The 113,946-nt window shown below is 66.7% G+C and carries 108 protein-coding genes, 1 tRNA gene and 1 pseudogene (1 of these 110 cut by a window edge); 43 read left to right on the top strand and 67 right to left on the bottom strand.

Features of this window, described 5'->3' with window-relative positions; genetic code table 11:
* Nucleotides 1-37: 37 nt before the first annotated feature.
* Complete coding sequence (locus G6N43_RS08350; protein WP_083148966.1) at nucleotides 38-1,201, bottom strand: Rv3169 family protein; 1,164 nt, start codon at nucleotides 1,199-1,201, stop codon at nucleotides 38-40.
* Between the two features lie 5 nt (nucleotides 1,202-1,206).
* On the bottom strand, nucleotides 1,207-2,145 hold the full coding sequence (locus G6N43_RS08345) for a metal-dependent hydrolase (RefSeq protein WP_083148967.1): 939 nt from the start codon (nucleotides 2,143-2,145) through the stop codon (nucleotides 1,207-1,209).
* A 123-nt stretch (nucleotides 2,146-2,268) separates the two neighbouring features.
* On the opposite strand from G6N43_RS08345, the gene G6N43_RS08340 reads away from it, so the two are divergent.
* Nucleotides 2,269-2,835: a TetR/AcrR family transcriptional regulator gene (locus tag G6N43_RS08340; RefSeq protein WP_083148968.1), complete on the top strand. Its 567-nt coding sequence runs from the start codon at nucleotides 2,269-2,271 to the stop codon at nucleotides 2,833-2,835.
* A 118-nt stretch (nucleotides 2,836-2,953) separates the two neighbouring features.
* On the opposite strand, the gene G6N43_RS08335 is transcribed toward G6N43_RS08340, so the two are convergent.
* The gene (locus G6N43_RS08335; protein WP_083148969.1) at nucleotides 2,954-3,142 is read right to left on the bottom strand and encodes a hypothetical protein; all 189 of its coding nucleotides are present in this window, start codon (nucleotides 3,140-3,142) and stop codon (nucleotides 2,954-2,956) included.
* Between the two features lie 83 nt (nucleotides 3,143-3,225).
* Between G6N43_RS08335 and G6N43_RS08330 the strand changes: the two genes are divergently transcribed.
* Nucleotides 3,226-4,275, top strand: a complete 1,050-nt coding sequence (locus G6N43_RS08330; protein WP_083148970.1) for a phosphotransferase family protein — start codon at nucleotides 3,226-3,228, stop codon at nucleotides 4,273-4,275.
* Nucleotides 4,276-4,360: 85 nt separating this feature from the next.
* Here the strand turns inward: G6N43_RS08330 and G6N43_RS08325 are convergent, their stop codons facing one another.
* On the bottom strand, nucleotides 4,361-5,995 hold the full coding sequence (locus G6N43_RS08325; RefSeq protein WP_083149199.1) for a fatty acyl-AMP ligase: 1,635 nt from the start codon (nucleotides 5,993-5,995) through the stop codon (nucleotides 4,361-4,363).
* A gap of 276 nt (nucleotides 5,996-6,271) precedes the next feature.
* Nucleotides 6,272-7,234: a 4-(cytidine 5'-diphospho)-2-C-methyl-D-erythritol kinase gene (locus G6N43_RS08320; protein WP_083148971.1), complete on the bottom strand. Its 963-nt coding sequence runs from the start codon at nucleotides 7,232-7,234 to the stop codon at nucleotides 6,272-6,274.
* 83 nt (nucleotides 7,235-7,317) lie between these two features.
* Here G6N43_RS08320 and G6N43_RS08315 point away from each other — a divergent pair, with 83 nt between their 5' ends.
* On the top strand, nucleotides 7,318-8,103 hold the full coding sequence (locus G6N43_RS08315; RefSeq protein ID WP_083148972.1) for a serine/threonine-protein kinase: 786 nt from the start codon (nucleotides 7,318-7,320) through the stop codon (nucleotides 8,101-8,103).
* 15 nt (nucleotides 8,104-8,118) lie between these two features.
* On the opposite strand, the gene rsmA is transcribed toward G6N43_RS08315, so the two are convergent.
* The 3 genes from rsmA to G6N43_RS08300 all read right to left on the bottom strand — a co-directional run bounded on the left by rsmA (nucleotide 8,119) and on the right by G6N43_RS08300 (nucleotide 11,104).
* Nucleotides 8,119-9,045: a 16S rRNA (adenine(1518)-N(6)/adenine(1519)-N(6))-dimethyltransferase RsmA gene (gene rsmA / locus G6N43_RS08310; protein ID WP_083149200.1), complete on the bottom strand. Its 927-nt coding sequence runs from the start codon at nucleotides 9,043-9,045 to the stop codon at nucleotides 8,119-8,121.
* Entirely contained in the window at nucleotides 9,042-10,169 is a 1,128-nt protein-coding gene (locus tag G6N43_RS08305) for a resuscitation-promoting factor (protein ID WP_083148973.1), read from the bottom strand. Before G6N43_RS08305 ends, rsmA begins: the two co-directional genes overlap by 4 nt.
* An 80-nt stretch (nucleotides 10,170-10,249) precedes the next feature.
* Nucleotides 10,250-11,104: a TatD family hydrolase gene (locus G6N43_RS08300; protein WP_083149201.1), complete on the bottom strand. Its 855-nt coding sequence runs from the start codon at nucleotides 11,102-11,104 to the stop codon at nucleotides 10,250-10,252.
* A 25-nt stretch (nucleotides 11,105-11,129) separates the two neighbouring features.
* On the opposite strand from G6N43_RS08300, the gene metG reads away from it, so the two are divergent.
* The 6 genes from metG to G6N43_RS08270 all read left to right on the top strand — a co-directional run bounded on the left by metG (nucleotide 11,130) and on the right by G6N43_RS08270 (nucleotide 18,349).
* Complete coding sequence (gene metG, locus G6N43_RS08295; RefSeq protein WP_083148974.1) at nucleotides 11,130-12,695, top strand: methionine--tRNA ligase; 1,566 nt, start codon at nucleotides 11,130-11,132, stop codon at nucleotides 12,693-12,695.
* Nucleotides 12,696-12,829: 134 nt separating this feature from the next.
* The gene (locus G6N43_RS08290; protein WP_083148975.1) at nucleotides 12,830-14,014 is read left to right on the top strand and encodes an NAD(P)/FAD-dependent oxidoreductase; all 1,185 of its coding nucleotides are present in this window, start codon (nucleotides 12,830-12,832) and stop codon (nucleotides 14,012-14,014) included.
* Nucleotides 14,011-14,910 carry an RNA polymerase sigma factor SigJ gene (sigJ, locus tag G6N43_RS08285; RefSeq protein ID WP_083148976.1) on the top strand — a complete coding sequence of 300 codons (900 nt, stop codon included), beginning with the start codon at nucleotides 14,011-14,013 and terminating at the stop codon, nucleotides 14,908-14,910. The genes G6N43_RS08290 and sigJ overlap by 4 nt, the downstream gene beginning before the upstream one ends.
* A gap of 105 nt (nucleotides 14,911-15,015) precedes the next feature.
* Nucleotides 15,016-16,197, top strand: coding sequence for an NAD(P)/FAD-dependent oxidoreductase (locus G6N43_RS08280; protein ID WP_083148977.1), 1,182 nt, complete (start codon nucleotides 15,016-15,018; stop codon nucleotides 16,195-16,197).
* Nucleotides 16,194-17,081, top strand: a complete 888-nt coding sequence (locus G6N43_RS08275; protein WP_083148978.1) for an RNA polymerase sigma-70 factor — start codon at nucleotides 16,194-16,196, stop codon at nucleotides 17,079-17,081. Before G6N43_RS08280 ends, G6N43_RS08275 begins: the two co-directional genes overlap by 4 nt.
* Nucleotides 17,082-17,101: 20 nt before the next feature.
* On the top strand, nucleotides 17,102-18,349 hold the full coding sequence (locus G6N43_RS08270; RefSeq protein WP_083148979.1) for an aminodeoxychorismate synthase component I: 1,248 nt from the start codon (nucleotides 17,102-17,104) through the stop codon (nucleotides 18,347-18,349).
* Here G6N43_RS08270 and G6N43_RS08265 read toward each other — a convergent pair.
* Together G6N43_RS08265 and rsmI are read right to left on the bottom strand one after the other, a co-directional pair.
* Nucleotides 18,308-19,291 (bottom strand): amidohydrolase family protein, encoded by a 984-nt coding sequence (locus G6N43_RS08265; RefSeq protein ID WP_234809972.1) that lies wholly within the window; start codon nucleotides 19,289-19,291, stop codon nucleotides 18,308-18,310. The two genes, G6N43_RS08270 and G6N43_RS08265, sit on opposite strands and share 42 nt — an antisense overlap.
* Before the next feature lie 98 nt (nucleotides 19,292-19,389).
* Nucleotides 19,390-20,226 carry a 16S rRNA (cytidine(1402)-2'-O)-methyltransferase gene (rsmI, locus tag G6N43_RS08260; protein ID WP_083148981.1) on the bottom strand — a complete coding sequence of 279 codons (837 nt, stop codon included), beginning with the start codon at nucleotides 20,224-20,226 and terminating at the stop codon, nucleotides 19,390-19,392.
* Between the two features lie 24 nt (nucleotides 20,227-20,250).
* Here rsmI and G6N43_RS08255 point away from each other — a divergent pair, with 24 nt between their 5' ends.
* Nucleotides 20,251-21,792, top strand: a complete 1,542-nt coding sequence (locus G6N43_RS08255; protein WP_083148982.1) for a dolichyl-phosphate-mannose--protein mannosyltransferase — start codon at nucleotides 20,251-20,253, stop codon at nucleotides 21,790-21,792.
* A gap of 119 nt (nucleotides 21,793-21,911) precedes the next feature.
* Here G6N43_RS08255 and arcA read toward each other — a convergent pair whose 3' ends face one another.
* On the bottom strand, nucleotides 21,912-23,171 hold the full coding sequence (arcA, locus tag G6N43_RS08250) for an arginine deiminase (protein ID WP_083148983.1): 1,260 nt from the start codon (nucleotides 23,169-23,171) through the stop codon (nucleotides 21,912-21,914).
* Here arcA and soxR point away from each other — a divergent pair.
* The gene (gene soxR / locus G6N43_RS08245; RefSeq protein WP_083148984.1) at nucleotides 23,170-23,604 is read left to right on the top strand and encodes a redox-sensitive transcriptional activator SoxR; all 435 of its coding nucleotides are present in this window, start codon (nucleotides 23,170-23,172) and stop codon (nucleotides 23,602-23,604) included. The two genes, arcA and soxR, sit on opposite strands and share 2 nt — an antisense overlap.
* 33 nt (nucleotides 23,605-23,637) lie before the next feature.
* A complete protein-coding gene (locus G6N43_RS08240) occupies nucleotides 23,638-24,234 on the top strand; it encodes an alpha-ketoglutarate-dependent dioxygenase AlkB family protein (RefSeq protein WP_083148985.1) in 597 nt (198 codons plus the stop codon).
* Here the strand turns inward: G6N43_RS08240 and G6N43_RS08235 are convergent.
* A complete protein-coding gene (locus G6N43_RS08235) occupies nucleotides 24,231-24,902 on the bottom strand; it encodes a DUF5642 family protein (protein WP_083148986.1) in 672 nt (223 codons plus the stop codon). The two genes, G6N43_RS08240 and G6N43_RS08235, sit on opposite strands and share 4 nt — an antisense overlap.
* A gap of 40 nt (nucleotides 24,903-24,942) precedes the next feature.
* Nucleotides 24,943-25,590, bottom strand: coding sequence for a DUF5642 family protein (locus G6N43_RS08230; protein WP_234809973.1), 648 nt, complete (start codon nucleotides 25,588-25,590; stop codon nucleotides 24,943-24,945).
* A gap of 98 nt (nucleotides 25,591-25,688) precedes the next feature.
* Between G6N43_RS08230 and G6N43_RS08225 the strand changes: the two genes are divergently transcribed.
* Nucleotides 25,689-25,997 carry a hypothetical protein gene (locus tag G6N43_RS08225; RefSeq protein ID WP_083148988.1) on the top strand — a complete coding sequence of 103 codons (309 nt, stop codon included), beginning with the start codon at nucleotides 25,689-25,691 and terminating at the stop codon, nucleotides 25,995-25,997.
* A gap of 8 nt (nucleotides 25,998-26,005) precedes the next feature.
* Here the strand turns inward: G6N43_RS08225 and G6N43_RS08220 are convergent, their stop codons facing one another.
* Complete coding sequence (locus tag G6N43_RS08220; protein ID WP_244960515.1) at nucleotides 26,006-27,613, bottom strand: PE-PPE domain-containing protein; 1,608 nt, start codon at nucleotides 27,611-27,613, stop codon at nucleotides 26,006-26,008.
* 181 nt (nucleotides 27,614-27,794) lie between these two features.
* Here G6N43_RS08220 and G6N43_RS08215 point away from each other — a divergent pair, with 181 nt between their 5' ends.
* Complete coding sequence (locus G6N43_RS08215) at nucleotides 27,795-28,508, top strand: envelope biogenesis lipoprotein LpqN (RefSeq protein WP_083148990.1); 714 nt, start codon at nucleotides 27,795-27,797, stop codon at nucleotides 28,506-28,508.
* A 28-nt stretch (nucleotides 28,509-28,536) separates the two neighbouring features.
* On the opposite strand, the gene G6N43_RS08210 is transcribed toward G6N43_RS08215, so the two are convergent.
* Together G6N43_RS08210 and G6N43_RS08205 are read right to left on the bottom strand one after the other, a co-directional pair.
* Entirely contained in the window at nucleotides 28,537-29,355 is an 819-nt protein-coding gene (locus G6N43_RS08210) for a shikimate 5-dehydrogenase (protein ID WP_110810253.1), read from the bottom strand.
* The gene (locus G6N43_RS08205; RefSeq protein ID WP_083148992.1) at nucleotides 29,355-30,353 is read right to left on the bottom strand and encodes an acetyltransferase Pat; all 999 of its coding nucleotides are present in this window, start codon (nucleotides 30,351-30,353) and stop codon (nucleotides 29,355-29,357) included. Before G6N43_RS08205 ends, G6N43_RS08210 begins: the two co-directional genes overlap by 1 nt.
* Before the next feature lie 73 nt (nucleotides 30,354-30,426).
* On the opposite strand from G6N43_RS08205, the gene G6N43_RS08200 reads away from it, so the two are divergent.
* Nucleotides 30,427-31,224, top strand: a complete 798-nt coding sequence (locus G6N43_RS08200) for an SDR family oxidoreductase (protein ID WP_083148993.1) — start codon at nucleotides 30,427-30,429, stop codon at nucleotides 31,222-31,224.
* A gap of 2 nt (nucleotides 31,225-31,226) precedes the next feature.
* A complete protein-coding gene (locus G6N43_RS08195; protein ID WP_083148994.1) occupies nucleotides 31,227-32,180 on the top strand; it encodes a DNA polymerase domain-containing protein in 954 nt (317 codons plus the stop codon).
* Here the strand turns inward: G6N43_RS08195 and G6N43_RS08190 are convergent.
* Both G6N43_RS08190 and G6N43_RS08185 read right to left on the bottom strand, forming a co-directional pair.
* Nucleotides 32,177-32,980 carry a crotonase/enoyl-CoA hydratase family protein gene (locus tag G6N43_RS08190; RefSeq protein ID WP_083148995.1) on the bottom strand — a complete coding sequence of 268 codons (804 nt, stop codon included), beginning with the start codon at nucleotides 32,978-32,980 and terminating at the stop codon, nucleotides 32,177-32,179. The genes G6N43_RS08195 and G6N43_RS08190 overlap by 4 nt on opposite strands.
* A gap of 55 nt (nucleotides 32,981-33,035) precedes the next feature.
* Entirely contained in the window at nucleotides 33,036-34,271 is a 1,236-nt protein-coding gene (locus G6N43_RS08185) for an FAD-dependent oxidoreductase (RefSeq protein WP_083148996.1), read from the bottom strand.
* A 290-nt stretch (nucleotides 34,272-34,561) separates the two neighbouring features.
* Here G6N43_RS08185 and G6N43_RS08180 point away from each other — a divergent pair, with 290 nt between their 5' ends.
* Nucleotides 34,562-35,041, top strand: a complete 480-nt coding sequence (locus tag G6N43_RS08180) for an MPT63 family protein (RefSeq protein ID WP_083148997.1) — start codon at nucleotides 34,562-34,564, stop codon at nucleotides 35,039-35,041.
* Nucleotides 35,042-35,067: 26 nt separating this feature from the next.
* Here the strand turns inward: G6N43_RS08180 and G6N43_RS08175 are convergent.
* The 5 genes from G6N43_RS08175 to G6N43_RS30405 form a co-directional block, all read right to left on the bottom strand.
* A tRNA-Ala gene (locus tag G6N43_RS08175) sits at nucleotides 35,068-35,140 on the bottom strand.
* 53 nt (nucleotides 35,141-35,193) lie between these two features.
* Complete coding sequence (sepX, locus tag G6N43_RS08170; protein WP_083148998.1) at nucleotides 35,194-36,213, bottom strand: divisome protein SepX/GlpR; 1,020 nt, start codon at nucleotides 36,211-36,213, stop codon at nucleotides 35,194-35,196.
* A 215-nt stretch (nucleotides 36,214-36,428) separates the two neighbouring features.
* Nucleotides 36,429-37,082, bottom strand: a complete 654-nt coding sequence (locus G6N43_RS08165) for a GNAT family N-acetyltransferase (RefSeq protein ID WP_083148999.1) — start codon at nucleotides 37,080-37,082, stop codon at nucleotides 36,429-36,431.
* A 20-nt stretch (nucleotides 37,083-37,102) separates the two neighbouring features.
* Complete coding sequence (gene glp, locus G6N43_RS08160; protein WP_083149000.1) at nucleotides 37,103-38,368, bottom strand: molybdotransferase-like divisome protein Glp; 1,266 nt, start codon at nucleotides 38,366-38,368, stop codon at nucleotides 37,103-37,105.
* Nucleotides 38,369-38,405: 37 nt separating this feature from the next.
* Nucleotides 38,406-39,317, bottom strand: coding sequence for a UTP--glucose-1-phosphate uridylyltransferase (locus G6N43_RS30405; RefSeq protein WP_165761839.1), 912 nt, complete (start codon nucleotides 39,315-39,317; stop codon nucleotides 38,406-38,408).
* Nucleotides 39,318-39,383: 66 nt separating this feature from the next.
* Here G6N43_RS30405 and G6N43_RS30400 point away from each other — a divergent pair, with 66 nt between their 5' ends.
* Nucleotides 39,384-39,965 carry a 5-formyltetrahydrofolate cyclo-ligase gene (locus tag G6N43_RS30400; protein ID WP_165761840.1) on the top strand — a complete coding sequence of 194 codons (582 nt, stop codon included), beginning with the start codon at nucleotides 39,384-39,386 and terminating at the stop codon, nucleotides 39,963-39,965.
* Here the strand turns inward: G6N43_RS30400 and G6N43_RS08150 are convergent.
* On the bottom strand, nucleotides 39,962-40,909 hold the full coding sequence (locus tag G6N43_RS08150; protein ID WP_083149001.1) for an HTTM domain-containing protein: 948 nt from the start codon (nucleotides 40,907-40,909) through the stop codon (nucleotides 39,962-39,964). The genes G6N43_RS30400 and G6N43_RS08150 overlap by 4 nt on opposite strands.
* The gene (locus G6N43_RS08145) at nucleotides 40,906-41,481 is read right to left on the bottom strand and encodes a hypothetical protein (protein WP_133056521.1); all 576 of its coding nucleotides are present in this window, start codon (nucleotides 41,479-41,481) and stop codon (nucleotides 40,906-40,908) included. Before G6N43_RS08145 ends, G6N43_RS08150 begins: the two co-directional genes overlap by 4 nt.
* A gap of 191 nt (nucleotides 41,482-41,672) precedes the next feature.
* Here G6N43_RS08145 and G6N43_RS08140 point away from each other — a divergent pair, with 191 nt between their 5' ends.
* Nucleotides 41,673-42,020, top strand: coding sequence for an FmdB family zinc ribbon protein (locus G6N43_RS08140; RefSeq protein ID WP_083149003.1), 348 nt, complete (start codon nucleotides 41,673-41,675; stop codon nucleotides 42,018-42,020).
* 61 nt (nucleotides 42,021-42,081) lie between these two features.
* On the top strand, nucleotides 42,082-42,723 hold the full coding sequence (locus G6N43_RS08135) for an SAF domain-containing protein (RefSeq protein WP_083149004.1): 642 nt from the start codon (nucleotides 42,082-42,084) through the stop codon (nucleotides 42,721-42,723).
* 6 nt (nucleotides 42,724-42,729) lie between these two features.
* On the opposite strand, the gene G6N43_RS08130 is transcribed toward G6N43_RS08135, so the two are convergent.
* Nucleotides 42,730-42,933, bottom strand: a complete 204-nt coding sequence (locus G6N43_RS08130; protein WP_083149005.1) for a hypothetical protein — start codon at nucleotides 42,931-42,933, stop codon at nucleotides 42,730-42,732.
* A gap of 136 nt (nucleotides 42,934-43,069) precedes the next feature.
* Here G6N43_RS08130 and mscL point away from each other — a divergent pair, with 136 nt between their 5' ends.
* Nucleotides 43,070-43,492 carry a large-conductance mechanosensitive channel protein MscL gene (mscL, locus tag G6N43_RS08125; protein WP_083149006.1) on the top strand — a complete coding sequence of 141 codons (423 nt, stop codon included), beginning with the start codon at nucleotides 43,070-43,072 and terminating at the stop codon, nucleotides 43,490-43,492.
* A 62-nt stretch (nucleotides 43,493-43,554) separates the two neighbouring features.
* On the opposite strand, the gene G6N43_RS08120 is transcribed toward mscL, so the two are convergent.
* The 6 genes from G6N43_RS08120 to rpmF all read right to left on the bottom strand — a co-directional run bounded on the left by G6N43_RS08120 (nucleotide 43,555) and on the right by rpmF (nucleotide 49,325).
* On the bottom strand, nucleotides 43,555-44,232 hold the full coding sequence (locus tag G6N43_RS08120) for a porin MspA (RefSeq protein ID WP_083149007.1): 678 nt from the start codon (nucleotides 44,230-44,232) through the stop codon (nucleotides 43,555-43,557).
* Between the two features lie 597 nt (nucleotides 44,233-44,829).
* A complete protein-coding gene (locus tag G6N43_RS08115) occupies nucleotides 44,830-45,375 on the bottom strand; it encodes a MogA/MoaB family molybdenum cofactor biosynthesis protein (RefSeq protein WP_179968024.1) in 546 nt (181 codons plus the stop codon).
* A gap of 29 nt (nucleotides 45,376-45,404) precedes the next feature.
* Nucleotides 45,405-46,781, bottom strand: a complete 1,377-nt coding sequence (locus tag G6N43_RS08110) for a S1C family serine protease (protein WP_083149009.1) — start codon at nucleotides 46,779-46,781, stop codon at nucleotides 45,405-45,407.
* A gap of 139 nt (nucleotides 46,782-46,920) precedes the next feature.
* Complete coding sequence (locus tag G6N43_RS08105) at nucleotides 46,921-48,396, bottom strand: HAMP domain-containing sensor histidine kinase (RefSeq protein WP_083149010.1); 1,476 nt, start codon at nucleotides 48,394-48,396, stop codon at nucleotides 46,921-46,923.
* Entirely contained in the window at nucleotides 48,396-49,082 is a 687-nt protein-coding gene (locus G6N43_RS08100; protein WP_083149203.1) for a response regulator transcription factor, read from the bottom strand. Before G6N43_RS08100 ends, G6N43_RS08105 begins: the two co-directional genes overlap by 1 nt.
* Before the next feature lie 69 nt (nucleotides 49,083-49,151).
* A complete protein-coding gene (gene rpmF / locus G6N43_RS08095; protein ID WP_066978450.1) occupies nucleotides 49,152-49,325 on the bottom strand; it encodes a 50S ribosomal protein L32 in 174 nt (57 codons plus the stop codon).
* A 311-nt stretch (nucleotides 49,326-49,636) separates the two neighbouring features.
* Here rpmF and G6N43_RS08090 point away from each other — a divergent pair, with 311 nt between their 5' ends.
* From G6N43_RS08090 to G6N43_RS08055, 8 genes are all read left to right on the top strand, one after another.
* The gene (locus G6N43_RS08090; RefSeq protein ID WP_110810255.1) at nucleotides 49,637-51,334 is read left to right on the top strand and encodes an acyclic terpene utilization AtuA family protein; all 1,698 of its coding nucleotides are present in this window, start codon (nucleotides 49,637-49,639) and stop codon (nucleotides 51,332-51,334) included.
* Nucleotides 51,331-52,479, top strand: coding sequence for an acyl-CoA dehydrogenase family protein (locus G6N43_RS08085; RefSeq protein ID WP_083149012.1), 1,149 nt, complete (start codon nucleotides 51,331-51,333; stop codon nucleotides 52,477-52,479). Before G6N43_RS08090 ends, G6N43_RS08085 begins: the two co-directional genes overlap by 4 nt.
* Nucleotides 52,476-54,071 (top strand): acyl-CoA carboxylase subunit beta, encoded by a 1,596-nt coding sequence (locus G6N43_RS08080; protein ID WP_083149013.1) that lies wholly within the window; start codon nucleotides 52,476-52,478, stop codon nucleotides 54,069-54,071. Before G6N43_RS08085 ends, G6N43_RS08080 begins: the two co-directional genes overlap by 4 nt.
* Nucleotides 54,072-54,141: 70 nt before the next feature.
* Nucleotides 54,142-56,088, top strand: a complete 1,947-nt coding sequence (locus G6N43_RS08075; RefSeq protein ID WP_083149014.1) for an acetyl/propionyl/methylcrotonyl-CoA carboxylase subunit alpha — start codon at nucleotides 54,142-54,144, stop codon at nucleotides 56,086-56,088.
* Nucleotides 56,085-57,242 (top strand): acyl-CoA dehydrogenase family protein, encoded by a 1,158-nt coding sequence (locus G6N43_RS08070; RefSeq protein WP_083149015.1) that lies wholly within the window; start codon nucleotides 56,085-56,087, stop codon nucleotides 57,240-57,242. The genes G6N43_RS08075 and G6N43_RS08070 overlap by 4 nt, the downstream gene beginning before the upstream one ends.
* Nucleotides 57,242-58,018: an enoyl-CoA hydratase family protein gene (locus G6N43_RS08065; protein ID WP_083149016.1), complete on the top strand. Its 777-nt coding sequence runs from the start codon at nucleotides 57,242-57,244 to the stop codon at nucleotides 58,016-58,018. Before G6N43_RS08070 ends, G6N43_RS08065 begins: the two co-directional genes overlap by 1 nt.
* A 4-nt stretch (nucleotides 58,019-58,022) precedes the next feature.
* Entirely contained in the window at nucleotides 58,023-58,529 is a 507-nt protein-coding gene (locus G6N43_RS08060; protein ID WP_083149017.1) for an SDR family oxidoreductase, read from the top strand.
* Nucleotides 58,530-58,655: 126 nt separating this feature from the next.
* The gene (locus G6N43_RS08055) at nucleotides 58,656-59,240 is read left to right on the top strand and encodes a DUF1707 SHOCT-like domain-containing protein (RefSeq protein WP_083149018.1); all 585 of its coding nucleotides are present in this window, start codon (nucleotides 58,656-58,658) and stop codon (nucleotides 59,238-59,240) included.
* Between the two features lie 8 nt (nucleotides 59,241-59,248).
* Here the strand turns inward: G6N43_RS08055 and G6N43_RS08050 are convergent, their stop codons facing one another.
* The 3 genes from G6N43_RS08050 to G6N43_RS08040 all read right to left on the bottom strand — a co-directional run bounded on the left by G6N43_RS08050 (nucleotide 59,249) and on the right by G6N43_RS08040 (nucleotide 63,152).
* Nucleotides 59,249-59,734, bottom strand: coding sequence for a hypothetical protein (locus G6N43_RS08050; protein WP_083149019.1), 486 nt, complete (start codon nucleotides 59,732-59,734; stop codon nucleotides 59,249-59,251).
* A gap of 72 nt (nucleotides 59,735-59,806) precedes the next feature.
* Complete coding sequence (locus G6N43_RS08045; protein ID WP_083149020.1) at nucleotides 59,807-61,777, bottom strand: vWA domain-containing protein; 1,971 nt, start codon at nucleotides 61,775-61,777, stop codon at nucleotides 59,807-59,809.
* Nucleotides 61,770-63,152, bottom strand: coding sequence for a sigma 54-interacting transcriptional regulator (locus G6N43_RS08040; protein ID WP_083149204.1), 1,383 nt, complete (start codon nucleotides 63,150-63,152; stop codon nucleotides 61,770-61,772). The genes G6N43_RS08045 and G6N43_RS08040 overlap by 8 nt, the downstream gene beginning before the upstream one ends.
* A 139-nt stretch (nucleotides 63,153-63,291) precedes the next feature.
* Between G6N43_RS08040 and G6N43_RS08035 the strand changes: the two genes are divergently transcribed.
* Nucleotides 63,292-63,549: a DUF7218 family protein gene (locus G6N43_RS08035; RefSeq protein WP_083149021.1), complete on the top strand. Its 258-nt coding sequence runs from the start codon at nucleotides 63,292-63,294 to the stop codon at nucleotides 63,547-63,549.
* On the opposite strand, the gene purH is transcribed toward G6N43_RS08035, so the two are convergent.
* The 8 genes from purH to G6N43_RS07995 are packed head-to-tail and all read right to left on the bottom strand — an operon-like array spanning nucleotide 63,546 to nucleotide 74,722.
* Complete coding sequence (gene purH, locus G6N43_RS08030; protein ID WP_083149022.1) at nucleotides 63,546-65,114, bottom strand: bifunctional phosphoribosylaminoimidazolecarboxamide formyltransferase/IMP cyclohydrolase; 1,569 nt, start codon at nucleotides 65,112-65,114, stop codon at nucleotides 63,546-63,548. The genes G6N43_RS08035 and purH overlap by 4 nt on opposite strands.
* Complete coding sequence (gene purN, locus G6N43_RS08025; protein ID WP_083149023.1) at nucleotides 65,111-65,740, bottom strand: phosphoribosylglycinamide formyltransferase; 630 nt, start codon at nucleotides 65,738-65,740, stop codon at nucleotides 65,111-65,113. Before purN ends, purH begins: the two co-directional genes overlap by 4 nt.
* A gap of 10 nt (nucleotides 65,741-65,750) precedes the next feature.
* Nucleotides 65,751-67,193, bottom strand: coding sequence for a cell division protein PerM (locus tag G6N43_RS08020; protein ID WP_083149024.1), 1,443 nt, complete (start codon nucleotides 67,191-67,193; stop codon nucleotides 65,751-65,753).
* 57 nt (nucleotides 67,194-67,250) lie between these two features.
* Nucleotides 67,251-68,084 carry a DUF5336 domain-containing protein gene (locus tag G6N43_RS08015; RefSeq protein ID WP_083149025.1) on the bottom strand — a complete coding sequence of 278 codons (834 nt, stop codon included), beginning with the start codon at nucleotides 68,082-68,084 and terminating at the stop codon, nucleotides 67,251-67,253.
* A gap of 50 nt (nucleotides 68,085-68,134) precedes the next feature.
* Nucleotides 68,135-69,274 (bottom strand): dimethylsulfone monooxygenase SfnG, encoded by a 1,140-nt coding sequence (sfnG, locus tag G6N43_RS08010; RefSeq protein WP_083149205.1) that lies wholly within the window; start codon nucleotides 69,272-69,274, stop codon nucleotides 68,135-68,137.
* A gap of 38 nt (nucleotides 69,275-69,312) precedes the next feature.
* Nucleotides 69,313-70,482: a family 8 glycosyl hydrolase gene (locus tag G6N43_RS08005; protein WP_083149026.1), complete on the bottom strand. Its 1,170-nt coding sequence runs from the start codon at nucleotides 70,480-70,482 to the stop codon at nucleotides 69,313-69,315.
* A complete protein-coding gene (locus G6N43_RS08000) occupies nucleotides 70,476-73,148 on the bottom strand; it encodes an ArnT family glycosyltransferase (RefSeq protein WP_083149027.1) in 2,673 nt (890 codons plus the stop codon). The genes G6N43_RS08005 and G6N43_RS08000 overlap by 7 nt, the downstream gene beginning before the upstream one ends.
* Complete coding sequence (locus G6N43_RS07995) at nucleotides 73,145-74,722, bottom strand: glycosyltransferase (RefSeq protein WP_234809974.1); 1,578 nt, start codon at nucleotides 74,720-74,722, stop codon at nucleotides 73,145-73,147. The genes G6N43_RS08000 and G6N43_RS07995 overlap by 4 nt, the downstream gene beginning before the upstream one ends.
* Nucleotides 74,723-75,013: 291 nt before the next feature.
* Between G6N43_RS07995 and G6N43_RS07990 the strand changes: the two genes are divergently transcribed.
* On the top strand, nucleotides 75,014-75,862 hold the full coding sequence (locus G6N43_RS07990) for an LLM class F420-dependent oxidoreductase (protein ID WP_083149029.1): 849 nt from the start codon (nucleotides 75,014-75,016) through the stop codon (nucleotides 75,860-75,862).
* Here the strand turns inward: G6N43_RS07990 and G6N43_RS07985 are convergent.
* The 3 genes from G6N43_RS07985 to sucC form a co-directional block, all read right to left on the bottom strand.
* Nucleotides 75,859-77,394: an acetyl-CoA acetyltransferase gene (locus G6N43_RS07985; protein ID WP_083149030.1), complete on the bottom strand. Its 1,536-nt coding sequence runs from the start codon at nucleotides 77,392-77,394 to the stop codon at nucleotides 75,859-75,861. The two genes, G6N43_RS07990 and G6N43_RS07985, sit on opposite strands and share 4 nt — an antisense overlap.
* A 176-nt stretch (nucleotides 77,395-77,570) precedes the next feature.
* A complete protein-coding gene (gene sucD / locus G6N43_RS07980; protein WP_083149031.1) occupies nucleotides 77,571-78,473 on the bottom strand; it encodes a succinate--CoA ligase subunit alpha in 903 nt (300 codons plus the stop codon).
* A 22-nt stretch (nucleotides 78,474-78,495) separates the two neighbouring features.
* The gene (sucC, locus tag G6N43_RS07975) at nucleotides 78,496-79,659 is read right to left on the bottom strand and encodes an ADP-forming succinate--CoA ligase subunit beta (protein ID WP_083149032.1); all 1,164 of its coding nucleotides are present in this window, start codon (nucleotides 79,657-79,659) and stop codon (nucleotides 78,496-78,498) included.
* A gap of 261 nt (nucleotides 79,660-79,920) precedes the next feature.
* Here sucC and G6N43_RS07970 point away from each other — a divergent pair, with 261 nt between their 5' ends.
* Together G6N43_RS07970 and G6N43_RS07965 are read left to right on the top strand one after the other, a co-directional pair.
* A complete protein-coding gene (locus tag G6N43_RS07970) occupies nucleotides 79,921-80,985 on the top strand; it encodes a M23 family metallopeptidase (RefSeq protein ID WP_083149033.1) in 1,065 nt (354 codons plus the stop codon).
* Entirely contained in the window at nucleotides 80,986-81,567 is a 582-nt protein-coding gene (locus G6N43_RS07965) for a hypothetical protein (RefSeq protein ID WP_083149034.1), read from the top strand.
* A 67-nt stretch (nucleotides 81,568-81,634) separates the two neighbouring features.
* Here G6N43_RS07965 and pcrA read toward each other — a convergent pair whose 3' ends face one another.
* Entirely contained in the window at nucleotides 81,635-83,935 is a 2,301-nt protein-coding gene (gene pcrA, locus G6N43_RS07960) for a DNA helicase PcrA (protein WP_083149206.1), read from the bottom strand.
* A gap of 237 nt (nucleotides 83,936-84,172) precedes the next feature.
* Here pcrA and G6N43_RS07955 point away from each other — a divergent pair, with 237 nt between their 5' ends.
* Entirely contained in the window at nucleotides 84,173-84,436 is a 264-nt protein-coding gene (locus G6N43_RS07955; RefSeq protein ID WP_083149035.1) for a chorismate mutase, read from the top strand.
* A gap of 63 nt (nucleotides 84,437-84,499) precedes the next feature.
* Here G6N43_RS07955 and G6N43_RS07950 read toward each other — a convergent pair whose 3' ends face one another.
* Both G6N43_RS07950 and G6N43_RS07945 read right to left on the bottom strand, forming a co-directional pair.
* The gene (locus tag G6N43_RS07950) at nucleotides 84,500-86,428 is read right to left on the bottom strand and encodes an acyltransferase family protein (protein WP_083149036.1); all 1,929 of its coding nucleotides are present in this window, start codon (nucleotides 86,426-86,428) and stop codon (nucleotides 84,500-84,502) included.
* Nucleotides 86,429-86,516: 88 nt separating this feature from the next.
* Nucleotides 86,517-87,965: an NAD-dependent succinate-semialdehyde dehydrogenase gene (locus tag G6N43_RS07945; protein WP_083149037.1), complete on the bottom strand. Its 1,449-nt coding sequence runs from the start codon at nucleotides 87,963-87,965 to the stop codon at nucleotides 86,517-86,519.
* A gap of 49 nt (nucleotides 87,966-88,014) precedes the next feature.
* Here G6N43_RS07945 and pgi point away from each other — a divergent pair, with 49 nt between their 5' ends.
* On the top strand, nucleotides 88,015-89,682 hold the full coding sequence (gene pgi / locus G6N43_RS07940) for a glucose-6-phosphate isomerase (protein WP_083149038.1): 1,668 nt from the start codon (nucleotides 88,015-88,017) through the stop codon (nucleotides 89,680-89,682).
* Nucleotides 89,683-89,755: 73 nt separating this feature from the next.
* Here pgi and G6N43_RS07935 read toward each other — a convergent pair whose 3' ends face one another.
* Together G6N43_RS07935 and G6N43_RS07930 are read right to left on the bottom strand one after the other, a co-directional pair.
* Nucleotides 89,756-90,136 (bottom strand): hypothetical protein, encoded by a 381-nt coding sequence (locus tag G6N43_RS07935; protein WP_083149039.1) that lies wholly within the window; start codon nucleotides 90,134-90,136, stop codon nucleotides 89,756-89,758.
* 46 nt (nucleotides 90,137-90,182) lie between these two features.
* Nucleotides 90,183-90,932 (bottom strand): SDR family oxidoreductase, encoded by a 750-nt coding sequence (locus G6N43_RS07930; protein WP_083149040.1) that lies wholly within the window; start codon nucleotides 90,930-90,932, stop codon nucleotides 90,183-90,185.
* A gap of 11 nt (nucleotides 90,933-90,943) precedes the next feature.
* Between G6N43_RS07930 and G6N43_RS07925 the strand changes: the two genes are divergently transcribed.
* Nucleotides 90,944-91,531, top strand: a complete 588-nt coding sequence (locus G6N43_RS07925) for a chorismate mutase (RefSeq protein WP_083149041.1) — start codon at nucleotides 90,944-90,946, stop codon at nucleotides 91,529-91,531.
* Here G6N43_RS07925 and G6N43_RS07920 read toward each other — a convergent pair.
* Genes G6N43_RS07920 through cobF form a run of 3 tightly spaced genes read right to left on the bottom strand, consistent with a single transcriptional unit; the run spans nucleotide 91,524 to nucleotide 93,568 of the window.
* Nucleotides 91,524-92,387, bottom strand: a complete 864-nt coding sequence (locus G6N43_RS07920) for an Fpg/Nei family DNA glycosylase (protein WP_083149042.1) — start codon at nucleotides 92,385-92,387, stop codon at nucleotides 91,524-91,526. The two genes, G6N43_RS07925 and G6N43_RS07920, sit on opposite strands and share 8 nt — an antisense overlap.
* Before the next feature lie 16 nt (nucleotides 92,388-92,403).
* Nucleotides 92,404-92,808, bottom strand: coding sequence for a phage holin family protein (locus G6N43_RS07915; protein ID WP_083149043.1), 405 nt, complete (start codon nucleotides 92,806-92,808; stop codon nucleotides 92,404-92,406).
* 4 nt (nucleotides 92,809-92,812) lie between these two features.
* Complete coding sequence (gene cobF / locus G6N43_RS07910) at nucleotides 92,813-93,568, bottom strand: precorrin-6A synthase (deacetylating) (RefSeq protein ID WP_083149044.1); 756 nt, start codon at nucleotides 93,566-93,568, stop codon at nucleotides 92,813-92,815.
* Between the two features lie 115 nt (nucleotides 93,569-93,683).
* Here cobF and G6N43_RS07905 point away from each other — a divergent pair, with 115 nt between their 5' ends.
* Both G6N43_RS07905 and G6N43_RS30940 read left to right on the top strand, forming a co-directional pair.
* Nucleotides 93,684-94,574 (top strand): AurF N-oxygenase family protein, encoded by an 891-nt coding sequence (locus tag G6N43_RS07905; RefSeq protein WP_083149045.1) that lies wholly within the window; start codon nucleotides 93,684-93,686, stop codon nucleotides 94,572-94,574.
* 8 nt (nucleotides 94,575-94,582) lie between these two features.
* Nucleotides 94,583-94,858 (top strand): annotated as a pseudogene (locus tag G6N43_RS30940) (DUF4873 domain-containing protein); the annotation flags it as partial.
* Here G6N43_RS30940 and G6N43_RS07895 read toward each other — a convergent pair.
* A complete protein-coding gene (locus G6N43_RS07895; protein WP_083149046.1) occupies nucleotides 94,798-96,000 on the bottom strand; it encodes an MFS transporter in 1,203 nt (400 codons plus the stop codon). The pseudogene G6N43_RS30940 and the gene G6N43_RS07895 overlap by 61 nt on opposite strands.
* Before the next feature lie 22 nt (nucleotides 96,001-96,022).
* On the bottom strand, nucleotides 96,023-96,295 hold the full coding sequence (locus G6N43_RS07890; RefSeq protein WP_083149208.1) for a DUF4235 domain-containing protein: 273 nt from the start codon (nucleotides 96,293-96,295) through the stop codon (nucleotides 96,023-96,025).
* Between the two features lie 66 nt (nucleotides 96,296-96,361).
* On the opposite strand from G6N43_RS07890, the gene G6N43_RS07885 reads away from it, so the two are divergent.
* The gene (locus G6N43_RS07885) at nucleotides 96,362-97,237 is read left to right on the top strand and encodes a TIGR03619 family F420-dependent LLM class oxidoreductase (protein ID WP_083149047.1); all 876 of its coding nucleotides are present in this window, start codon (nucleotides 96,362-96,364) and stop codon (nucleotides 97,235-97,237) included.
* A 6-nt stretch (nucleotides 97,238-97,243) separates the two neighbouring features.
* On the opposite strand, the gene G6N43_RS07880 is transcribed toward G6N43_RS07885, so the two are convergent.
* Complete coding sequence (locus G6N43_RS07880; RefSeq protein ID WP_083149048.1) at nucleotides 97,244-98,209, bottom strand: bile salt hydrolase; 966 nt, start codon at nucleotides 98,207-98,209, stop codon at nucleotides 97,244-97,246.
* 160 nt (nucleotides 98,210-98,369) lie between these two features.
* On the opposite strand from G6N43_RS07880, the gene G6N43_RS07875 reads away from it, so the two are divergent.
* A complete protein-coding gene (locus G6N43_RS07875) occupies nucleotides 98,370-99,401 on the top strand; it encodes a hypothetical protein (RefSeq protein ID WP_110810267.1) in 1,032 nt (343 codons plus the stop codon).
* Between the two features lie 117 nt (nucleotides 99,402-99,518).
* On the top strand, nucleotides 99,519-100,130 hold the full coding sequence (locus tag G6N43_RS07870) for an FHA domain-containing protein (RefSeq protein ID WP_083149050.1): 612 nt from the start codon (nucleotides 99,519-99,521) through the stop codon (nucleotides 100,128-100,130).
* Here the strand turns inward: G6N43_RS07870 and G6N43_RS07865 are convergent.
* The 4 genes from G6N43_RS07865 to G6N43_RS07850 form a co-directional block, all read right to left on the bottom strand.
* The gene (locus G6N43_RS07865) at nucleotides 100,123-103,185 is read right to left on the bottom strand and encodes a serine/threonine-protein kinase (RefSeq protein WP_083149051.1); all 3,063 of its coding nucleotides are present in this window, start codon (nucleotides 103,183-103,185) and stop codon (nucleotides 100,123-100,125) included. The two genes, G6N43_RS07870 and G6N43_RS07865, sit on opposite strands and share 8 nt — an antisense overlap.
* A 243-nt stretch (nucleotides 103,186-103,428) precedes the next feature.
* Nucleotides 103,429-104,010: a TetR/AcrR family transcriptional regulator gene (locus tag G6N43_RS07860; RefSeq protein WP_083149052.1), complete on the bottom strand. Its 582-nt coding sequence runs from the start codon at nucleotides 104,008-104,010 to the stop codon at nucleotides 103,429-103,431.
* Nucleotides 104,007-104,495: a nuclear transport factor 2 family protein gene (locus G6N43_RS07855; protein WP_083149053.1), complete on the bottom strand. Its 489-nt coding sequence runs from the start codon at nucleotides 104,493-104,495 to the stop codon at nucleotides 104,007-104,009. The genes G6N43_RS07860 and G6N43_RS07855 overlap by 4 nt, the downstream gene beginning before the upstream one ends.
* Nucleotides 104,496-104,614: 119 nt before the next feature.
* Nucleotides 104,615-106,906: an ATP-dependent DNA ligase gene (locus tag G6N43_RS07850; RefSeq protein WP_083149054.1), complete on the bottom strand. Its 2,292-nt coding sequence runs from the start codon at nucleotides 106,904-106,906 to the stop codon at nucleotides 104,615-104,617.
* Nucleotides 106,907-106,937: 31 nt separating this feature from the next.
* Between G6N43_RS07850 and G6N43_RS07845 the strand changes: the two genes are divergently transcribed.
* Nucleotides 106,938-107,168 (top strand): hypothetical protein, encoded by a 231-nt coding sequence (locus tag G6N43_RS07845; protein ID WP_083149055.1) that lies wholly within the window; start codon nucleotides 106,938-106,940, stop codon nucleotides 107,166-107,168.
* Here the strand turns inward: G6N43_RS07845 and G6N43_RS07840 are convergent.
* Nucleotides 107,165-108,619: an amidase gene (locus tag G6N43_RS07840; protein ID WP_083149056.1), complete on the bottom strand. Its 1,455-nt coding sequence runs from the start codon at nucleotides 108,617-108,619 to the stop codon at nucleotides 107,165-107,167. The genes G6N43_RS07845 and G6N43_RS07840 overlap by 4 nt on opposite strands.
* An 88-nt stretch (nucleotides 108,620-108,707) precedes the next feature.
* On the opposite strand from G6N43_RS07840, the gene fabG reads away from it, so the two are divergent.
* Entirely contained in the window at nucleotides 108,708-109,484 is a 777-nt protein-coding gene (gene fabG / locus G6N43_RS07835; protein WP_083149057.1) for a 3-oxoacyl-ACP reductase FabG, read from the top strand.
* 13 nt (nucleotides 109,485-109,497) lie between these two features.
* Here fabG and G6N43_RS07830 read toward each other — a convergent pair whose 3' ends face one another.
* The 5 genes in view from G6N43_RS07830 to G6N43_RS07810 are tightly spaced (at most 9 nt apart) and all read right to left on the bottom strand, a layout consistent with a single transcriptional unit that may run on beyond the window.
* Nucleotides 109,498-110,763, bottom strand: coding sequence for a DUF4032 domain-containing protein (locus tag G6N43_RS07830; RefSeq protein WP_083149058.1), 1,266 nt, complete (start codon nucleotides 110,761-110,763; stop codon nucleotides 109,498-109,500).
* 2 nt (nucleotides 110,764-110,765) lie between these two features.
* On the bottom strand, nucleotides 110,766-111,845 hold the full coding sequence (locus G6N43_RS07825) for an ABC transporter ATP-binding protein (protein WP_083149059.1): 1,080 nt from the start codon (nucleotides 111,843-111,845) through the stop codon (nucleotides 110,766-110,768).
* Nucleotides 111,846-111,854: 9 nt separating this feature from the next.
* A complete protein-coding gene (locus G6N43_RS07820) occupies nucleotides 111,855-112,724 on the bottom strand; it encodes a carbohydrate ABC transporter permease (protein WP_083149060.1) in 870 nt (289 codons plus the stop codon).
* Nucleotides 112,724-113,701 carry a carbohydrate ABC transporter permease gene (locus tag G6N43_RS07815; protein ID WP_083149061.1) on the bottom strand — a complete coding sequence of 326 codons (978 nt, stop codon included), beginning with the start codon at nucleotides 113,699-113,701 and terminating at the stop codon, nucleotides 112,724-112,726. The genes G6N43_RS07820 and G6N43_RS07815 overlap by 1 nt, the downstream gene beginning before the upstream one ends.
* Nucleotides 113,701-113,946, bottom strand: partial view of an ABC transporter substrate-binding protein gene (locus G6N43_RS07810; protein WP_234809975.1) — the 3' portion only. It continues 1,128 nt past the right edge of the window; 246 of the gene's 1,374 nt are visible here — the last part of the coding sequence; the start codon falls outside the window, past its right edge; its stop codon occupies nucleotides 113,701-113,703. Before G6N43_RS07810 ends, G6N43_RS07815 begins: the two co-directional genes overlap by 1 nt.

Below are 113,946 nucleotides of genomic sequence, written 5' to 3'. Positions count from 1 at the left end.
GGCGCACGGCCGTCAAAGTTGACCGCGGCTAGGCCGCTCAGAGAAATGAGTTCTCGGCGGTGAGTCCCCGCTCGGGGAACGCGCCGAGCGCGAACGTCTCGGCGTTGCCCAACCCGACACCCCCCTCGACGGGATCCTCGACACGCACCAGCAGATCCCGGAGCTGATGCAGTTCGCGTGCCTTCTCGGGTCTGTGGCAGTCGACGACGTGGTTGCCCTCGACCCTGAGTTCGCCGACCCACTGGCCGTACACCCAGTCGTTCCAGCCGTAGTAGCCGGCGGTGCCGAGATGAAAGCCGCCGGGCCCCGCCGCCGTAATCTTGAGCGGACGTTTGGACCCGTCGGAATCGACGAGCGTCACGGTGCCGTGGGTGAATCGACGGTTGTCGTCCTGGAAATACAGGTCCTGTTCAACCGACGCGAAACGGTGCGAGCTGCCGTCGTAGTTCTGTTGCTCTGCCTGCGAACGGATCTCGAGGAACCCGTCGCCACGCTCCTCCTGGTACATGACGAACAGCGAGTACGTCGACCCGTCCTGACGCGTCATCATCATCGGCAGCCACGTCATGAACATCTGCTTGATCTTCCTGCCCCCTCGGGGCAGTCCCGGAATAGGCTTACCGACCCCCGGCCGCAGTCCCCACGAATGGTCCCGGATCGAAATCCATTCGTCGGCTTTGATTTCGGCGCGTGTGCCTTCGACCTCCACCCACCCAGAGGCCACCCCGATCTGGTGATACCGCAGCACGTTGTGCGTGACGCGGTAACCGTCGGGACTGCGGTCCGGCCACGGATCCTCCAGCGCCGCATCAAAACTCCCGCTCAGCTTGACGTCGAACGCGATGGGGGCGTGCTCCGTCGCATCCAGACTCACCCGGATGGTGCGCAACGGCTCCACCACGCGGTAGTGGATGGGGCCGACGTGAGTGCCGGACGGGTCTGACGACAACCGGCGCCCGGCCCTCACGGTCCACTGCTCGGTGCCGCGGCATACTCCTGCGGCGCCGTCGAACACGCCGCGGTTGGTGTACTTGCCGACGCCGAGAACCACTTGCAGCGAGTTGTCCCTCGCGTGGGCGATGGTCCAGATCTTCTCGGTCCATGAGGGGTCCGACTGGCTGACAGTGGCGAAGGTGTCGACGATCTGGTGGGTGAGGAGTTCGTCTTCCGGCACCAGCGCGCCGTAGTTCGTCGTCAGCAATGCGGCTACCTTTCTGCGGTTCCGGCGGAACCAGAGAATCCGAAGAACTTCGTCATATCGGTACCACGGTCGTATTCGCGCATCCAGGTATCGGCCCAATCCGGCAGCGGCTGATCGGCGGGGTCGTGGCGCGGGGTCTGCGACAGCGCCAGCCGCCACGCCATCGTCACCAACTGCATCGTCGGGACTGGCCCGAACAGCGAGGGCGGGCCGGTGCGCGGCCGCCGCTTGCGACCGGGGAGCCGGTTGCGGAACTCGCGGGTGAAAAATCCCTTGGACAGCAGCTCGACCGCCGAGAGACCGCGATCGTCGAAGGGAACGACGGCGTCGAACGTGGTCGCGATCTCCTCCATCACGGAGCCGACGTGGCTGAACGTGCCCTTGATGTGCTTGACCCGATACCAGGGGTCGGGATTGATGTGCCTGCACAGGATCAGACCGGAGCTGCGATGCTCGATCTCCTCGACGAAGTGCCACATCATCAGCGAGGCGACGCGCCAGTCTCCCCCGGTGAACAGCGAATCACGGTTGTCCAGAAGCACTTTGAACAGCGGCGTGAACGTCGCCTCGAGGTTGGCGATGTACGCGGCGTGGAACTCGACTGGCTGCTCGTCGAGGAGTCGGTCGTAGGCGGCGCAGGCGTCCTCGTAGCACCGTTCCAGTTCGGGGTAGCGCGCCACGAGGGCGAGCATGTGCTTGCGGTGCGCTGAGGCGTGCTGCGCTTCCTGCCGCAGAAACGCATCGGCTTCTGAAGCGACCGTGGGATCGTCGCTGAGCTTGCCCTCGGCTCTGCGGACGACGCTGACAATGTAGCGCTCGAACGGCACGGCGATGAACGTGAACGCATTGCAGAACAGGCCGAACGCTGGGTTCTGCGGCTGCCAGTTGAACGGCACCGACTCGTCGAACTCCCAGGCGATCTTGCGAACGACCAGGTCCGTCACCGGCCGCCACCTCCCCTGTGCGGGCTTAACATTGGCACCAACAGTGTCACTTGTCGCGTATCCGACACCGAGGCCCTGGATAGCGTTAGTGTGACATTTGGACCATTAGATGTAAAGGACGCGATGGTGGCTTCTCGCCCTTCCGCCGATGCGGACCTGCCGATGCGGCGACGGATTCTCGCCGCCACCTTCGTCGTGCTCGCCAGGGATGGCAGGCGCAAGTTGCAGCTCTCGGACGTGGCGGCGGAGGCCAAGGTGTCGCGTCCGACGCTGTATCGCTACTTCGGCTCCAAGGAGGGGCTGCTCGAGGCGTTCGCGCTCTACGAACAGGACAACTTCGACGCGGGCCTCGCCGCGGCGATCACCGGCCTCACCGGGAATGAACGTCTCGACGCCGCACTGCGGTTCATCGTCGAATTTCAGAGCACCTATTCGCTGGGCTCACTCGCCGATATCGAACCGGAGCACGTGCTGCAACAGATGCAGCGAGTGCTGCCGATCATCCACGAGCGCGTCGCCCGCATCATCCCCGGCGACGACAGCGACGTCGGGGCGGCGGCCGTCGTGCGAATCGCGGTGTGCCACTATCTGATCGGCAGCGGCACCCCCGAGCAGTTCCTCGCCGAACTACGGCACGCCGCGGGCCTGGGACCGTCGCGTCGCAGGCTGCCGCGGGTGGTCAACGGCTAGCGAGCGAGCCAGTCGGCGGTCTTCGCGGCGATGACCTCCGGCTGTTCGAGAGCAGGAATGCCCTACCCCGTCGACGATTTCGAAATTCGATCCCGCAGCGGGTAGATGGGTGGGCACGTCACTGAGCAGCTCGGCGCCGTGCAGGCACAGCGTCGGCACCGGCGGCGGCTGCATCGAGGCCACCGCGGTCGGCGAGATCGGGACCGAGGTGCCGCCAGGTGTGCGGGGTGTCGGGGAAGTCGTTGACGAGGATCGCGAGCGGGCGGCTCGTGTCGGCGATGTCTCCGAAAGTCAGCGACGGGGCCATCAACGAAGCGTATTACATTTGAGGCGCTCAACGTAAAGCTCAGATTCTTTACATCCAGCGGGCGCTGTGTAAATCTGTTCGGCATGGCTGGCATCACGCTCGTCCAACGCGACCTCGCCGCCACCCGGGCGCAGCTGCAGAAGTGGTTCAAGCATCGCTTCGCCGGCGAAGCCGTCGTCTCGGAACTGAGTACAGCTAATCGGGCGGCGGGATGGTCGAGCGAAAGCCTGGTGTTCTCCGCCGAGGTCGACGGCGCGACAAACGAGTACGTCATCCGGATCCCGCCGAGCGGCGGAGGAATCTTTCGCGAATACGATCTCGGCGCGCAGACTCTGACGCAGGAACTGCTCCACGAGTACGGCATCGCGACGCCGTCACCGATCCTGTACGAGCCCGACCGCGCCTGGATCGGCTCGAAATTCCTTGTGATGCCGCGCATCGTCGGGCACACACCGTCGGACACCTCGTACGCCACGCGGGGCTGGATGCACGACGCCGGCCCCGAGGTCCAGCGCCGGGCACACGACGGGTTCCTCGAAACACTCGTGCGGCTGCAGAGCGTTCCGGTCGACGAGGCGCCGTGGCTGGAGCGGCCAGCCGGGTTCGGCGTGTCGGCGGAACTCGCGTGGTGGCACGAGTACGCGCGGTGGGGATCCGACAACCAGGTGCCCGACGTGCTCACCGAGGCGTTCGAGTGGTTGCGCCGACGACAGCCCGACGAGACCGCACCACCGACGATCTGTTGGGGTGATGCCCGGATGTCCAACGCGATCTTCGACGACACCGGCCGGCTCGTCGGGGCGCTGGACTGGGAACAGGCGTGCGTGTGCCCCGCCGAGGCCGACTTCGCGTGGTGGTTGGCGACGCGTAAGCAGATGCTGGAGGTCAACGGCCTCGACCTCGACCCGGAGCTGCCCGGCTTCGACAGCCGCACCGCCGTGGCCCGCAGGTTCGAGGAGATGATCGGCCGCGAACTCGAAAACCTGGACTGGTACGAGATTTTCGCGATGGTGCGGATGGGCTGCTGCATCATGCGCACTCAGGTGCTGTTGCGCAACAACGGCCAGGGTGACCACTTTCTGACGAAGGCACCGATCCTGCCCGCCTGGACTATCGACGCGATCCGCGCCTAATCACGTCGCACGTTCGAAACGCGAGCAGACGCGAACGCCCCTAAATACGCGATATTTTGGGGGTGTTCGCGTCTGCTCGCGAGTACTAAGTGACCAGGGAGACCGAGGTGGAGCGGCGCAGCTTGCCCGACGGAGTCTTCGGGATGCTGCCCGGACCGAGCACGACGACGTTGCGCGGACGCACGTCGACCTCGGCGACGACCTCGTGGGCGACCTGCCGCTCGATGCGATGCACCTCGGCTGGGTCCTGCCAGGCGTTGGATTCGACGGCCACGGCGAAGGTTTCTCGCGAATGGCCCGCGTCCAGTCGCACGGCGACGGCACAGCCGGGGCGGACTCCCTCGACGCGGCACGCCGCACGCTCGATGTCGGTCGGGTAGATGTTGCGGCCGGCCATGATGATGACGTCCTTGACGCGGCCGCACACGATGATGTTGCCCTCCTCGGTGATGTAACCGAGGTCGCCGGTGTCGTACCAGCCGTGCTCGTCCTGGGTGGGGATGAAACCGCCCATGGTGATGTAGCCGGGCGTCAGGCACTCACCGCGCAGCTCGATGACACCGACGCCGCGGGGCGGCATCACGTTGCCCTGCTCGTCGATGACGCGCGCCTCGAGGTCCTTCAGCAGCGGGCCGAGCGAGGCCAGCCGCCGGGTGTTGCCCTTGGTGGCGGGCACGGCGCGACGCAGCGCGGCCAGCAGGTCGGCGTCGACCTCGTCGACCACCAGGCCCGCACCGCACGGCGAGAACGACACCGCCAGCGTCGTCTCGGCCATGCCGTAGGCCGGCAGGATCGCCTCGGGCCGCAGGCCGAACGGCTTGCCCGCGTCGAGCAGGTCCTCGACGTCGGCAGGCTCGACGGGCTCGGCGCCCGACAGCGCGAACCGCAGCGTCGACAGATCGAAGTCGCCGGGCTTGGCCTGGCGCCGCAGCCGCTTGGCGAACAGCGCGTACGCGAAGTTGGGCGCCGCGGTCATGGTGCCCTTGTACTTGTCGATGAGCTTGGCCCACAGCAGCGTGTCGCGCAGGAAGTCCATCGGCGTGACCTTGACCAGCTCCGCGCCGAAGTACATCGGGATGGTCAGGAAGCCGACCATGCCCATGTCGTGGAAGCAGGGCAGCCAGCTGACCATGACGTCCTTCTCGACGTCGTACTCGGCGCCGATGAACATCGCCTCCGCGTTGGAGTAGATGTTGCGGTGCGTGATCTGCACGGCCTTGGGGGATCCGGTGGATCCGGAGGTCAGCTGCATCAGCGCGAGGTCGTCCTCGCCGACGTCGATCGGGTCGATCGGCTCCGACGCCAACAGGTCGGCGACGGTCAGGACCTTGATGCCCTTCTCCTCCAGCACCGGGATGGCCACCAGGAACGGCTCGGAGACGATGACGGCCTTGGCCTCGATCATGCCGATGACGTTCATCGTGTCCTCGGCCCAGATCACGAGGTCGGTCCTCGGTGTGGGCTGGTGAAGCATCGTCAGGCAGGCGCCGCGCATCCACAGGGCCTGCGCGGTGGGCGCGATCTCCACGGGGAAGCCGGCGAGCACGCCAACCGAGTCCCCGAGGCCGATGCCCGCCTGCGCGAGGCCACCCGCGATGCAGCGGGCCCGCTCGTGGACCTCGCCCCAGGTGTGGCGGACGGGCTCATGCGGTTCACCGGTGACCATGCCCGTTTTGGCGGTTCGGGCGTTGCGGTACATCTTCTCGGTGAATCGGCTCACCACAACCTCCTCGGTCCCGGGACAGCAAATGCCCGATTGTCATACTCCGCCTGATCAGGGGCGCTTTCCAGGAGGCGCGCACACAATTGGGGAGCGGTTGAGTCTCGAATTGGTGATGCCTCGCGACGGGCCAGTACGAAACGACCACCGAGGCTGTCGGTGGCCGTAACTATCGCGTCCAATCCATGACCGCTAGTTTTCACCGTCGATCATCTTAAACAACTCTTAAGTAAGTGCCAAAATATCGCGATTATTGAGGTCTGTGTCACACGCGGATCAGACAGACGCCGACGGCGCCGGCACCACCCGAGCGCCCTGCACCGGCCCGCTGGCGACGCGCACCGTCCGGCACACCCCGGCCCCTGCCATCTCCGAGGCGACGTCGACCGCCGCGGCGGCCGACTCGCATAGGAACGCACACGTCGGCCCCGAACCCGACACGATGCCGGCGAGCGCGCCCGCCTCGGTACCCGCCCGCAGCGTCCGGCGCAGACCGGGGTCCAGCGACAGCGCCGCGGCCTGCAGGTCGTTGCCGAGCAACGGCGCCAACTCTGCCGGATCGCCCGAGGCCAGCGCCGCCAGTACCGGCTCAGGATCGTCGAGGCGCGGGGGCGCGTTGCGGTCCCCTGCCTCACGCAGCCGATCGAGTTCGGCGAAGACCGCCGGTGTCGACAGCCCGCGGTCGGCGAACGCCAGCACCCAATGAAACATGTTGCGTGCCAACACGGTTGCCAGCTCTTCGCCGCGGCCGGTCCCCAGTGCGGTTCCGCCGTGCAGCGCGAACGGCACGTCGCTCCCCAGCTGGGCGGCCAGCGCGTGCAGGTCGCGGCGCGGCACACCCAGCTCCCAGAGCGTGTTCATGGCGACGAGCACCCCGGCCGCGTCGGCGCTGCCGCCCGCCATCCCGCCTGCGACGGGAATCGACTTCTCGACGACGATCGCGACATCGGGCGCCCGACCGACGTGGTCGGCCAGCAACTCGGCGGCGCGCCACGCGAGGTTGCTCGAATCGGCAGGCAGCGTATCGGCGCCCTCCCCCGTGAGCTCCAGCGACAACACGTCCGCGTTGCGGACTGTGACCTCGTCGAGCAGCGAAACCGCATGAAACACGGTGGTCAGCTCGTGATATCCGTCGTCGCGGCTATCCCCCACCTCGAGGTACAGATTGACCTTGCCCGGCACGCGCACCGTGACCGATCCGGTCGGAACCCACTCGGAGGCGGTGCTGCCATTGGACACCAGACGACACTATCGGAGTCGGTCCCCCGCCAGCAGCCGTCTGAGCAGGTCAATGCCGCTGATGAAGCCCCTAGTCTGGGAACGTGCTCTCGCCGGGCGAGCGGTTCGAAGGTCACGTCGTCGATGAAGTGGTCGGCCGCGGCGGATACGCGACTGTCTATCGGGCGCACGACGCGACCGGCCGGGAAGTGGCACTGAAGGTGCTCGACGGTCATCTCAGCGATCTCGCGCACATCGCCCGACTGAAGCGCGAGTTCGAATTCGCCCAGCGCCTGCACCATCCCCATATCGTGACGGTGTTCGACCGCGGACCCGGATGGCTCTCGATGGAACTCGTCTGGGGCAGCGACGTCACCGAGGTGGATTCCGTGGCCGCACGGCTCACCGCGCTGGAGCAGATCGCCGACGCGCTGGACTATGCGCACAACCGCGCGATACTGCACTGCGACGTCAAGCCGCCGAATATCCTTGTTCGCCAGGATCTTTCGGACGCTGTCCTCATCGACTTCGGCGTCGCGCACACGATCGCCGACGATATCGGCTACCGGCCGACGCAGATCGAGGCGTCGTTGCCTTATGCCGCACCGGAACTGATCACCGGACACGCCCCGACCGAAGCCACCGACGAGTACGCGCTGGCCTGCACCGTCGTCGAACTGGTCACCGGGTCGCCGCCGTTCACGGCGCCGACCGCACTCGGCCTCATCGAAGCGCATCTGCACCTGACGCCGCCGCGTTGGTCACGCGAAAGTTCTTGGCTGCCACGCATTTTCGACTCGATCGCGGCCAAAGCACTGGCGAAAGCGCCGGACGACCGCTACGGATCGTGTCGTGAGTTCGTCGCACTGATAGCTCGGGCGCTGCGCTGAGCGGCCCCGCGCTGATCACACCCGGACAGTGCCCTCGCTTTGCCGCCGATGGAGCACGACGGGCTTGGGCTCATCCTCTTCGGCCTCCTGGGTCCGCTGCAGCAGCCTGACGAAATCGGCGACCGACAGGGTCTCCCCGCGCCGAGACGGGTCAATGCTCGCGGCGAGCAGCCGACTGGCCGACTCGTTGCCCGAACCCGCCCATTCGGCGAAGGCGTTGCGCGACGTCTTGCGGCGTTGCGCGAATGCGATGTCGATCAGGTTGAACACCTGCTCGCGGAATTCCGGGTCGGAGGGCCACGGCGGCGTCTCGTAGCGGTCGATCCGCACCAGACCCGAATACACCCGCGGGATGGGCCAGAAGACCGTCGGCGAGACCATGCCGTAGCGCCGGACATTGCCGAAGTAGCGAACCTTGACGCTGGGCACGCCGTAGTCCTTGCCACCCGGTTCGGCGGCCAGCCGCTCGGCGACCTCCGCCTGCACCATCACCATCACGGTGCGGATCGAGGGGAACTCGGCGAGCAGGTGCAGCAAAGCCGGCACCGCGACGTTGTAGGGCAGATTGGCGACCAGAGCCGTCGGCTCTTCGGGCAGCTCGGTACGACTCAGATGAAGAATGTCTCGATTGAGAATTGTCAGCCGGTTGATTTCGCTGTGAGAATGTTCAGCGACGGTGATGGGCAGCTGCCGCGCGAGAACAGGGTCGATCTCCACAGCCGTTACCCGTGCCCCCCGGTCGAGCAGGGCCAGTGTCAGCGAGCCCAATCCCGGCCCGACCTCCAGAACGTGGTCATGCCGGTTGACACTGGACGCCGAAACGATCCGACGAACTGTGTTGGCGTCGTGAACGAAGTTCTGGCCGAACGATTTACGAGGCCGGAAGTCGATCTCTCTCGCCAGGTGCCGTATCTCGGTCCGCCCGAGTAGTCGAATGGTCAGCGCGCCCCAATCCTCCCGCTGCATGTCGGCCATGCGCCCCACCCCTGGCGCGCCCGAGTGACCTCAGCAATCGCTATCTGTTCTTCTCTTGTTGCCAAATCGGCTCTGTCAGCATACCTCAGACCACCGTTGCGTTCCCAGGTGTTTTGGTCAAACTGGACACCGCCGTAATATCCGTTGCCGGTGTTGATGGCCCAATTACCTCCGGCTTCGCACCGAGCGAGTGCGTCCCAGACAACTCCGTTCGACACGGGGGGAACTTCGGTGCCGGGCTTGGCCCCAACGCGGAGCACGGCGTCGCGGGCCGGGACGACAACGACATTGGCTACTGGCATTCTCCCGGTTTCGACGCCGTTGATCTTTGCGATAGCAAACGTCACGTCCTGTGTTCCCGGGGTGCCGGGGTCCTCGACGACCTGGCGGCTCATGTTCATTGTCGGATCTTCGATGCGGTGATTGGCCGGCGGCAGCGGCACGCGTTCGGTGACCTTTTCGATGCGGATCCGCTTCACCTGAATCTGCATTCCGTCGACGATCGGCGAGGAGGCGGGCGGCACCACCTCGTCGCTTTGTTCGAGCGGTACGCCTGCCGCCTTTAGGAGGGCGGCGACGTTCGGAGCGGCGAGGTGCACGGTGCGTTCCACTCCGGCGTCGGCAAGGTGGACGGTCTTTGCGCTCACGACGGGAAGCGACATGCCTGACAGCGGCACTCGGCTTCCGCGCGACGCCGACGCGGGCGCCTTGTCGGTCATCTCCAGCTGGCGCAGCGCCTCGTCGACGGTCGACGCCGTCGTCCACACCTCACGGCTGTCCTCACCGTCGGTCGAGATCTGCAGCGGCCGGCTGCGACGCAGGACGATGGTGTCGGCATCGTTCACCGGTTCGTTGGCCGCCGGGAAGAGATCGTCGCGTTCGTCGACGTCGAATCCGTTCTCGCGGACAACGTCGATGACCCGCGTCTTCATGGTGGCAACGGTGACGGTCGAGCCGTCGACTGCCAGCGTCACCGTCTTGTGCGCAGCTACCGCGAAGCCACCTGCGAATGCCAGCGCAAGCAACGTCAGCCCGACCAAGAGCCGAAGCAGCGGCGAACGCTCTTCGTGAATTTTATTCAAGATATTCAAAACGTCGTTATCCCCGACTATCGGTTGGAGTCAGCCCGCGAAGCCTGCCGCGTTTGATCACAAGACGGTAACGAAAAGCCTTACGGGCAGCAACTCGCCAGCCCGTAAACACGGGCGGCCGTCGTCGTGGTTTCGTGCGCGATGTCCTCAGCAGGCCTGCTGAGAAGGTCGGCCAGCGCACGAACAGTGTAGGGGAGGCAGTAGGGCTCGTTCGGCGCGCCTCGGTACGGATGCGGCGTCAGGAACGGCGCGTCGGTCTCGACGAGCAGTTGCTCGGGCGGGATCAGCGACGCCGCTTCCCGGAGCGCAGTGGCGTTGCGGAAGCTGACGGTGCCGGACAGGCTGAGCACCCAGCCGTTGGCCACGCAGGTCCTGGCCATCTCGGCGTCCGACGAGAAGCAGTGGAAGATCACGGTGTCGGGTGCGCCCTCAGCGCGCAGAACGTCCAGGACCTCGGCGTCCGCGTCGCGGTTGTGGATCATCAGCGGCTTGCCGGTGCGCTTGGCCAGATCGATGTGCCAGGCGAACCCCTCCCGCTGGCTCGTAGGGTCGGCACACCCTCCGAGGCGGCCGGGCCAGTACATGTCCATGCCCGTCTCGCCGACGGCCACCACGCGAGGATGCTGGGCCAGCTGTTCGATGACGGTCTTGGCGTCGTCGGTGAGCGCGTTGGCGCGCGTGGGATGCAGGGCGACGGCGGCGTAGACGCGCGGATCGGCGTCGGCAGCCTCGGCGACCCAACGCGCGGATGCGAGGTCGTCAGCGATCGTCACAACCGCCTGCACGCCCACCGCCTCGGCCCGGTCGACGATCTCGTGGATGCTGGCGGCATCGGTCGCGCCGCACGCGTCGAGATGGGTGTGCGCGTCGATGAGGGGTACGAGCGGCTCCGGGGCCGGGGGCTTCTCCCGTCTGGCTGAGCGCTTGTCACTCACGGCCACACAATAAGCTGAGGTGCAAATGAGTACCTCGTCTTCCCCCGGCGCGGGGACGCGCACCCCGTACTACATCACCACCGCCATCGCCTACCCCAACGGCGACCCGCACATCGGGCACGCGTACGAGTACATCGCCACGGACTCGATCGCGCGCTTCAAACGGCTGGACGGCTTCGACGTCCGCTATCTGACGGGCACCGACGTGCACGGCCAGAAGATGGCCGAAACGGCCGCCGCCCTCGGCATTCCGACCGCCGAGCTGGCGCGGCGCAACTCGGATGTGTTCCAACGGCTGCAGGAACGGCTCAACATCTCGTTCGACCGCTTCATCCGGACCTCCGACGCCGACCACTACGAGGCGTCGATCGAGCTGTGGAAGCGGATGAACGAGTCCGGCGACATCTATCTCGACACGTATGCGGGCTGGTACTCGGTGCGCGACGAAGGTTTCGTCACCGAGGCCGAAACGAGCATCAACGCCGACGGGGTCCGGGTGGCCACCGAGACCGGTGCCCCCGTCACGTGGACCGAGGAGCAGACGTACTTCTTCCGGCTGTCGGCCTACACGGAAAAGCTGCTGGCGCACTACGAAGCGCACCCGGAGTTCATCGAGCCCGCCGTGCGGCGCAATGAGGTGGTCAGCTTCGTGTCCGGCGGATTGCGCGACTTCTCCATCTCGCGAACGACGTTCGACTGGGGTGTGCCGGTTCCGGACCATCCCGACCACGTGATGTACGTGTGGGTCGACGCGCTGACCAACTACCTCACCGGCGTCGGGTTCCCCGATACGTCCTCGCCGCTGTTCCAGCGGTACTGGCCCGCCGATCTGCACATGATCGGCAAGGACATCATCCGGTTCCACACCGTGTACTGGCCGGCGTTTCTGATGTCGGCGGGAATCGAGTTGCCGCGCAAGGTCTTTGTGCACGGCTTCGTACTCAACCGCGGCGAGAAGATGAGCAAGTCGGTCGGCAACGTGGTCGATCCGATCGCATTGGTCGACGCGTTCGGCGTCGACCAGGTGCGCTATTTCTTCCTACGGGAGGTGCCGTTCGGCCAGGACGGCAGCTACAGCGAGGAAGCGATCATCGGCCGCATCAACGCCGATCTGGCCAATGAGTTGGGCAACCTCGCGCAGCGGTCGCTGTCGATGGTGGCCAAGAATCTCGACGGAATCGTCCCTGAGCCAGGCGAATTCACCGCCGACGATCAGGAGTTGTTGGACGCCGCAGACAGGTTGCTCGAGCGGGTGCGCACGCATTTCGAGGCCACCGCAATGCATCTGGCGCTGGAGGCCATCTGGTCGGTGCTCGGCGCGGCCAATCGCTACTTCTCCGCGCAGGAGCCGTGGGTGCTGCGCAAGTCCGACGAGGCACGGTTTCGCACCGTGCTGTACACCACGCTGGAGACGGTGCGCATCGCGACGCTGTTGGCCCAGCCCGTGATGCCCGAGTCGACGGCCAAACTGCTCGACCTGCTCGGCGTGCCGGAGGATCAGCGGACGTTCGCGGCGATCGGTACGCGATTGGCGCCCGGCACCGAGCTGCCCGCCCCGGTGGGCGTCTTCCCGCGCTATCAAGTGGACTGACATCTTTCCGCGAGCAGACGCGTACACCCCCACTTTTGCGGAATTTCGGGGGTGTACGCGTCTGCTCGCGGTTCAACTGGAGTGACCCACGTCACTTTTTGTCACGATCGACGGGTGGGCGGTGTCTTGAGAGCATGACTGAAAATCACGCACCCAAGGTCGTCGTCATCGGCGGCGGCTACTCAGGAACGCTCGCGGCCAACCAATTGCGAATGGGCAGCAGCGCGGGCACCCCGGCCATCACCCTGGTCAACCCGCGACCGAAGTTCGTCGAGCGGATCCGCCTGCACCAGCACGTGGCGGGCAACTACGACGCAACCGTCGACTACGGCAGCCTGCTCGGTGACGGAATCAAACTCGTCGTAGACACCGCCACCCGTATCGACGCTGCCAACCGCACTGTCGAGCTGGCGTCGGGCAAGGCTCTCGACTATGACTACGTCGTGTACGCCGTCGGCAGCACCGGCACGGTTCCGGCGTCGGTGCCCGGCGCGACCGAATTCGCTTATCCACTGGCGGAACTGGAGCAGGCGCAGCTCTTGCGCGACACCGTCGACACCCTGCACCCCGACGCGCCGGTGACGGTCGTCGGCGCCGGGCTGACCGGAATCGAGGCCGCCACCGAACTTGCCGAGCAGGGCCGCAGGGTCACCCTCGTCTGCGGCGGTCAGCTCGGCCCCTACCTGTCCGAACCCGGCCGCCGATCCGTCGCGAAGGTGCTGCGCAGACTGGGCGTCGCGGTGCTCGAGACCGACGTCGTGACCGAGGTACGGCGCGACGCGGTGGTCTTCGCCGACGGCGCGGTCCGCCCCAGCGCCGTGACCGTGTGGGCGGCCGGCTTCGGTGTGCCGGACCTCGCCGCCAACAGCGGACTGCGCACCGACAAGCTGGGTCGCCTGCTGACCGACGAGACCCTGACCAGCATCGACGACGAACGCATCGTCGCGGCGGGCGACTGCGCGTCGCCGTCGGGCGAGCCGTTGCGGATGTGCTGCGCGTCGGCGTCACAGCTTGGCCCGCAGGCCGCCAACACCGTGCTGAGCCGCATCGCGGGCACCACGCCCGCGAACCTCGAGTACGGGTTCGGCGGCGCCTGCATCAGCCTCGGCCGCAAGTCCGGCATCGTGCAGCTCGCCCGCCAGGACGACTCCCCCGTGGACGTCTACTTCAGCGGCCGCCTGATCGCGAAGGTCAAGGAGGGCATCTGCAAGGGCACCCTGTGGGCACTGCGACGAAGCGCCCGCAAACCGGGAGCGACGTTCTGGCTCAAGGGCGGACCGCGCCCCGAGCAGCCGGTGTACCCGAAGGTCGCCACGTGACCACAGGGAACGAACACGCCGACCGGTTCACCCATCTGCGGCCGCTGCTGTTCACCATCGCCTACGAGATCATCGGCAGCACAACCGAATCCGATGATGTGCTACAGGACAGCTATCTGCGATGGGCGGACGTGGACCTCGCGACGGTGCGGGACACCAAGTCGTATCTTGCGCAGCTGGTGACCCGGCAGGCGCTCAACGCCCTGCGCGAGGGCGTGCGCCGTCGCGAGGACTACATCGGACCGTGGCTTCCTGAGCCGCTGCTGCTCGACGACCGCGATGCCTCCGCCGATGTCGTTCTCGCCGAATCGGTTTCGATGGCGATGCTCGTTCTGCTCGAAACACTCACCCCCGACGAGCGGGCGGTCTTCGTGCTGCGCGAGACGTTCGGCTTCGACTACGACGAAATCGCCGAGGCCGTCGGCAAATCGGTTCCCACGGTGCGCCAGATGGCGCACCGCGCCCGCGAGCACGTGCAGGCACGACGCAACCGATTCGGCCCCGTGGACAGCGAACGCACGACACAGATCACCGAGCAGTTCCTGGCGGCCGCGTCCACCGGAGACATGGACGGTCTGATGGCGCTGCTGGCGCCGGGAGTCACGTGGACAGCCGACCACGGTGGCAAGGCGGCCGCGATCCGCAGGCCCGTCGTCGGCGTCCGCAGGGTCGCCGCGATCATGGCCCGGTTGTTCCAGGTGATCAGGGAGAGGCCCGAGATCAGGTTCGAGACGGCGGTCTACAACAGTGCTCCCGCGGTGGTCGTCTACACCGGCGATCACCTCGAGGGCGTCTTCCTGTTCGAGGTGATCGACGACAAGATCACGAACCTCTACGCGATGCGCAATCCGGACAAACTCGTCGGCATCACAACCCCGCGGGTGATCAGCCGCTAGTGACGTGTGACACATCGCGCGTAGAACTGTCACAGTCCGGCTTTGCGCGGTGTCTCGAGGACAGACCTGCTCAACGGAGAGCAGGATGACTCGAGGAGATCAAAGATGACTGCACAGAAGACCCGCGTGATCGTGATCGGCGGCGGCTATGCCGGCGTTCTGGCGGCCAACCATCTGCGGCTGAACGAGAACGTCGACATCACCCTGGTCAACCCCCGCGCACAGTTCGTCGAGCGGATCCGGCTGCACCAGTTGGTGACCGGTTCCGACGATGCGGTGGTGGATTACTCAGAGATTCTGGGTGACGGCATCCACCTGACCGTCGGTTCGGTGACCCGCATCGACGCGCCAGGGCGTCACATCGAACTCGCACGCGGCGGCGAGCTGACCTACGACTATCTGATCTACGCGATCGGGAGTCACGGGGCCGCACCCGTGGTGCCGGGCGCCGACGAATTCGCCTACCCCATTTCAGAACTCGAGCAGGCCCAGCAGCTGAAGAAGGCGTTTCGCGATGCCGGTCCCGATGCCCCGATCACTGTGATCGGCGCGGGTCCGACGGGCCTGGAGGTGGCCGCGGAGTTCGCCGAGGAGGGCCGGCGCGTGACGCTGGTCTGTGGCGGAGTGCTCGGACCCTACCTGCACGCCCGCGGTCGTCGCGCGGTCGCCAAGCGGTTGAACCGACTCGGCGTCACCATCATCGACGGACCGGGCTCCACCGCCACCGAGGTGCGCCCCGACGTCGTGATCCTGGCCGACGGACGCACCATCGCCAGCACGCTCACGGTCTGGACGGCCGGCTTCGGTGTCCCCGATCTGGCCGCCAGCAGCGGACTGAGCACTGACGCAGCGGGTCGGCTGCTCACCGATGAGACCCTGACCAGCATCGACGACCCCCGCATCGTCGCCGCAGGCGACGCGGCCGCGCCGTCGAACCTGCCGCTGCGCATGAGCTGCCAGGCCGCCATCCCGCTGGGCGCACAGGCCGCGAACACGGTGCTCAGCCGCATCGCGGGCACCGAGCCCAAGCGGCTCAACCAGGCGTTCACCGGTCAGTGCATCAGCCTCGGCCGGACCGGGGGCCTCATTCAGCTGGCCCGCTTTGACGACGCGGTTATCCCGCTGCACATCGGCGGTCGCACCGCCGCCAAGATCAAGGAGGCGGTGTGCAAAGGCACGGTCACCTTCCTGCAGAAGGAAGCGCGCAAACCCGGAAGCTACTTCTGGATCAAGGGCGGTAAGCGCGAGCAGCAGTTGGCGGCGGCCGCCCGACCGGTGCGACCATGACCGGAGAACACGCCGAACGATTCACGGCCTTGCGGCCGCTGCTGTTCACGATCGCCTACGAGATCCTGGGCAGCGCAATCGAATCCGACGACGTGTTGCAGGAGAGCTACCTGCGCTGGGCCGAGGTGGACCTGTCGACGGTGCAGGACACCAAGGCCTACCTCGCCCAGATCGTGACCCGTCAGTCCCTCAACGTCCTGCGGGCACAGTCCCGCAGGCGTGAGGACTACATCGGCCCATGGCTGCCCGAGCCGCTCCTTGTGGAGAGCGGCGATGCCTCCGCAGATGTCGTTCTGGCCGAATCGGTTTCGATGGCCATGCTCGTCGTGTTGGAGACACTGAGCCCCGACGAACGCGCGGTGTTCGTGCTGCGCGAGGTGTTCGGTTTCAGCCACGACGAGATCGCCTCGACGATCGGCAAATCGCCGGCCGCGGTCCGCCAGATGGCCCACCGTGCCCGCGAACACGTTCAGTCCCGCCGAAAGCGATTCGAGCCCGTCGACCCGAAACGCTCCATGGAGATCACGTCCCGGTTCTTCGCCGCGGCCTCGACCGGCGACCTCGACGGGCTGCTGGAGATGCTCACCGAGGACGTCCAGTGGACCGCCGACTCCGACGGCAAGGTCAGTGCGGCCCGTCGGCCCGTCGTCGGCGCCGACAAGGTGGCGCGGGTGATCATCGGGCTGGTGCGGGTGGCCGGGGAGTCCGGGCGGGTGGAGCCTGCGGTGTACAACAACGCCCCGGCGCTGAAGCTCTACCTCGGCGACAGCTTCGAAGGGATCATCACCGTGGAGATCACCGACGGTAAGATCAGCCACTTCTACGCGATGCGCAATCCCGACAAGCTGACCGGTGTCGACATCCCCCGGGAGATCAGCCGCTAGCTTTCTGCCACGCTTACCTGGTGCGGATCGAGCGACTCGGCGACCTGGGCGCGGCCCCCGCGGTGCTGTGCGCCGTTGCCGAGGCGGCGCAGCGACGCGGATTGCCCCCGCCGGCCGCCCTGATCGGCGAGTGGTTCGACTCCGGGGCCGTCATCGCTCCGTCGGTCACGGTGGCACCGGTCGATACCACCGAGGTGTTCGACGTCGCCCCCGAGGTGTCCGGGGATGTGGTCGGCGGCGGATGGTTCGGCTACCTGTCATACCCCGACGCGGGTGCCGACGGCCGCGGCCAGCGCATACCGGAGGCGGCAGGCGGTTGGTCGGACTGCGTGTTGCGCCAGGATCGAGACGGGCTGTGGTGGCACGAAAGCCTCTCCGGTGCACCGCTTTCCGGATGGGTCGCCGAGGCAATCGAAAACCGCGTGACGCCCCGGGCGAGCGCCATCGTGTGGCGCACGGCGGATCGCGACGCACACCGTCGCGGGGTTCAGGACTGCCTCGACGCGATCGCGGCGGGTGAGGTGTACCAGGCGTGCGTGTGCACCCAGTTCGACGGCCGGATTACCGGTACCACAATCGATTTCTTCGCCGACGCCGTCGCACGCACCTCCCCCGCCAGAGCGGCATACATGGCCGGCGAGTGGGGCGCGGTCGCGTCGCTGTCGCCCGAGTTGTTCCTGCGCCGCCGCGGCGAGGCGGTGACGTCGAGTCCGATCAAGGGCACGCTGCCGCAGCACACGGATCCGTCGGAGTTGCGCGCATCGGTCAAGGATGTCGCGGAGAACATCATGATCGTCGACCTGGTCCGCAACGACCTGGGCCGGGTGGCAGTCACCGGAAGTGTCTCCGTGCCCGAGCTGTTGGTCGTCCGGCCGGCACCGGGAGTCTGGCATCTGGTGTCGACGGTGACGGCCCGCGTCGGGGTCGACGTGCCGATGGCAGCCGTGCTCGACGCGACCTTCCCGCCCGCTTCGGTGACCGGAACACCCAAACTGCGGGCCCGTCAGCTGCTGCGGGGTTGGGAACCGCACCGGCGCGGAGTGTATTGCGGCACAGTCGGGTTGGCCTCACCGGTGGCCGGGTGCGAGTTGAACGTGGCGATCCGGACGGTCGAGTTCGACGCGCGCGGCGGCGCGGTGCTCGGCGTCGGCGGCGGCATCACCGCCGACTCCGATCCCGACCGCGAGTGGGACGAATGCCTGCACAAGGCGGCACCGATCATCGCGTCAGCGCCTGATCGCCGCGCAGAGTCGGTCCCAATTACCTGACGCGATCTTCTCCCGATCACCGTCATCCAGTGCCTCGAGGAAGTGACGCGCGGCGCCGTCGTCCGGAGAAACGAAGGGATAGTCGGCCGCGAACATGATGCGGTCGGCGCCGACCACCTCCAGGGCCCAGCGCAGATAGCGGGTGCTGAAAACCCCTCCGGGAGTGACGAACACGTTGGAGCGCACGTATTCCGATACCCGCCGCTCGAGATGTGCGATTCCCGTGATTCTGTCGATGCGGTCCAGGAAGAACAGCACCGTCTCACCCCAGTGCCCCATGATCACCCGAAGGTCGGGGAACCGGTCGAACACCCCGGCCAGGATGAGACGGAGCAGTTGCACGCCGGCGTCGTAATGCCAACCCACCCCGTGGGTTGCGAAGGCACCGCTGATGACGTCGTCGAACCCCGCGTAGTACGCCTCGCGGACCGACGGCGGCGGCGTTTGCGGGTGCAGATACAACGGGGCGCCCAACTCCTCGGCGGCTTCGAAGATCGGCCAGAAGTCGCGGTCGTCGATCGGCTGATCACGCACCCGACTGAAGATCAGGGCACCGTTGAAGCCCAACGTCGTTACTGCTCTGCGGAGTTCGTCGGCCGCCGCGTCGGGATCGGGGGCGGCCAGCGTGGCGAATCCCTGCAGACGATCGGGGTGCGCTCGCACAGCGTCGGCGAGTTGGTCGTTGCAGTCGGTCTGAAGTGCACGCGCGTCGGCCGCGGCGAGGTTGAACAGGCCGGGTGAGGTGAGCGAGGCCACCTGCAGGTCGACACCGGCCTCATTCATCGCGGCGAGGCGCTGGTCTCCGATCTCGAGCAGTTGTCGTCTGATGCCGTCCTGGCCCGGCCGGTTGACCGCCGGGTCCTGCCAGCGCGGATCAAGGTCCGCCCATGCTTTGACGACCTCGGCGGTGACGTAATGTTCCTCCAAGCCAACGACTTTCACAGCTGCTCCTTCGCGCCGTACCCCTATGACGTGATACGTCGAGACGGCATGTGGAGTTCGCCATGCCATGCGATTGACAGCGAACCCACAGCTGCGCGTTACTGCCGCGAGCGCAGCACCGCGTCGTAGAGTTCGCGTCGCGACGGCGCACCCGGATGCATCGCGATCACCTGAGCACACGCATCCTTCACCCGCATACCCTCGTCGACGAGGGCGTTGACCTCTGCGACCAGCGTGTCCACGTCGGCTGTGGGCGTCGCCCCCGCCAGCACCACCGTGATCTCGCCCAGCACGCCTTCTTTGGCCCACTCGGCGAGCTCGGCCAGTGAACCGCGGACGATCTCCTCGTGCGTCTTCGTCAGTTCGCGGCAGACGACGACCTCACGGTCGCCGCCCAACGCGTCGACGGCGTCCTTCAGCGTCTCCGCCAGCCGCCGGGGGGATTCAAAGAACACGCACGTGCGTGACTCGGCGGCCAGCGTGGCAAGCCACGTCATCCGCGCCGAATGCCGTCGCGGGGCGAAACCCTCGAAGCAGAACCTCTCCGAGGGCAGGCCCGCCACCGCCAGCGCCGTCGTCACCGCTGACGGACCGGGCAGGCAGGTGATCGGCAGGTCGCTGTCGACGCATGCCGCCACCAGCCGGTAACCGGGATCGCTGATCAGCGGCATCCCGGCATCGCTGACGAGCAGCACGGTGGCGCCCGCCGCGATCTCGGCGACCAGCGCGGGAACACGCGTCGCCTCGTTCTGGTCGTACAGGCTGACGATCTTTCCCGCGGGTTTGACGTCGAGAGCCTGGGCCAGGGTGCGGATCCGCCGGGTGTCCTCGGCCGCGATCACATCGGCACTGGCCAGGGCGCTGACCAGCCGCGCAGATGCGTCCGCGGGCTGCCCCAGCGGCGTGGCGCCGATCAGCAGTCGGCCGGGGTCCATGCGGGACAGCCTACGATCGCTTGCGTGACCGCCCCCGCAACCGAAGCCTCGCGCGCGGTCCCCGTGATCAGCCCGGCCCCGCTGGTGCCGATCGCCGACTTCGGTCCGATGGACCGACTCCAGGGCTGGGCGATGACGGCCATCGTCACCGCGCTGGCCGCTGTCACGCGTTTCCTGAACCTCGGCTCGCCGACCGACGCAGGCACACCCATCTTCGACGAGAAGCACTACGCGCCCCAGGCGTGGCAGGTCCTGCACAACCACGGCGTCGAGGACAACCCCGGCTACGGGCTGGTGGTGCATCCGCCGGTGGGCAAGCAGTTGATCGCCGTAGGTGAGGCGATCTTCGGCTACAACGGCCTCGGCTGGCGCTTCGCCGGCGCGGTCTGCGGCATCATCACCGTGTTGCTCGTCGCGCGGATCGCACGGCGGATCAGCCGCTCCACTGTCGTCGGCGGGATCGCCGGGCTGCTGCTGACCGCCGACGGGGTGAGCTTCGTCGCGTCACGCACCGCCCTGCTGGACGGATTCCTGGTGGTGTTCGTCGTGGCGGCGTTCGGGTGTTTGATCGTCGACCGCGACCAGGTGCGCGAAAGAATGCACGTCGCGCTGCTCGAGGGCCGCATCGGCGAGACGCCGTGGGGCCCGCGGCTCGGCGTGCGATGGTGGCGGTTCGGCGCCGGGGTGTTGCTCGGATTGGCTTGTGCGACAAAGTGGTCCGGGCTGTACTTCGTGGCGTTCTTCGGGGTGATGACGCTGGCGTTCGACATCGCCGCGCGCAGGCAGTATCGCGTCCCGCGGCCGTGGCTCGGTGCGTTCCGCCGCGATCTGGGCCCGTCGCTGTATGCGCTGGTGCTGATTCCGTTCGGTGTCTACCTGGCGTCGTATACGCCGTGGTTCGCGTCGGAGACCGGGGTGAACCGGCACGAGGTCGGCAGGTCGATCGGCGAGGACAGCATCCTGCCGATCCCCGACGCGCTGCGCTCGCTGTGGCACTACACGTATGCGGCGTACAAGTTCCACTCCGGGCTGACGAACGCCGACGGCAACCACCACCCGTGGGAGTCGAAGCCCTGGACGTGGCCGATGTCGCTGCGGCCGGTGCTCTACGCGATCGACAACGAGAACGTCCCCGGCTGCGGCGCGCAGTCGTGCGTCAAGGCCGTCATGCTCGTGGGTACGCCCGCGATGTGGTTCATCGCGGTGCCGGTTCTCGGCTGGGCGGTGTGGCGGACGTTCGTCAAGCGCGACTGGCGCTACGCCGCGATCCTGGTCGGTTACAGCGCGGGCTTCCTGCCGTGGTTCGCCGACATCGACCGGCAGATGTACTTCTTCTACGCGGCGGTGATGGCGCCGTTCCTCGTATTGGCCATCGCGATGATTCTCGGCGACATCCTCTACAAGCCGAACCAGAACTCGGAACGAAGAACGCTGGGCCTCATCGCCGTGAGTTTTTATGTCGCTCTGGTGCTGACGAACTTCGCGTGGATGTACCCGATCCTGACGGGCCTACCGATTTCGCAGGCCACCTGGAACATGCAGATCTGGCTGCCGTCCTGGAGCTAGGTCGACCGGCCCAGATCATCGATTGGATCCGTGATGCAAGATCTCGACGCGAACGTGAAGCCGTGGCCGCGAAGAGGGCGGCGTAGCGACCCGGAATGCTATTTCGTCGCAATGGTGGGCTAGAGCGAGTCGCGGGCGGCGGGACACGACATGCATCGCGGCCCGCCGCGGCCGGTGCCCAGCTCCGACGCCTCGATCGGCAACACCTCGATACCCGAATCCGCCAGCCGCGCATTGGTTTCGGCATTGCGTTCGTAGGCGATGACCACTCCAGGAGCGACCGCCAGCGTGTTGTTGCCGTCGTCCCATTGCTCCCGCTCCGCGGTGACGGGGTCGAGGCCGGTCGCGATCACCCGCAGTTTCTCGATACCCATGGCATCCGCGGCGGCGGTCAGGAACGGCCGAGCGTCGTCGATCCGCACCCCGCCGGAGCCGTCACGGTGAATCGTGAACGCGGACAGCGTCTCGACGATGTTCGGGTACATCACGACGGCGTCGACGTCGACCATCGTGCACACGGTGTCGAGGTGCATCTGCGCCCGCTCCTGCGCGATCGGCACGGCCAGCACGGTGTGCGCCAGATCGTCGTCGAACAGGCTGCGCGCCAACGCCTCTGCACCCGCGGGCGTGGTCCGCTCCCCCACACCCACCGCGACGACGCCGGGCGCCAGCAGCAGCACGTCGCCACCCTCCACCGGCGCCGACCGCGACTCGTACGCGCGTCGCACACCGAGGAACCGCGGGTGATGCGCATAGATCACGTCGGTCAGCGACGTCTCGCGCACGCGCGCAGGCAAAGCCAGCGACGTGATCGCCACCCGCGGGCCGATCCAGAACGACGAGTCGCGGGTGAACAGCAGATTGGGCAGTGGGTCGATGACGAAATCCCCGCCGTGGTGCATCCGTCGCACCAACGACAATTCGCCACCGTGCAGCGGCAGCTCGTTGAACGTCATCCCAGCCATCAGCACCGACGCCAGCGGCGCGGCGTCCAGCGTGCGTAGATAGGCCGAAAGCTCCTGGGCCAGTGGAAGTCCCAGCCGCCGTGAGTCGACGGCGGCGGAGATCCCGTGCATCCGCGCCGCGCCGCTGTGCGCCAGCGCCTCGATGAGCAGATCGGCGAGCAGCAGCACCTCGACCCCGTGCGAGCGCAACAGATCGGCGAACGCATCGTGCTCTCGCTGCGCCTTGGCCACCCAGGGCAGGCCGTCGAACAGCAGCCTGTCGTTGTTGCGTGGGGTCAGCCGCTGCAATTCGGCACCGGGCCGGTGCAGGATGACGGTGCGGAGGCGGCCGACCTCGGAATCGCAGCCCATCGTCACATGTAGCACCGTATCGCGCAGAGCCCCGCCGGCGACCTTAACTATGGTTGAGGTCATGGAGTTGGTTCACGAACTCACACCGGGCGAGATGTCCGCTCGAAGCGGTGTCGCGGTCTCGGCACTGCACTTCTACGAGCGAGAGGGGCTCATCACCAGCAAGCGCACCGGCGGCAATCAACGGCGATACGCCCGCGAAACGCTGCGCCGCGTCGCGTTCATCCGGATGAGCCAACGGCTCGGCATTCCGCTCGGGCGCATCCGCGAGGCACTCGCCACCCTGCCGACGGACCGCGTCCCGACCAGCAAGGACTGGGCCCGACTCTCCGCGGCCTGGCGCCAGGACCTCGACGACCGGATCCTGCATCTGCAGCGACTGCGCGACAACCTGACCGGCTGCATCGGCTGCGGATGCCTGAGCCTCAAGACCTGCGCGTTGACGAATCCCGAGGATGTCCTGGCGCGGCAGGGACCAGGAGCCGCACGCCTCTGACTATTCGAACGTCTGTGCGATAGAATGCCGGGCATGGAGCTGGCTCTGCAGAGCTCGCTGTTCGAGCACGCGGAACGACGCCATCTTGGCAGCGGCGCATGGATCGACTACCGGTCGGGATGGCTGGACGACGCCGACGCGCTCTTCGAAGAGTTGCGCGACAGCATTCCGTGGCGGGCCGAACGACGGCAGATGTACGACCGCGTGCTCGACGTCCCGCGGTTGGTCAGCTTCCACAATCTGGTCGAGGAGCCGCCTCCACACCCACGGCTGAAGCAGATCCGCAGACGACTCAACGACCTGTACGCGGGCGAGCTCGGCGAACCGTTCACCACCGCGGGGTTGTGCCTCTACCGCGACGGCGACGACAGCGTGGCCTGGCACGGCGACACGATCGGCCGCAGCAGGACCGAAGACACGATGGTGGCCATCGTCAGCCTCGGTGCCACAAGGGTTTTCGCGTTACGGCCGCGTGGCGGAGGTAAGTCGCTGCGGATATCGCATCGGCATGGCGACCTGCTGGTGATGGGTGGCTCTTGCCAGCGCACCTGGGAGCACGCGATACCGAAGACGTCGCGGCCGACCGGGCCGCGGATCAGCATTCAGTTCCGGCCGCACGACGTGCGCTAACCGCGCACCGCGGTGACGGCCGCGGTGAGGAGATCGCGGGCCCGCTGGGTGTCGACGGGTGTGACGGGTTTGTCCGGCAGCACCAGCGGGTTGGCGGTGACGATTACGAGAAACGTGTCGAACCCGGCGATGTAGTTGTAGATCTCGCCGGTGCTCGGCTTGCCGTTGACGACGGTCTGCAACACCCGGTGGGTGCCCATGGTCGGGGCACCGTCGATCGTCGGCGCCTCCACGACCTCGACGAGGCCGCGCACTCCGCCACCGGCGAAGCCGACCCGCTGGCAATCTTCCGCAGGCCGGTTCACCGGAACGGGTTCGGAGGTCTCCACCGCGATGGCGATGTACCGGTTGCCGTCACCCTCGGCCGTGGTGGCGGCCATGTTGCCCTTGACCCCGGCGGGCAGCACCTGCGCGGTGGCGAACGATCCGCAGTCGGCCGGATCGAACTTCATTCCGGCGGGCAGCGCCTGCGGTCCGAGCAGTCGCGGATCGATCGCCGCCGGCCCGAACTCGGTGACCTTGAACTGCGGACCGAAACTCGACCGCACATCCTTCACCCGCGCGATGTCGGCGTTCGACGAGTTGGGCGACTCTCCGGTTCCGCACGCGGCCAGTACACCGGCGCAAACCAGGGCCAACTGGCTGACGAGCTTGGCGCTCTTGGACATTGCCGCACAACTTACCCCGAGGACCCCGCCGGTCCGGGGATCAACCGCGCAGCGCCGCGACCGTTTTCACCATCAGTTCGCTGGCGAAATCCGCGTTCAGTTGTGGATTCGGGGATCCGGGATCGGTCACCACGGTGACGAACGCGACATGACTGTCCAGATAGGCGGTGACCGTGTCGGCGTGCGACCGGGTCTCGGTGCCACCCTCGACGACGGTCTTCGTCGAGGTGGCCATCGCGAGGGTCTGGGCGTCCTCGATCGTCGGCGCGGTTGTCAGCGTGACGGTGCCGCTCGTCTGTCCGGCCGAAAGCGTCCAGTGCTGGCATTCGGCCGCCACCCCCGGATCGAGGCCCACGGCCAGGTCCGCCACGACGGCGTAGACGATGCCGCCTGCCCCCGATCCCGACCAGCCCTTGGTCGAGGCGGGGTCGACGACGGGGTCGGCCAGCAGACCGCACTGCGGCGGCTCGGCCAGCCAGAGGCTGCCGTATCCCCACAACGCCGTCGGCGCGACGGGTCCTGAAACGGTGGCGACCTCGTAGCCGTCGGGCAGATCGTCGCGCACGCGGTCGATCCTGGCTGGGTTGACCGCGGATGCACCCTCAGGCGGGGTCGCTCCCTGCGGCGGGCGGTCGGATGCGCCACAGGCCGCAGCCAGCAGGGCGACCGCCGCACAGATTGCGCGCACGCGCTGTTGATACCACAGGCATCTCTTAGACCTATCCATGCAACGAAATCCGTCCTCCGAGCGATGCACAAGTACCAGGCAAAAGAACGGAGTCCCCCATGCGCAAAAAATGGGGTCTAGTAACGACGGCAGCGATAGGTGTTGCACTCGCCCCCATGGGTGTCGCGACGGCGGATCCCGCCAGACCGGGCAACGCGTATCAAACGATCGGCCAATTGGAATCCGCCGGCTACAACGTCGTCATCGACAGGGTCGGTAGCGCACCGATCGGCGAATGTTTCGTGACCAACGTGCGTAATCCACAACAGGTGACGCAGACGATCCCCGTCGGCGAGGGCAAGTGGCGCGAGTACATCACCGTGGTCGTGAGCCAGTCGATCACGGTATCGCTGAACTGCGACGTCTGATCCGGTAATCAGGCGGCGGGCTCGCTCGCCGGGGCCGGGGCGGATTTCGGCTCGCCCGTGGTGGTTTCGCGGTTGTCGGGCTTTTTCGTTGTCGACGGCTTCGTGCTGCGCTGCGAGTCGAAGCTGATCGGACCACGGACCTTGGGCAACCGGATGGTGTCCCGGATGCCGTCTCGAATGCCGTCCATGGTGTCGCGGAGCTTGTTGAGCGGAGTGACGGGCCGTTTCGTCGTGCCGGGCGTCGTCGCGGCGGGCTTCCGTGCGGGCTCTTCCTCGTCTTCCTCGACGACGTTCTCCTTGACTTCCTCGGCGACATTGCCGGGCAGCTCCTCGTCGTTGACGACCTCTTCTTCGGTGATCTCCCCGCGAAGAGTCGACGTATCGCTCATCCGTGACATCACGAGATTCTGGTCGCCGGCAGGCGGTTCGGGTAGCTCTGGCCCGCCGACACCGAACGGACTGGTGACGGGCGTGGTTCCCAGCGGCCTGTTGGTGGCGTCCCCGGAGGCTTCGGCCACCGCATCGTCGATACCCACCGGGATCGCCTTGACGATGTTCACGATGGCCTGCACCGGATTCCGGAACGGCAGCAGTCCGACCTTGGTCGCGACGCCCGGATTGATGTCGCGCGCATAGCCGGCCTCGATCGCGGCCTTCAGCGGCGCCTCGAGCAGGGTGAGGATCGGCGACGGCACGAACGACTCGAACGGCATCAGTAGGGGCAGTCGCCTGGCCGGAACGATGTAGTAGTCGGTGTCCCCGTACGAGCCCTGGTATTGGGCATCGTCGAAGTCGCCCTCCTGCAGATCGCCGTGGAAGTAGTAGTAGCCGAGAGCGGCGTTGGTGACGGCCAACAGGTTCGTGATGCTGGCGGGTGCGTCGCCCCCGAGACCGTCGTACTGCGCTGCGAGATCGGCGGTTTGGTAGCAGTCGCCGTCGGGCTGGCAGCTGTTCGTCGGGGTGGCGCCGTAGAAGGTGACACCGAGAATCGGGATGGTCGCACCTGTCGGACCACGCGACAGGAAGCCGCCGTTGGGCCGCATCGGATTGGCCAGCAGGAAGAACGAGACGTCGCCCGGTTCGAGGTCGGGGTAGTCCTCGGGGTCCTCGATCATGTCCCTCTTGAGCAGAGACGCGATCACCGCGCTCTGCGAGTAGCCGAAGACGACGAACTCGTCTTCGGCGGCCGGCACATCCGCGGGCGCGCCCGGGACACTCGTGTTGTAGGCGCAGTCGCTGGCCCCGCGAATGCATCTGCTCAAGTTCGCCAGGCCGGCGGCGACGGACCGATCGAAGGTCGTCGAGCCGGCCACCGGGAAGAACTGCTCGGGCGTGATGATCGCGTAGCGATCCTCGTTGTCGCCCACCCCGTCGATCGGTTCGCCCCCGGTGCCGGTCGGCGCCGCAGACGCAGGGTTGATGAACCCGGTGACCGCGTTGGACATGTACGGGTTGATGTAGGTCAGTGGATCCGGCGGAGTGCTCAGCGGGTGACCAGTGCCGCCCATGATGAGCGCGGTCGCCGTCAGCTGAACGATGGTGGTGGCGGTCCATGCCACTGCCAACCCGACAACGCTCAGCAACGCCAGACCGACCCCGCCCAGCGAACGAACCATCCCCCGCATTTCCCGACCCCCTTTACCGCGGTATATGCCCGCGGTTCGCGCGCCCTCACGCCGCTTGTTCCCAAAAGTCTGCCCGAGCCAGCAAACTTTTTGCAACTGTAGAGCAAATTTGGTCGTAGCGCTATCGAGGGCCCGACCGTAGGCTACGGCGAGATTCTGCAAAGGAGAGCGAATGAGTAAGTCAATGAGGGCCGGTGTCGTCGCCATCGCAGCAGTCGCGCTCGGCCTGGGCTTGGCCGGTTGCGGATCCGACACCAAGAGTGAGCCGTCGGAGTCGAAGACCACCTCCAGCGAGGAAACAACGACCTCCACGACGACCGAGACCACTTCGAAAGCGCCCACCACGTCGGCGCAGGCCGCGGGACCGAACTACACGATCGTCGACTACATCAAGGACAACGGCATCGTCGAGACTCCGGTCAAGCGCGGCGATCCCGGCTCTCCCACGATCGACCTGCCCACCCCGCCGGGATGGGAGGACGCCGGAAACCGCGCCCCGGATTGGGCTTACGGCGCAATCGTTTCCACTGACCCTGCGTTCGCAGCGGATCCGCCGTCCGTCATCGCGATCGTCTCCAAGCTGACCGGCAACGTGGATCCCGCCAAGATCCTGGAGTTCGCGCCCGGCGAGCTCAAGAATCTGCCCGGATACGAGGGCGGCAACGAAGGAGTCTCGGACGAGCTCAGTGGTTTCGAGGCAGTGCAGATCGGCGGCACCTACAAGAAGGACGGCAAGCTGCGTGCCATCGCCCAGAAGACCGTCGTGATCCCAGGCCAGGACGGGCTGTATGTCCTGCAACTCAATGCCGACGGTCTCGAAGATCAGATGGGCGCTCTCATGGATGCGACGTCGGTCATCGACGACGAGACGGTGATCACGCCCTGAGAACTGACGCGGTGCAGGCGGTCTAGGTCTAGGCGCGCGATACCGCGGATGCCGCGGCGATCTGTTCGGCGCTGGGCCGCACGCCCGTGTAGCGCTCGAACTGTTCGGCCGCCTGCAGCGCGATCACCTCGGCCCCGGTGATGACGGCGGTGCCGGCCGCACGTGCGGCAGTGATCAACGGTGTCTCGGATGGCATCGCGACGACGTCGAAAACCGTGAGCGCCTCGGCGATTATGCCCTCCTCGAATGCCAGGTCGTTCTCCTCGGCGCCGCCCGCCATTCCGATCGGCGTGATGTTCACGAGCACGTCGGCCGTCCTCGTGCCGACGTCGGACGCGTACTCGTAGCCGAGCCGTTGTGCCAGCGCCTGTCCGGTCTCGCGATTGCGCGCAATCACCGTCCCGTGCTCAAAGCCGTTGTCCCGGAAAGCCGCAGCGACGGCGTTGGCCATACCTCCGCTACCCCGCAGCAGTACCGACTGTGTCGGCTGCAGGCCGTGCTCGGCGATCAGGCGCTGGACGGCAAGGTAGTCGGTGTTCGATGCGGTGAGACGTCCGTCGTCGTTGACGATCGTGTTCACGGCGTGGATGGCCCGTGCGGACTGCTCGACCTCGTCGACGAGTTCGATGACGTCCTGTTTGAACGGCATCGACACCGAGCAGCCACGAATGCCGAGCGCTCGCACGCCACCGATCGCGGCGGCGATATCCGTTGTCGTGAAAGCCTTGTAGATGAAGTCCAGACCGAGCACGTCGTACAGGTAGTTGTGAAATCGGGTGCCTATGTTGCTCGGCCTACCGGACAGCGAAATGCACAGCTGCGTGTCCTTCGAAAGTGGTGTCCGCATCAGCCGACTGCTTTGATGACCTGTGAGGTGACCCCGCGGATCTTCTTCACCATCGATGTCGGCAGCCGCAGGGAACTCGCATCAGGAACATCGACTTCGGTGGTGACGACGCCGAGGTCGTCGCGATGCCACTGCGCGCCGAAGCGATCGAGGATCGCCCGCATCGGATGGTTATCGGAGAGTACCCGCGCTGTGAAGCGTTGGACCCCAACGTAATTCGCCGTGACCACGAGGGTGTCCATCAGGAAGGTACCGATACCGCGCCCCTGATAATCATCGCCGACGATGAACGCCACCTCGGCGACGGCGGGGTCGTCTTCCTCACGCACGAAGCGCGCATCGGCGATCACAGGCCCCTCGGCGCCCTCGGTCATCACCCAGACGAAGTGGTGCACGTAATCGACCTCGAACAGATAGGTCATCAACGACTTCGTCGGTACGCGCGGCGACTGAAAGCGGCGGTACAGCGTCTCACTCGAGAATTCGACCCGCCCGTCCGTCGTGCGCTCACTGTCACCAGGCAGCACCGGACGCAGGTAGTAGACGCTGCCGTCGCGCAGTTCCACCGGGATCGGGGTGATGAACGCGGCGAGCCGCTGCCGCGCCGTACGCACCAGCCGATCCAGCATGCCCGGGATTTCGAGCATGGTGGCGAACGCCTCCCGGTCGCCCACCCAGCCCGTGAGCCGCTCGGTCGCCACCACGGTTGCGGTCCTCGGCGTGTCGCGCAGCAAAGCAATTTCGCCGACGATGAGGCCGGGCCCCAGTTGGGCGACGGTGTCATGTCCGTCAAGCCCGGCGTGCGTCACTTCGGCGCAGCCGGAGCCGATCAGCAAAAACGAAACGGCGAGCTCGCCCTGCTGCATGAGCGCCTGGCCCGGCTCCGCGGCCAACGGCTGCAGCTGCTTGGCCAGCGGCGTCAAGTCCTCGATCGGGCAGCCGTCGAAGACCGCCAATTCCGCGAGTTCTTCGGCTCTGACGACATTCAGGCCGGCCACGTCACGAGGCTACGGCGTGTCGGACGCGGCGAGCAAGGAACGCGGCGCGAGACCGATAGGGCACTATTCGAGAATGACCGACACCCAGTTCAGTACCCATGCCCAGCTGTTCGATCTGACCGGTAAGCGGGCCCTGGTGACGGGCGGCACGCGAGGGATCGGCCTGATGATGGCCCGCGGGTTGCTGCAGGCCGGCGCCCAGGTGGTGATCAGCTCGCGTAAGGCGGACGCGTGTGAGGAAGCGCGCACACACCTGTCGGCCTTCGGCGACGTCACCGCGATCCCGGCCGACTTGTCCCGGCATGAGGAATGCACACGGCTCGCCGAGGAGGTCACCGGCGGCGGCGACCTGCACATCCTGGTCAACAACGCGGGTGCGACGTGGGGTGCGCCGCTGGAGTCGTTCCCGGACTCGGCGTGGGACAAGGTGCTGGACCTCAACGTGAAGTCGCCGTTTTGGATGGTTCAGGCCTTGCTGCCCGCGCTGCGCGTCGTCGCCACCGCCGACGACCCGGCGCGGATCATCAACATCGGCAGCATCGACGGCCTTCGGGTCAGCCCGATGCCGACGTACTCCTACGCCAGCAGCAAGGCCGCGGTGCACCAGCTGACCCGGGTGTTGGCGCGCGAGCTGGGGCCGCAGCACATCACTGTCAATGCCGTTGCGCCAGGGCCTTTCCCGTCGAAGATGATGGCGGCGACGCTGGAGGAGTTCGGCGACGCGATCGCGGCCTCGGCCCCGCTGCGGCGCATCGGCCGGGACGACGACATGGCCGGCATCGCGGTGTATCTGACCAGCCGTGCCGGGGCGTACGTCACCGGCGCGATCATCCCGGTCGACGGGGGCATTTACACGACCGCGAGTTCGTAGCCGTGGGCACCCGCGAGCAGCGTGACGGCGTCGACCTGACCAACCTCGACGAGCCGCTGAGTGCCGATGCGGGCGCCACCAAACGCGATCTGGTCGACTACCTGTACGCGGTCTCCGACCGGATGATCCCCGTCCTCGCCGACCGGCCGCTGACCGTGCTGCGGGTCTTGCGTGGGCGCGAGCCGTTCATGCAGAAGAACGTCCCGAAGTACACGCCGGGCTGGGTCGCCACCACGACGATGTGGGCCGAGGCGTCGCACCGCGAGGTGCGGTATGCGCTGTGCAACGACCGACGCACGCTGCTGTGGCTGGCCAACCAGCGGGCCGTGGAGTACCACCCGACGCTGGGGCTGTCCGGTGACATCTACCGACCCACCCATCTGGTGCTCGATCTGGATCCGCCGGACGACGACTTCGCGAAGGTGGTGGCCGTCGCGCACCTCGTCCGTCAGGCGCTGGCCGACAGCGGATTGGACGGTGTGGTCAAGACCAGTGGCGCCAAGGGTCTGCACATCTTCGTCCCGATCGACGACACCGCACCCGTCGACGATGTGGCGGCAGCGACACGGGCTCTCGCCGCCCGCGCGGAGGCCATCGATCCGGACATCGCGACGACGGCCTTCATCGTCGAGGACCGCGGCGGCAAGGTGTTCGTCGACGCCACCCGCGCCGGCGGGGCGACCGTCGCCGCCGCCTACAGCCCGCGACTACGCCCGGGCACTCCGGTGTCGTTTCCGCTCGAATGGGCCGAACTCGATTCGATCAAGCCCGCCGACTTCACCGTCCACACGGCGATCGATGCGCTCCACGGCAGGACGAGCTGGATGGAGTCGATGCCACCAGCCCAGCAGCTGCCCGCCGACCTAATCGAACAAGGTCGCGCGATTCCCGTCGCGCGGGTGGCGGCGATGCACGAAGGCAAGCGACGGGCCAAGGCGCGACGGGAATCGTCCTAGGCGGGATCGGTGAAAACCGGCTTCTCTCCGGACATTCCGGCCGCGACGGCCGCGAGCTGGTTGGGGCTGCCGAGCAGCCCGGTCTGCAGTTCCGATTCGAGCACCAGGGCGGCCGCAGGGTCGTTGCTCGTCCACGTCTCGTTGTAGAGGCGCTTCGCGGCGCGGATCGCGTCCGGGGACTTGTTGGCGATCTCGTCGGCGAGCGCGAGCGCCGCCGACAGTGGATCGTCGTCAGTTCGCGTGACCAATCCGAGCTCAAAAGCCTCACTGCCGGAAACGATGCGACCGGTGAATGTCAGTTCCTTGGCGACATCGATCGGCAGGAGCTTGGGCAGCGTGTGCGTGATGCCCATGTCGGGCACCAGACCCCACTTGATCTCCATGATGCTCAGCTTCGCGTCCGGTGCGGCGATCCGGATGTCGGCGCCGAGCGCGATCTGCAGGCCACCGCCGAAGCAGTTGCCGTGGATGGCGGCGATGACGGGTGCGGGCACCAGCGACCAGTCGTAGCTCACCCGCTGAGCGAAGTTCGCGATCCGGGTCTCGTCCCGGTTCAGCAGACGATTGCTCCCGCCAGAGCCGGCCATGAAGCTCGCCACGTCCAGTCCGGAGCAGAAGCTCTTGCCGCCACCGTGCAGGACGACCGCGCGAACCGACTTGTCATCGGCCACCCGTTCGGCGGCGTCCACAAGGCCCTGAAACATCGCCTGGTCGAGCGCATTGTGTTTGTCGGCGCGCACCATCGTCACCGTGGCCACGCCGCTGTCGCCGACGTGCACCCGAACCCTGTCTTCGCTCACGAGTCGCAATCTACGGTGCGTCGCGTACTGATCCCAAGTTTCAACGCGCGGATTCTCAGGAGGGCGGGCGGCGGGCGAATTCCGGTGCACGTTCGGGCCGCACGCCGACCCCGACGAGATACGCGGGCACCGTCGTGAGTGCGGGCACCCGGGTCAGAACCGCGGCGAGCCCGCGCGCGACGAACTCCGGTGGGTCCGGCACCACGCCGGTCAGCATGATGCGCCGCATCGCGCGGTGCAGAGCGCGTTGGACCCCCTGGGTGATGACGGCGGGCAGCTTGCGACGCTGTTGCACCTTGGCGAGGTCCTCTTCGGTCACCCGTCGCGCCAGCAGCGGTTCGGCCAGCACGGTGGCCGCGGCGACGGCGTCGGCGACGGCGAGGTTGATTCCGACGCCGCCGACCGGCGACATGGCGTGTGCGGCGTCGCCGATGCACAACAGTCCGGGTTTGTACCACTGGTGCAGCCGGTTGACCCGAACGTCGAGAACCTTGACGTCATCCCACGATCGGATGCTGTCGACGGACCCTTCGGGCACCAACTCGGCGATCTGTGCCTTGAACTTCTCGATCCCGCGGGCCTGCAACTGCGGCTCACCGCCCTTGGGCAGGAACGCGCCCACTTGAAAGTAGCCCTCACGCGGGATCAGCGCGAGCGCCTGCCCCTTCGAAAGACGGGGCGTCAGTTGATATTTGATGTTGTCCTTGGTGTCCAGACGGAACCACGCGATGTCGAACGGCACCGGGAAGTCATGTGTCACCATGCCGGCGTCACGACGCACCAGCGAGGTGCGACCATCGCACGCGACCGTCAGATCGGCGCGCAACTCCCCGAACCCGTCGGGTCCGCGATAACGCACCCCGGTGATCTTCTCGCCGTCCCGGAGCAGACCGGTGACTTCGGTCTGCATCCGCAGGGTGAACGTCGGTTCGGCCTGTCCGGCCTCGGCCAGCAGGTTGAGCAGATCCCATTGCGGCACCAGGGCCAGGACGGGGTGCGGAACGCGCAACCGACGGAAGTCGACGACCGTCACCATGCGCCCGCCGATGGTGAACTCGGCTTTCTGGATCTCGCTGTGGTTCAACGCCTTGAACCGCTCATAGAGACCGAGGTCGTCGAGCAGGGTAAGGGTGACGGGGTGGACGGTGTCGCCACGGAAGTCTCGGAGGAAGTCCGCGTGCTTCTCGAACACAGTGACCTCGACTCCGGCGCGGGCAAGCAGCAGACCGAGCACCATTCCGGCGGGGCCGCCGCCGACGATTGCACATGTGGTCGACTCGCTCGGCGTCATGGCTGTGTCCTCTTCGCTCGTCGGGTAACTCGATGCCCCGGGACGACCCTAGTGCGGTGCCACCCGAAAACGGCGACGGTATTACGCAGCATGGCCGTGGAAGGTGGCGACGGCTGTGACCACGCTATGAATCAGTCCGTCAGAACTAGCCTGGGCGCCGGTAACCGTTGCCCGCGTTGACGAACCAGGCGATTTCTTGTCCAAACACCGGTTCGGCACAGCCCGCGGGAGTAATACGGAAGTTGCGGCATTTCGCACAGTTGTCACGCAACTCCGGAAGGGCAGCACCAATGAAAATCAGCACAGCAGTCAAGAGCGCCACGGCGATCACGATGATCTCCACGATCGGTATCGCCGGTGCACCGGCCGCCTCGGCGGCCTACCCGATCGTCGGCAAGCTCGGCGACGAACTGACGATGAGCGACACCGTCGGTGGGGTCAACCTCAGCTGGCGCGTCAGCGACCTCAAGCCCAGCAGCGACGTGATGCCGGGCTACCCGGTCGCCGGCCAGGTGTGGGAGGCCACCGCCACCGTCCGGGCGCTCAACGGCCCCGTCACCCCGGCCATTTCACAGTTCAACGCCGTCGCGCCGAACCAGGCCGCCTACCGAGTGCTGTGGCAGGTCGCCAGCCCGGACAACATCAGCGGCGCGACGATCCCGGCGGGGGCGCAGTCGACCGGCAAGATCCACTTCGACGTCACCGGTCCCCCACCGACCACCGTGACGATGAACAACGGCATGGAAGACCTGCTGATCTGGACGCCGTGAACACGCGGCCTCTTGTTCAAAAATTGTGGAGCTAAGGGGAATCGAACCCCTGACCTACTCGATGCGAACGAGTCGCGCTACCAACTGCGCCATAGCCCCTGATACCGGTAGCACAGGCTACCAGCCGCGGCCCGCGGGTCGAAACCGCGAGGCTATTGGCCCGCGGCGCGCGGCAGATCGAAGTGGCGGGCGAACGGCGCGTAGTCCAAGTGCTCGAAGATCGGATCCTCGTCGTCGATCTCCAGGACCACCGAACCGGGCCGCCGCAGCCGCGACGGCACCACGTCGAACTCCCTGTCGTCGGTGTTCTCCACCCCGAGCCGCGACCGGGCGAGGCGCTGCGCCCGACGGCGCCGCAACCGCTCCTCGATACGGGTCTGGCGCCGCAGGTAGGCCAGGTACAACAGCGTCATCGCGCTGACCGCGGCACTCACCCACCACATGACCGGGCTTACCGTGTACGCGGTGACGACCGAGGCGATCACCATCAGCGCCATGACCGTCAACATGCGCTTGCGGAACTTGTACTTGCGGGCGCTGACCGCCGCGCCGGTCTTCGTCTCGTAGCGGCGCCTACGGGCCGCGCTCAGCGAGTCGGCGAGCTCCAGGTCGGTCTCCGACGGCGTCTCCAGCCCGGACGAATCGGCCACGTACTCGTATTCGTCGTCTGATTCAGACTCGGTCTCGGCCTCCGGTTCGGCGGCTTCCTCAGCGACAGGCTCCGCGTCGCCTTCCTCACTGAAATCGAGTGCCAGCTCATCGGTTTCGGCGCGGGCGGACTCACCGACGGGTAACGCGCCAGAAGGTTCCTCGACCACGTCCACGTCGAGGTAATCCGGATCGCCGTTCTGTTCGACGTCGACGGCCGCGACCCGCACGACCGACCGGCGCGCGGGTTCCGCTTCCTCGGCAGGGTCATCGTCGAGATCGTCGTCGAGATCGTCGTCGAGGTCTTCGTCGGACGGCCGCCAGTCGGGGTCGCTCGCGTGGCCGGCCGCCGGCGCCCTACGCCGCAGCAGTCGCGCTCTGCCGTCGTTGAGAACCCGCGTCGCCAATGCGACGTCGCTGGTGCGCCGGACCGCGTCGCGCTTGCTGATCAGCATCGGTACGAGCACGAACAGCCACAACACGACGAGAGAGATCCACAGGAGGGATTGGGGGATGCTTGGCATGTCGCCTGCTCCTTTCCCCGATAAGGCTAGGTCTGTGACCTGCGCATCCGTGGACGGCGCGCCGAGACAATTACACACCTGTAATTCGTTGCTGACAAGCACCAACAGTCACATGTGTCACTTTTGTAACAGTTAGATCTCGCGGCGAGCGGACAGAAAGGGATCCGACACGCCGGAGAAGTGGGGCACTTGGTGTCTGCTCGCGCAGGGCTGGGTCAGGACCAGCTGGCGTGGCCCGCCCGCACCAGGGCTGACGCCGCCGACCCGTTGAGCTCCTCGATCGTGATGGCCACCAGCAGATGGTCGCGCCACGCGCCATCCACCTCGAGGTAGCGCCGCAGCAAGCCCTCCTCGCGGAAACCGACCTTTGCCAGGACGGCCCGACTCGCGGCGTTTTCCGGACGCACCGTCGCCTCGACCCGATGCAGCCGTACCGCGCTGAAGCAGTGGTCCACTCCCAACGCCAACGCGGCCGTCGCGACACCTCCACCCGTCGCGGACGTCGTCACCCAGTACCCGATCCACGCCGACCGCAGCGCCCCGTGTGTGACGTTCCCGATCGTCAGCTGACCGACGAACTGCCCGTCGAGTTCGATCACATAGGGCAGCATCCGCCCCTTACGCGCCTCCGACCGCAGCCCCGAGCACACCGACGGCCACGCCGTAATGGCATGGCGCGCTTCCCAATCCATACCATTGGACGGCTCCCACGGTTCCAGGTGAGCCCGATCCGCCAACCTGATGCGGCTCCACTGGGCGCCGTCGCGCAGCCGCACCGGACGCAGCTTCACCACGCCGGCAGGTACCCTCAGCGCACCGGCCGGCGCGGGCCATCCCGGATGCATCGAAGTGGATCGCCACAGGTTCATGACGGTATGCCCGGCGTCGATCAGCCGCGCTGAGCCAGGAACGCCACGTCGACGATCTCGCCCGTGCGGATCTGTTCGGCTTCGCTCGGAACCACCACCAAGCAGTTTGCCTCGGCCAGTGTGGCGAGCAGATGCGACGGCGCGCCCGGTGCACCGCCGAGCGCCTGCACCAGGTATTCGCCGGTGTCCTGGTCGCGCATCAGCTGCCCGCGCAGGAAGCCCTTGCGGCCGGCCACCGAGGTGATCGGTGAGAGGGTGCGCGCCTGCACGATCCTTCGATGAGCCTGCCGCTTACCCAAGGACAGCCGGATCAGCGGGCGGACCATCACCTCGAAGACCACCAGCGCGCTCACCGGATTGGCGGGCAGTAGGAAAACCGGAACCCCGTCGCGTCCCAGCTGTCCGAACCCCTGCACCGAGCCCGGATGCATCGCGATGCGCGCCACTTCCATTTCGCCGAGCTTCGAAAGCACCGCCCTTACACCCTCGGCCGCCGCGCCGCCGACCGCACCCGCGATCACCACCACCTCGGCGCGGTTGAGCTGACCCTCGACGACGTCGCGCAATGTCTTGGGATCCGTGTCCACGATGCCGACCCGGTTCACCTCCGCGCCAGCGTCACGACCCGCCGCGGCCAGCGCATAGGAGTTGACGTCGTAGACCTGCCCGTTGCCCGGTGTGCGGGAGATGTCGACGAGTTCGCCTCCCACGCTCAGCACGGACAGTCGCGGCTTCGGGTGGACGAGCACGCGCTCCCGGCCGACCGCCGCCAGCAGTCCGACCTGGGCGGGCCCGATGATCGCTCCCGCCCGGACCGCCACGTCACCGGGTTGGACATCGTCGCCGGTCCTTCGGACATAGGCGCCGGAGCGCACCCCGCGCAGCACCTTGACCCGTGAATCGCCGCCGTCGGTCCACCGCAGCGGAAGCACCGCATCGGCGAGCGTCGGCATCGGCGCACCCGTCTGGACCCGCGCGGCCTGGCGCGGCTGCAACCGGCTGGGGGTGCGGGCACCGGCCTCGATGGAGCCGATCACCGGCAGGCTCACCTCACCGTTCGACTCGCCGTCGTCGGAGTCGTCGTCACCGGTTCCCACGCCGAGCACGTCGACGCTGCGCACCGCGTAACCGTCGATGGCGGCCTGATCGAATCCCGGCAGCGGGCGTTCGGTGACCACCTCTTCGGCGCACATGAGGCCCTGCGCCTCGGCGATCGCCACCCGGACCGGTCTTGGGGCCACCGCGGCAGCCGCTACCCGAGCCTGCTGCTCCTCCACCGACCGCACAACACGCCTTTCTAGGTGTCGGGGCGATCGTTGCGTGTCAGCAATCGACCAGCCCTAAGCGCTCCACCAACCACCGCCGCAACTCGGGCCCGTAGTCGTCGCGCTCCAACGCAAAGTCAACCGCAGCCTTGAGGTACCCGCCGGGATTTCCGAGGTCGTGTCGAGCACCGCGATGCACGACGACATGGACCGGATGGCCCTCGTTGATCAGGAGCGCGATCGCGTCGGTCAGCTGGATCTCACCGCCTGCACCTCGTGGAACCCGCTTGAGCGCATCGAAGATCGCGCGGTCGAGCACGTAGCGGCCCGCCGCGGCGTAGGGCGACGGCGCGTCCTCGGCCTTCGGCTTCTCGTACATGCCCTTGACCCGCATCACGTTCGGATTGTTGGTGTCGGCGACGGGTTCGACGTCGAATACGCCGTAGGCGCTGATCTCCTCGGGCGGCACCTCGAAGGCGCACAGCACCGAACCTCCGCGCTTGGCACGGACTTTCGACATCGTCTCCAGCACGCCGGTCGGCAGCACGAGGTCGTCGGGCAACAGGACCGCGATCGCATCGTCCTCGGGTGTCAGGACGCTTTCGACGCAGCCGACCGCGTGGCCGAGGCCAAGCGGCTGGGCCTGGACCACCGACTCGACCTTGATGAGCTCGGCAGCCCGGCGCACCTTCTCCAGCATCACGTGCTTGCCGCGCGCTTTCAGCGTGCCCTCGAGGACGAGGTCCTCGACGAAGTGTGCGACCACGCTGTCCTTGCCCTCGGACGTCACGATGACGAGCCGTTCGGCGCCCGCCTCGGCTGCCTCCGCGGCCACCAGTTCGATGCCCGGTGTATCCACGACGGGCAGCAGTTCTTTCGGGACCGTCTTCGTGGCGGGCAGGAATCGCGTTCCCAGACCTGCCGCAGGAACGACAGCGGTACGCGGAATTGGTACCTCAGGCCGTGTCATCGTTCACACATTAGTGTCCCTGTGGCGGCGCAATGTCCCGAGGCCCCGGTGTTTGGAGGCGGTGTAGTGCAGCGATCGAAGGCCGAACTGCGGGCGGCGATCCTGACTGCTCGTCGCGCGTTGACACCGCGCGAGCACGACGCCGAGGCGCAGGCGCTCATCGGTCACGTCGCGGTGTTGGCCATCGATGGCGAAACCGTCTGTGCCTATGTGCCGGTGGGTTCCGAGCCCGGCTCCCCCGATTTGATCGATGCACTCCATCGGCGTGGGGGCCGGGTGCTGTTGCCCGTGGCCCGCAGCGACGACGCGGGTAACCCGCAGCCGATGCAGTGGGGCGAGTACCGCCCCGGCGAACTCGTCGACGCGCCTTACGGGCTACGCGAGCCCGCGCCGCCGTGGCTGGGCGCCGACGCGGTGGCCGAGGCCTCGGTGATCCTCGTGCCCGCCCTCGCGGTCGACCGCGCCGGTGTCCGGCTGGGCCGCGGCGCGGGTTTCTACGATCGGTCCCTTGCGTTGGCGGATGCGGCGGCTCGGTTGGTCGCGCTCGTGCGCGACGACGAACTCGTCGATCACCTGCCCGCCGAACCGCACGATGTGCCCGTGACCCACGCGCTGACCCCGCACGGCGGACTCGTGAGACTCCGCTAGTCGCCCCCGCCTGCCTGCTCAGGATCCTTCACCGGTGTCGGCCGTTTCCGCCCGAGCTTGTCCGGCAGTTCAGCCACTCTCTCCCATGGAACGAACGCGAGATACAGCACGAACATCGCCAGGCTGTGGAAGCCGACGCTGATGGTGGTCATCATCGCCAGGTGTAACGCCACGCCTATGGCCAAGACCCACGGCCGGCACCGCCGGTTCCAGACCAGAACGGCGATCGCCAGCTCGATGACAATCGTGCCCCAGGTGGCGACATTGGACAGTAATGCGTTGCCCGTCAACCACTCCGGCGCCGTGTGCAGCGGCCACGCTCGCCAGGCATACGAGGCCGCCGAGCCGTCCAGCCATGCTTCGCCGGCCAGCTTCGCCTGCACGTTCACCAGGTAGATCAGCGACAGCTGAACCTGCAGCAGCCGCAGGACCCACGGCGCGCGGGTCTGGGCCGACCAGAACGAGCCGGTCCGCCGACGCTGGTCGAGCGAGAGCGCCGCCCCGCAGGAGGACAGCGCCAAGAACATGGCCTCGATGCTCATCAACGCATCGCCGCCGTTGAAGACCCAACGGTCGCGCTGGACGAACGACTGGATCAGGACGAACACGATGATCGCCGCGAGCCTGCTGTGCCATCCGACGGTCAGTGCAATCGCCGCGAGCAACAGCACGGCCCAACCGATCAAGAGTGCTCGGTCGCTGCTGAAGAATTCGAATAGGCCCCACTGGTAGGCCCAATGCGTGGGCTCCGGCGCGACGCCGTCCTCGCCGAACAGGTTGTAGAGGTCAGGCAGCAGCGCCAATGCCCAACCGACCGTCAACGCACCGAACACCATCCTGACGAGGCCCAGCGTGTGAGCGGGTTGCGGTGCGAACCAGAACGCACGCCAAGCGGCGATGACCGCTGCGATCCCCGATCGCTGCGGGCTGGTCGAATCCGTCATTGTTGTCCTGTGAGGTCTTCGGAGTAGAGGACCTTCATGGCGGTCGCTCCTCGAATGTTCTCGCCGGGCGGGGGCAGGTTCTGGACGCGAAGCACCATGGCGACTTGGACGGGTCGCTCGGACGGTCCGGCGACCTCATGGGCGGCCCAGCGCGCGATGCCGGGTCGTATCTCCGGTCTGGTCACCGCAAAATTCATCAGTCTCAGCCAGCGGACATAGGCGAATCCGCCGATCGCACGGTCGCGATCAGGCATGGTCCACCCGCGGATCGTGCCGTCGTCCATCAACACCTGAACCTCGACCGTCTCCGTCCGCTTGGGAACGTCCGGCGCGAACAGCGCGTACTGCTGGTTGATATAGGTCGCGGTCGCAGCCGGACCGACCACCGGATCGAGAGTCCGCTTGATCGGCGATTCGGGCAGGTTGAAGGCCACGCCGACACCGATGATCGCGATTACGAGGGCGCTGATCACGACCTGGCCGACAGGAGAGGCCTCGAACCGCTCTTGCAGTGACGAAAACTGGGCGAAACGCCGGCGGAGGCCGCCCCCCTGCCCGTCTCGATCAGTCATCATCACCGCCATTCCTGAGCCCCGAAAAATTCCACAAACCATAACTCAGCGGGGCATTGACCGAGGCCCCGAGAGCGCCGACGAGGACGGGGGCGGACAGGTGCGGTGGGCGGGAATGACCGAGCCCACATAGCGGTTCTAGCACTTGAGCCGGTAGAGTGCTAAGAAGTTTGACGACCTCGGAGGTTTTCGTGCCCACGTATTCGTATGCATGCACCGAATGCGGCGATCGGTTCGATCAGGTGCAGGCGTTCAGTGACGACGCGCTGACGACCTGCCTCAAGTGCAATGGTCGCCTACGTAAGCTGTTCGGCAATGTTGGAGTGGTCTTCAAGGGCAGCGGCTTCTACCGCAACGACAGCCGTGAGGCCGGTAAGAGTTCGGCATCGACGTCTAACGGCTCCTCGAACGGCAGCAGCTCGGAGTCCTCGTCCTCGTCGTCCGATAAGGCGGCCGCGAGTTCCAGCTCCTCGAACTCGTCCAGCGATTCGAGCTCGAGCTCCACGAGTTCGGCGCCCGCCGCTGCGGCGTCGAGCTAGTTATCCACAGGCGCGGCGTCAGCTCGCGCCACCTCCCTCGCCGGCTGCCTAGTTTGGCGATATGGGGGAATCGCTCGATCCGTCGGTTTTGGCCCGGATCGTTGACCTACGCCCGGACTGGTCCCGCACCGTCGCGGCCCGACGGGTCGCGGCAGGCGCTCTCGTCATCCTCGCCGCCGTGGCGGCGCTTCGGCCCGACCCCGCGCATGACCGAACGTACATCGTCGTCGCCGCCCGGGATCTGGCACCGGGCGTCGAACTGGGGGTCGACGATGTGCGGCTCGAAACCCGTTTGGCGACAACGATTCCCGACGGTTCACAGACGGAACTCGCGGCGGTGGTCGGCGCGACGCTGGCAGGGCCGGCCCGCCGCGGCGAAGCGCTCACCGATGTCCGCCTGCTGAGTCCTCGACTCGCCGATTCCACCGTGGGCCCCGACGCCCGCATCGTCCCGCTGCATCTTGAAGACACGGCCCTGCTCGACCTGATCCGCCCCGGCGACGTCGTCGACGTGCTTGGCGCGGGAGCCGATGTGGCGCCACAGGTCATGGCGACCGATGCGGTGGTGGTGTTGGTGTCACAGAAACCGGTAGGTGCGGGCAGCCGAGGTGACCGGGTGGTGCTGGTCGCCCTGCCCGCTCACGCAGCCAACAAGGTCGCGGGCGCGGCGCTGGTGCAGACCGTCACGCTGACCTTCCACTGAAAAAGGTCAGGGCTGCGGCGGGGGCAGCGGCGTGGTAGTCGGAGCCGCAGGTGAACCGTGTTCGATCACATCGAGAACCATGTCGGCCAGTTCGTCGGTGGTCGATCCGGGTCCCGGCGGCGGAGGAACCGGCTGCGCGTTGGCCGCACCCGCGGTGACCGCCGAGAGGCCGGTCAGCATTGCCGTCACCACCGCGAACAGCCTCCGCATCGCAAACCCTTTCCGCCGCCCGAATCGACCTGGATTCTGCACGCAAGCTAACACCGGACTCGACGTGCCGCACGGTCGACCGGACTAACGTCGATAGTTGTCAGATTGCCGGACGGATAGGGAGGGATTTACGCGCATGTTGAAGGGTTTCAAGGAGTTTCTCGCCCGGGGAAACATCGTCGACCTATCGGTCGCGGTGGTCATCGGTACCGCGTTCACGGCTCTGGTCACCAAGTTCACCGACAGCATCATCCAACCGCTCATCAACCGGATCGGCGCGGGCGGCGAATCGGACTACGGCATCCTGCGCATCAGCATCGGGGGCGGCCAGACCATCGACCTGAACGTCTTGCTCTCGGCGGCCATCAATTTCATCCTCGTCGCCGCCGTCGTCTACTTCCTGGTCGTGGTGCCGTACAACAGGCTCCGCAAGAAGGGCGAAGTCGAACAGGCCCAGGACACCGAACTGACGCTGCTCACCGAGATCCGCAACATCCTGGCCGAAACGCCGGGCCGTGGCACCGACACGGCGAAAATCACAAGCAACGACCCAAACTGAGCGACATACGAAAGCAGCCCCCGGAAAAATCCGGGGGCTGCTTTGTTGCTCTCGGGAGAGTGCTAGTTCATGTTCCACGGCTCGCCGTAGGTGGTGACGCTGTCACCGGCCGACGAGATGAGCCGAGCGAACGGACGCAGGAGCACACCACCGGCAGCACCGGTCACCGTGCCGTGCGCGTTCGAGACGGCCACACCACCTTGCGGGCCTGCGACGTCCACCGAGAACGTGGCGACTTCCTGGATGCCGGGGCCGTTTCCGAGGTCGGCGCTGATCGACACACCGGGGAACAGGTTCGGCGTGATGACCGAGCCCAGCGGGGCGAAGCCCGAACCGATCGTCCCGCTAGCACCCGGAAGGATACCGAGGTCCGGGAAGATCGACGCGTCGTCGAGCAGGATGTTGGGGGTGGTGTAGCTGAAGTTGATGCCCACACCCAGCGACCAGGGGAAGCCGATCTGGTAGCCGAGCTCCAGGGTGCCCTCGAACTCATCGGCGCCGGGGCCGGCCACGATGTACTTGGCGCGGCCACTGTGGAACCACTCACGGGTCAGCCGGTTGCGGTCCAGCGGGAACACACCGTTGAGGAAGGTGTCCCACTGCTGAATGGTCAGCGTCCGGTCTTGACCGTCAATGAGACTCAGCTCGTTGTCCAGTCCAGCGTGAGAGGTGCCAGTGCTCACGAACAGAGATGCGATGGCCGCTACCACCGCAATCAGCACCCGACTGAATACCTTCATGATCTCCCTAGCGATGTCGACAGCTACCCGACCGGGCTCACTGTGTTCTGTTGTTGTTCGTGCCTGGCACACGCGGTCAACGAGTCGAAAGACAGAGACTCCATGAGAGGGAAATGAGAGGTCTCACATGCAGCTCTTAGGTCTTACTCATCGTTGACACGAGGAACATAACGGTCGGGCACCAACCCGGCAACGCGAGAATCGCGATTGGCCTGACGGGTGTTACCAAAAACACCACTCTGCCCACTTGCGTCACGCGCGCAACGCACTCACCGGCCCGCTTAGCGGCGGTATTCGACGGCCGATTCCGGCTTTGCCGTCCAGGAAACGAAGCTGCGCGGCTGGCGAGGGCCGCTCAGGTTGACCCGTAGGGAGAAACCGCAGCTCACTGATGGTGTGGCGGCGTATTTTCACGCAGCCAACGGTCGTGCGCAGAGTCCTCGGAGGCGGCGTTTTCGCGATCGTCAATACTCTTCGGAGCTAGCTCGTCTCCGAAGATTTTGCTCACCGCATCGCGCGAGCGATCGGACCGGTCTGGCATCGCCTTCCTCACATTGTGACGAAGGTCACACTACTCAGCCTACCCTCAGCTCTGTTTCAGATCTCGAGACTGGAGAGCTGACCGATGATCTGAATGGCCAGCGGGCTAAGGGTCGCCATGCCGTCGCGCACCGCCGCGCGGGAGCCGGCGAGGTTGACGACCAGGGTGCTGCCTGAGATCCCGGCGAGGCCGCGCGATACACCCGCATCAGCGATGCCCGCCGACAAACCCGACGCGCGCAGGGCCTCGGCGATACCGAGCAGCTCACGATCGAGCAGGTCGACGGTGGCCTCCGGCGTGACATCACGCGGGGTCACGCCTGTGCCGCCGACCGAGACGACCAGGTCGACGCCGCCGATCACCGCCGTGTTCAGCGCGTTGCGGATCTCGACCTCATCAGCCGAGACGACGACCACGCCGTCCACCACGAATCCTGCCTCGCCGAGCAGTTCGGTCACCAGCGGACCGCTGTGGTCCTCCTCGTCACCGTGTGCGGTGCGGTCGTCGACAACAACGACCAGTGCGCGGCCCACCAACTCCCCTGGCTGTTCCATGACGCCAACCGTATATCCAGGCAGAGACAACGGCGCGGCCACTCTCAGGGTGGCAGGCCCGGAACTCGCCGGGGGCGTCACTGCTGGGCCTTTCCGAGGGTGACCTCCACGGTCTGCGACTTACCCGACTGATCCACATAGGTCAGCGTGAGCTTGTCCCCGGGTGCTCGGGAACGGACCGCCGCGACCAGGGCGTCGGCACTGTTGATCACGCGGTCGTCGACCTTTGTCACCACGACGCCGCTGGGCAGGCCCGCGGCCGCAGCCGCACCGCCGCTGGTGACCTCGACGATTCGCGCGCCGTCGGTGCTCGCGTCGTTACCGACCTGGACGCCGAGCGAGGCATGCGAGGCGGTGCCGTTGTTGATCAGCTCGTCCGCGATGCGTTTGGCCTGGTCGACGGGGATGGCGAAGCCCAGGCCGATCGAGCCGCCCTGCGCCTCCCCTGCGGCGTCACCGCCCAGCGTGGCGATGGCCGAGTTGATGCCGACCAGCTCGCCGTTCATGTTGACCAGCGCTCCGCCGGAGTTACCGGGGTTGATGGCGGCGTCGGTCTGGATGGCGTCCAGCACGGTGTTCTGGTTGCGGATGTCGCCGCCCGCGGCGACCGGCCGGTTGAGCGCACTGATGATGCCGGTGGTCACGGTCCCCTCCAGGCCCAGCGGCGACCCGATGGCGACGACGTCCTGACCCACCCGCAGGTTGGCCGAAGATCCGATCGTGATCGGGGTCAGACCCGTCACCCCTTTGGCGCGCACCACCGCTATGTCACTGCTGGGGTCGGTGCCGACCACGGTGAACGGTGCGCTGCGCCCGTCGGCGAAGGTGACCTTGGTCTTGGCGCCCGCACCGCCCGGTGCGACGGGCCCTCCGGGTCCACCCGGCCCTGCAGGCCCATCCTGAGCGGCCGTGACGACGTGGTTGTTAGTGAGGATGAGACCGTCCGACGACAGGATGACCCCGGAGCCCTCCTCCGACTGCCTGCCGAGGTCCACCTCGAGCTTGACGACGCTGGGCACGACCTTCGCCGCGACCTGCTCCACCGAACCGGCGGGCAGGCTGGCGACAGGTACCCCGGGCGCCGCACCGTTGAGAGTCGACGTGGCCGACGGCTGGTCGGGCTGCGCGAGCATTGCAACGCCCCCACCGATACCTGCGGAAACGATGGCGATGGCGAGTGCGCCTACAATCAAACCACCTGTGCGAGAACGCTTTTGAGGCGGCATCGGAATCTGGGGGTAGGTCCCCGTCGCAGCGGACGGGGCGCCGCGGTAGGGGTCGTAGGGAGCGCGGAAGCTCTGCTGCGGCTGCTGCTGGGTCTGATACCGCCAGTCATAGGGCTGCGTGTACGGGTCGGGCCGCTGCGCACCTGGATACCCGTGTGGGGTGTGCTCGGGAACGCCGGGCCGACGACCCGGGGGCGGTGGCGGCGAATACCTCGGGTGGTTGGTCATCTCGCTGCGGTGTTCTTCCTGTTGTGGTCCGGCAAATAGAACAACGGCGTTCGCACCGTCAAAGTTGCCTAAGCGGGCTGAGAATCCACTTAGAGAACTTTCGGGACACGCACAGACTTGCTTCCCCAGCGCTCCCTGGCTAATCATTGTCGGCGCTGACCACGGGCAAGTCCACGCCCGTGCCCGCGTGTCGGTCCGTGTCGCCGGACAACGGTCTACCGGGGAGCACCATGTGGATCGCGGTGCCCGGCGGCTGTGCGCCCGGGTCGGCGTACTCCACGCGTAACGCGCCGCCGTGTTTGAGCACAACCTGTTTCACGATGGCCAGGCCAAGCCCCGAGCCCGGCATCGACCGCGCGGATTCCGAGCGGAAGAAGCGCTCGAACACGAATCGCCGTTCCTCGGGCGGGATACCCGGACCCTGATCAGTCACGACAAGCTCGGCGTGGCCGGGGTCGATCTGTTCCAATCGAACGCCGACCCGTCCGCCCGGCGGGCTCCACTTGGCAGCGTTGTCCAGCACGTTGAGGACCGCACGGCCCAGTCCGCTGCTGTCGCCGTAGACCTGCCATGGCACCACGGATACATCGAATTCAATGTCGTTGCGGCGGCGGCGAACTCGTTCCAGCGAACGGTCGACGATCTCGGTCATGTCGACGGGTTCATGGATGACCACACCGGCTTCGTCGCGGGTCAGATCGACCAGATCGCCGACGAGGGTGGACAGTTCTTCGATCTGGGCGATGACATCCGCGCGCAGACCCGCCATCTCATCCTCGGGCAGTCGGGGAGCGCCGGGGGCCATCGATGCCATCAGCAGCTCGACGTTGGTGCGCAAGGACGTCAGCGGCGTGCGCAGTTCGTGGCCGGCGTCGGTCACGAGTCGTGCTTGACGCTCGCGCGATTCGGCGAGCGCCCGCAGCATCATGTTGAAAGCCTCAGTGAGACGGGCGAGTTCGTCGCTGCCATAGACAGGGATCGGCCGCAGATCGTCGGTGCGGGCGACCCGCTCCGCGGCTTCGGTGAGTCGCGCCACCGGTCGAAGCCCCGCCCGGGCGACAGCGCCGCCCGCCATCGCGGCCACCACCACACCGACCCCGCCGACGATTAGCAACACCGTCCCGAGCCGTTTCAGCAACTGATCGGTCGGCACCAGGCTCTTGGAGATCAGCAACGAACTTCCGTTGGACAGGTGCAGCGCCAGTACCCGCTGCTGGTTGACCGACCGCTTCGACATCCACAGGTCGCCGCGGATGACGGCCTTCTCGGGATCGCCGAGCGGCAGGGTCTGGCCCTCCTGGTTGGCGGTGAAGATCGAGCGTCCCGGATTCACCAGCATCGCGTTGACATCGGAGTAGGCGGTGCCCTCGATCGCCTTCCCGGGGTCGCTGGTCAGCGAGCCGCTCTCGATCAGCAGCCTGGCCCTGCTGTGCAGCTGGTTGTCCATGTCGTCGTAGAGCGCGCGGGAGACGACGGCGTACACGGCGACGGCCATCAGGACCACGACCATCGCCACCATCGACATCGCGAGCAGCATCACTCGCCAGCGAAGCGATAGTGAACTCGCCGGCTGCGCCGAGGGCCGGGGCTCGGGCGAGTACTTCGGTGCCGACATCAGGGTGGGGTCTCGCGCAGCACATAACCCACCCCGCGCACGGTGTGGATCAGCCGCGGCTCTCCTTCCGCCTCCGTCTTGCGGCGCAGATACCCGACATAGACCTCGAGGGCGTTACCCGACGTGGGGAAGTCGAAGCCCCACACCTCCTCGAGGATGCGGCTGCGGGTGAGCACCCGCCGCGGGTTCGCGATCAGCATCTCGAGAAGTGCGAACTCGGTACGGGTCAGACTGATCGACCGTTGCCCACGGGTCACCTCGCGGGTCACCGGATCGAGGGACAGATCCGAGAAGGTCATCGCGGGCGACTCCGCGCCGTCGTCCGGCGAGGTGCGCCGCAGCAGCGCGCGCATCCGGGCGAGCAGCTCCTCGAGCGCGAACGGCTTCGGCAGATAGTCGTCGGCACCCGCATCGAGCCCGGCGACACGTTCGGACACCGAGTCGCGCGCGGTCAGCACGAGTATGGGCAGATCGTCGCCGGTGCTGCGGAGCTGACGGCAGACCTCGAGGCCATCCAGCCGCGGCATCATCACATCGAGAACCAGGGCATCGGGGCGATTGCTGGCGATCAGTTCGAGGGCTTCGAGTCCGTCCTGCGCCAACTCGACCGAGTACCCGTTGAACGACAGCGACCGACGCAGCGATTCGCGCACAGCGCGGTCATCGTCGACGACAAGTATGCGCACAGCCACAGTGTCAACCCACTATCTGAGAGTGACCTGAGAGGCGCGCCGATGCGGGGGCACTCCCCCTGATCAGCGGCGGTCGAGATCGATCAGGCCGAGGCGCGCGGCCTTGAGCAGGCGGCGCGGCACCTTGTGCTGCTGGCCCGCGACGGTCACGCCCACGAGCTCGGTGCGCTTGGCCTTCCACTGCGAACGCCGACTACGGGTGTTCGCACGCGACATCCTGCGCTTGGGCACAGCCATGATCGAGATTCTCCTCTTGAGAAGTACTGAAGTCGTCAGCCGCGCGAGGTGTCAGGCGTCGGCAAGTGCCCTTCAGGATAGCCCGTGACCTGTATCTGCTCCAAAATGCGCCGCGGGCGCCGGCCTGCAGCCCAGAATGCGCAGGACAACACGGGCGCCCGGTCCGGCGCTACGGTCGGCCCTACCGTCGAGATAGCACCCAGGGTCGTGGTCGGCGGCTTGAGTTCAACCCTGGCTGCGCTATCGGCGGCGATAGCGGCTAACCTACCGGTTGGTCGGCCCCGCACTCGATGACGAGGGGAGCGTGTCAGGTGACGCCTGCGGTTCGCATCGGCAACTGCTCGGGCTTCTACGGTGACCGGCTCGCGGCCATGCGAGAGATGCTCACCGGTGGCGACCTGGACTACCTCACCGGCGACTACCTCGCCGAGCTGACCATGCTGATCCTGGCGCGCGACCGCGCCAGATCCCCCGACCGTGGCTACGCCAAGACCTTCCTCGTCCAACTCGAGGAATGCCTGGGCACGGCGCTGGACCGCGGCGTCCGCATCGTCGCCAACGCCGGCGGCCTCAATCCCGCGGGGTTGGCGGCCGCGGTGCGGGGCCTGGCCGACCGGCTCGGCTTGAACGCGACGGTAGCCCACGTCGAGGGCGACGACCTGCTGCCTCGCGCCGAGGAGCTCGGGCTCGGCACGCCCCTGGCGGCCAACGCCTACCTCGGAGCGTGGGGCATCGTCGACTGCCTGAACGCGGGCGCCGACGTCGTCGTCACCGGTCGGGTCACCGACGCGTCGGTCGTCGTCGGTCCCGCGGCCGCACATCACGGGTGGGGCCGCACCGATTACGACCGGCTCGCGGGCGCGATCGCCGCGGGCCACGTCATCGAATGCGGTGCGCAAGCCACCGGCGGCAACTTTTCGTTCTTCACCGAGATACCGGACCTCACTCGTCCCGGCTTCCCGCTGGCCGAGATCGATTCCGACGGGTCGTCGGTGATCACCAAACACCCGGGCACCGGTGGTGCCGTCACCGTGGACACCGTCACCGCGCAGCTGCTCTACGAGATCACCGGCGGCCGATACGCCAATCCCGACGCGACGCTGCGGGTCGACACGATCGAGCTGACCGATGACGGGCCCGACCGCGTTCGGATCAGCGGGGTGAAGGGCGAACCGCCGCCGCCGACGATGAAGGTGTCGCTCAACGCCGTCGGCGGATTCCGCAACGAGATGACGCTGGTGCTCACCGGATTGGACATCGAAGCCAAGGCCGCGCTCGTGCGCAAACAACTCGAGGAGACGCTGACGGTCAAACCTGCCGAGATGGAGTGGACGCTGGCACGCACCGATCACGTCGATGCCGACACCGAGGAAGCGGCCAGCGCGCTGCTACGGTGCGTGGTGCGCGACCCCGACCCCGCGAATGTCGGACGCAAATTCTCCTCGGCGGCAGTCGAACTCGCACTGGCCAGCTATCCGGGCTTCACCGCCACCACGCCACCGGGCGACGGTCAGGTGTTCGGCGTGTTCGAGCCCGCCTATGTGCCCGCTTCCGCCGTGCACCACGTCGCGGTGCACGCCGACGGCAGCCGCAGCGAGATTCCGCCCGCCGCAGAGACTTTGGACCTGGCCGACGTTCCGACGCCCGCGCTGCCGGAGCCGATCGTCGCCGGCGAGACACGGCGCGTGCCCCTGGGAGTTGTTGCGGGCGCACGCAGCGGTGACAAAGGCGGCAACGCCAACGTCGGAGTGTGGGTACGCCGCGACGACCACTGGCGCTGGCTGGCGCACACCCTGACCGTCGACAAGCTTCGCGAGTTGCTGCCTGAGACAACCGATCTGAACGTGAAGCGGCATCTGCTGCCGAACCTGCGGGCGGTGAACTTCGTGATCGAGGGCATCCTCGGCCGAGGGGTGGCCTATCAGGCACGCTTCGACCCACAGGCCAAGGGGTTGGGTGAATGGCTGCGCAGCCGGTTGATCGAGATACCCGAGGAGCTGCTTCGTTGAGCATCTGGCACACCCCGGAACGGGAACAACTCCGAAAGACGGTGCGGGCGTTCGTAGAACGCGAGGTGTTGCCGCACATCGACGAGTGGGAGCGCGACGGCGAGCTGCCGCGCGAGCTGCACCGCAAGGCCGGTGACGCGGGCCTGCTCGGTGCGGCCTTTCCCGAGGCGGTGGGTGGCGGTGGCGGCGACGGGGCCGACGCGGTGGTCATCTGCGAAGAGATGCACTACGCCGGCTCCCCTGGCGGTGTGTACGCGTCGCTGTTCACCTGCGGGATATCCGTGCCGCACATGATCGCTTCCGGCGACCGGCGGCTGATCGACACGTACGTGCGCCCGACGCTGGCGGGCGATCTCATCGGCAGCCTGGCCATCACCGAGCCCGGCGGCGGTTCCGACGTCGGCCATCTCACTACCAAAGCGCAACGCGACGGGGATGAGTACGTCATCAACGGCGCCAAGACCTACATCACGTCGGGCGTGCGCGCCGACTACGTGGTGACTGCGGCGCGCACGGGCGGGCCCGGCGCTGGCGGCGTGTCCCTGATCGTCGTGGACAAGGGCACACCGGGTTTTGAGGTCAGTCGCAAGCTGGACAAGATGGGCTGGCGGTCGTCCGACACCGCCGAACTGTCCTACACCGACGTCCGCGTGCCCGTCGCCAACCTGATCGGGCCGGAAAACTCAGGGTTCCGGCAGATCGCCGCGGCGTTCGTGTCCGAACGGGTCGGCCTGGCGACACAGGCCTACGCCAGCGCGCAGCGCTGCCTCGATCTGACCCTCGAGTGGTGCCGCAACCGGGAAACGTTTGGCAGAGCGTTGATCTCGCGACAGTCGGTGCAGAACACGCTTTCGGAGATGGCGCGGCGCATCGACGTGGCCCGGGTGTACACCCGTCATGTCGTCGAACGGCAGCTGGCCGGTGAAGTCAACCTGATCGCTGAGGTGTGCTTTGCCAAGAACACCGCCGTCGAGGCGGGCGAGTGGGTGGCCAATCAGGCGGTGCAGTTGTTCGGCGGGCTGGGGTATATGGCCGAATCCGAAGTCGAAAGGCAGTATCGCGATATGCGCATCCTCGGCATCGGCGGCGGTACGACGGAGATCCTCACCAGCCTGGCCGCCAAAACCCTTGGGTTTCAGTCATGACCAAGCTGAAATCCACCATCGATTCGCGATCGGCGGCGTTCACCGAGGCCGCCGAGGTGATGACGGCCAAGCTGGCCGAACTCGACGCAGAACATGCCAAGGCGCTCGCGGGTGGCGGCGAGAAGTACGTGCGGCGTCATCACGAGCGCGGCAAGATGACGGCGCGCGAACGCATCGAGATGCTGCTCGATCCTGATTCGCCGTTCTTGGAGCTCAGCCCGCTGGCCGCCTGGGGCAGCGACTTCGCCGTCGGCGCCAGCGTGGTGACCGGCATCGGGGCCGTCGAGGGCGTGGAGTGCATGCTGGTGGCCCACGACCCGACGGTCAAGGGCGGCACCAGCAACCCGTGGACCTTGAAAAAGGTGTTGCGAGCCAACCAGATCGCGTTGGAGAACCGCTTGCCGGTCATCTCGCTGGTCGAGTCGGGCGGCGCAGATCTGCCGACGCAGAAGGAGATCTTCATCCCCGGCGGGCAGATGTTCCGCGACCTGACCCGGCTGTCGGCAGCGGGCATCCCGACCATTGCACTGGTTTTCGGTAACTCGACGGCAGGCGGCGCGTACATCCCCGGCATGTCCGATCACGTGGTGATGATCAAAGAACGATCCAAGGTGTTTCTGGCGGGGCCGCCGCTGGTGAGGATGGCCACCGGTGAGGAATCCGACGACGAGTCGCTGGGCGGCGCCGAGATGCACGCCCGCACATCGGGTCTGGCCGACTATTTCGCGATCGACGAACCCGACGCGATCCGCATCGGCCGCCGTATCGTGGCGCGGCTGAACTGGCGCAAGCAGGGCCCGGCGCCCGGTCCGGCGATAGAGCCGCTGTTCGACGCCGAGGAACTGCTCGGCATCGTGCCGTCGGATCTGCGGGTGCCGTTCGACCCGCGCGAGGTGATCGCCCGCATCGTCGACGGCTCCGAGTTCGACGAGTTCAAGGCGCTCTACGGGTCGTCGCTCGTGACCGGCTGGGCCACGCTGTACGGGTATCCGATCGGCATCCTGGCCAACCACCGCGGCGTGCTGTTCAGCGAGGAGTCGCAGAAAGCCGCACAGTTCATCCAGTTGGCCAACCGCGCCGACACGCCACTGTTGTTCCTGCACAACACGACCGGCTACATGGTCGGCAAGAAATACGAGGAAGGCGGGATGATCAAGCACGGCTCGATGATGATCAACGCCGTTTCCAATTCGACCGTGCCGCATATCTCCCTGCTGATCGGCGCCTCCTACGGCGCGGGCCACTACGGCATGTGCGGGCGGGCCTACGACCCGCGTTTCCTGTTCGCCTGGCCGAGCGCCAAGTCCGCGGTCATGGGCGGCACTCAGCTGGCCGGGGTGCTGTCGATCGTCAGCCGCGCCGCCGCCGAGGCTCGCGGCCAACAGGTCGACGAGGACGCCGACGCTGCACTGCGCGCCGCCGTCGAGGCGCAGATCGAGGCGGAGTCGCTGCCGATGTTTTTGTCCGGTCGGCTCTACGACGACGGTGTGATCGACCCACGCGACACCCGCACGGTGCTCGGAATGTGCCTGTCGGCGATCGCCAACGGCCCGATCAAGGGGACGTCGAACTTCGGCGTCTTCCGGATGTGACTGCGATTTGTGTGCGTTCAGGAGTGGTGAGCGCGCCGAAATGCACACAAATCGCCCTGGAGGAGGCGAGATGATCACTCGAGTGCTGGTGGCCAACCGCGGCGAAATCGCGCGCCGGGTGTTCGCCACCTGCCGGCGTCTGGGCATCGGCACGGTCGCGGTCTACACCGATCCCGACGCGGCATCCCCGCACGTCGCCGAGGCCGACGCCCGGGTGCGACTGGAGGGCACCCGCGGTTACCTCGACGCCGCACAGCTGATCGCCGCAGCACACGCGGCCGGTGCGGACGCGATCCATCCCGGATACGGATTCCTCTCGGAGAACCCCGATTTCGCCGCGGCAGTGGGCGACGCCGGACTGACGTGGATCGGGCCGCCGGTGGCCGCGGTCGCCGCGATGGGCTCGAAAATCGAGGCGAAGAAGTTGATGGCCGCCGCGGGTGTCCCGGTGCTCACCGAACTCGACCCCGAGACGGTGACCGCCGACCAGTTGCCGGTGCTGATCAAGGCGTCGGCGGGCGGCGGCGGCCGCGGTATGCGCGTGGTCGACGAATTATCCGCGCTGGCAGGCCAAGTGGCAGCCGCGCGCCGCGAAGCACAGTCGGCGTTCGGCGACCCGACGGTGTTCTGCGAGCGCTACCTGGCCACCGGCCACCACGTCGAGGTCCAGGTGCTGGCCGACCAGCACGGCACCGTGTGGGCCGTCGGTGAACGCGAATGCTCCATCCAACGGCGCCACCAGAAGATCATCGAAGAGGCGCCTTCGCCACTGGTCGAGCGCACGCCGGGGATGCGCGCCAAGCTGTTCGACGCCGCGCGACTGGCTGCGGAGGCGATTGGCTACACCGGCGCGGGGACCGTCGAGTTCATGGCCGACGATGACGGAGACTTCTATTTCCTCGAAATGAACACCCGCCTGCAGGTCGAGCACCCCGTCACCGAGGCCACCACCGGGCTGGACCTCGTCGCGTTACAGTTGCACGTCGCCGACGGCGGTCGCCTCGATGACGAGCCGCCGCCGTCGAGCGGATTCTCAATCGAAGCAAGGGTTTACGCCGAAGACCCGGCGATGGGCTGGCGGCCGCAAGCGGGCACCGTGCATCGCTTCGATGTACCCGCCGTCACCGAGTTCGATCCCGACGTGCGCGGCGTGCGCCTCGACACCGGCGTCGTCGACGGCTCACAGGTATCGATCTTCTACGACCCAATGCTGGCCAAGGTGATCTCGTGGGCCCCCACGCGACGCCAAGCCGCTGGCGTGCTGGCCGATGCGCTGGCCCGCGCCCGCATCCACGGCGTGCGGACCAACCGCGATCTGTTGGTCAACGTCCTAAGACACCAGGCCTTCCTCGACGGCGCCACCGACACGGCGTTCTTCGACACGCACGGCCTGGACCGGCTCGCGGCACCGCTGGGCGACGACCGCGCCGCCGAGCTGTCCGCTGTCGCGGCCGCACTGGCCGATGCCGCGCTGAACCGCGACAGTGCAACGGTATTCGCCGCCGCACCGAGTGGCTGGCGCAATCTCGCCTCGGGATATCAGAGCAAGTCCTATGGCGAGCACTCGGTCCGATACCGGTATACCCGCACCGGTCTGGAGCTTCCCGACCACGACGACATCGCGCTCGTCGCGGCGGCAGCCGACCGCGTCGTGTTGTCGATCGGCGGCGTGGAGCGTCCCTTCGACATCGCCCGCTACGGAAGCGATGTGTTCGTCGATTCGCCCTTGGGGCCAGTGCATCTGGTGGCGCAGCCCCGCTTCGGTGATCCCGATGCCGCCGTCGCGCAGGGCTCACTGCTGGCCCCGATGCCGGGTTCGGTGCTGCGCATCGGCGCCCAGATCAACGATCCCGTCAAAGCCGGACAGCCCCTGGTGTGGCTGGAGGCCATGAAGATGGAGCACACCATCGTCGCTCCCGCCGACGGGGTGTTGGTCGAACTCAATGTCGGGGTCGGCCAGCAGGTCGACGTCGGCACCGTACTTGCCCGAGTGGACAACCCCGGAGGAGAGCAATGAGCTTCGTCGAGACCGCAGAGCAGCAGGAGCTGCGCAAGGCCGTCGCCGCGATGGCCGCCAACTACGGCCAGGACTACTACCTGGAGAAGGCCCGCGCCGGCCAGCACACCGACGAGTTATGGAGTGAGGCAGGCAAACTCGGCTTCATCGGCGTGAACCTGCCCGAGGAGTACGGCGGCGGCGGCGCGGGCATGTACGAGCTGTCGCTGGTCATGGAGGAGATGGCCGCGGCCGGCTGCGCACTGCTGCTGATGGTGGTCTCCCCCGCCATCAACGGCACGATAATCTCCAAGTTCGGCACCGAGGAGCAGAAGAAGCGCTGGATTCCCGGCATCGCCGACGGGTCCATCACGATGGCGTTCGCGATCACCGAACCCGACGCCGGATCCAACAGCCACCGCATCACCACCACCGCACGCCGCGACGGCAGCGACTGGATCCTCAATGGCCAGAAGGTGTTCATCTCCGGTATCGACCAGTCGCAGGCCGTTCTCGTGGTGGGCCGCACTGAAGACCATAAGACCGGCAACCTCAAACCCGCGCTGTTCATCGTGCCCACCGACACCCCCGGGCTCAGCTGGACCAAGATCGAGATGGAGCTCATCAGCCCGGAAAGCCAGTTCCAGGTGTTCCTCGACGAGGTGCGCCTGCCCGCCGATGCGCTGGTGGGCTCCGAGGACGCCGCCATCGCGCAGCTGTTCGCGGGCCTGAACCCGGAGCGCATCATGGGTGCGGCCAGCGCGGTCGGGATGGGCCGATTCGCGATCAACAAGGCCGTCGACTACGTCAAGACCCGGCAGGTGTGGAAGACGCCGATCGGTGCGCACCAGGGATTGTCACATCCGTTGGCGCAGAACCACATCGAGATCGAGTTGGCGAAGCTGATGATGCAGAAGGCGGCCACCCTCTACGACCTCGGCGACGACGCGGGCGCGGCCGAAGCCGCGAACATGGCCAAGTACGCGGCGGGTGAGGCCTCGGTACGGGCCGTCGACCAGGCGGTCCAGAGCCTCGGCGGCAACGGGCTGACCAAGGAGTACGGCATCGCGGCGGCGGTGACCGCGTCGAAGCTGGCGCGCATCGCACCCGTCAGCCGCGAAATGGTGCTCAATTTCGTCGCGCAGACCTCACTGGGTCTGCCACGGTCGTACTGATGAGCACCCTGGTCCGTTACTCCGTCGAAGCCGGCGTCGCCCGGCTGACGCTGGATTCGCCGGGCAACCGCAATGCGCTGTCGGTCGAGTTGGTGAACCAGCTGCATGAAGGGTTGACCGCCGCCACCGAGGAGGCCGGGGTACGGGCGGTGGTGCTCGGCCACACTGGCGGAACCTTCTGCGCAGGAGCGGATCTCGCCGAAGCGGCGGGAAGAGATCCCAGCGACGTCGCCGTCGACCGGGCCCAAGAGATGACCCGGCTGCTGCGGCGCATCCTCGAGCTGCCGCTGCCGGTGATCGGGGCCATCGACGGGAACGTGCGCGCGGGCGGCCTCGGCATCGTCGGGGCCTGCGACATCGTGGTCGCCGGGCCGGCGAGCACGTTCGCGCTGACCGAGGCGCGCATCGGCGTTGCGCCGTCGATCATTTCGCTGACCCTGCTCCCGAAGATGACCGCGCGCGCCGCGGGCCGCTACTTCCTGACCGGCGAGAAGTTCGGCGCCGCGGAGGCGGCCGACATCGGCTTGGTCACCATCGCCGCCGACGACGTCGACGCGACGGTGAAGAGCCTGACCGCCGCGATCGGCAAGGCGTCGCCGCAGGGTCTCGCCGCCTCGAAGGCACTCACCACCGCGCCACTGCTCGCGGCCTTCGACCGAGACGCCGACACATTGACCCGGCAGTCGGCCGAGTTGTTCGTATCCGAGGAGGCCCGGGAAGGCATGCTGGCATTCCTGCAGAAGCGACCACCGAGCTGGGCGATCGCCGAGGAGTAGCGCCATGCGTGTCCTGGTCACCGGAGCAACCGGCACATTGGGCCGTCAGGTGGTGCCCGCCGCATCGGCCGCAGGACATCAGGTGTACCAGACCAAGCTCCGCGTCGAAGAGGTGCTGAGGGATAGCGGCGTCGGTCACACCGTGCTGCGCGCCACCCAGTTCCACGATCTGATCGAAACCAGCTTCTCGATTCAGCGGTACTCGCCGGTGCTGTGGGCGCTCCGCGACATCCGCTTCCAGCCGATCGACACCCGCGACGTCGCCACACGGCTCGTCGAACTGGTCGGCTCCGAACCCATGGGCCGGGTCCCCGACATCGGCGGCCCGACGGTCCACACGCACGCGGAGTTGGCGCGGATGTACCTCACAGCCCGCGGTCGCCGCCGGAAGGTGGTGGCGGTTCCCGTTCCCCGGCGTATCGGGGCCGGCTACCGCGCAGGTGCGAATCTGGTCCGGGAGAACCCCGTCGGCACCATCGGGTTTGCCGAGTACCTGGCGGTCGGGCAATAAAGTTTGCTCATCTAGCTGCTTCGCCGACAACGATGACATCGCACTTTGGGCAACGGCCTTGCATGTGCCAGCGTTCGTCGTAGGCTCGTCACTGATGAGCGTTTTGGCAAAGAACAGTTGGCCGGGATGAGCACTCCAGCGTCGCGTAACGGTTCGATGCGCGCTGCAGATACCGATCGGATCCAGATGGCGCAGTTGCTCAGTGATGCCGCGGCCCAGGGCCGATTGCCGCTGAGCGAGTACGAAGCGCGCCTGACGAAGGCATATGCCGCTCAGACGTATGACGAGCTCGACCGGCTCTCCGCCGACCTGCCCGGCGCGTTCACCCGCGGCCCCAGCGGCGGCCCCGTCCGGCCGGCGCCGTCGACTCTGCTGCTGGCGATCATGAGCGGCTTCGAGCGCCGCGGCCGCTGGAACGTCCCCAAACGGATGACCACCTTTGCCCTGTTCGGCGGCGGCGTCGTCGATTTGCGCTATGCGGACTTCACGTCGCCGGAAGTCGACATCCACTCGTACTCGATTTTCGGAGGTCAGACGATCCTGGTACCGCCCGAGGTGAACGTGGACCTGCGCGGCATCGGGGTGATGGGCACCTTCGACCACAGCGTCAGCGGCGAAGGCACACCCGGCGCGCCGTGTGTGCGTATCCGCGGCTTCTCACTGTGGGGAAGCGTCGCCGTCAAGCGCAAGGCGCGCAAGGCCAGCAGCTAGGCCCCGATTCAGGCGCCGAAAACGAAGCTGCCCGTCGGGCTCAGCACGAAACCGGTCCGGTCGATGCTGTTCGTACACATCGTCGCGACTCCGTCCGTGCCGCAGCTCACCGTGCGAAACGACAGCCGCGTGTTCGGCGGCAGCGGCTTGGCCCCCTCGCTCACGCCGTACAGCGGGCGCGCGGAGTTCGCGAAACCCGGCCCGCCGACGGGACCCGCGCTCACCAGGTTCGCTCCCCCCGGCGCCGCGGGTATCGGCCCGCTGCAGCCGTAACCACCCGTTTGGCGGTCCAGCACACACGTCAGGCCGCTGGGGGCGCTGAAGGCGTACCACGCGCCGTCATTCACCGAATACTCCGACGGCTTCACCGGTGCGAAGGCATCGACGTTCGGCGGGCCGGGCGCCGCCTCGGGATCGGCCAGGGCGGTCGCCGGGACACCGATCATCACGACGAATCCAGCCACCCCGAGGCCCGTCAGCAGTCTGCTCAGCACGCCGAAACCATACAGGGCGGAAACGGGGTCCGCAGGGGTAGCCCAGACACCCCAAAAGCGCAGCTAGAAGGCCTAGCGGCGTCGACGCGAACGTAAATAATCGCCGACAACCGCGGCGCCCAAACCGTCGAGATCGGGCACCACGACGCGCCCCTCGACGCGGCGCGCAACCTGGTCGATGAACTTGGCGAGCCCGGCGTCGTTGCCCAGCCGGAAGATCGTCACCTGCGCACCCAGCCCCGCCATGTCGTCGAAACCCTTCACCGTATGGGCGATGGTCCGCGGATGCGGCGGGTAGTCGAAGAACACCGACGTTCCTTCTTCGCCGTATGACTCGAGGTGCGCGGTCGGTTCACCGTCGGTCACCACGAGCACCACCGGTTGCGCGTTGGGATGGCGGCGCAGGTGCCTGCCCGCCAGGGCCAGCGCATGGTGCAGATTGGTGCCCTGCTCGTAGACGCCCTCCAGCCCCGTCAGTTCGGCGGTCGTCACGGTGCGGGCATAGCGACCGAAAGCGATGATCTGCAACGCATCCGAGCGGAACCGGGTGCTGATGAGATGGCTCAAGGCCAGCGCCGTGCGCTTCATCGGCAGCCAGCGGTTCTCCATCACCATCGAGAACGAGGTGTCGACCAGCAGCGCCACAGCGGCCTGGGTACGGGTCTCCGTCTCGGAGATCTCGACGTCGTCGACGGTGATCTTCAACGGCATGTCGACACTGCCGGTACCGGCCTGACGCAGCACCGAGTTTGTCAGGGTCCTGGTGACGTTCCACGGTTCGGTGTCGCCGAACGCCCATGCCCGCGTCGCGCCGGTCAGTTCACCGGCAGCACCTGCGCGACGGGTGTCGCGTTCACCGTGTCGTCCTGAAAGCTGTTGCGCCACATCCCGAAGCGCGGCCTGACCGAGCTGGCGCATAGCCTTCGGCGACAGCCGCCACTGACCGTCCGACCCGCGGTCGAGGAAGCCCTGATTCACCAGTGCCCGCTCGAGTTCGGCCAGCGTCGCCGCATCGACCGCGGCCTCATCGCCGAGTTGGCGGGCCAGCATCTCAAGATCGACGTCCTCCATCGTGGCGCCGGCATAGCTCTGCGACAGTGCCTCGGTGAGTTCCTCCAGTTCGGCGATGTCGGCCATCGCCTGGGTGCCCTCGCCCATGCCCATCGGGTTGTCGCCGGAGAACCGCGACGAGCCCTCCCAGTCCTCCCCCGGCCGCGCCGCCTGCAGATGGCTGTCGAGTCGGTTGAGCGCATTCATCAGGGACGGCGAGCCGAATGCCTGCTGCGCCAACGCATCCAGCTCGGCACGCTGATCGGCCGACAGGCTGTTGCGGAAGCGCTGCGCGGCGGCCGCCCGCTTCGCCAGTGAGTCCAGCAGCTCCTCGACGTCGCGCGGGTTCTCCGGGAAGAACTCGCCGTGCTTGTCCATGAAGTTCTTGAAGTCCTCGGGCGTATCGGTGCCCTGGGCGTGTTTGTCCAGCAGGTCATTGAGGTCGTCGAGCATGTCGTTGACGCGCTGGCGATCCTCGTCGGTCGCGTTCTCCAGGGCCTGCTTCATACCGGCAAATCGCTGGTCGAGCATCTCGCGACCGAGGAGATCCTTGATCTGCTCGTACTTTTGGCGCGCCTCGGCACTGCGCCAGTCGTAGTCGGAGAGCTCCTGCACCGCCTTCGCGGGCGACGGCGGCAACGACTCGATACGCATCTCGTTGAACCGCGCATCGTCGTCGAGCGCCCGCGCCAACTCCTTGCGCTCCGCCAGCACCGCCTCGTCGAGCAGCTTCTTGATCTCCTGCAGGGTGCCGTCAAGATTGTTGCGCTGCAACAATTCCCGGCGGCGACGGTTGGCCTCGGCGGCGAGCTTGTCCGCGCCACGCATGTTCTGCGTGCCCCGCCGCAACAATTCCGACAGCGCGCGCCTGGGCGAGCTGCCCTCCATGACGTCCTGCCCGATCTGCTCGAGTGCCTCGCGTAGATCGATCGGCGGGGCCAAGGGGTCGGGCCCGCCGGTGTATCGCGAATACCGCGAAGTGCGTTTAGCCATAAACGGTTTCGCCCTCTGAGGACACCTTGTCGATGCGTTTGGCCAAATACAGCGCCTCGAGCGCCAGTTCGACGGCGGCCGCACGCTGGCCGTCGCTCGTCGCCTCGAGCCGTTTCTGGATCTCCGCGATCGCAGGCACCTCCGGCACGGCGGCCAGCACCTCGCGGGAGGACACCCGCTCGCCGGTGGTGACCGCGGAACCGTTCTCGATTGCGACGACCAGCGGACCGACGTCGATTCCGCCTAGCAGTCGCTGCGCGGTGTCGGCCGTGGCGCGGCGCAGGAGGTGTTCGAGCACGGCCTGCTCGCGGCCCTCCTCGCCGGATTCGAACTCCAGCTTGCCGCGCAGCACGTCGATCACGGTCGACAGGTCGACCACCCGCGCCACCGGATCCTCCTCGCCGAGCAAGGCGGCGCGGTGCCGGGCCGAGGCCGCGACGGTCTCGGCCGCGGCGATCGCGAAGCGCGCCGACACACCGGACCGCTGGTCGATCGAGCGCGACTCGCGCAGGTAGCGGGCGAACCGGGCGAGCACATGCAGCAGGTACCCGGGGACCTCGGCGGCCAGGTGCGCCTCCTGACGGATGACGCCGACCTCGGCCTCGAGTTCGTACGGGTAGTGCGTGCGGATCTCGGCGCCGAAGCGGTCCTTCAGCGGTGTGATGATGCGCCCGCGGTTGGTGTAGTCCTCGGGGTTGGCGCTCGCGACGACGATCACGTCCAGCGGCAGCCGCAGCGTGTAGCCGCGCACCTGGATGTCGCGCTCCTCCATCACGTTCAGCATCGACACCTGGATGCGCTCAGCGAGGTCGGGCAGCTCGTTGATCGCGACGATGCCGCGGTGCGCGCGCGGGATCAGGCCGTAGGCGATGGTCTCGGGGTCACCGAGGCTGCGGCCCTCGGCCACCTTGATGGGGTCGATGTCGCCGACGAGGTCGGCCACGCTGGTGTCGGGGGTCGCGAGCTTCTCGGTGTAGCGCTCGCTGCGGTGCCGCCACTCAACGGGCAGATCGTCGCCGGAGTCCGCAGCCCGCCGGATCGATTCGGGCGTGATCGGCGAGTACGGGTGCTCGTTCAGTTCCGCGCCCGCGATGACGGGGGTCCACTCGTCGAGCAGATTGGTCAGCGCCCGCAGCAGCCGCGTCTTGCCTTGTCCGCGTTCGCCGAGGAGCACCACGTCGTGCCCGGCGATCAGGGCCCGTTCCAGCTGCGGGATCACGGTGTCCTCGAAGCCCAGGATGCCCGGCCATGCGTCGCGACCTTCGGCCAGAGCGGCCAGCAGGTTCTCTCGGATCTCGGCTTTGACGCCCCGTTCGACGTGACCGGAGGCTCGCAGCTCTCCGACGGTGCGGGGCAGGTCGTTAGGTGATGTCACCACTCCACGCTACGACGTGTCTCGCGCACGCGCGTGTGACCCGGGCGACACAGCCGGTCAAGCCCTGCATAAAAGCCGCGGCAACGGGCACTCAAAGTCGGTAGTCGAGACTCGCAGTAATCCACTAGGGAGCATCCACATGCCCAATCCGTCCATCAAGAACGAAAAGCTGTACGAGGACCTCCGCGAGGAGGGCAACTCGAAGCAGAAGTCCGCCAGGATCGCCAACGCCGCCGCAGCTCGCGGCACCTCGGCCGTGGGCCGCAAGGGCGGGAAGTCCGGTTCCTACGACGACTGGACGGTCCCGGAGCTGAAGAAACGGGCCAAGGAGATCGGCATCTCCGGTTACTCGTCGCTGACCAAGTCGAAGCTGATCGACAAGATCCGCAACTCCTAGTGCGCGAAGTGGCGGGCGCCGGTGAGGTACAGCGTGATGCCCGCCTTTGCGGCCGCCGCGGTGACTTCTTCGTCACGCACCGATCCGCCGGGGTGCACGATCGCCTTCACGCCGGCCTCCGTCAGCACCTCCAGGCCGTCGGGGAACGGGAAGAAGGCGTCGGACGCGGCGACGGCCCCACGGACGCGATCGCCCGCGCGCTGCACGGCGAGTTTGGCGGCGTCCACCCGATTGACCTGTCCCATGCCGACCCCGACGGTCGCACCGTCGGCGGCGACGACGATCGCGTTGGACTTGACCGCGCGACACGTCCGCCACGCGAATTTCAGGTCTTCCAGCGTCGCCGGGTCCGCCGGTGAGCCGGCGGCCAGTGTCCAGTTGTTGGCGTCGTCGCCGGGTGCGGTGAACTCGTCGCGCTGCTGGATCAGCAGCCCGCCGCTGATCTGACGGAACTCGGTGCCGCCGGTCTGCGGCTCGGACGCCAACAACACGCGGATGTTCTTCTTGCGCGCAAGCACTTCCACCGCACCTGGCTCATACGCGGGCGCGATGATCACCTCCGTGAAGATGTCGGCGACCGTCTCGGCCATCTCGACGGTCACCTCGGTGTTGGCCGCGATCACCCCGCCGAACGCGGACAGCGGATCGCATGCGTGGGCCTTGCGGTGGGCATCGGCCACCGACACCGACGAGATCGCGATGCCGCACGGATTGGCGTGCTTGATGATCGCCACGCAGATCTCTTCGTGGTCGAACGCCGCACGCCATGCGGCGTCGGCATCGGTGTAGTTGTTGTAGGACATCTCTTTTCCGTGCAACTGCTGAGCCTGCGCGAGACCCGGCCAATCCACGTCGTTGCGATACAACGCGGCCTGCTGGTGCGGGTTCTCGCCGTACCGCAGCACGGCTTCCCGACGCCACGTCGCGCCCGCCCACACGGGCAACGACGGCGTCGCCGAGTCCCCTTCGGAAGTGAGCACCGACGACATCCACCCCGCCACTGCGACGTCGTATTCGGCGGTGTGCCGGAATGCCAAGGCCGCCAGCTTCTTCCGTTCTTCGAGTGTGAACCCGCCGGCCCGCACCGCGGAGAGCACACCGTCGTAACCCAACGGGTCGACGACCACCGCGACGCTGGGATGGTTCTTGGCGGCGGCGCGCACCATCGACGGCCCGCCGATGTCGATCTGCTCGACGCATTCGTCCTCACCGGCGCCGGAGTCGACGGTCTGGCTGAACGGGTAGAGGTTGACGACCACCAATTCGAATGGCGCGACGCCGAGTTCGGCGAGCGCCGCCACGTGCGCGGGCTTGCGCTGATCGGCGAGCAACCCGGCATGCACATGCGGGTGCAGCGTCTTGACCCTGCCGTCGAGCACCTCGGGGAACCCGGTGACCTGTTCGACCGAGGTGACCGGAACACCAGCGTCGGCAATGGTTTTCGCGGTCGAACCGGTCGAGACGAGTTCGACGCCCGCCTCGTGCAGACCGCGCGCGAGGTCAGCGAGACCGGTCTTGTCGTACACGCTGATCAATGCGCGCCGAATAGCCCTACGGTCAGTCATCCTAATTTCGCCTTTCGTCCGGTCCAGGTCACACCGCGGGTCGCCACCGCGGCCAGCACATCCACGAGCAGTCGCCGTTCGACGACCTTGATCCGCTCGTGCAGGGCGGCTTCGTCGTCATCGTCGAGTACGGGCACGGCTTCCTGGGCCAACAACGGCCCGGTATCGGTTCCGGCATCGACGAGGTGCACGCTGCAGCCCGTCACCTTGACGCCGTACTCGAGCGCATCGGGAACCGCGTGCGCACCCGGGAAGGCAGGCAGCAGCGCGGGATGGGTGTTGATGATCCTGCCCATGAAGCGGGAAAGAAAATGGGGGCCAAGAATTTTCATGAAACCGGCGGACACGATGAGGTCGGGCTCGTGGGCTTCGGTGGCCTTGGTGATCGCGACGTCCCACGCATCGCGGTCGACATGGTCGCGCAGCCGCACGGCGTAGCTCGGCACGGATGCCGACGCGGCGATGTCGACGGCCGGACAGTTGCGGTCGACGCCGACCGCAACGATCCTGGCCGGGTAGTCGCCGTTGGTGGCGTCGAGAAGTGAGCGCAACAGCGAACCGGTGCCGGATGCCAGCACCACAACCCGGGCAGGCACCTTCGGGGGCACATGAACCGGTTGCTGCACGCCTGGCAGCCTAGTCATCGCTGTTGGGGGCGCGACCTGTGGTCGGGTCCGGAGCATCGTCGTTGTCCGCGACGAAGTGCTCCTCCGGGTCATCGAATGGGCCTTCGAATGGGTCGAGCGGCTCAACAGGAGCAGGCGGGGGGTCGGGTTCTGCTTGGTGGGCCTCGTCGAACTCCGGCTCGACATCGGGCTCCTCGGCCGGCGGCTCGTCCGCTTCCGGCTCCACGTCAGGCTCGTCCTCAGCCGCCGGTTCTGCCTCGGCATCCCGCTCCGCCTCTGATTCGGGCTCTGGCCCGCGTTCCAGAACCGGCTTCGGCGGCTTGACCCGTCGGGCGATACCGCCCGTCATCGCCACGGTCAGCCCACCGATCCCGGCGAACCACAGGAACACGGCCGGCCCGAACGTCGCCTGGTCGACGCCGACAGGACCGAAGTTGCCCAGCCGACCGCCACCGGCATAGCCGAGCAACGCCATGACCAGCGCCGCGAGCGCGGCGGCCACGAGGAGCTTCGCCACGGCCGGCACCAACGGCAACGGTTTCCGCGCCGACTGCTGACCCAACGCCACCCCGGCGGCCGCCGCGACAATCAGCAGCGCCACCCATACCGGGCCCAGCGGTGGCGTCGGGACAGCGGCCAGCACCGGCAGCGCGGGGATGTCGCCACCGAACACGGTGAACGCACTGAACGTCGCCAACCCGATGTGCGCACTGGACCCGACGGCGACCGCGGCGGCGCCGACGAGCACGTTCGGTATGTACAGCGCGGCCAGCAACGTCAGGCTGAACTGCCCGAACACTGAGTTGGTGACCCCGTAGAGGTCGTCCATCGTCGCCCAGTGCACGATCAACGACCCCACCACCACGACGCCGGAGAGCCCGAGGAGCGCCAGCACTCCGGCGGTGGCCGCACGGAACGCGTCGGGCAGCCAGTCGGGCAGCGGTGAGTCCGCCAGCACCCGTCGACCGATCCGGGATCCGACCCCGATCAGTGCGCCCGCCGCGTGCACCGCGAGCACGCAGGCGAATGCGCGCAGGGCGTCGGGAGTCTGCAGCTTCGTGAGCACGGACGACGCGTCGTGTATGACGGCCAGCGAGACCGCGGCGATCAAGAGTGGACCACCCAGGGCGGATGCGACGACCCACCGGGTGACGAACCAGGAGCCCTGCGGCGACGTGGCCCCCGCTGTGGAGCGTGCGGTACCCCACACCATCGCGAGCATGGGCAGCAGCGGCATGACGCCGAGCTCACTGCCGCCGATCGAGATCGGCACCATGTGTACGCCCAGCCACATGCTCGCGATCGCACCCAGCGCGCCAGTCATGTCGCTGTTGGCGATCAGCAGCTGCAGCAACACCACCGCCGCGATGATGCCCAGTGCCACGACGGACGGCCCGAACGCGACCCGAAGCAGCTCACGCGCCTGGCGTGTGCCGACTGGCCGGTTTTCCACTAAGGCCGCTCCTCGCGCAGGCTCACGCGCGCGAAGTTGACGCACGCGCGGCTCAGATTACGACGGCGGGGGGCCCGACTGCGTGGAAGACGCCCCCGATTGCGACGACGTCTGCGTCTCGGTGGTCGGCGCCGAGCTCGACGGCGGCTGTCCGTAGGCCGGGAAACCGGTCGGGGGCGTCGGCGGTCCACTTTGATGACTGCCGCCGTATCCGCCGGTTGACGGGCCGCTGCTCTGGTATCCGCCGTACTGCGAAGGATAGCCCTGACGCTGAGGCGGGCCCTGCTGCGGCGGCGGGGTGTGCTGAGGGTGCCCGTAGTACTGACCGCTCGGGGCGCCGCCGTACTGGCCGTACTGCTGCTGCTCGTAGCGAGGTTGCCGCGGCGCCGGCGGACTGATGATGCCCGCGTCGAACAGCAGGATCGCCACCGCGGCGATCGCCTGGAACACGGTGAACGCGATGATCAGGTAGAGACCCCAGTCGATCGACACCCCTTGCGGAGCCGTCAGCACAATCGCGATCACGAGCAGGAACGCCAGCACCGAGAGCACCGCGAGCACCGCGGGCAGCGCCTTCTGCTTGGGCAGCAGCGAGACACCCGCGATCAGGCCGGCGGCGATCGATGCGACCACCGCGAGGTCGAGCAGTGTCGGGGTGAAGTAATCAGCACCCGCCGTGAACAGGGGGCCGAAGCTGGACAGGTACACGCCGAATCCGAGCACCGCGACCGCGACCGCGAGATACATCGGCAGCGGACTGGCGCCCGCAGGTGCGGCGGGAGCGGGTTCGGGCCCCCTGCCGAATTGTTGGGTCGGCGCGGCGAACTGAGTCGTCGGCTGCTGCGCGGGCGGGTATCCGGGGTTCCCGGGCGGACCTTGTGGGTACGACATGACCTCTCCTGTGCTCGACGGCTTCGAAACCCACGCTAGCGCACCGAGCGTTAGAGAGATGCCAGCAAGGGTTCTGCTGGCGCACCTCCTGCGTCCTTCTCCGATTCCTCGATTTCGCGAACCAGCGGCAGCACATTCGAGCCGAAGTACTCGATCTCCTCCTGGAAGTGCAGGAAGCCTCCGAGAATGAGGTCGACTCCGCGTTTGCGATACGCCGCAATGCGTTCCGCGATCTGTTCGGGTGTGCCGATCAATTGGGTGCGGAACCCGTCGTTGTACTGGACCAAGTCCTCGAACGTCGAGTCGGCCCACATTCCGCGCTTGTCCGAAGTCGAGTTGCCTGCCTGCTGCACAGCGTCGCGGAACCCCTCGACTGCCGGACGGTTGGCCTTCTCGATGATCTCGCGGAGGACGTCGCGGGCTTCCTGCTCGGTGTCGCGCGCAATGATGAATCCGTTGAGGCCGAAACGGACCTCGCGTCCCGCATCACGGGCGTGATCGCGCACCTCCACGATTTGTTCTGTCACGCCGTCGAAGTCCTTGCCGTTGGAGAAGTACCAGTCGGCGTAGCGGCCGCCGTTACGCCGCGCGGCCGTGGAATTGCCGCCCTGGAAAATTTCGGGATTCGGGCGCTCAGGGGTGTTGACGGGTTTGGGCTTCAGCGTGAAGTCATGGATGCGATAGAAGTCGCCGCGGAAATCGACGTCGTCCTCGGTCCAGATCTTGCGCAGCACCTGCAGAAACTCCGCGCTGCGGCGGTAACGCTCGTCGTGTTCGAGCCACGGCTCGCCCAGATGCGTGAATTCGTCCTTGAACCAGCCGGATACGACGTTCACGGCGAAGCGGCCGTTGGACAGGTGGTCGGCGGTCGCGCCGAGCTTCGCCAGCACGGCCGGCTGCCACAGGCCCGGATGCACCGCCGCGATCACCTTGAGTCGCTGCGTGGCCAGCAGCAGCGCCAACGAGAAGCTGGTCGACTCGTGCTGATACTCCGCGCCGTAACTCGCCTCATATCGCACCTGGGACAACGCGTACTCGAAGCCGTTCTTCTCGGCCGTCTGCGCGAGTTTGGCGTTGTATTCGTAATTCCAGTCGGTGCGCTGTTCGATATCGCTGGTCACCAGGCCCCCACTGACGTTGGGCACCCAGTAGGCGAACTTGATGTGGTCGGCGATGCGTTCGGTCGTCATGGGATGCATCACATCGCCGAGCAGCCGCGAGGTCATCGTTATGGATCGCGATGAAGGAAACGTGCGCCGTTTCGCGGGCATTCGCCCAGCAGCGAGGTGGCCAACATGATCCGGCCCAGCGCCACCCACGCGGAGCCGAAGTACGTCGGATACTGCCGCTGCAGCGCCGTCGCCTGATCGAGTCGCGTCGCCGCGGCGTCGTCGTCACCCGCCGCGTCGTCGGCCGCCGCGGCGGCCACCAGAGCCACCGGATGCTGCCAATCCCCTGCAGGCGTTCCGTCGAGGTTGCGCAGGCCGGGCACATCGCCGGGTGCCGCGACGATGGTGCGCATCCCGGCGGCCACGGCGCGGTCGTCAGGATCGCAGGACTCGGCGAATCGGATCGGCACGCGCGCGGCGTCCAGGCCGAAGTGCACGGGTCCGCCGCCCGGCGCCTGCGTCGGCACAGCATGGCCGGCCTCGTCGACAACGGCCCAGTCCGGCGGCAGCGCTCCCCCGCCGATCAGCTGCCAGCTGAGCACCCGTTGGGATCGACTGACCTCACGCCATCGTTGGTCCGCGGAAACCTGCAGGAGCTCACGTTCGGCGCGGGGACTGAAGTATCCCGGGTTGACGGAGAACGGCGGTGCGGTCGCCCAATTACCTGCGACCACCATTCGGCCCGGCACCACCACCTGCTCACCGGGTGCGGTGCGACCACCGACGGGGACGCTCTCGGCGTTCAGGATGTCCCCGCCGAGCCGCTTGCCTTCCTCGACGAGATCGCGATCATCAAACCGGTTGCCCGCCAACAGAAGTGACCGCGCCACGTCGAGATCCGCATCGGCGGCGCTGTTGGGATCGGTGACGGCGCCGTCGACCCAACGCCACGAAAGCAACCCGTCGGGCCTGCGCAGATGCGACTTGGTCCAGTCCCAGATCGTTCGGAAGCGGGCCTCGTCGCCGACCGCGACGGCGATCAACATGCCGTAGGCCTGCCCCTCACTGACGACGTCGCCGCCCTCGTCCCGACGGATCACCCGCCCATCGTCCTCGACGTACCCGTCGAGGAATTCGCGGCCGGCCTGCACCGCAGCCGCCTCACGCATGCCCTGAATGTCGCTCGACGTGATCCGCGGGTCGAGCGCCTGAGCGATCCCCCACCCCGCGCCGATGACCACGATCAGCACCAGGATGTGCAATGCACCGATGCGCAGCTTGCTCACCATTGCCGTTGCCTCCTCAGGGTTTTCGCGACGAGGACGGCCGCGCCGACGATGACGACGGTGCACAGCACGGCTGGGATGGCCTTGCTACGCGACGTGCCCTCCCGCACGGTCTGCGACGGCGTCTTTTCGGGCACGCTGCCCGCAGCGGGCATCGTCAGGTCCGGCGGATCCAGCCGTGCGGCAGCACCAGGCACGTCATGCATCTGTTGCAGCAGCGGGCCGTCGGGCCCGTCGTTGAGAACGAGCGTCGTCGGTCCGCCGTCGGCCAACTCGACAGGTAGCCGCCATTCGTGGCCGTTCGCCGTCACCGCCGCGTCGTACCGGCCCGCTGGCATCGGTGCGTAGCCCGTGATCAATCCGTACTGCGCATTGTCGGCAAGAACAGTCGGCTCGCCGCCAGGCGGCGTCAACGTCAGGCGGACCGCCCCCGCGACGCCTGCCGCATGCAACAGCCGTACCGCGGAACCGTCCGGCGCACTGTCAGGGGCGAGTTGGGCTGCCACATCAGCGGATTCGGCCGCCGAGAACAACGCGAGTGTGTAGGCGCCGCCGGGCATGACGGTGAACGCCTGGCGCATCTTCGGCGCGCCGCCACGGTCGCCCACCGTCATCATGACATAGGTACCCGCCGGCATCGTTCGATACGCCGCAGGGTCTGGCCCGGCACCGGCGTGAACCGAACCGCCCGCGCCCCCGTCGATTCGCACGAACTCGATGTGGTCAGCGGGTGCCGTCTTGCGCATATCGGCAACCCGCACCGCCGCAGGCCCCCCGGGAGCCGCGGGCGAACCCTCGCCCAGACCGACATCCGTTGCGCCGGCTGGGAATCGGATACGAATCCTGTCACCGTCGATCTCCGCGGACTCGACCGCGAATGGCTCACTTTGACGATCGAAGAATGCGGCGATCCTCTGCAGCTCGTCCGGCGTGCCCCGTAGCGTGAGCTCGCGCTGCGGCGTTCCAGCAATCCTCTCCGCGTCTGTCGACGAAAAGCCATCGAGCACAACGGGTTGCGTCGACGCCAGGACAGCCAGACCGGCGACCACTCGCTGGTCAACCGTGCGCGACTGCAGCGCCGCACGCGCGTCGGGGTTGCTTGCCGCATCGAGACGGGCTGCGACCTGGCTGCCGAACGCGGGTACCGCAGCAGCCGACGGTTCCGACGAGGATCCGGTGTCGACGCGCAGGATGTCGACCCGCTTACCGCCGGAACCGAAAGTCGCCACCGGGCGCGCGTGCGACATCGCATCGGTGAGGACGCCCTGGTCGGGCATGTTGGCGCGCATCGACGCCGTCGACACCACCCACTCGTAGTCGGCCCAGCCGCGCGGTGCCCAGTTCTGCACCTGCTGGTCGGTGTCGACCTTGTAGGACCAGACGACATTGCGCCGGTCGCGCCCGTCGTCCACCAGATCGACCCACAACGCGTCATCGACGATGAGCCGATCCGGTTTGGGCACGTTCTGGTTGATCCATTGTTGCGCCTGACGCATCGGCGCATCGTTGTCGGCCACAAGCACGCTGTGATAGCTGGGTAACCACAGCGATACCACCACGGAAGCGAACAGCACGGTCGCCGCCACGGCGGCGGTCCGCAGGTAACGGGCATAAGGCCGCGGCGCCTCGAGACGGCGGCGCAGTCGAGCCACTGCGGCCTCGCCGATGCCCGCGGCCAGCAGCGCGATGAACGGTACGGCGGCTATCACGAACGGCACCGGTAGATAGCCGGGCCGCACCACCGTGACGACCAGGATCAGCAATCCGACCGCGAACGGCCTGACGCGTTCAATGACCAACCCGGTCAACGCGATCGGGGCGCCGAGCCAAGGCAGCACGGGATCGAGTGCGAGCCACTCGTCGATGGTGTGTCGTTTGAGCGACTGCGGATCGCCGAGCGCACCGCTGTCCTCGCGCTGCCACAGCTGAAACTTGATGCCCTCCCACAGGCTCACGTGGCCGGGACCCGGCAACAGCTCACCGCGCACCACCGCCATCAGCGCGTAGGTGCTGACCACCACGCCGAAGACGGCGGCGAAGACGGTCAGCGCGTATCGACGGGTGGCAGGAGCCGTTTTGATCCACACCAGCCATGCCAACATCGGCACGAACAGGAACATCGTCTCTTTGGTCAGCACACAGATGCCGAAACATGCTGCGGCACCGAAGATCGCGGACAAGCGGTGCCGAGGCGAACACACCAGCACCAATGCGCCCAGCAGCCATGCGATCGCCAGGTTGTCGAGGTATACCGAACGACTCAGGGAGATCGCCAGCGGCGACACCGCGTAAACGGTCACCGCGGCCGCGGCGGCCATGCGCGACATCCCGATTCGTCTGGCCAACGTCCAGAGCAGCGCCGCCGTGAGCACCGCAACCAAGGCCACCAGGTACCGGCCCGCGACCACCGCGCTACCGCCGAATTCGTTGCCTACGAACAAGTTCCACACCGCCAGCTGCAGCCAACCGGCGGGCGGGTGGTCGTACCAGTAGGTGTAATGAGCGAGCTCACCCCATTCGGTGATCGCATATGCCTGCGCGACGTAGGTTCCCTCGTCGTCGAGGCGCGTCGGTGAACCGGTCAGGTTGATCAACCGCGGTATGGCGGTCAGCAGCAACAGAACGGCGACCAAAGGGATCGACGGATTCAGCCTTCTCAGTCGGTTCATGCCGCGATCCGTTCCGGTTCGGCGGTCCGGTGGGCGTTGGCGTGTGACGTCTTCTCCCAGCCGCCCTGGCCCCTGCTCTGACGCCACACCGAGCGAACGGCGGCCGCGGCCAGCAGCAGCTGGTACGGGAACGCGCCGAGCACGAGCCGCAGGTGATCCCAGAGCCGGATCCGGATGCCGAACTCCTTGCCGAACTCACTGAGCGCTGCCGACTCGACGGCCACCGTGACGAGCGTGGGCGCCAACGGCAGAAACGTCAGCAGGGTCATCGGAACCGGCACCTTCAGCACGAACATCGATGCGATCGCGATGGGGAGCAGCGCACCGGTGGCCGCCTGCAGGAACGGCATCGCCAGCGTGTAGCGCGCCAGGAGGCGCTGGCGCCTGCTTGGCAGCTTGCGCCATTCGCCCTTGCGGTATACCTGCATGAATCCCTGGTCCCACCGGGTGCGCTGTTTGACCAGTGCGCGGACGGATCCGGGCGTCTCCTCCCGCGTCACGACCTTGGGGTCGTAGGCCACCGCAACGCGCGCCCCGCGGGTCGACAGTCGCACCCCGATTTCGCAGTCCTCTGCCAGACAATTGCGGTCCCAGCCGCCCACCGCGCGCAGCAGTTCGGTGCGGACGAACACCGTGTTGCCGCCGAGCGGGATGAACCGCTGATCGGCGTGGAAGTGCAGGCGCGACCGGAACCAGAAGTAGTACTCGAGGCAGTTGCGCAGCGACCACCAAGTCGAGCGCACGTTCATCAGCTGCACACCGGCCTGAACGACGTCGGCGCGGGACTCCTCGAACCGCGCCTCGACGAGCCGTAACAGGCGCGGGTGTACCTCGTCCTCCGCGTCGAAGACGCCGACGATCTCACCGCGACAGGCCGGCAGCGCGGTGTTGAGCGCTTTCGGCTTGTTCTTCGGAATGTTGTCGTCGATGACCACCCGCACTGTCCGCCGGTGCCGCGCGGCGGCGGCGCGGGCGACCCGTTCCGTGTCGGGGTCGTCGTGACCGATGATCACGATCACCTCGTAGGACGGATGATCCAGGCGCGCCAGCGCATCGACGGTGTCACCGAGCACATCTTCTTCGTGCCGTGCGGGCAGCAGCAACGAGAACGAGCGCGGACGCCGCGCAGACCGCCGACGAAATCCGGTTGACGCCAACACGTCTGGACTGCGCCACGCGTGCAGCATCCACCAGAGCGTGGTGGCGGCCACGATGAACAGCGCCGACGACACCGCGATCAGCAGGCCGTACAGGATGAACTGCGGCCACGACGCCTCATCCGGGCGTTGCGCCTGTGGCACCGACGACGACGGAGGCTCCGCCGAGACCGCCTGCACCCCGTCGGCTTGGGGTAGCGCACCTCCCGAGGCGCCGACAGTGCGATCGCCGGGCGCGTGCGGGGCGGGTACCTGCTGAAAGCCGGAGGAGCCGTCGTCGGTGGTCAACGAAGGCACCGAGGGCGGTGCACCGGAATCGCTCTCGCCACCCAGTACACGTCCGCCGAATACGACGAACGCGATGAACATCAATAAAACGGCGCCGAATACGACGCCGCCACGGTTAACGCGGGCCATGAATTTGCCTCAAGATTTGGTTTTTGCACCGGCGACTGCGCCGGGCATTCGTGCTCAACATGCAATGGATCGAATGGAGCTTTCCTGGACTATTTCGCGTGGTGAGCCGATGCCGTTACCCGGCAAAGTAATTCGTCGCCCTTGCCAACTGCGGATACGACGCGCTCACGCGGGGCGCCGCAACGGAATGCGAAATGGTTCACACGTGCACAGCGAACGGCCGCCAAGGCCTCATCGGGCGTTGGAGACCCCGGTCTTGCCCTTCAGACTAGAACACGTTCTAATTCAGTCATGGACTACGGGCTCGTACTTTTCAGCAGCGACCGGGGCATCGACCCGGCATCAGCCGCCAAGCTGGCCGACGAACATGGCTTCACCACGTTCTACGTGCCCGAACACACGCATATCCCGGTCAAGCGGGAGGCCGCGCATCCCACGACAGGCGACGAGTCCCTGCCCGACGACCGCTATATGCGCACCCTCGATCCCTGGGTGTCGCTGGGCGCCGCCTGCGCCGTCACCTCGCGGGTGCGGCTGTCCACGGCGGTGGCGCTGCCGGTCGAGCACGACCCCATCACGCTGGCGAAGTCGATCGCCACGCTGGATCATCTCTCCGGCGGTCGCGTGTCCCTCGGTGTCGGATTCGGTTGGAACACCGACGAATTGGCCGACCACAACGTGCCGCCCGGCCGGCGCCGCACCATGTTGCGCGAATATCTGGAGGCCATGCGGGCGCTGTGGACTCAGGAGGAAGCCGAATACGACGGCGAGTTCGTCAAGTTCGGGCCCAGCTGGGCCTGGCCGAAGCCGGTCCAGGCGCACGTGCCGGTGCTGGTGGGCGCGGCGGGAACCGAGAAGAACTTCAAGTGGATCGCGCGCTCGGCCGACGGCTGGATCACCACACCACGTGACTTCGACATCGACGCGCCGGTCAAGCTGCTGCAGGACACCTGGGCGGCGGCGGGCCGGGACGGCGCACCGCAGATCGTTGCGCTGGACTTCAAGCCCGACCCCGACAAGCTGGCCCGGTGGGCCGATCTCGGGGTCACCGAGGTGCTGTTCGGCCTGCCCGACAAATCGGCGGACGAGGTCGCGGCGTACGTGGAGCGCCTGGCAGGCAAGCTCGCCGCGCTGGTCTAAACGCTGAGCGAGGCGGTGTTCTTCTTGCCGTCGGAGGTGACGGAGATCGCCGCACCGATCGGGTCGCCGTCGCTCATCAACGCCACCAGGTCGTCGTCGGTGGTCAGTGCCATGAACCGGCTGCCGTCTGCGTCAAGGCGTCCGATGATGACGCCCGTTCGGACCGGCCAGTCGTAGCGCACCGAGTACGTCTCGATGGTGCCGCGCCCCTCGACGTTGCGGGTGACTGCCACCTTGGGCAGCGCAGCGATATCCGCCTGCAACTCCTTGCTGCGGTCCGCGGCCCAGTCGCGTGGCTCGGTCGAGTACACCCCGACCGAATACTTGGTCATGATTCCGCCGTTGGCGCCGACGAGGCCGAATGCGCCTGGCTTGTCCCGCAATTCAGTGACCGTCTCGGCGATACCGTGGAGGGAATAGCTGTTGCCGGGGCCGCCGAAATACGGCAGGCCGCCGGTGAGCGTGAGGCCGCGCGGATCATTCGGCGCCACGCCGAACTCGTCGCACACCGAGAAGACGGGGAACGGGAAGCAACTGTAGAGATCGAATGTGGTCACTTCGTCGATGCCGATGCCCGCCACCCGAAGCGCCTCTGCCACAGCCTGTTTCGCCGAGATACTCACACTGAGATCGACCCGGTTCAGCAGGTCTTGTTCGATTTGATCCGCGTGGCCGTGCAGGTACACCCACTTCTCCTCGGCCACCCCGAGTCGGCGCGCGGCCGACACCGACATCAGCAGAACGGCCGCACCCTGGTTCACCTGATCGCGCGCCACCATCAGGCGCGGATACGGATCACAGATCATCCGGTTCTCGTCGGTGACGGTCATCAGCTCGTCAACCGAACGCTCGACCGGTGAGGACGAAAACGGGTTCTTGGCAGCAACTTTGGAGAACGGCGAGAAGAGCTCGGCCATGCTGCGCAGGTAGTCCTCGACGCTGAGGCCAAGTCGCGCGCGACGCGCGTTGTCCAACAGCCCGTACTGCACAGGTGCACCGGTGAGCCCGTGCGTCACGGTGTACTCGCTCATGTACTGCTCGAAGCCGTAGCCGCGGTCCTCGAGTTGGCCACCGACGGTCTCGCTGTGGTCCGGTTTGTCGTCGCGGCGGGCAAAGGTCCGCAACGTGGAACCGTTCTCGGAACCGAGGACCAACGCGACCTCGATGTCGCCTGCGGCGATCGCCCCGGCGAACTCCGTCACCAACTTCTGCGGTCCGTTGCCGCCGATGGGCTCCAGCACCGCACGCTTCGGGTCGGCCCCGATCCGGCGCGCCACCGATCGCAGGTAGTTGTCGGAGCAACCGAGCGGCGGCTTGGTGTAGGGCGTGCAGATCTCGAACTGCCGGAGTCCGGCGAACACCTCGATCGCGCCCGCGACGGTGGTCGATTCCACGCCGGTATCGGCGAGCGCGGCCTCCGCCGCGGCCGTCGCCAACTCCACCGCTGACATGCCCCGATAGGAGGGATCGTCGATGCGCTCGGTGAACTGCCCGACACCGACCAACACCGGCGTACGCGGATCGACCGCCATGACAGACCTCCTGACACGTGTCAATTTGTCAGGCTAACGGATTGTTAGAACGTGTTCCTAATTCTGCGGCGCACTTCACGCCACCAAACGCGAAACTGTCCCGTACCTACGGTGCGGGTCCAGCCAGATCGCGGATTCCGGCGGAATCGCGATCTGGCCGCGGCTTCGGTGAAGCCTTACAGGCTCTGCAGGATCTCCCGCGCCAACTTGGCGGTCTCCGACGGGGTCTTACCGACCTTGACGCCGGCGGCCTCCAGCGCTTCCTTCTTCGCCGCGGCGGTGCCCGACGAGCCCGACACGATCGCGCCGGCGTGGCCCATCGTCTTACCCTCCGGCGCGGTGAAGCCCGCGACGTAGCCGACGACCGGCTTGGAGACGTTGGCCTTGATGTAGTCGGCCGCCCGCTCCTCGGCGTCGCCGCCGATCTCGCCGATCATCACGATGATCTTGGTGTCGGGGTCCTTCTCGAACGCCTCGATGGCATCGATGTGGGTGGTGCCGATGACTGGGTCACCACCGATGCCGATGGCCGTCGAGAAGCCGAAGTCCCGCAGCTCGAACATCATCTGGTAGGTCAGCGTGCCCGACTTCGACACCAGGCCCACCGGACCGGGGCCGGTGATGTTGGCCGGGGTGATACCCGCCAGCGCCTCGCCCGGCGTGATGATGCCGGGGCAGTTGGGGCCGATGATCCGGGTCTTCTGCCCCTTCTCGACGTTGTAAGCCCACGCATATGCGCTGTCCTGCACCGGAATTCCCTCGGTGATGACCACCAGCAGCGGAATCTCGGCGTCGATGGCCTCGATGATCGCGTCCTTGGCGAACTTCGGCGGCACGAAGACGACCGACACGTCGGCGCCCGTCTCCTTGATCGCCTCGGCGACCGTACCGAAGACCGGCAGCTCGACGTCGTTGCCGTCCTTGTCCTTGTGCGACACCGTCGTTCCGGCCTTGCGCGCGTTCACGCCGCCGACCAGCTGGGTGCCCGCCTTGAGCATCAGCGCGGTGTGCTTGGTGCCCTCACCGCCGGTGATGCCCTGGACGATGACCTTGGAGTCCTTGTTCAGAAAGATCGACATTGCTTGAAACCCCTTAAGTCCCTTACTTGTTCGCCAGCTCGGCGGCTTTGTCGGCACCCTCGTCCATGGTGTCGGCCTGGATCACCAGCGGGTGGTTGGCCTCGGCCAGGATGCGACGGCCTTCCTCGACGTTGTTGCCGTCGAGTCGGACCACCAGTGGCTTGTTGGCCTCGTCACCGAGGATCTTCAGCGCGTTGACGATGCCGTTGGCGACGGCGTCGCACGAGGTGATGCCGCCGAACACGTTCACGAACACGCTCTTGACCTGAGCGTCGTTCAGGATGACGTCTAGGCCCGCGGCCATCACCTCTGCCGAGGCGCCGCCGCCGATGTCGAGGAAGTTGGCCGGCTTCACACCACCGTGCTTCTCACCGGCGTATGCGGTGACGTCGAGCGTCGACATGACCAGGCCCGCGCCGTTGCCGATGATGCCGACCTCGCCATCGAGCTTGACGTAGTTGAGGTCGTGCTCCTTGGCCTTGAGCTCCAGCGGATCCGTCGAATCCTTGTCCTCGAACTCCGCATGGTCGGGATGACGGAAGTCGGCGTTGCCGTCGAGGGTGACCTTGCCGTCCAACGCGAGGATCTGATCGTCGGGCGTCCGCACCAACGGGTTGACCTCGACCAAGGTGGCGTCCTCCTTGACGAACACCTCCCACAGCTTGGCAATGGTCACCGCCGCGGAGTCGAGCACCTCGGCGGGCAGGTGGCCCTTCTCGGCGATCTCGCGGGCGAACGCCACGTCGACACCCTTGGTCGCGTCGACGGGCACCTTGGCGAGCCGGTCCGGCTTGGTGGCGGCGACCTCTTCGATCTCCATGCCGCCCTCGACCGAGCACATCGCCAGGTAGGTGCGGTTGGCGCGATCAAGCAGGAAGGAGATGTAGTACTCCTCCGCGATGTCGCTGGCCTCGGAGACGAGCAGCTTCTTGACGATGTGGCCCTTGATGTCGAGACCCAGGATGTTCTGAGCGTGGGTGAACGCGTCGTCGGCAGTCGCCGCGTACTTCACGCCGCCGGCTTTACCGCGGCCGCCGGTCTTGACCTGAGCCTTGACCATGACGGGCTTGCCGATTTCCTCGGCGATCGCCTTGGCATCCTCGGCGGTGGTCGTGACGCGCCCGGGCGTGGTCGGCACGTTGTGTTTAGCGAACAGCTCTTTGGCTTGGTATTCGTAAAGATCCATGGGCTCTGAAACATCCCTGTCTGTCGAGCGGTGAGGTCGAAGGTTTCCCCCTGGCGGGCTCGGGGGAACTTTATCCACACGGGGCCGTGACCTCTGAACCGCCTACCTCTCATGTGGTGGATCTCACCGCAGGGCTTGGGTGATACAGGTCACATTAATCGGCGGAATACTCCTTCGGGTTGCCACCAACATTGGGATTTGGTTAACGTGCCTGTGGTCTAGGTAGATAACGAACTGATCACGAGCAGAGGGAATTCCAGGTTGGCACAGCACCGTTCGTCCCGATCTCCGAGAGGAGTCTCGACGAAACGGCAAACCCTCAGCCGCGTCCCCGAGCACGCTGCCGAAGTCACCGACATCATTCCGTTCAACGAATTCGGCGACCTCGCTGACCTCGACTTCTACGAGAACAGTGCCTTCGATCGCGAGGCGCGCATCCACCGTGCACCCGAGCTCGACGACCTGAACGACACCGAGGACCAGCTACCGCTGCCACTGGCCGTTCCGTCGGAATTCCGCCGTGATGCGCGCGACGAACGCCCGTCCTCGCACGCCTACCGCGACAGCCACACCGACGTCAGCGACGGCATGGCCGCGACCGATGTCATCGCCATCGCCGGCCGCGGCGGGGCGCACCGGAAGCAGGAAGTGCCCATCAGGGGCCGGTTGATGGTCGCCGCGATGGCGGTCGGCGCAACCGCTGCGGGAGCGTACACCATGGCCAACACGACGAAGGAAGCTCCGGGCACTGTGCTGGCGTCGGATCACGACGTGATGGGCGGCGGCGCGATCGTCGGCTCGGCCGACGGCATGCAGATCGTGAGCGTCTCCTCGACGGTTGATTCGTCCGTGCACGCCGAGGAGGTCACCAAGGCCGCCGCATTCGCCAACGAGCGCGCGGAGCGCGAGGCCCGGCTGCAACGCCCCATGTTCGTGATGCCCACCAAGGGCACATGGACGTCCGGGTTCGGGTACCGCTGGGGCGTGCTGCACGGCGGCGTCGACATCGCCAACTCGATCGGCACGCCGGTCCTCGCGGCCTCCGACGGCGTCGTCATCGCCGCAGGCCCGACGGGCGGCTACGGCAACTGGGTCAAGCTGCGGCACGCCGACGGCACCGTCACGCTGTACGGCCATCTCAGCGCGTGGAATGTCGAGATCGGTCAACGCGTCTGGGCCGGTGATCAGATCGCCAAGATGGGCAACACCGGAAACTCGACGGGTCCCCACCTGCACTTCGAGGTGCTGCTCAACGGCACCGACCGGGTCGACCCCGTCGGCTGGCTCGCAAAACGGGGACTCTCGCTCGGCAATTACTCTGGCTAAGTGGCCGGTGACAGTCGAAGTGACAGTGACGAACCCAGTTCCGCACGCATAATCCGTCGACACCCCACCGGTGAAATCCCCGCCGGCGCGGAACCGCAGACGTCGATCATCCGTCGCCATCCGACCGGCGAGTTTCCGGTTGCCGAGGGCGCAGAGCCGCAAACAAGTTACATACCGCGGGCCAGGCCGTCGGCCATCGTCCCCAAAACGCCATGGCCCAATCCGCGCTTCGCAATCGCGACGGCTGTCCTCGGCATCCTCAGCGGCTGGGCGACCGCGGTCATCGCCACCGACCTGATCACCGGTTGGTGGGAGTCCGACCTGTTGTTCTGTGTCGCCATCGCGTTTCTGACCGCGATCTCCGCGGCCGCCCTCATCGCCGGGCTGATCGGGCTGCTGCTGCGCCGCCGGGTGAGTCGACTACTGCTCGTTGTCGGCGCCGTCATCGCGCTGCTGATCTTCTCGAGCCTGTTCGTGGCCGGAGCCAAACTGCCGCCTGTCGTCTACGCGATCCCCGCGCTACCGCTGGCCACGATCGTGTCCGCGCTGCTGCCCGGTACCGGACGGTGGGCCAGACCCTAAGCGGTGCAACGCTATCCGCTTTTTCCAGGACAAGTTCGAGTAACGAGCTGCAAAAAGCGGATAGGGATCAGAGCTTGGACACCGGGGCGTGGTTGTGCATCAGCTTGACCCGTCCCGCGCTACCGAAGTCGATGAGCGACATCGCCGATTCACCGACGCCGGAGACCTCCTCGACGCGGCCGAGACCGTACTTGTCGTGGTTGACCCGATCGCCGGGCTCGAGCACCAGCAGCGGACGCTTCCCGGCACCGGAACGTGTCGGTGACGGGCGCGGCGTGCCGAACCGACCCGCCCCGCTCACCGGCGCGGGCATCGACGGACCCGGATCCGGCCTACGCCAGTCGATGAGATGCTGCGGAATCTCTTTGAGGAAGCGCGATTCCGGGTTCAGCATCGGTTGGCCCCACGACGAGCGGACCTTGGCCCGGCTGACGAAAAGCCGCTGACGGGCGCGGGTGATGCCGACGTAGGCCAGCCGCCGCTCCTCGGACAGTTCGGTCGGATCGCCCAGCGCCCGCATGTGCGGGAACATGCCGTCCTCCCACCCCGTGACGAACACGACGGGAAACTCCAGCCCCTTCGCGGTGTGCAGCGTCATCATGGTCACCACACCCGCGCCGTGCTCGGGGAGCTCGTCGGCGTCGGCGACCAGGGATACCCGTTCCAGGAACTTGGCGAGCACGCCGGTGTCGGGGATGTCCTCGTCCTCGACCTCTCCCAGCGCCTCGGCGTTGGCCAGATCGGTGCTGAATTCGTGTGCGACGCTGACCAATTCGTTGAGGTTGTCCAGCCGCGCCAGATCCTGCGGATCACTCGACGATTCCAGTTCGGTGCGGTAACCGGTGCGGTCGAGCACCGCTTCGACGAGCTCACCCAGTTCGCCGTCGAGGCCACCACGCAGTTCGTCGAGCATGGCGACAAACCCCGCGATGGCCTTCTCCGAGCGGGTGTTCAGCATCGGCACCTTGCCCTCGGCGGCCGCCTGCAGCGCGTCGTTGAAGCTGCAGCCGGTGTTCTCGGCGTACACGGCCACACACGCCTCGGCGCGGTCACCGATACCGCGGCGCGGGGTGTTGAGGATGCGCCGCATGCTGACCGAGTCGCCGGGATTGTCGAGCACGCGCAGGTACGCCACGATGTCGCGGATCTCCCTGCGCTCGTAAAAGCGTACTCCCCCAACGACTTTGTAAGGAATGCCGGCGCGGATGAAGACTTCTTCGAGGGCGCGCGAGGAGTTGTTGGTGCGATAGAAGACCGCGACGTCGTTGTAGTTGATCTCGCCGCGGTCGACCAGCGCGTCGATCTCCCCTGCGACGAACCGTGCCTCGTCGTGCTCGTTGTCGGCGACGTAGCCGACGATCAGCTCGCCCTCGCCGGAGTCGGTCCACAGCCGCTTCTCGCGTCGACCGGCGTTGCGCGAGATCACCGAGTTGGCCGCCGACAGGATATTCTGCGTCGAGCGGTAGTTCTGCTCCAGCAGGATCGTTGTGGCGTTTGGGAAGTCGCGCTCGAAGTCCTCGATGTTGCGGATGGTGGCGCCGCGGAAGGCGTAGATCGACTGGTCGGCGTCGCCCACGACGCACAACTCGGCCGGGGGCACACCGTCTTCGGTGTCCCGCCCAACGAGCTCACGCACCAGGACGTACTGCGCGTGGTTGGTGTCCTGGTACTCGTCGACCAGGATGTGCCGGAACCGCCGCCGGTAGTACTGCGCGATCTGCGGGAAAGCCTGCAGCACCGCGACCGTCTCACCGATGAGGTCGTCGAAGTCCAGGGCGTTGGCCGCGCGCAGCCGCCGTTGGTACTCGCCGTAGACCTCGGCGATGATGCGGGGCAGGTCCTCGCCGGCCTCCGACGCCTCGGCCGCGGCCTGTTCTGGGCCGATCAGCTCGTTCTTGTGGTTCGAGATTCCGTTGGCCAGCAAACGCGGTGAGTAACGCTTGGTGTCCAGGCCCATGTCCTTGCCGATCATCAGCAGCAAACGCCGCGAGTCGTCGGCGTCGTAGATCGAGAAGTTCGAGTTGAGCCCTGGCAGCAACGAGGCCTGGTTGCGCAGGATCCGCACACACGTCGAGTGGAACGTCGACACCCACATCGACCGTGCCCTCGGGCCCACCAGGCTGACCACGCGTTCGCGCATCTCGGCGGCGGCCTTGTTGGTGAACGTGATGGCCAGCACCTGCCCGACGCCCACCTCGCGGGCGGCAAGCAGATAGGCGATCCGGCGGGTCAGCACAGCCGTCTTGCCCGACCCCGCTCCGGCGACGATGAGCAGCGGGGACCCCTCGTGCAGCACCGCCTGACGCTGCTGGGGATTCAGCCCGTCGAGCAACTGATCGGTCTCGTTGGTCGCGGAAGATAAAGACATGTCATCTGTGAACTTACCGCTGTCCAGCGACATCTTTGCGCGGGCGTGGTCTAGATGGCACACTCTTCACATGCGAATGCAGCAAGGACGATTTTTCTACGGGTGTCCGCCGGCGGTGCCCGTGGTCTAGCTGCTCAGCAGAGCCCCGGTCCGTTCCGGATCCGGGGCTCGTCTTTTGTGTGAGGCCCGCATCCGGATGGACCGGATCCCCACACAAGAGAAGGCGAGAACACGACTATGACGATCGAAGCTGAACACTTGCAAACCATCGACGAGCTGCGTCAAGAGATCGACCAGCTGGACGCGGCGATCCTCGAAGCGGTGAAACGCCGCACCGAGGTGTCCAAGCTCATCGGCAAGGCCAGGATGGCGTCCGGCGGTACCCGCCTGGTGCACAGCCGTGAGATGAAGGTCATCGAGCGCTACAGCGAACTCGGACCCGAGGGCAAAGACCTGGCGATGCTGCTGCTGCGCCTGGGCCGCGGTCGTCTCGGCCACTAGACCCCACCTCAGCGACTTCGGCGTGCTGGGTCACGCTCAGCGAGACTGCGCACGCCGAAATCGCTACCGCAGCGCCTCGGTCAGCCACGGCGTCAACCACTCCACAGCTTCCGGTGTGGGGTGCACCCCGTCGCTGCGCATGCGGATGCCGTCGACCCAGTTGGTGTAGACCCCGTTCGGCCCCAGCTTGTCGTTCAGGTCGAGCAGCGTGACATTGGGGCGCTTCTTGATGACGCTGCGCAGCAACGCGTTCCACTCGTCGACGCGGTCGGGGTCGTCTTCGGGATACAGGCTGCCGTCCGGCTTCTCCGCCCGCCGGTTGTAAGGCTCGGTGGTGACGACGATCTGCGCGCCGGTCGAGCCGAGGATGTCCAGCGCACGATTGAGTTCGACACGCAGATAGTCCTGGTAGCTCGAGTCGTCGATGCTCGTCCACCGGCCTTCAACTTTCCGGTCGACGACCTCCCAGCGGCCGACGATCAACAGCACCACATCGGGCCGGTCGTGGTTGATGCGCTGTGACCACCGACTGGGCCACGCGTCGCACTCCGGCTTCTGGTTCAACGTCTGGCCGACGTAACGGTAGGGCCCGCCGCGGGCGATGCCACATCCGATCGTCGTGTAGTTGGTGAACGCGAGTCCCGGCGTCGGCGGCAGGTAGCGCATCAGCGTCCACGCGATCGAATCACCGAACACCGCGACGGTCCGCGTGCCGGGCTCGCGCGCCGTCGGCCTGCGCACTTCGACGGGTATCTCGGGCGCGACCAACGCGGCGGAATCGATCGAGGGCCCCAGCGGCACCTCCGACTTCACACCTACCGGCAACACCGTCATCGTCACGACCGCAGCGGTGGCGGCCGTCGCACCCGCCAGCGGCAGCATCGGCACGAACACCGGGCGCCAGCGCCGGACCGGCTGCTCCACCAGCCACCACGACACCGCGGCCAACGCGACCGTCACCGCGCAGCGCGCGGCGAACAGCGGCCAGCCCGTCCATCCCGTGCGCTGACCGTTGAGGGCCAGGAAGACCGGCCAGTGCCAGAGGTACACGCCGTAGGAGATGGTGCCGAGCGCGACGAGCGGCCGCCAGGCGAGGACGCGTGCGACGGGTCCCTCCTGCTCCAGCGCCACCGGCGCGATGACGAGCACGGCCCCGATCGCCACCACGATCAGCAGGCCGTGGCGGAAGTCGCTGACGCTGCCCGTCGCGTAGTGCGCCGCGGCCGCCAGCACCGCCACACCGACGAACGGCACGATCCGCGCGACGATGTGGCCCCAGCGCGTCCGGATCAGCGAGCCGCGGTCGTTGAGCACCGACCAGTCGCGCACCAGCAGGGCCGCGGCGGCCGCGCCGACGAGCAGCGCCTGCGCCCGCGAGTCGGTGCCGAAGTAGATCCGGTTCAGCGTCGAGTCGGTGGTGAGCAAGATGGACGCCGTCGCCGACGCGATGACGCCGGCGGTGGCCAGTAGGAAGACAGCCAGTCGCATCTGCGCCCAGAAGAACGCGGCGACGGCGATGAGCAGCAGCGGCCACAGCAGGTAGTACTGCTCCTCGACACCCAGCGACCAGGTGTGCTGGAGCGGCGACGGTGGCGCGCCCTGCGCGAAGTAGTCGGTCCGCTGGGCGACGAAGGCCCAGTTCGAAATCCAGAAGAACGCGGCGACGGCGTCGTCGCGCAGGGTCGCCGTGGATTCGGGCGAGAACAGGTCGCGGAAGGCCACCACCGCGAGCACCATCACGAGCAGTGCGGGCAGCAGGCGACGGGCCCGCCGGATCCAGAAGGCGGTCAGCCCGACGCGCCCGGTGTTGCGGTGTTCGTCGAGCAGCAGCGAGGTGATCAGGAAGCCGCTGAGGACGAAGAACACGTCGACGCCGAGGAAGCCGCCGGGCACTCCCGGAATGCCTCCGTGGTCGGCGAGCACGAGCGCAACCGCGACGGCCCTGATGCCGTCCAACGCGGGGATGCCCCGACGGCTTTCAGCGGTGCGCACTGCCGAAATCTTGCCCGCGCGAGCAGACGCGAAAACCCCCGACACGCCGAGAATTGGGGGGTTTTCGCGTCTGCTCGCCGGAAAACCGCTACTTCGTCAGCGCAATGTATTTCGTGTCGAGGTATTCCTCGATGCCTTCGATCCCGCCCTCTCGGCCGAAGCCCGATTCCTTGACACCGCCGAACGGCGCGGCGGGGTCGGAGATGACGCCGCGGTTGATGCCGACCATTCCGGACTGGATCGCTTCGGCCACCCGCAGCGCGCGGTCCAGCGACCGGGTGTAGACGTAGGCCGCCAGTCCGTATTCGGTGTCGTTGGCCGCCGCGATCCCCTGTTCCTCGGTGTCGAAGCCGGTGATCGGCGCGACGGGGCCGAACACCTCCTCCTTGAGGATGCGGGCGTCGGCGGGGACGTCGGCCAGCACGGTGGCGGGATAGAAGTTGCCCGGGCCGCCAGGAGCGACGCCACCCACGGCGACGGTCGCGCCGCGCGAGACCGCGTCGGAGACCAGCTCGGTGACGGTGGCGACCTGCTTGGCGTTGATCAGCGGGCCCAGCGTCGACGTCTCGTCGATGCCCTTGCCGAGCGTGAACTCGCTCATCCGCTTGACCAGCTTCTCGGTGAACTCCTCACGTAGCGAGTTGGCGACATGGAAGCGGTTGGCCGCCGTGCACGCCTCACCGCCGTTGCGCATCTTGGCCAGGATCGCGCCGTCGACGGCGGCATCGACATCGGCGTCGTCGAACACGATGAACGGCGCGTTGCCGCCCAGCTCCATCGAGGTGCGCAACAGCTTGTCCGCCGACTGCTTCACCAACGCCTTGCCGACGCCGGTCGATCCGGTGAACGTCAGCTTGCGCAGCCGGCCGTCGTTGATCAGCGCCTCGGTGACCGGGCCGGGGCTGCTGGTCGGCAGCACCGACAGCACGCCCTTGGGCAGACCGGCCTCGTCCATCAGCTTGGCCAGCAGCAGCATCGTCAGCGGCGTCTCCTGGGCCGGCTTGACGATCATGGTGCAGCCCGCGGCGAACGCCGGGCCGATCTTGCGGGTGCCCATGGCCAGCGGGAAGTTCCACGGCGTGATCGCGTAACACGGCCCGACCGGCTGCTTGGTGACGAGGATGCGTCCGGTACCCGCCGGGCTGGGGGTGAAGCGACCCGCGATGCGCACCGCCTCCTCGGCGAACCAGCGGAAGAACTCCGCGCCGTACTTGACCTCGCCCATGCTCTCCGGCAGCACCTTGCCCATCTCGAGGGTCATCAGGGTGGCCAGGTCTTCGGCGCGGGCGGTGATCTTCTCGAACACCGACCGCAAAATTTCGCCGCGCTCCCGCGCCGGGGTCGCGGCCCAGTCGGCCTGCACTGCGCACGCGGCGTCCAGCGCGGCGACGGCATCCTCAGCGGTCGCGTTCGCCACCGAGGTCAAGACCTTGTCATCGGAGGGATCGAGCACGTCGAACGTCGACGAACCCTGGCGCTCCTCGCCCCCGATCCACAGACCGGTGGGCACAGAAGACAGCAGCTTGGCGGTATCCATAACTCCCTCATTACTCCTTTGGTCATTTCGCCGCATTAGTGTCGGCTACATGACCGCCGACACCTCGCAGATTCCCGACATCACCACCACTGCTGCATGGCAGGCCCTGCAACGGCATCATGACGATATCGGCGACAAGTCGCTGCGTGAACTCTTCGCCGAAGATCCCGCCCGCGGGGCGGAACTCGCGCTCACGGTGGGCGATCTGTACATCGACTACAGCAAGCACCGCGTCACCCGCGAGACGCTGTCGCTGCTGGTGGACCTCGCCCGCGCGGCGGGCCTGGAGCAGCGTCGCGACGCGATGTTCTCCGGTGTGCACATCAACACCTCCGAAGACCGGGCCGTGCTGCACACCGCGCTGCGGCTGCCCCGCGGCGCCGAGCTGACGGTCGACGGGCAGGACGTCGTCGCCGACGTGCACGAGGTGCTCGACAAGATGGGCGACTTCACCGACCGGCTGCGCAGCGGCGAATGGACCGGCGCCACCGGCGAACGCATCAAGACGGTCGTCAACATCGGTATCGGCGGCTCGGATCTCGGGCCCGCGATGGTGACCCTCGGTCTGCGCCACTATGCGGACGCGGGCATCTCGGCGCGGTTCGTGTCCAACGTCGACCCCGCCGACCTGGTGGCCAAGCTCGATGGTCTCGACCCCGCGACAACGCTTTTCATCATCGCCTCGAAGACGTTCTCGACGCTGGAGACACTGACGAATGCGACGGCGGCGCGGCGCTGGCTCACCGATGCACTCGGCGACGCCGCGGTGTCGAAGCATTTCGTGGCGGTGTCGACCAACAAGAAGTTGGTCGACGATTTCGGCATCAACACCGACAACATGTTCGGCTTCTGGGACTGGGTCGGTGGCCGCTATTCCGTCGACAGCGCAATCGGTTTGAGCGTGATGGCGGTCATCGGCCGGGAGCGGTTCGCGGAGTTCCTTTCCGGGTTCCACATCGTCGACGAACACTTCCGCACCGCACCGCTGGAGTCCAACGCACCGGCGCTCCTCGGCCTCATCGGGCTGTGGTACAACGAGTTCTTCGGCGCGGAAACCCGTGCAGTGCTGCCGTATTCGAACGATCTGTCGCGTTTCGCGGCCTATCTGCAGCAGCTGACGATGGAGTCCAACGGCAAGTCGGTGCGTGCCGACGGCTCACCGGTGACGACGAGCACCGGCGAAATCTTCTGGGGCGAACCGGGAACCAACGGGCAGCACGCTTTCTATCAGCTGCTGCATCAGGGCACCCGGCTGGTACCCGCCGACTTCATCGGGTTCTCGCAGCCGACCGACGACCTGCCGACCGCCGACGGAACGGGCAGCATGCACGACCTGTTGATGAGCAACTTCTTCGCCCAGACACAGGTTTTGGCGTTCGGCAAGACCGCCGAGGAGATCGCCGCCGAGGGCACACCCGCGGACGTCGTGCCGCACAAGGTGATGCCGGGCAACCGGCCGTCGACGTCGATCCTCGCGACGAAGCTGACCCCGTCGGCGCTGGGCCAGCTGATCGCCCTCTACGAGCATCAGGTGTTCACCGAGGGAGTCATCTGGGGTATCGACTCGTTCGACCAGTGGGGCGTCGAACTGGGCAAGACGCAGGCCAAGGCGCTGCTGCCGGTGATCACCGCCGACGACTCCCCCGCCGAACAATCGGATTCCTCGACCGACGCCCTGGTTCGCCATTACCGCACCGAGCGCGGTCGGTCGGCTTAGCGAAATCGCGATTTCGGCGTGCTAAGTCACGCTCAGCGAGACCCAACACGCCGAAACCGCAAGTTATGCAGGGTTACGGGGCAGGGATGTTGATGCACCCGACGTTCGGGAGACATCCGCTGGCTCCACCCGGGCCGGCCGAACCGCCGGGTCCGACGGGTGACAGCGAGCCGCTGGCACCGCCGGGGCCAGCCGAACCACCGGGACCGTTGGGAATCACGCCGGAGGCACCGCCCAGGTCAGCCGTGCCGGCAGGGCCACCGGGGATGTTCACGTCGGCACCGCCGCCGGCGCCGGCATTGATGTTGCCCAGTGAGCTGCACGGCGATCCGTCAGCATTGACACAAGGCGGAGGCGGCGCCGGCTGAGCGCCGGCGATGGGCGCCGCGGCGATCGCAGCGGCCGCAGCACCCGCGAACAGGAAGGGCGTCAACTTCGTCAGTTTTGTGTTCATGGGTGTGGGCTACCACGTGCGCGAACCCACTAAACATGAAGCGCGTCTAAGCAAAACGACGTGCGAGCCGCGGCGGCATCACGCGCATCAACTGAACCAGCGGTGCCCACGGCCACCACGGGACGGCCGCGCGACCCGCCTCGCGCTCCATGGCGTCGACCATCGCCTTGACGCCGGTCTCGTTGTCCACCATCAACAATGTCGACGCGGACTTCGCCGTCATCTCCGATTCGATGTATCCGGGCTCCAGCGTGGTGACCTTGATGGGGCCGTTGAGGTATTCGGCGCGCAGCGACTCCCCGAGCGACGACACACCGGCCTTGCTCGCGGCGTAGGCGGCCTTCACTCCCGGCACACCCTTGTTGCCGAGCACCGAGGAGATCAGCACCAGGTGTCCGCCGCCGTCGGCGTTGAACATCTCGATCGCCGTCTCGATTTGCACAAGCGCCGCAATGAGATTCGTCTCGATGGTGGCCTTGTTCGCCCACAGCTTGCCCGATCCCAGCGGTGCGCCCTTGCCGATGCCCGCGTTGACGATCACGCGGTCGATGCCACCCAGTTCGTCGGACAGCTCGTGGAACACCTTCGGCACCTGCTCGTGGTCATTCACGTCGAGAGCGGCCACGGCCACCTTGATGTTGGGATGTTGCTCCAGCAGTTCGCGTTGGAGTTCTTCGAGCCGCTCGAGGCGACGCGCACACAGTGCGAGGTCGCGGCCCTTGGCGGCGAACGCGCGCGCCATACCTTCTCCGAGCCCTGAGCTGGCGCCGGTAATCAAGATCTTGTGCCGAGTCACGCGGTCAGCTTATGCAAGATGGTCGTGTGATCCCGAATCGAAGTGTCCTTCTGCTGGGCGCAGCCCTGGTGACCGGCCAGATCGTCCTGACACCCGCCGCCGCGGCCCAGCCCGTTCTCCCCTTCTACCAGCTGGTCGACGCCGCAGCCCAGCGCCTGGCCACCGCCGACCCGATAGCGGCCGCCAAGTGGATCAACGGCGGCGCGCTGACCGACCCCGCGAGGGCCAACCAGGTGCTGGACTCGGCGGCGGCCGACGCGACCGCACACGGCATCGACCCGCAGTACGTGCGCACCGTCTTCACCGACCAGATCGGTGCGAGCGAAGGCGTCCAGTACACCCGGTTCGGCCAGTGGAAGTTCGATCCGGCCACGGCACCGACTACCGCACCCGACCTCTCGGCATCACGCGCCCAGATCGACGGGCTCAACAAGACATTGGTGGACGAGGTTGCGCTGCACTGGAATTCACTACACAGCCAAGGCTGCGCCGCGGATTTGGCGGACGCCAAGGCCGCCGTGGTCGCTGCGCGTGGACTCGATCCGCTGTATCAGCAGGCGCTGTCGTCGGCGACCAGGTCGTTCTGCAGCCCTACTTGAGCAACCGCGACATCCGCCGGTCGGCGAGCACCTTGCCCCCGGTCTGACAGGTCGGGCAGTACTGAAACGACTTGTCGGCGAACGACACTTCGCGCACGGTGTCGCCGCACACCGGACACGGCAGCCCCGTGCGCGCGTGCACGCGAAGGCCGGAGCGTTTCTCGCCCTTGAGCGTCGCGGCCTGCTGGCCGACGGAGCGTGATACCGCATCGGTGAGCACGGAGATCATCGCGTTGTGCAGCGCGGCCAGCTGGGCATCGGTCAGCTTGCCCGCCGTCGCGAACGGCGAGATCTTCGCGACGTGCAGGATCTCGTCGCTGTAGGCGTTGCCGATGCCGGCGATCACCTTCTGGTCGGTGATGACAGTCTTGATGCGCCCGCTGTTCGGGCCGAGCACACGCGCGAGATCCTCTGCGGACAGCTCCAACGCGTCGGGTCCGAGCGCGGCGATACCGGGAACCTTGCCGGGATCGTCGACCACCCACACCGCCAACCGCTTCTGCGTACCGGCCTCGGTGAGGTCGAAACCCGGTGCCTCCCCTGGGGTTCCGAGATGGACGCGTAACGCGATCGGTCCCTTGCCCGGCTTCAGCGGGGCGGCCGCGAGCTTGTCGGACCATCGCAGCCACCCTGCTCGCGACAGGTGCGTGATCAGATGCAGCTCGCCGGACTGCAGCCCTAGATACTTGCCCCATCGGTTGGCGCCGATGACGGTCTCGCCGTGCAGTACGGAGATCGCCGGATCGAACGTCTTGAGCACCGAGAACGCCGCCACGTCGATGCGCCCGATGGGCAGCCCGACGGCGTGTCGACGCAGGTGATCGGCGAGCGCTTCGATCTCCGGGAGTTCGGGCATGTTTCCAGTGTGCCGGTCAGTGCCGTAGGACGCGGTCGTCGTCGCCGTCGATGATCAACGACAGCAGCCAGCCCACGATCGACAGCACGACGGCGGCCCAGATCGCGGTCCACCAGAACTTGTCGATGACGAGCCCCCAGCCGGTGGTGTGCTCGGTGATCCACGCGGTGATCCACAGCATCAGCGCATTGATCACGATGTGGATCAGGCCGAGCGTGAGGATATACAGCGGAATCGAGATGAACTGCACGATGGGCTTGATGACCGCGTTGACCAGGCCGAAGATCACACCGACGACGAAGATGACGCCGATCTCCTGCAGCGTCGAATCGAAGCCGGTGAATCGGATCCCGGGAACGATTAGCGTCACCACCCACAGTGCGAAGCCCGTCAAGGCTGCACGCAGCAGGAATGACCCCATGCGGTCAGTCTGCCGAACGCAGCAGGTAGGTGTCCATGATCCAGCCGTGCCGCGACCGGGCGTCGGCGCGGAGTTCGGCGATCCTGTCCCCGACCTCACCCACGGTGCCCGCCACCAACAACTCGTCCGGTGTGCCGAGGAAGGCGCCCCACCAGATGCGCGTCTCGGCGGGGCAGCCCAGGAAGGAACACTCCGCGTCGAGCATCACCACCGCGCTGCCTGACAGCCCGTTGTGGCGCAACTGCCGACCCGTGGTGATCAGCACGGGTTCGCCAACGTCGTTGAGCGGTATGCGATGTCGGGCCGTGAGCGCCTGGATGGCGGTGATACCGGGGATCACGTCGTAGTCGATGTCGACGTGTGCCGCGACGGTCTCCAGGATCCGCAGAGTGCTGTCGTAGAGCGACGGGTCCCCCCACGCCAGGAACGCGCCGACCCCATCGGGTGCCAGCTCGTTCTCGATCGCGGAGGCCCACACCTGCGCCCGCCGGGCGTGCCAGTCGGCGACGACCTGCCGGTAGGCCGGACTGTCCGGGACGGTTCGCGTCCGGGGCGGGTCGGGCAGCTCGACGAAGCGGTAGCCGGGCTCGCGGATGAACCGTTCACAGATCAGCCTGCGCAGCGCGACCAGATCGTCCTTCGCCTCGCCCTTGTCCATCGCGAAGAACACCTGGGTGTCGTTCAGCGCATCGACCGCCTGGGCTGTCACATAGTCCGGATCCCCGGCACCGACGCCGATGACGTGGATCCGACGAGTCACGCGGCCGAGTATGCCATGACCAGCACATACCACAGGTATGCGGTACCGCGGGTATTGACATCTTGGTCCCGTGGAACTTACCTTTGGCTCCACACGGACGAAGGGAACGTCGCTGATGACCGCACCCACTCGCCAGCAGGTCGCCGAGCGACTGCTGAAGGGCTCCGTCAAGAAGTCCTACGCGCCGGTCGTGGATATCGCCTGGGATGAACCGCTGGATCCCGACAAGTTCTTCCTGCCGCCGAAGACCGTCTCGTTGTACGGCACACCGCGGTGGGACGCGATGACCCGCGAGCAGCAGATCGAGTTGTCCCGTCAGGAGTTCGTGAACACGTTGTCGGCCGGCATCTGGTTCGAGAACATCCTCAACCAGGCGCTGCTTCGCAAGATGATGCACCAGGATCCGACGGCGAGTGCCACGCACTACGAGCTGACCGAACTCGGCGACGAGACCCGGCACATGGTGATGTTCGGCAAGGCGATCGAGAAGGTGGGCGCCAAACCGGTGCGGCCCAGGTACTACCAGCGCGTCATCATCAACCTGCTGCCGTTCGCATTCCAGGGCCCGCTGTTGTGGATGGCGGCGTTGATCGGCGAGGAGATCTTCGACTCGCTACAGCGGCAGATGATGGACGACCCCGAGCTACAGCCAATGGTGCAGCGCCTCATGCGAATTCATGTCACCGAGGAATCGCGCCACATCCAGTTCGCCCGCGACGGATTGCGCAAACGGACCCCGACCATGCGGTGGACGACGAAGTTCTTCGTGGCCAACATCAACGGTCTCGGCGGCTACTTCTTCCGTTACCTGTTCACCAACGTGACCCCGTATCGAAGGGTCGGGCTGGATGCGCGCGCGGCCCGTCGGGAGGCGCGTCGCAGCCCGCACCGCCGGGAGACCCAGATCGCGGGCTTCGCACCGTTGGCGGCGTTCCTCGAAGAGGTCGGTTTGATGGGCCCGATCGCACGCCGCATGTGGCGGCGATCGGGCTTCCTCGCCCGATGAGCGACATCTACGACGGGCTCGCGACCGTCACCACCGAGGGCGTCGAGCGCACGGTGCGGGTGCGGCTGAGCGGCCATCTCGACCCGATTGACGGCCGATATCACTGGCAGGGAACGGTTTTCGATGCGCTTCCCGATGATGCGAGACTGCCGCAGCCGGCGACTCTGTCGGTCGGGGACAACAGTGCCGCAGCGCGCATCACCGAGCGTCCGCCACAGGGCGGCTATTCGGTGGCGGGCGTCGGGTTACCGCCGTTCCCGCTCGACGAACTCACCCAGCGATAACGGGCCGCGATCACCAGCGTCACGACGGCGAACACACCGCCGGCAACGCCGGAGATCAACAGCGGAAGCCGTCCGTCGCTGCCCCACAGAAAGCCCGCCCACAACCCCGCCGCCAGCACCGCGAAACCGCTGAGTCCCTGGAACACGCCCTGCGCACTGCCCTGCAGGTCTGACCCAGCGAGAGACGAAACCCACGCCTTCCCAACGCCATCCGTGCATCCGGTGAACAGTCCGTACACGCCGATCAGCAGCCACGCGGTGACCGTGTCGGAGGTGAGCCCTAGCCCGGTGTACCCGACCGCGAAGAACGCCAGGCCGATGCCGAACACCGCGGGCTTGCCGATTCGGTCGGCGAGCGCGCCCGCGGGGTAACTCGCCACCGCGTAGACGGCGTTGTACGTCACGTACGCGAGGATCACCTCGACCACCGAGAAGCCGACCTCGTTGAGCCGCAACAACAGCAGCGCATCGGGAAAGTTCACCAACCCGAACCCGACGACCAGGATCGTCACCCGCCAATAGCGTTGTGGCAACTGGCCCACCATCGCGAACAGCGCACGGCGATGCGGCATCGGCGTTCTTTTCTCGCGCGCCAGGTACACCAACGCCACACTGAGCACGGCGGGGACGACGGCCACCCACAACAGGGGCGCGATCCGATGGTCCCACAACTCGTAGCCGATGAGTCCCAGCAGCGGGCCGATGACGGCGCCGAAGGTGTCCATCGCGCGGTGGAATCCGAAAACCCTGCCGCGGGCGGACGTATCGATGTCGGCGACGAGCAGCGCATCGCGTGGCGCTCCGCGAATCCCCTTGCCCAGCCGGTCGACCACGCGGCCGGCCAGCACACCCGGCCACCCGGTGGCGGCGGCCACCATGACCTTGCCCAGCGCCGCCATTCCGTAGCCGGTGGCGATCAGCGGGCGCTTCGAGTACCGGTCGCCCAGCGGCCCGGCCGCGAGTTTGGTGAGCGACGCCGCGCCTTCGGCCGCCCCCTCCACCGCGCCGACGACGGCCGCGGGCGCGCCGAGCACGCTCGTCAGGTAGATCGGCAGCAGCGGATAGAGCAGCTCGCTGGCGGTGTCCTGCAGAAAGGACACGGCCGACAGCACCCGCACATTGCGGGTCAGCCAGCTGCGCACCTACGCCATGATGCCGTGTCCGCTAGCGCGGGTCGTCGTGGGTGATCGCGCGGTATCCCTTCGCGCCCGCCCGGTCCACCGCCGCGCGCACCAGGCCGAAGATGAGTCCCTGGACCGCGGCGGCGATCAGCGCCTCCCGCGTCGAGCGGGTCAGGTCCTTCGGCTCCGGCGGCTCCTGATCCGACGGGCTGAACCGCTGCCAGATTTCCGTGAAGACCTTGCCTGCCAACAATCCGCCCGCGACGCTCGTGGCGATCGACAGCGGCTTGTACAGGGCTTTGGATGTAGCGCTCATGACCGCCACGTTCCCGCGTCGCGGAACCCTAAACCAAAAACTGAAACACGTTCTAGTATTGCCCGGGTGCGCTTCACCTATGCGGAATCACTGACCCACCCGAATTACTACATCCCGCTGGCGCAGGCCGCCGAGTCGGCCGGATTCCACGCCATGACGATCGCCGACAGCGTGGCCTATCCCTACGAGTCGGACTCGAAGTATCCATACACCGATGACGGCGGTCGTGAATTCCTCGACGGCAAGGAGATCATCGAGGCGTTCGTCCTTGCCAGCGCGTTGTCCGCCGCGACGACGACGCTGAAGTTCAACATGTTCGTGCTCAAGCTGCCCATCCGTCCGCCCGCGCTCGTCGCCAAGCAGGCCGGGTCGCTGGCCGCGCTGTTCGACAACCGGCTCGGGCTCGGCGTCGGCACCAGTCCGTGGCCCGAGGACTACGAACTCATGGGCGTGCCGTTCGCCAGGCGAGGCAAGCGGATGGATGAGTGCATCGAGATCATCAAGGGCCTCACCACCGGCGAGTACTTCGAGTTCCACGGCGAGTTCTACGACATCCCCAAGACGAAGATGTCGCCTGCGCCCACCAAACCGATCCCGATCCTCATCGGCGGACACGCCGACGCCGCACTGCGTCGCGCCGCCCGCAACGACGGGTGGATGCACGGCGGCGGCGACCTGGGCGATCCCGCCGAGCTCGACCGATATATCAAGCGGCTCAAGCAACTTCGCGAGGAGGAGGGCCGCACAGGACCGTTCGAGATCCATGCGATGTCGCTGGACGCCTACAAGCCCGATGGCATCAGACGCCTCGAGGACCGGGGCGTCACCGACATCATGGTGGGCTTCCGTATGCCCTACATCGTCGGTCCCGACCCCGAACCCCTCGAGAACAAGATCCGCGCCATCGAGAAGTACGCCGAGAAGGTCATCTCGAAGGTGTGACGCGGGTCAGAAGGCCACCTTCTGCGGTTCGAACCGGGACGTAGCGTCGCCCACCAACGTGGTGTCGTACGGGTTGATCTCCAGCGGCTCGTCGGTCAGCTTCAGTCCGCCGAAGTCGATCCAGATCACGCTCGGGCTCGTCGACAGTTCGAAGAAGTACAGCTTCTGGGTCAGATCGACGACCGTCCGGTATTCGGTGTTGTAGACGCCGAATTCGCCGTACGGCGCACCGAACGGGACCGATACGTTGCGCATGATCGCCATCAGGCTCGCCACCGCCTGCCGGGTATCGGTGGGCTCCGGCAGCAGCGCGGCGTAGTAGCTGGCTCGCTGGAACCGGTCGACGGGATTGACGTTGCCGGGCAAGGGCATATCGCGACTCGGATGCGAAAAGTCTTGCTGGGACATCAATTCCAGCTGCTCGTCGTAGGTGGGATCGTTGGTCATGATCGTGAATTGGCGGCCGTGGTGGATGACGGGTTCGCCGCCCTCGAACTCGATGATCGCCGAGTCGCCGCTGGCGTCCTCGAGTGCGAAGTGCAGCGTCGCCTTCCGCCCATGGGATTCCACCATCACCGGCTGGAACGTGTCCAGCAACGCCAGGGCTTCGGCGACGGTGCCCGCCTGGTCGAGCAGATACTGGCCGAACAATCCCATATGGATACCGGGGCGGCCGGGGTCGCGGGCGCCGACGTCCGTCGACTTGAGGTACAGCGCGTGCATCCCGAGTCCGGCCTCGTTGAAGCCGTCGACGGTGCCGATCCCGTACACGGTGGTCGCCAGGCTGGCGTACCGACTGGTCCAGCGCAGCGGGTTCTCCGCCACCACGACGAGGTCGCCGACCTTCCCGCCGTCACGCTCACGGCCACGCGGAAAAGCGACGATGGTCGGTTGCGTCGATTCAGGCCAGTCCATGGTCCGGCCCGCCATCACATACCTGCTGTCGGTGTTCCAGAGCACCCGCGTGCACATAATTCCTCCCCTCGCCCGGCGGCTAGAAAAACCTACCTCTGCGCCTGACGAAAACTGACTTCGTAGCGATATCGCAGTACTGCTTCGGAATACATCATAAATGTCGTCATAGACCACTGAGAACCACCATCAAGTTCACCAGAAGCAAGGAAAGGCGATGATGAGCACGACAGTCCCGCCCACGGCGCCGTCTACAGCACGAACCGGAACCACCCGGCCTGCTCCCGAAGAAACCGTGCGGCTGCGGCCCGGCGATCTGCCGATCAAGCTGCTGCCGCAGACCCCGAAGGCCCCTACGGCCCCGGTCGCCGACGAGCCGATGACCACCCGCCTCAAGGCACCGGTCCTCGGCGACGCGAACGGCAAGACCGTGCGACCGCGCCCGCTTGTCGAGGTGCCCGTCGTCGCCAAGGTCACCAACACGATCCGGCAGCGCTACCTTGACCTGAACAAGGCGGCGGTGAAGCCGCCGACCAAGTGGGAGTACGCGCGGCTGGCGCTGGTGCTGTTGCTGGCGTCGATGCCGATCCTGGCGATCTCGGTCGAGGTGTTCGGCCTGCTCCCGCAGAGCGGCATCACCATGGTCACGATCGCGTTGGTCGCCGTGCTGGCGACACTCATCGCGTTCGCACCACACCGCATCGACATGATCGTCGGCCGCGGGCTGATCGCGGGCATGGTGGCCTGCATCGTGTACGACGCAGCCAGGCTGTTCGCCGTCCACGTACTGGGCCTGATGGGCGATTTCATCCCCGTGATGGGGTCGTTCGTCACCGGCGAACCGGAGACCGCGGGCAGCGCGGCCGTCGGCTACGTCTACCGCTACGTCGGCGACGCCGGCGGGCTGGGTGTGGCCTTCTTCGTGGTCGCGTTCGCCATCGGCATCGACCGATGGAAGAACCTCTACGCGGTGCTGGCGGCGGTCGGCTTCGCGGTCTTTCCGACCTGGGCCGGCCTGATGGCCACCGTCGCGCTCGCCCCGCACGGCGAGGAGCGGATGTTCCCGCTGAACGCCGCGACGGTGATCATCACGCTGGTCGGGCATCTGGTCTTCGGCCTGTTCCTGGGCCTGGCGTTCCTGAAGGCGCCGCGCGGCGATCGCAGCGGATGGCCATGGCCTCCGCTGTCGGAATCCGCGCCGGTGAAGCGGGCCATCCGCTTCAGGAAAAAGATCACCAATTCGCCGCACTAGGCATGCGGGCAGCGGGTCGTCGAGGAGCTCTTCGACGGCCCGCTATCACATTGCCCGGCGCGTTCGGAGTCCGTGGACCGACTGTCTAGGTCAAAATTGCCTGGACAGGAGGTCTGCATGTCTTCCCATTTGGAAGTCTTCAAGCCGACGGGACGCGAGCTCGTCCCGTTGACCGGTGAACGAGTGACACTCGGCAAGGCCTCGACCAACACGGTGGCGCTCGACCACGACCCCACCGTCTCGCGCTTGCACGCCATCCTGGAGAACCACGGTTCAGCATGGTCGATCCGCGATGTCGGCAGCCGCAACGGCACGTTCGTCAACGGCGAGAAGATCACCGCGGAACGGGTTCTGCGTTCCGGCGACGAGGTGCGCCTCGGCAAGTCGCGGGTGGTGTACCTGGAGACGCGGCGGGCCGGCGAGCCTGCGGAAGAAGCGACCATCGTTCCCGACGCCAGCCAGCTGCCACCGAGGCTGACCCGACGCGAGGTCGACGTGCTCATGGTGTTGTGCCGGCCGCTGGTATCCGACGACCCGTTCCCCGAACCCGCATCGGTGCGGCGGATGGCAGGCGAGCTGTACGTGACCGAGGCTGCCGTCAAACAGCATCTGCAGAACCTCTACGACAAGTTCGACATCCCGTCGGAGGGCGACCGCCGGGTGCGCCTCGCCAATGAGGCACTGCGACGGGGCGCCGTCACGATCGCCCAGCTACGCGGGACTAGCTGAAGTCGAGCGCCTCGACGAACGCCACCGGACCTTCATGGGTGGGCCGGTCCGCGCCGCCGATGGTGTACACCGTGTTCTCGACCGCCGCCACCACCTGTCCGTGCACCGGGGTGTTGATCGGCGCCTGCGTCGTCCACTTGCCGGTCGAGATGTCATACATCTCGACGGTGGGCAGCACTCGCGTCGGCTCCTCACCACCCACAGCCACGATGCGACCGTCGACCAATGCCGCGCCGTAGCTTCCGCGCGGAGTCGGCATGTCCTCCAACTTGTCCCACTTCCCCGACAACGGATCGAAGCGTTCGAAGGCGCCCAGGTTCTTGTCCGCGGACAGGGCCCGGCCACCGATGGTGTAGAGATACACGCCATCGGAAGCAGCCGCCAAATGCTCACGCGGAGTTGGCATATCGGGAGCTGATGTCCACGACTCACCGTCGAACACCTCGGTCTGGGTGACGAGCTGCTTGTCGTTCTGTCCCCCGACCACCACGAGTTTGTCGTCGATGACCGCCGCCGCCGGCGCTGCCCTGGCATATTGCAGGCTCGGTAGCTCTTCCCACTTCCCATCACGGAAGGCGAAGACCTTGTTCGACGCCTCCGCAACGGTGTCGCTGGCGCCACCGAGCACCACGACCTCACCGCGGAAGGCCGCCGCAGCCGCGTGATTCAGCGGAATTGGCAGCGGAGGCAGCGTTTCCCACTTACCCGTCTTCGGCTCGAAGCTTTCGAAAGTGTCGAGTGTCTCGGCGTGCCCCAGCATGCCGCCCGCGATATAGATCTTGTCGTCGAGCACGGTCGAGGCGGCCATCAGCCTCGCGGTGGGCGCATCGGGCAACGCCCGCCACTCCGCCGCCGGTTGCGGCTTACGCGGTGCCAGCTTGAGGGATTCAGCCGACGCCGTGACCTGACCGTCGGCCGGGCTCGTCGAGCCGCCGATCGCGTACACGGTCTTCCCAACCGCTGCGACGGCCATGCCGTGCCGGCCGGTCGCCAGGTCCGGCAACGAGGTCCACGTCGCAGTGGTCAGATCGAGTGCCGCCACGCTCATGAGCACCTGTCCTGACGACATGCCTCCGACGGCCACCAAACGGGAATCGGTTATGGCCACGCCGAAATCGCTGCGCGGTTCCGGAAGCGCGGGCATGGTGGTCCAGGTGTCGGCGATGGGGTCATATGCCTCGACCGTCGTCAGGTCCGAGTTGCCGGTGCTGCCGCCCAACACGTAAACGAGCTTCCCGTCGGACGCCGCAGCCGCCAACTGACGCGGCGTGGGCAGGGGTGCGCCGAGCTTCCAGCCGGTGCCGTCGTAGATCTCGGTGGTGTTGAGCAGCTTGCCGCCTGCGTCCACACCGCCGGTGACGACGAGAAGATCGCCGACGACCGCGACCGATGCCGCCGCCCGCGGTTGCAACAGTGGCGGCAACTCCACCCAGCGGCTGTTGACCACCCGCCACACCTTGTCCGTCGCCACCTTCTGGTTCGAGCCTTCGGTGCGCCAACCGCCCACGACGACCGGTGTGTCATCCCATGTCACCGCCATCGCGCGCTGCACCGGGACGGGCAGATCCGCCCCGCCCTTCCAGCTGTCGAGGGCTGGGTCATAGCCCTCGTGGCCCGCGCTGACGCGGTTGCCTGCTCCCAAACCGCCGAAGACCCAGATGGTCCCGTCCGCCTCGGTGGCCGCCACCGAACTGCGGGCGATTCGCGCATCCGCGATCGGCTGCCATTCCGGCTGCATCTCCACGGGCGGTTTCGGCGGTGCCGCTTGCTCCCCTCCGCCGTCCTTGTCGCTCGAGGACGTGAAGAAGAAGACGCTGGCGACCACCAGGATCACGACTGCCGCGGCGGCGCCCGCGATGACCAGAAGCCGCTTCTGATCGGGCTTTTGCGGCCCGGCCGGCTGCCCCGGTTCCGATTGATAGGGCGACGGAGCAACAGGCGGCGGCGTCACCGGTGGCGGCGCCGGCGGGACCTGCCAGGGCACATTGCCCATGCTGACCGACCGTGTGTGCGCGAACATGTTCGGATCTATTTGCGGTGCAACATCTTTCGGGACAATATCGTTCGAGCCAATAGGGGAGACGACTGATTCCGACCGCTCCGGTGCGGATTTCTCGGTCGGCGCGGGACCCGAAGCCCCCGAGAGCGGTAGCGCCTGAGTGCCGCCCGTCGGCTCCAGCTCGCCGCCGGGCTCGCTGAGCGCCATCGGGTCGGCCGTCAACCCGTTGTGCCGTTGCGCCAGTTGCAACTCGCGGCCGAATTCGGCTACCGACGACTGCCGGTCGCCGGGCTCGCGCGCCATCGCCTTCTCGATCGCGGCGCACACATCGGTCGGGATCCCGTGCGGGCGCAGGTCGGGTACGGGCGTCGAGGTGATCCGCAGATAGTGCGCAATCAGATCTTCGTCGGCCTTGCGCTCATGGGGTGGCCCGCCGGCGATCAACGCGTAGACGGTGGCGCCGAGGGAGTAGATGTCGGCGGCGACAGTCGGCGGATTGCCCGCGAGAACCTCAGGCGCGGTGTAGGACAGCGTGCCGGTGAAGAACCCGGTCACGGTCTTGTATCCACCTGCGATGCGCGCGGTCCCGAAGTCGCTCAGTTGAGGTTCGCCGTAGTCGTTGAAGAGGACGTTCGCGGGTTTGATATCGCGGTGCAAGGTGCCCGCCCGATGCGCGGTCTCCAGTGCCCCGCACAGCTTCACGCCCATGCGCAGCGCCTCGGGCCATGCGATCCGGCCTTCGCGACGCACCCGCTCCGCCAGCGAACCCACTGAGTGATAAGGCATCACGATGAACGGCCGGCCGCTTTCGGTGACGCCGACCTGGAGGATGTTCACGATGTTCGGATGGCCCGACAGCTTGCCCATCGCGTAGCCCTCACGCAGGAAACGCTCCCGGTCGCTGTCGTCGAGATCGTTGGCGAGAACCTTGATGGCGACACTGCGTCCGAGAGATCTCTGGTAGCAGCGATAGACGACGCCACTGCCGCCGCGCCCAATTTCGACAGCGTCATCGAACCCGGCGGCCGCCAGTTCTGACGCTATCCCGCCCGCCATGTGCTCATCGTCCTCCGGTGAAAAGCGGATATTTCGGAAATGCCTGGATTCGCTCAACAAAAGCTACCTAGCAATGTGATCGCGAGCAGGGCATTTGTCGTTTCGTCACCGATGACACGTCGTTCGGGGCGGAATGGTTCAACGGCCCGCGACTTTGGCCTTAACGGGTTGATTGCCGGCGCCTGGTGCGGGCAATCAACCCGTTAAGCCATTGGCTATTCCCCAAGAGCTACGCACCTACAGCTACCGACGACGAGACGGTTTTGCGATCGTCGCGAGCAGGATGTCGATGAGTTCCTCGGCTGTGGTCCGCCATTTGTCGGTGTCGAGCAGACCGGTGGTCTCCACTCCCGCGGCCCCGTGTGCGCCCGTCAGCAGGATGGCCGCATGACGACTGGCCTCCTCATCCCCGACCACCGCAGAGACGATGCCGAGGAAGTGGTCGCACATGCGTTGCGCCGCACGCACTACGGCCTCAGGGTCGCCAACAGGCCGAGTGAACATCAACTGATACAGGTGGGGACTCCGGCGGCTGAGAGTGATGACGGAGAGCAACGTCCGGCGGAGAGCCTCCCGGGGCGCAAGCGCGGAATCGTCCTTGAGCCTTTGCATCTCGTCGCCGAGACGCTCCCATCCCTGCGCGGCAACCGCGGTCAGCAGGGCCTCTTTATCGGTGAAATGGCCGTACGGTGCACCACGACTGACGCCCGCACGGGCGCCGACCTCACGTAGCGTCACGGCGGCCGGGCCGCCGCTTTCCAGCAACGCGGCAGCCTCGGCGAGGAGCGCACGGCGCGTCGCGGCCGCCGTCTCGACGCGGCTCATGCAGCCGGGAGCGCGCCGAACACCCCGGGGTTGCCGGTCTGGATCTTCGAGGTGAGCTTCACCTTCGAGATTCGCCAGCCGTCGTCGGTGCGGACGAAGGTATTCGTGTAGTACCCGTAGACGGTCTGTTCGGTGCCGCCGTCGGCCGCTGCGTTGTGGTGGATCGCCCGGACGTACGCCACGACGGTCGCGTGATCCGCATCGTCGAAGGTGATCGCGATGTTCGTCATCATGTGCTGAGTCGCGGTGAGGGCGCTCATCACCGGTGCGATCATCGCGACGAACTCGTCCGCCCCGAGGCGTGCGGGAGGGGTGCCGAACACAGAGCTGTAGTCGCACTCGACCTCGTCCGCGAAGCACGCGCGGAACAGCTCCCAGTCGCGTGAGTCGACCCCTGTTGCGTAGCGGAGTTGTACGGCCTCGATCTCGGTGCGGTCGACAAGCTGTTGCAGCTGGACGGCACTCGACTCATGTGACGTTGTCATGTGAAGAGTGTCGGCGATCCATATGACATTGTCAACTGAACGCAGGGCCACGACTTTGGCCTAAACGGGTTGATCGCACGTACCTGGTGCAGGTAACCAATCCGTTAATGCGCCTTGAGCTATTCCCAAACGACCTCGGAGGGATCCTTGTCCGGGCGCAGGCCACGCCAACTCGATTGGCGCAGCCTGCCGTCGGATGTCCGTTCGCTGTAACGCACCTCGCCCACCAACTCGGGCCGGACAAAGGTGACACCGCGCGAATCGGGCTTGGAAAGGCGTTCGTTGAACGGCGACTCCTCGGTCTCCAATGGTTTCAGGATGCCCTTGAGCTTCGTCAACTCCTTCTCCGTGAAGCCCGTACCGACGCGACCGACGAACTGCAGACCGCCTTCTGCGGGGATACCGAGCAGCAAGGCCCCGATACCGCTCGACCGCCCGCCTTCCCCTTTCCGCCAGCCGCCGATCACCACCTCTTGGGTGTTCCAGATCTTGTCCTTGATCCACGACGACGACCGACGGCCCGGCTGGTACGTCGAATCCAGCTTCTTCGCGACCACGCCCTCCCAACCGCGCTCGCGCGCGTGCTCTAACGCCTCGGGACCGTCACCGGGCAACAGATCCGGAACGATCAGGCCGCCGCCCTCGGCGAGCGCCTCCAACAGCCGGCGGCGGTCGGAGTACTTGGCCTTGAGAAGGGATCGCCCGTCGAGATAAAGGATGTCGAACGCCCAGAACTCCACCCGGGTGGATCGCTTGCGGTTCTGCATCTCCGAGAAGCTCGGCACCCCGCGCTCGTCGAGGGCCACCGCCTCGCCGTCGAGAATCACTTGGTGGTCGGCGAGATCGGCTGCGAGCGCGGCGAATTGCGGATACTCGTCGGTGACGTCGCGGCCGTTGCGGGAGCGCACGTTGAGCCGGCCGTGGTTGGCGTCGACCAGCACCCGGTAACCGTCCCACTTACCCTCGAACGCCCACTGCGTGGCTTTCAGCCGCGACACCGACCCGTCCGTCGACAGCATCGGTGCCAGATCGCTTGCCCGCGGGTTCTGTTGCTCCTTCATCCGGTGCGCCAGCCAGTTCTTGCCGTCGGTCTGAATCAACGCGTACCGGCCGTCGATCTTCTTCCCGTGCAGCGTGACGATGACCTCGCCGCCCTTCGCCGGGCCGTCCGGGCCGTGGTCGCGGAACTTCTCGGCCTCGTATGTGCCGGTGTCCCAGATGATCACCTTGCCGCCGCCGTACTCGCCCTTGGGTATCTCGCCCTCGAAAGTGCCGTACTCCAACGGGTGGTCCTCGGTGTGCACGGCCAGGTGGTTGACCGACGGGGTGTCGGGCAGGTTCTTCGGCACGGCCCAGCTGACGAGTACCCCGTTGCGCTCGAGCCGGAAGTCGTAGTGCAACCGCCGGGCGTGGTGTTCCTGGATGACGAAGAAGTCGTCGTTACCCACGGTCGGCGCGGTGCTGGGGACCGGCTCCGGTGTCTTCCCGGGATCGCGCATGCTCCGGTAAGTGGTGAGCGCGTCGGCCACCGGCGCGTCGGCGTCCATCTCGGCAAGCAGGTCACCGTCGCGCTCGACCCGCTCGAGCACCTCGTCGAAGCGCAGGTGTCGTAGATCGGGATCTTCGATCTCGTCCCAGGTGCGCGGCGCGGCAACGGTCGGCTCGTCGCGGCCTCGCAGCGAGTACGGCGCGATCGTCGTCTTGTTGCCGTTGTTCTGGCTCCAGTCGACGAACACCTTGCCGGTGCGAACGCTCTTGGTCATCGTCGCCGTCACCCGCTTGGGCATGGTCTTCTCGAGCTGCACCGCGATTCGGCGGGCAAGCACCGAAGCCCCGCGTGAGCTGATCGGCTTCTCCAGCGGCACATAGAGATGTAATCCCTTGCTGCCACTGGTCAACGGATAGGTGGTGAGCCCGATGCCGGCGATGAGTTCGCGGACTTCGTGGGCCACCTCGCACAGTTGGCGAAACGTGACGCCTTCGCCGGGGTCGAGGTCGAACACCACCCGGGTGGCGGGCCCCGGCGTCAGTTCGGCGCCTTCAGATCTGGTCCAGGTGCTGACGAATCGCCACTGCGGCACGTGCACTTCCAGCGCGGCCTGCTGCGCGATCCATGCCAGCCCCTCGGCGGTGTTGATGATCGGGTACGTGGTGGTGCCCGACTTGTGGGCGATCGAACCCCGCTCGAGCCAGTCCGGCGCCGAGGACGCGAGCTGTTTTTCGAAGAATGAGGCCTCGTTCACGCCGTTGGGCCAACGTTTGCGAGTGACGGCCCGGCCTGCGATGTGCGGCAGCATCGCGCTGGCCACGTTGATGTAGTAGTCGAACACCTCGGCCTTGGTGGTGCCCGTCGCGGGATAAAGCACCTTGTCGGGGTTGGTCAGCTTCACCCGACCGAACTGATCCACCACATCAAGGTATTACCCGGCGTAGCGTTGCACTATGACGAGAATCTTCGCGGCGTGCCTGCTAGCTGGCGCGGCGATCGTCTGCTCGGCGCCACAGGCCGGCGCCGACCCCCAAGATCTTCTCCCCTACTGCTCCGGCGATCAGACGCCGATGGACAACAACTGCCGGCCGATGGCCCACCAGGAGGCCACCCACAACGGCAGCGGCTTGAGCCCGAACCTTCCGAGCGGCTTGGATCCGACGAACCCGGCCGTCGTCGGCTAGTTGACACCCACCCACAGCGGCGGATGCCGGTCGGCCCACGGCGCGGCGGCTTCCAGCTGAGCAGCGAGCTGCAGTAGCACGGTTTCGTCGGGCGCCATGAGCTGCACTCCCACCGGGAGACCATCGTCGGTGGTGCCCAGGGGGAGTGAAATCGCGGCCCAAGCCGTGACATTCGCCAGTGCGGTCCATCCCGTCGTGGCGAACTCGACATCGAAGAACTCCCGAGTGGTGCCACGCGGCTCGCCGAGCAGACCGTACGGCGGCGGACCCGTCAGCAGAGTCGGCACCAGCAGCACATCGCGTCCGGCCATGCCCGCCGCGAATCGTCGTGTTTGGGCGTGCACGGCGTCGATCGCGCCCGCATAGGCGGCGCCTGTGGTGGCGAAGCCCTCGCGGACCATCACCCATGTGCTGGGCTCGAATTCGTCTTCGGCCGGCTCGCGGCCGAGATGGCTGGTGGCAAGGGCGTGCAGCCCGACGTTGCTGACGGTGTGCAGCACCGCGATCGCGTCCGCGACGACGTCGGGATCGACTGTGGGGCCGCCCGGTTCGACGATATGACCGAGCTCACCGAGCAGGCGTCCGGTCGCCTCGACGGCGGACGCCACGGCGGGATCCGTCGCAGGACCCGGGAACGGCGACGCCGTGGTCATCAGGATTCGTTGTGCCACAGGCGCTTCGGCGATCGCATCCAGATAACTCGTCGACGGTGGCGCCACATGGTACGGGTCGCCGGGCGCGCCGCCGGCGATGACGTCGAGCAGGGCGGCACTGTCACGCACGCTGCGGGTGAGCGCGTGGGAGTTGACCAGACCTTCCAGGGAATGACCGGCTCCCGGCGCGAACGAGCTGCGCCCACGGCGCGGTTTGAGGCCGACGAGCCCGCAGCACGACGCAGGCACCCGGATCGAGCCGGTCCCGTCCCCGCCGGACGCCGCGGGCACGACGCCGGCGGCCACCGCGGACGCCGATCCCCCGCTGGAGCCGCCGGGGGTGATCGACGGCGACCAAGGATTGACCGTCGGCCCGAAAAGCGACGGCTCGGTGGTGCAGTGATTGCCCCATTCGGGGGTGTTCGTCTTGCCGAAGACCACCAACCCGGCATCCAGGTAGCGCTCGACGATCCACGCCGTCTCCGCCGCGACATGGGTGCGCAGCGCCCGCGACCCCATCACCTCCTGGACGCCCGCCAGCGACGCGCCAAGGTCCTTGAGCAGGAACGGGACCCCGTGCAGCGGAGAAGTTCTCGAATCTGCGGCGTCGAGGTCGGCGGCTTGTACGCGCCCGCGCTCGAAGAGGTCATCGATCACGGCGTTGAGACCGCGGGCCGCCTCGAGTCGGATGATCGCGGCCTCGAGCAGCTCGACCGCGGACAGCTCGCCTGCAGCCACCAACGACGCCTGCCCGATCGCGTCGATGCCGGCGAGTTCGACGGCCTGTGCGGAGTCCATTGGTTCGAAATCCTCGCGGCTGGCACGTGGAGCGGCAACCCGACCACACACGCTGCGAGACCGCCGATGTTGCCCCAGACTTAGGGTCGTGTTCTCGCTAGTTGGAAAGTCTGTCGTGGTCACCGGCGGCAGCAAGGGAATCGGTCGCGGAATCGCCGAGGTTTTCGCCAAGGCAGGCACCAATGTCGCGGTGGCTGCGCGGTCGGCGAACGACCTCGACGCGGCCGTGGCGGCGCTGGACGGGCTGGGCGACGGCAAGGTGATCGGGGTCACCGCCGATGTCAGCGATCCGGCGTCCCTTACGGCGCTGGTCTCCGAAGTCGTGGGCGCATTCGGTGCTATCGACGTGCTCTGCGCCAACGCGGGGATCTTCCCCGAGGCTCCGCTGGCGACGATGACGCCTGACGAGCTCTCCGAGGTGCTCGACGTCAATGTCAAGGGCACGGTGTTCGCGGTGCAGGCATGCCTGCCGTCGCTGATCGACTCGGGCCGGGGCCGGATCATCCTGACCTCGTCGATCACGGGCCCCATCACCGGCTTTCCCAACTGGTCGCACTACGGCGCGTCGAAGGCCGCCCAGTTGGGCTTCATGCGGACCGCCGCCATCGAGCTTGCGCCGCATAAGATCACGGTCAACGCGATCATGCCGGGCAACATCCTCACCGAAGGGTTGAAGGACATGGGTGAGGACTATCTCGCCGGAATGGCCCGCGCGATCCCGGCGGGCGCGCTGGGTACCCCCGCCGACATCGGCCATCTGGCGGCGTTCCTCGCATCCGACGAAGCCGGCTACATCACGGGCCAGGCCATCGCGGTCGACGGCGGCCAGGTGCTGCCCGAGTCACCGGATGCGGTTACGCCGTAGCCGAAAGGCGTTGTCACACATCGCCATCTGCTAGTGCTTCGAACGGCTGCGTGGGCGTCTCGGCGATGGCCATCTTCGCCGCGGAGTCGGTGGGGATGACGTCGCGCGCCAGTGCGGCGAGCGCCTTGTTGGTGCCCACGTCGTGACCTGCCTGCTCGCTCAGCAACCAGCGCACCTCCAGCAGATCGCAATAGGCCTGGACGGGGGTGCCCCTGCGGTTGACGACGTCGTGCGCCAGCCGTTCGTACGGGGTCAGCACCTCGATCACCCACAGTCGCGCCGCGGTCGACTCGTCGACGTCATGGCCGGCCTCGCGCGCCAACTGCGCCTGGTAGGCCAGCAGGTCGCCGAGCAGTATTTGAGCCTGCCCCTCACCAACGTCCAGCCCGGTGAGTTGTTGCAGCCGCTGGGCGTGGTATCGCCGATCGCCCACGGCCACACGGATTCTGAGTTGTTGTGGGTCCTCACTCACCGGTGCGAGCGTCACCTCGTCGACGGCGAAACCGAGCTCGTTGAGGCGGCGCACGGTTCCCTCGACGCGGTACCGGTCGGTGAAGTCGAAGACCGGTTCGGCGTGCAGGGCGTCCCAGAGCATGTCGTAGCGGGCCCTGGCGTGGTCCACCTCGGCGATCAACACGTCCTCCAAGGCCGTCCGCCCGAACCGCTCGGCGAGATCGACCATTCCCATCGCCACGTTCTCGGACATGATGTCGAGGTCGTGTTCACGCTGCCCGCGGCTCAGCGACGGATGGATCTCGGAGGTCTCGGCGTCGACCAGCCATGCCTGCAGCAGCTGACCGTCACGGGAGAACAGCGTGTTGGCCAGCGAGCAGTCGCCCCAGAACACCCCGTGCCGATGCAATTCGACCAGCAGGCCGGCCATCCCGTCGAGCAGCCGCGCGCGATGTTTGGGTTGGTCCGGGGGCAGCCGCATGAACAGCCGCCGATACTGCCAGGACCCCTCGAGGTAGCGGGTGACGAGGATGGCGGTGTCGAACTCGGGCTGCAACACGATGCCCGCGGGGCGCACCGCGGGCAGACCCATCTCCTCGAGCCGGCGCAGCACGTCGTACTCCTTGACCGCGATCCGCCGCGGCATGTCCTTGACCGCCCACAGTGCACCGTCGGCGTCGACGAACTTCACCAGGTGCCTGCTGGGTCCCACCGCGATGTCACGCAACGGGACCTCGGGAACGGTCCACCCCTCAAGAGGCCGGTCCCACGGCAGCGCCAAAAGTCCCGGAGTCGGTGTCCGTAGACGGAATTCCGGCGCTCGCATGCTCAGTTCAATCGCTCACCTGACTCGGGGTGGAAGAGATGCACCATCCCGTCGGGATGCTTGCGCAGCTTGACCGTCTCGGCGAGCCTGGGCGCCGTGCGCGGGTTGCACCGCGCGACGAGCTCGACGCCGCTGCCCGCGTGGGTGTAGACGTATGCCTCGCTGCCGAGATCCTCGACCAGGTCGACGACGACGTCCACACCACCCGAATCGCTGAGCTCCAACTGCTCGGGCCGGATGCCGACGGTGACCTCCGACAGGCCCGCCTCGCTCAGCTTGCTGATGTCGGCGCGCTCCAATTCCAGTGTGGAGTCGCCGATCTTTACGCCGTCGGAGGCGACGGGCAGGGTGACGAGGTTCATGGCGGGCGATCCGATGAAGCCCGCGACGAACGCGTTGGCCGGTCGGTCGTACAGCTCGTTCGGCGACGCGAACTGCTGTAGCTTGCCGAACCGCAGCACCGCCACCCGATCCCCCATCGTCATCGCCTCCACCTGATCGTGGGTGACGTAGACGGTGGTCGTGCCGAGACGCCTTTGCAGCGCGGCGATCTGGGTGCGCGTCTGCACACGCAGTTTGGCGTCGAGGTTCGAGAGCGGCTCGTCCATGCAGAACACCTGCGGCTCACGCACGATCGCGCGACCCATCGCGACGCGCTGCCGCTGACCACCGGAAAGCTTGGCCGGCTTGCGATCCAGGAACTCGGTGAGGTCGAGGATCTTGGCGGCCTCTTCGACCTTGCGACGACGCTCGTCGGCGGACACCCCGCGCAGCTTCAGCGCGAAGCCCATGTTCTCGGCGACCGTCTTGTTCGGGTACAGCGCGTAGTTCTGGAACACCATCGCGATGTCGCGGTCTTTGGACGGCACGCCGACCATGTTCTTGCCGCCGATCTCGATGGTGCCCTCGTCGATGTCTTCGAGGCCGGCCAGCATGCGCAGCGCCGTGCTCTTACCGGATCCCGACGGACCGACCAGGACGACGAACTCGCCGTCTTGGATGTCGAGGTTGAGCGAGTCGACCGCGAGCTTGTCCGAACCCTCGTAGATGCAGGTGGCGTTGTTGTAGGTGATCGATGCCATTGGTTGCTCCTATTTGATTGCGCCGAAGGAAAGTCCACGGACGAGCTTGTTCTGTGCGAACCACCCGCAGAGGATCACGGGAAGTGCGGCCATGGTCGCGGCCGCCGACAGCACGGCCCAGTACTGACCCTCACCGGCGATGAAGCCGACGAGGTACACCGGCATGGTCTGAGCGTTCACCGCGGTCAGGTTCACCGCGAAGAAGAACTCGTTCCACGCGAAGATGACGCAGATCAATGCGGTCGCCGCGATGCCCGGCGAAACCAGCGGCAGGATGACCTCCCGCACCGACCGCCACAGGCTGGCGCCGTCCAGGCTGGCGGCTTCGAGCAGTTCGCCTGGGACCTCGAGGAAGAACGACCGCATCATCCACACCGCGATCGGCAGGTTCATCGCGGTGTAGAGGATGACCAGTGCCCAGATGTTGTCCAGCAGATCGATGTTGGACACGATCACGTACAACGGCAGGATCGCCGCGACGATCGGCAGCATCTTGGTGCTCATGAAGAAGAACAGGGCGTCCTGCGTCTTGCGCACCGGCCGCAACGACAGTGCGAACGCGGCGGGTACACCGAGCAGCAACACCAGAAGCGTCGAGATACCGGTGGCCCACACCGAGTTCAGCATCGCGGGCCCGATGCCCTGATCGAACACCTTCCCGTACTGATCCAGCGTCGGCGTGAAGAACAGCGTCGGTGGGCTGGTCGCCGCATCGGCCTCCTGCTTGAAGGACGTCAGCACCATCCAGAGCACCGGGAAGAAGAAGCCCAGCCCGACCAGCCACGCCACCGCGCCCCACGCGTCGAACCTGCGCGGCTTCTTCTTGGGAGATATCGCCGGCGCGCTTGTCGCCGAGGCACTTTCAACCGTGGTTGTCATCAGGCCGCCTCTTCCTTGCCGGAGAATGATTTGAAGATCAACCGAAGTGCGAAGCTGGCGATGATCATTGTGAAGATCACCACCACCACACCCATTGCCGCGGCCTGGCCCATATCGAAGCCGAGGAACGCGCGTTGATAGATGTAGAAAGGCAGGTTCGCGCTCGCGATGCCCGGCCCGCCCTGGGTCATCATGTAGATGGCGTCGAAGGTGTTCACCAGATAGACCGCCCCGAGCACGACACCCAGTTCGATGAAGCGGCGCAGATGCGGAAGCGTCAACTCGCGGAAGAGTTGGAACGCTCCGGCACCGTCCACTCGGCCGGCCTCCAGGATGTCGCGAGGCATCGACTGGAGGCCGGCGAGGATCAGGAGCATCATGAACGGCGTCCACTGCCAGATCAGTTCGACCATGACCATGGTCAAGGGGAACTGACCGATCCAGTCCACCGGTGGAAGGCCGACCAGCGACAGCACCCAGTTGAGGATGCCGTTCGTCGGATCGAGGATGGTCGTCTTCCAGATCAGCGCCGCCGCAACGGGTGTCACCAGGAACGGCGTGATCAGCAGCGTCCGGACGATGCCGCGGCCCAGGAACGCACGATCCAACAGCAGCGCGAGCAACAGGCCGAGGAACGCCGAGATCAACACGACGCCAACGATGAGGATGACAGTGTTGAGGCCGACCCGCCAGAACTGGCTGTCCTTGGCGACCGCGACGTAGTTGCTCACCCCGACGAACTGGCGCGAGCCCGGCCGCACCAGGTTCCACGACAGCGTCGAGTAGTACAGGGTGAACAGGAACGGGACCTGGGTGACGGCGATCATGAAGATCAGTGCGGGCAGCAGCGGGCCGCGCCGCCGCCAGGCTTCTGCGCGGCTCACCCCTACGCCGTGGGACTCCTTGATCTTGCGGACCCGTTCGGCCACGGCGTCCTGGCTGGCGTCAGCCTGGGTGTCAGCGGTTAGCGAAGTCATCACTTCTCCTGATATGTCCGGCCGACGACCTCGGCGTATTCCTGTGCTTGAGCGAGCGCGTCGTCCACCGGCTTCTGTCCGGCGATCGCCGCGCTGATCTGCTGGCTCACCCGCGTCCCGAGATCCTGGAACTCAGGAATGCCGACGAACTGCACCCCGGTGTACGGAACCGGCTGCACCGTGGGTTTGTTCGGGGTCGCGTTCTCAATCGACTGAAGTGTCAGCGGTCCGTACGACTGCGAAAT

The organism is Mycolicibacterium moriokaense (genome assembly GCF_010726085.1).
Classification (GTDB): Bacteria; Actinomycetota; Actinomycetes; order Mycobacteriales; family Mycobacteriaceae; genus Mycobacterium; species Mycobacterium moriokaense.
The sequence above is the reverse complement of the archived record's forward strand: the minus strand, read 5'-3'. Positions and strand labels throughout refer to the sequence as shown.

Coding starts and splice junctions, on each gene's coding strand:
- G6N43_RS08340 (WP_083148968.1), top strand. CDS start 2,269: ATGGTGGCTTCTCGCCCTTCCGCCGATGCGGACCTGCCGATGCGGCGA.
- G6N43_RS07880 (WP_083149048.1), bottom strand. CDS start 98,209: ATGTGCACGCGGGTGCTCTGGAACACCGACAGCAGGTATGTGATGGCG.
- G6N43_RS08075 (WP_083149014.1), top strand. CDS start 54,142: ATGATCACTCGAGTGCTGGTGGCCAACCGCGGCGAAATCGCGCGCCGG.
- G6N43_RS08110 (WP_083149009.1), bottom strand. CDS start 46,781: ATGACCAACCACCCGAGGTATTCGCCGCCACCGCCCCCGGGTCGTCGG.
- sucD (WP_083149031.1), bottom strand. CDS start 78,473: ATGTCGATCTTTCTGAACAAGGACTCCAAGGTCATCGTCCAGGGCATC.
- G6N43_RS08005 (WP_083149026.1), bottom strand. CDS start 70,482: ATGGTGAGCAAGCTGCGCATCGGTGCATTGCACATCCTGGTGCTGATC.
- purH (WP_083149022.1), bottom strand. CDS start 65,114: ATGACTGACCGTAGGGCTATTCGGCGCGCATTGATCAGCGTGTACGAC.
- sepX (WP_083148998.1), bottom strand. CDS start 36,213: ATGCCAAGCATCCCCCAATCCCTCCTGTGGATCTCTCTCGTCGTGTTG.
- G6N43_RS08240 (WP_083148985.1), top strand. CDS start 23,638: ATGGAGCTGGCTCTGCAGAGCTCGCTGTTCGAGCACGCGGAACGACGC.
- G6N43_RS07920 (WP_083149042.1), bottom strand. CDS start 92,387: ATGCCCGAACTCCCGGAGATCGAAGCGCTCGCCGATCACCTGCGTCGA.
- rpmF (WP_066978450.1), bottom strand. CDS start 49,325: ATGGCTGTGCCCAAGCGCAGGATGTCGCGTGCGAACACCCGTAGTCGG.
- G6N43_RS07855 (WP_083149053.1), bottom strand. CDS start 104,495: ATGACAACGTCACATGAGTCGAGTGCCGTCCAGCTGCAACAGCTTGTC.
- G6N43_RS07830 (WP_083149058.1), bottom strand. CDS start 110,763: ATGCGAGCGCCGGAATTCCGTCTACGGACACCGACTCCGGGACTTTTG.
- G6N43_RS07905 (WP_083149045.1), top strand. CDS start 93,684: ATGACCGCACCCACTCGCCAGCAGGTCGCCGAGCGACTGCTGAAGGGC.
- G6N43_RS07955 (WP_083149035.1), top strand. CDS start 84,173: ATGACGATCGAAGCTGAACACTTGCAAACCATCGACGAGCTGCGTCAA.
- G6N43_RS08290 (WP_083148975.1), top strand. CDS start 12,830: ATGACTGAAAATCACGCACCCAAGGTCGTCGTCATCGGCGGCGGCTAC.
- G6N43_RS07815 (WP_083149061.1), bottom strand. CDS start 113,701: ATGACTTCGCTAACCGCTGACACCCAGGCTGACGCCAGCCAGGACGCC.
- metG (WP_083148974.1), top strand. CDS start 11,130: ATGAGTACCTCGTCTTCCCCCGGCGCGGGGACGCGCACCCCGTACTAC.
- G6N43_RS08130 (WP_083149005.1), bottom strand. CDS start 42,933: ATGCGGAGGCTGTTCGCGGTGGTGACGGCAATGCTGACCGGCCTCTCG.
- G6N43_RS08335 (WP_083148969.1), bottom strand. CDS start 3,142: ATGGCCCCGTCGCTGACTTTCGGAGACATCGCCGACACGAGCCGCCCG.
- sfnG (WP_083149205.1), bottom strand. CDS start 69,274: ATGACGACCGAACGCATCGCCGACCACATCAAGTTCGCCTACTGGGTG.
- G6N43_RS07865 (WP_083149051.1), bottom strand. CDS start 103,185: ATGGCGGGCGGGATAGCGTCAGAACTGGCGGCCGCCGGGTTCGATGAC.
- G6N43_RS07840 (WP_083149056.1), bottom strand. CDS start 108,619: ATGGACTCCGCACAGGCCGTCGAACTCGCCGGCATCGACGCGATCGGG.
- G6N43_RS08035 (WP_083149021.1), top strand. CDS start 63,292: ATGCCCAATCCGTCCATCAAGAACGAAAAGCTGTACGAGGACCTCCGC.
- G6N43_RS08210 (WP_110810253.1), bottom strand. CDS start 29,355: ATGCGGACACCACTTTCGAAGGACACGCAGCTGTGCATTTCGCTGTCC.
- G6N43_RS08105 (WP_083149010.1), bottom strand. CDS start 48,396: ATGTCGGCACCGAAGTACTCGCCCGAGCCCCGGCCCTCGGCGCAGCCG.
- G6N43_RS08225 (WP_083148988.1), top strand. CDS start 25,689: ATGCGCAAAAAATGGGGTCTAGTAACGACGGCAGCGATAGGTGTTGCA.
- sucC (WP_083149032.1), bottom strand. CDS start 79,659: ATGGATCTTTACGAATACCAAGCCAAAGAGCTGTTCGCTAAACACAAC.
- G6N43_RS08015 (WP_083149025.1), bottom strand. CDS start 68,084: ATGTCGTACCCACAAGGTCCGCCCGGGAACCCCGGATACCCGCCCGCG.
- G6N43_RS07890 (WP_083149208.1), bottom strand. CDS start 96,295: ATGAGCGCTACATCCAAAGCCCTGTACAAGCCGCTGTCGATCGCCACG.
- G6N43_RS07945 (WP_083149037.1), bottom strand. CDS start 87,965: ATGGATACCGCCAAGCTGCTGTCTTCTGTGCCCACCGGTCTGTGGATC.
- pcrA (WP_083149206.1), bottom strand. CDS start 83,935: ATGTCTTTATCTTCCGCGACCAACGAGACCGATCAGTTGCTCGACGGG.
- G6N43_RS08165 (WP_083148999.1), bottom strand. CDS start 37,082: ATGAACCTGTGGCGATCCACTTCGATGCATCCGGGATGGCCCGCGCCG.
- G6N43_RS08070 (WP_083149015.1), top strand. CDS start 56,085: ATGAGCTTCGTCGAGACCGCAGAGCAGCAGGAGCTGCGCAAGGCCGTC.
- G6N43_RS30405 (WP_165761839.1), bottom strand. CDS start 39,317: ATGACACGGCCTGAGGTACCAATTCCGCGTACCGCTGTCGTTCCTGCG.
- G6N43_RS08045 (WP_083149020.1), bottom strand. CDS start 61,777: ATGGCTAAACGCACTTCGCGGTATTCGCGATACACCGGCGGGCCCGAC.
- G6N43_RS07875 (WP_110810267.1), top strand. CDS start 98,370: ATGAGCACGACAGTCCCGCCCACGGCGCCGTCTACAGCACGAACCGGA.
- G6N43_RS08080 (WP_083149013.1), top strand. CDS start 52,476: ATGACCAAGCTGAAATCCACCATCGATTCGCGATCGGCGGCGTTCACC.
- arcA (WP_083148983.1), bottom strand. CDS start 23,171: ATGACCTCAACCATAGTTAAGGTCGCCGGCGGGGCTCTGCGCGATACG.
- G6N43_RS08180 (WP_083148997.1), top strand. CDS start 34,562: ATGAAAATCAGCACAGCAGTCAAGAGCGCCACGGCGATCACGATGATC.
- G6N43_RS08055 (WP_083149018.1), top strand. CDS start 58,656: ATGAGCACTCCAGCGTCGCGTAACGGTTCGATGCGCGCTGCAGATACC.
- G6N43_RS08150 (WP_083149001.1), bottom strand. CDS start 40,909: ATGACGGATTCGACCAGCCCGCAGCGATCGGGGATCGCAGCGGTCATC.
- G6N43_RS08135 (WP_083149004.1), top strand. CDS start 42,082: ATGGGGGAATCGCTCGATCCGTCGGTTTTGGCCCGGATCGTTGACCTA.
- G6N43_RS08185 (WP_083148996.1), bottom strand. CDS start 34,271: ATGACGCCGAGCGAGTCGACCACATGTGCAATCGTCGGCGGCGGCCCC.
- G6N43_RS08280 (WP_083148977.1), top strand. CDS start 15,016: ATGACTGCACAGAAGACCCGCGTGATCGTGATCGGCGGCGGCTATGCC.
- rsmI (WP_083148981.1), bottom strand. CDS start 20,226: ATGGACCCCGGCCGACTGCTGATCGGCGCCACGCCGCTGGGGCAGCCC.
- soxR (WP_083148984.1), top strand. CDS start 23,170: ATGGAGTTGGTTCACGAACTCACACCGGGCGAGATGTCCGCTCGAAGC.
- G6N43_RS07985 (WP_083149030.1), bottom strand. CDS start 77,394: ATGGCGGTCGATCCGCGTACGCCGGTGTTGGTCGGTGTCGGGCAGTTC.
- G6N43_RS07915 (WP_083149043.1), bottom strand. CDS start 92,808: ATGGGGTCATTCCTGCTGCGTGCAGCCTTGACGGGCTTCGCACTGTGG.
- G6N43_RS08275 (WP_083148978.1), top strand. CDS start 16,194: ATGACCGGAGAACACGCCGAACGATTCACGGCCTTGCGGCCGCTGCTG.
- G6N43_RS08200 (WP_083148993.1), top strand. CDS start 30,427: ATGACCGACACCCAGTTCAGTACCCATGCCCAGCTGTTCGATCTGACC.
- G6N43_RS07820 (WP_083149060.1), bottom strand. CDS start 112,724: ATGACAACCACGGTTGAAAGTGCCTCGGCGACAAGCGCGCCGGCGATA.
- pgi (WP_083149038.1), top strand. CDS start 88,015: ATGACCGCCGACACCTCGCAGATTCCCGACATCACCACCACTGCTGCA.
- G6N43_RS08215 (WP_083148990.1), top strand. CDS start 27,795: ATGAGTAAGTCAATGAGGGCCGGTGTCGTCGCCATCGCAGCAGTCGCG.
- G6N43_RS08065 (WP_083149016.1), top strand. CDS start 57,242: ATGAGCACCCTGGTCCGTTACTCCGTCGAAGCCGGCGTCGCCCGGCTG.
- G6N43_RS07845 (WP_083149055.1), top strand. CDS start 106,938: ATGACGAGAATCTTCGCGGCGTGCCTGCTAGCTGGCGCGGCGATCGTC.
- G6N43_RS08120 (WP_083149007.1), bottom strand. CDS start 44,232: ATGAAGGTATTCAGTCGGGTGCTGATTGCGGTGGTAGCGGCCATCGCA.
- G6N43_RS07995 (WP_234809974.1), bottom strand. CDS start 74,722: ATGGCCCGCGTTAACCGTGGCGGCGTCGTATTCGGCGCCGTTTTATTG.
- mscL (WP_083149006.1), top strand. CDS start 43,070: ATGTTGAAGGGTTTCAAGGAGTTTCTCGCCCGGGGAAACATCGTCGAC.
- G6N43_RS07860 (WP_083149052.1), bottom strand. CDS start 104,010: ATGAGCCGCGTCGAGACGGCGGCCGCGACGCGCCGTGCGCTCCTCGCC.
- G6N43_RS07925 (WP_083149041.1), top strand. CDS start 90,944: ATGCAAGATGGTCGTGTGATCCCGAATCGAAGTGTCCTTCTGCTGGGC.
- G6N43_RS08060 (WP_083149017.1), top strand. CDS start 58,023: ATGCGTGTCCTGGTCACCGGAGCAACCGGCACATTGGGCCGTCAGGTG.
- G6N43_RS08235 (WP_083148986.1), bottom strand. CDS start 24,902: ATGTCCAAGAGCGCCAAGCTCGTCAGCCAGTTGGCCCTGGTTTGCGCC.
- G6N43_RS08330 (WP_083148970.1), top strand. CDS start 3,226: ATGGCTGGCATCACGCTCGTCCAACGCGACCTCGCCGCCACCCGGGCG.
- G6N43_RS08000 (WP_083149027.1), bottom strand. CDS start 73,148: ATGAACCGACTGAGAAGGCTGAATCCGTCGATCCCTTTGGTCGCCGTT.
- G6N43_RS08220 (WP_244960515.1), bottom strand. CDS start 27,613: ATGGTTCGTTCGCTGGGCGGGGTCGGTCTGGCGTTGCTGAGCGTTGTC.
- G6N43_RS07990 (WP_083149029.1), top strand. CDS start 75,014: ATGGACTACGGGCTCGTACTTTTCAGCAGCGACCGGGGCATCGACCCG.
- G6N43_RS07825 (WP_083149059.1), bottom strand. CDS start 111,845: ATGGCATCGATCACCTACAACAACGCCACCTGCATCTACGAGGGTTCG.
- G6N43_RS07935 (WP_083149039.1), bottom strand. CDS start 90,136: ATGAACACAAAACTGACGAAGTTGACGCCCTTCCTGTTCGCGGGTGCT.
- G6N43_RS08145 (WP_133056521.1), bottom strand. CDS start 41,481: ATGACTGATCGAGACGGGCAGGGGGGCGGCCTCCGCCGGCGTTTCGCC.
- G6N43_RS07870 (WP_083149050.1), top strand. CDS start 99,519: ATGTCTTCCCATTTGGAAGTCTTCAAGCCGACGGGACGCGAGCTCGTC.